This is a genomic window from Vibrio rhodolitus, assembly GCF_003350325.1.
Taxonomy (GTDB): domain Bacteria; phylum Pseudomonadota; class Gammaproteobacteria; order Enterobacterales; family Vibrionaceae; genus Vibrio; species Vibrio rhodolitus.
In genome coordinates this window covers 1-115,343 of sequence record NZ_QLYZ01000007.1, presented here as the reverse complement: position 1 = coordinate 115,343, position 115,343 = coordinate 1, and the positions used below count along the sequence as shown (strand labels likewise).

The 115,343-nt window shown below is 45.6% G+C and carries 102 protein-coding genes, 4 tRNA genes and 1 riboswitch (1 of these 107 running past the window's edge); of the genes, 47 read left to right on the top strand and 59 right to left on the bottom strand.

Annotated elements, in window-relative coordinates; genetic code table 11:
* Positions 1 to 525, top strand: the 3' portion of a protein-coding gene (gene panC / locus DPF93_RS09265) for a pantoate--beta-alanine ligase (RefSeq protein WP_114765918.1). It extends 357 nt beyond the left edge of the window; 525 of the gene's 882 nt are visible here — the last part of the coding sequence; its start codon lies beyond the left edge, outside the window; its stop codon occupies positions 523 to 525.
* Positions 526 to 755: 230 nt separating this feature from the next.
* Here panC and DPF93_RS09260 read toward each other — a convergent pair whose 3' ends face one another.
* The 3 genes from DPF93_RS09260 to DPF93_RS09250 all read right to left on the bottom strand — a co-directional run bounded on the left by DPF93_RS09260 (position 756) and on the right by DPF93_RS09250 (position 4,325).
* Complete coding sequence (locus DPF93_RS09260; protein ID WP_075649373.1) at positions 756 to 1,526, bottom strand: ABC transporter permease; 771 nt, start codon at positions 1,524 to 1,526, stop codon at positions 756 to 758.
* Positions 1,526 to 2,452 carry an ABC transporter ATP-binding protein gene (locus DPF93_RS09255; RefSeq protein ID WP_114765917.1) on the bottom strand — a complete coding sequence of 309 codons (927 nt, stop codon included), beginning with the start codon at positions 2,450 to 2,452 and terminating at the stop codon, positions 1,526 to 1,528. Before DPF93_RS09255 ends, DPF93_RS09260 begins: the two co-directional genes overlap by 1 nt.
* A 199-nt stretch (positions 2,453 to 2,651) precedes the next feature.
* On the bottom strand, positions 2,652 to 4,325 hold the full coding sequence (locus DPF93_RS09250) for a SulP family inorganic anion transporter (protein ID WP_114765916.1): 1,674 nt from the start codon (positions 4,323 to 4,325) through the stop codon (positions 2,652 to 2,654).
* A gap of 241 nt (positions 4,326 to 4,566) precedes the next feature.
* On the opposite strand from DPF93_RS09250, the gene can reads away from it, so the two are divergent.
* Entirely contained in the window at positions 4,567 to 5,235 is a 669-nt protein-coding gene (gene can, locus DPF93_RS09245) for a carbonate dehydratase (protein ID WP_114765915.1), read from the top strand.
* Between the two features lie 88 nt (positions 5,236 to 5,323).
* Here can and hpt read toward each other — a convergent pair whose 3' ends face one another.
* Entirely contained in the window at positions 5,324 to 5,854 is a 531-nt protein-coding gene (gene hpt / locus DPF93_RS09240) for a hypoxanthine phosphoribosyltransferase (RefSeq protein ID WP_114765914.1), read from the bottom strand.
* Positions 5,855 to 6,246: 392 nt separating this feature from the next.
* Between hpt and DPF93_RS09235 the strand changes: the two genes are divergently transcribed.
* On the top strand, positions 6,247 to 6,861 hold the full coding sequence (locus DPF93_RS09235; RefSeq protein ID WP_114765913.1) for a LuxR/HapR/OpaR family quorum-sensing transcriptional regulator: 615 nt from the start codon (positions 6,247 to 6,249) through the stop codon (positions 6,859 to 6,861).
* A gap of 116 nt (positions 6,862 to 6,977) precedes the next feature.
* On the opposite strand, the gene lpdA is transcribed toward DPF93_RS09235, so the two are convergent.
* The 7 genes from lpdA to xerD form a co-directional block, all read right to left on the bottom strand.
* Complete coding sequence (gene lpdA / locus DPF93_RS09230) at positions 6,978 to 8,408, bottom strand: dihydrolipoyl dehydrogenase (protein WP_075649379.1); 1,431 nt, start codon at positions 8,406 to 8,408, stop codon at positions 6,978 to 6,980.
* Positions 8,409 to 8,676: 268 nt separating this feature from the next.
* A complete protein-coding gene (gene aceF, locus DPF93_RS09225) occupies positions 8,677 to 10,593 on the bottom strand; it encodes a pyruvate dehydrogenase complex dihydrolipoyllysine-residue acetyltransferase (protein ID WP_114765912.1) in 1,917 nt (638 codons plus the stop codon).
* 30 nt (positions 10,594 to 10,623) lie between these two features.
* Positions 10,624 to 13,287: a pyruvate dehydrogenase (acetyl-transferring), homodimeric type gene (gene aceE / locus DPF93_RS09220; RefSeq protein ID WP_114765911.1), complete on the bottom strand. Its 2,664-nt coding sequence runs from the start codon at positions 13,285 to 13,287 to the stop codon at positions 10,624 to 10,626.
* A 49-nt stretch (positions 13,288 to 13,336) separates the two neighbouring features.
* Complete coding sequence (pdhR, locus tag DPF93_RS09215; protein ID WP_114765910.1) at positions 13,337 to 14,104, bottom strand: pyruvate dehydrogenase complex transcriptional repressor PdhR; 768 nt, start codon at positions 14,102 to 14,104, stop codon at positions 13,337 to 13,339.
* Between the two features lie 395 nt (positions 14,105 to 14,499).
* Positions 14,500 to 16,239: a single-stranded-DNA-specific exonuclease RecJ gene (recJ, locus tag DPF93_RS09210; protein ID WP_114765909.1), complete on the bottom strand. Its 1,740-nt coding sequence runs from the start codon at positions 16,237 to 16,239 to the stop codon at positions 14,500 to 14,502.
* A 41-nt stretch (positions 16,240 to 16,280) separates the two neighbouring features.
* Positions 16,281 to 17,027: a bifunctional protein-disulfide isomerase/oxidoreductase DsbC gene (dsbC, locus tag DPF93_RS09205; RefSeq protein ID WP_114765908.1), complete on the bottom strand. Its 747-nt coding sequence runs from the start codon at positions 17,025 to 17,027 to the stop codon at positions 16,281 to 16,283.
* 34 nt (positions 17,028 to 17,061) lie between these two features.
* Positions 17,062 to 17,970: a site-specific tyrosine recombinase XerD gene (gene xerD, locus DPF93_RS09200; RefSeq protein WP_114765907.1), complete on the bottom strand. Its 909-nt coding sequence runs from the start codon at positions 17,968 to 17,970 to the stop codon at positions 17,062 to 17,064.
* Between the two features lie 158 nt (positions 17,971 to 18,128).
* Here xerD and fldB point away from each other — a divergent pair, with 158 nt between their 5' ends.
* A complete protein-coding gene (fldB, locus tag DPF93_RS09195) occupies positions 18,129 to 18,650 on the top strand; it encodes a flavodoxin FldB (protein ID WP_114765953.1) in 522 nt (173 codons plus the stop codon).
* Positions 18,651 to 18,804: 154 nt separating this feature from the next.
* Here fldB and ampD read toward each other — a convergent pair whose 3' ends face one another.
* Positions 18,805 to 19,347, bottom strand: a complete 543-nt coding sequence (gene ampD, locus DPF93_RS09190; protein WP_114765906.1) for a 1,6-anhydro-N-acetylmuramyl-L-alanine amidase AmpD — start codon at positions 19,345 to 19,347, stop codon at positions 18,805 to 18,807.
* Between the two features lie 133 nt (positions 19,348 to 19,480).
* Between ampD and nadC the strand changes: the two genes are divergently transcribed.
* Positions 19,481 to 20,368, top strand: coding sequence for a carboxylating nicotinate-nucleotide diphosphorylase (gene nadC, locus DPF93_RS09185; protein WP_114765905.1), 888 nt, complete (start codon positions 19,481 to 19,483; stop codon positions 20,366 to 20,368).
* A 145-nt stretch (positions 20,369 to 20,513) separates the two neighbouring features.
* On the top strand, positions 20,514 to 20,636 hold the full coding sequence (locus DPF93_RS21515) for a hypothetical protein (RefSeq protein ID WP_279628060.1): 123 nt from the start codon (positions 20,514 to 20,516) through the stop codon (positions 20,634 to 20,636).
* A 52-nt stretch (positions 20,637 to 20,688) separates the two neighbouring features.
* Here the strand turns inward: DPF93_RS21515 and lptG are convergent, their stop codons facing one another.
* Together lptG and lptF are read right to left on the bottom strand one after the other, a co-directional pair.
* Positions 20,689 to 21,759: an LPS export ABC transporter permease LptG gene (gene lptG, locus DPF93_RS09180; protein ID WP_114765904.1), complete on the bottom strand. Its 1,071-nt coding sequence runs from the start codon at positions 21,757 to 21,759 to the stop codon at positions 20,689 to 20,691.
* A 3-nt stretch (positions 21,760 to 21,762) separates the two neighbouring features.
* Positions 21,763 to 22,866 (bottom strand): LPS export ABC transporter permease LptF, encoded by a 1,104-nt coding sequence (lptF, locus tag DPF93_RS09175; protein ID WP_114765903.1) that lies wholly within the window; start codon positions 22,864 to 22,866, stop codon positions 21,763 to 21,765.
* 193 nt (positions 22,867 to 23,059) lie between these two features.
* Between lptF and pepA the strand changes: the two genes are divergently transcribed.
* The 3 genes from pepA to DPF93_RS09160 all read left to right on the top strand — a co-directional run bounded on the left by pepA (position 23,060) and on the right by DPF93_RS09160 (position 28,192).
* Positions 23,060 to 24,568 (top strand): leucyl aminopeptidase, encoded by a 1,509-nt coding sequence (gene pepA, locus DPF93_RS09170; protein WP_114765902.1) that lies wholly within the window; start codon positions 23,060 to 23,062, stop codon positions 24,566 to 24,568.
* 111 nt (positions 24,569 to 24,679) lie between these two features.
* Positions 24,680 to 25,129: a DNA polymerase III subunit chi gene (locus DPF93_RS09165; RefSeq protein ID WP_114765901.1), complete on the top strand. Its 450-nt coding sequence runs from the start codon at positions 24,680 to 24,682 to the stop codon at positions 25,127 to 25,129.
* A gap of 207 nt (positions 25,130 to 25,336) precedes the next feature.
* Positions 25,337 to 28,192: a valine--tRNA ligase gene (locus tag DPF93_RS09160; protein WP_114765900.1), complete on the top strand. Its 2,856-nt coding sequence runs from the start codon at positions 25,337 to 25,339 to the stop codon at positions 28,190 to 28,192.
* Between the two features lie 72 nt (positions 28,193 to 28,264).
* On the opposite strand, the gene DPF93_RS09155 is transcribed toward DPF93_RS09160, so the two are convergent.
* The 3 genes from DPF93_RS09155 to rapA form a co-directional block, all read right to left on the bottom strand.
* Positions 28,265 to 29,227, bottom strand: a complete 963-nt coding sequence (locus DPF93_RS09155; RefSeq protein ID WP_114765899.1) for a D-2-hydroxyacid dehydrogenase — start codon at positions 29,225 to 29,227, stop codon at positions 28,265 to 28,267.
* 64 nt (positions 29,228 to 29,291) lie between these two features.
* Positions 29,292 to 30,029 carry a bifunctional tRNA pseudouridine(32) synthase/23S rRNA pseudouridine(746) synthase RluA gene (rluA, locus tag DPF93_RS09150; RefSeq protein WP_114765898.1) on the bottom strand — a complete coding sequence of 246 codons (738 nt, stop codon included), beginning with the start codon at positions 30,027 to 30,029 and terminating at the stop codon, positions 29,292 to 29,294.
* Positions 30,030 to 30,087: 58 nt separating this feature from the next.
* Positions 30,088 to 32,994, bottom strand: coding sequence for an RNA polymerase-associated protein RapA (rapA, locus tag DPF93_RS09145; RefSeq protein WP_114765897.1), 2,907 nt, complete (start codon positions 32,992 to 32,994; stop codon positions 30,088 to 30,090).
* Positions 32,995 to 33,578: 584 nt separating this feature from the next.
* Here rapA and DPF93_RS09135 point away from each other — a divergent pair.
* The 5 genes from DPF93_RS09135 to DPF93_RS09115 all read left to right on the top strand — a co-directional run bounded on the left by DPF93_RS09135 (position 33,579) and on the right by DPF93_RS09115 (position 38,285).
* Positions 33,579 to 34,955 (top strand): PhoH family protein, encoded by a 1,377-nt coding sequence (locus DPF93_RS09135; protein ID WP_114765895.1) that lies wholly within the window; start codon positions 33,579 to 33,581, stop codon positions 34,953 to 34,955.
* Positions 34,956 to 35,093: 138 nt separating this feature from the next.
* Entirely contained in the window at positions 35,094 to 36,098 is a 1,005-nt protein-coding gene (locus tag DPF93_RS09130) for an ornithine carbamoyltransferase (protein ID WP_114765894.1), read from the top strand.
* 258 nt (positions 36,099 to 36,356) lie between these two features.
* On the top strand, positions 36,357 to 37,286 hold the full coding sequence (gene pyrB, locus DPF93_RS09125) for an aspartate carbamoyltransferase (protein ID WP_114765893.1): 930 nt from the start codon (positions 36,357 to 36,359) through the stop codon (positions 37,284 to 37,286).
* Positions 37,287 to 37,301: 15 nt separating this feature from the next.
* Complete coding sequence (gene pyrI, locus DPF93_RS09120; RefSeq protein ID WP_114765892.1) at positions 37,302 to 37,763, top strand: aspartate carbamoyltransferase regulatory subunit; 462 nt, start codon at positions 37,302 to 37,304, stop codon at positions 37,761 to 37,763.
* Between the two features lie 132 nt (positions 37,764 to 37,895).
* Positions 37,896 to 38,285 (top strand): RidA family protein, encoded by a 390-nt coding sequence (locus tag DPF93_RS09115; protein ID WP_114765891.1) that lies wholly within the window; start codon positions 37,896 to 37,898, stop codon positions 38,283 to 38,285.
* 75 nt (positions 38,286 to 38,360) lie between these two features.
* Here DPF93_RS09115 and djlA read toward each other — a convergent pair whose 3' ends face one another.
* The gene (gene djlA, locus DPF93_RS09110) at positions 38,361 to 39,212 is read right to left on the bottom strand and encodes a co-chaperone DjlA (protein WP_114765890.1); all 852 of its coding nucleotides are present in this window, start codon (positions 39,210 to 39,212) and stop codon (positions 38,361 to 38,363) included.
* 147 nt (positions 39,213 to 39,359) lie between these two features.
* On the opposite strand from djlA, the gene lptD reads away from it, so the two are divergent.
* The 6 genes from lptD to apaH all read left to right on the top strand — a co-directional run bounded on the left by lptD (position 39,360) and on the right by apaH (position 46,154).
* Entirely contained in the window at positions 39,360 to 41,735 is a 2,376-nt protein-coding gene (lptD, locus tag DPF93_RS09105) for an LPS assembly protein LptD (protein WP_114765889.1), read from the top strand.
* Between the two features lie 45 nt (positions 41,736 to 41,780).
* Positions 41,781 to 43,076, top strand: coding sequence for a peptidylprolyl isomerase SurA (gene surA / locus DPF93_RS09100; protein ID WP_114765888.1), 1,296 nt, complete (start codon positions 41,781 to 41,783; stop codon positions 43,074 to 43,076).
* Positions 43,066 to 44,055, top strand: coding sequence for a 4-hydroxythreonine-4-phosphate dehydrogenase PdxA (pdxA, locus tag DPF93_RS09095; RefSeq protein ID WP_164675345.1), 990 nt, complete (start codon positions 43,066 to 43,068; stop codon positions 44,053 to 44,055). The genes surA and pdxA overlap by 11 nt, the downstream gene beginning before the upstream one ends.
* The gene (gene rsmA, locus DPF93_RS09090; RefSeq protein ID WP_114765886.1) at positions 44,052 to 44,867 is read left to right on the top strand and encodes a 16S rRNA (adenine(1518)-N(6)/adenine(1519)-N(6))-dimethyltransferase RsmA; all 816 of its coding nucleotides are present in this window, start codon (positions 44,052 to 44,054) and stop codon (positions 44,865 to 44,867) included. Before pdxA ends, rsmA begins: the two co-directional genes overlap by 4 nt.
* 89 nt (positions 44,868 to 44,956) lie before the next feature.
* Positions 44,957 to 45,337: a Co2+/Mg2+ efflux protein ApaG gene (gene apaG, locus DPF93_RS09085; protein ID WP_114765885.1), complete on the top strand. Its 381-nt coding sequence runs from the start codon at positions 44,957 to 44,959 to the stop codon at positions 45,335 to 45,337.
* Positions 45,338 to 45,347: 10 nt separating this feature from the next.
* Positions 45,348 to 46,154, top strand: a complete 807-nt coding sequence (gene apaH, locus DPF93_RS09080; protein WP_114765884.1) for a bis(5'-nucleosyl)-tetraphosphatase (symmetrical) ApaH — start codon at positions 45,348 to 45,350, stop codon at positions 46,152 to 46,154.
* Between the two features lie 197 nt (positions 46,155 to 46,351).
* On the opposite strand, the gene folA is transcribed toward apaH, so the two are convergent.
* From folA to rplU, 6 genes are all read right to left on the bottom strand, one after another.
* Complete coding sequence (folA, locus tag DPF93_RS09075) at positions 46,352 to 46,834, bottom strand: type 3 dihydrofolate reductase (RefSeq protein WP_114765883.1); 483 nt, start codon at positions 46,832 to 46,834, stop codon at positions 46,352 to 46,354.
* Between the two features lie 58 nt (positions 46,835 to 46,892).
* Positions 46,893 to 47,366 carry a threonine/serine exporter family protein gene (locus DPF93_RS09070; RefSeq protein ID WP_114765882.1) on the bottom strand — a complete coding sequence of 158 codons (474 nt, stop codon included), beginning with the start codon at positions 47,364 to 47,366 and terminating at the stop codon, positions 46,893 to 46,895.
* On the bottom strand, positions 47,363 to 48,130 hold the full coding sequence (locus DPF93_RS09065; RefSeq protein WP_114765881.1) for a threonine/serine exporter family protein: 768 nt from the start codon (positions 48,128 to 48,130) through the stop codon (positions 47,363 to 47,365). The genes DPF93_RS09070 and DPF93_RS09065 overlap by 4 nt, the downstream gene beginning before the upstream one ends.
* A 150-nt stretch (positions 48,131 to 48,280) precedes the next feature.
* Positions 48,281 to 49,456: an Obg family GTPase CgtA gene (gene cgtA / locus DPF93_RS09060; protein ID WP_114765880.1), complete on the bottom strand. Its 1,176-nt coding sequence runs from the start codon at positions 49,454 to 49,456 to the stop codon at positions 48,281 to 48,283.
* Between the two features lie 272 nt (positions 49,457 to 49,728).
* Positions 49,729 to 49,989: a 50S ribosomal protein L27 gene (rpmA, locus tag DPF93_RS09055; protein ID WP_027251812.1), complete on the bottom strand. Its 261-nt coding sequence runs from the start codon at positions 49,987 to 49,989 to the stop codon at positions 49,729 to 49,731.
* 21 nt (positions 49,990 to 50,010) lie between these two features.
* Entirely contained in the window at positions 50,011 to 50,322 is a 312-nt protein-coding gene (rplU, locus tag DPF93_RS09050; RefSeq protein ID WP_075649412.1) for a 50S ribosomal protein L21, read from the bottom strand.
* Positions 50,323 to 50,588: 266 nt separating this feature from the next.
* On the opposite strand from rplU, the gene ispB reads away from it, so the two are divergent.
* Positions 50,589 to 51,560 carry an octaprenyl diphosphate synthase gene (gene ispB, locus DPF93_RS09045; RefSeq protein WP_114765879.1) on the top strand — a complete coding sequence of 324 codons (972 nt, stop codon included), beginning with the start codon at positions 50,589 to 50,591 and terminating at the stop codon, positions 51,558 to 51,560.
* Between the two features lie 62 nt (positions 51,561 to 51,622).
* Here the strand turns inward: ispB and DPF93_RS09040 are convergent, their stop codons facing one another.
* Complete coding sequence (locus tag DPF93_RS09040) at positions 51,623 to 51,814, bottom strand: hypothetical protein (protein WP_075649414.1); 192 nt, start codon at positions 51,812 to 51,814, stop codon at positions 51,623 to 51,625.
* Positions 51,815 to 51,922: 108 nt separating this feature from the next.
* Positions 51,923 to 52,858: a malate dehydrogenase gene (gene mdh, locus DPF93_RS09035; protein WP_114765878.1), complete on the bottom strand. Its 936-nt coding sequence runs from the start codon at positions 52,856 to 52,858 to the stop codon at positions 51,923 to 51,925.
* Positions 52,859 to 53,191: 333 nt separating this feature from the next.
* Here mdh and argR point away from each other — a divergent pair, with 333 nt between their 5' ends.
* The 5 genes from argR to DPF93_RS09010 all read left to right on the top strand — a co-directional run bounded on the left by argR (position 53,192) and on the right by DPF93_RS09010 (position 58,765).
* Entirely contained in the window at positions 53,192 to 53,662 is a 471-nt protein-coding gene (gene argR, locus DPF93_RS09030) for a transcriptional regulator ArgR (protein WP_114765877.1), read from the top strand.
* Positions 53,663 to 53,994: 332 nt separating this feature from the next.
* Positions 53,995 to 54,963 carry a TAXI family TRAP transporter solute-binding subunit gene (locus DPF93_RS09025; RefSeq protein WP_114765876.1) on the top strand — a complete coding sequence of 323 codons (969 nt, stop codon included), beginning with the start codon at positions 53,995 to 53,997 and terminating at the stop codon, positions 54,961 to 54,963.
* Positions 54,964 to 55,160: 197 nt separating this feature from the next.
* Positions 55,161 to 57,740 carry a TRAP transporter permease gene (locus DPF93_RS09020; protein WP_114765875.1) on the top strand — a complete coding sequence of 860 codons (2,580 nt, stop codon included), beginning with the start codon at positions 55,161 to 55,163 and terminating at the stop codon, positions 57,738 to 57,740.
* A 41-nt stretch (positions 57,741 to 57,781) separates the two neighbouring features.
* The gene (locus DPF93_RS09015; RefSeq protein WP_114765874.1) at positions 57,782 to 58,219 is read left to right on the top strand and encodes a universal stress protein; all 438 of its coding nucleotides are present in this window, start codon (positions 57,782 to 57,784) and stop codon (positions 58,217 to 58,219) included.
* 156 nt (positions 58,220 to 58,375) lie between these two features.
* Positions 58,376 to 58,765: a DUF2061 domain-containing protein gene (locus DPF93_RS09010; RefSeq protein ID WP_075649420.1), complete on the top strand. Its 390-nt coding sequence runs from the start codon at positions 58,376 to 58,378 to the stop codon at positions 58,763 to 58,765.
* 8 nt (positions 58,766 to 58,773) lie between these two features.
* Here the strand turns inward: DPF93_RS09010 and DPF93_RS09005 are convergent, their stop codons facing one another.
* Positions 58,774 to 59,577 carry a glycosyl hydrolase 2 galactose-binding domain-containing protein gene (locus DPF93_RS09005; protein WP_114765873.1) on the bottom strand — a complete coding sequence of 268 codons (804 nt, stop codon included), beginning with the start codon at positions 59,575 to 59,577 and terminating at the stop codon, positions 58,774 to 58,776.
* 136 nt (positions 59,578 to 59,713) lie between these two features.
* Positions 59,714 to 60,133 (bottom strand): ribonuclease E inhibitor RraB, encoded by a 420-nt coding sequence (rraB, locus tag DPF93_RS09000; protein WP_075649422.1) that lies wholly within the window; start codon positions 60,131 to 60,133, stop codon positions 59,714 to 59,716.
* Between the two features lie 561 nt (positions 60,134 to 60,694).
* Here rraB and arcA point away from each other — a divergent pair.
* Entirely contained in the window at positions 60,695 to 61,915 is a 1,221-nt protein-coding gene (arcA, locus tag DPF93_RS08995) for an arginine deiminase (RefSeq protein WP_114765872.1), read from the top strand.
* Between the two features lie 197 nt (positions 61,916 to 62,112).
* Here arcA and tldD read toward each other — a convergent pair whose 3' ends face one another.
* From tldD to DPF93_RS08865, 26 genes are all read right to left on the bottom strand, one after another.
* Positions 62,113 to 63,558: a metalloprotease TldD gene (gene tldD, locus DPF93_RS08990; RefSeq protein WP_114765871.1), complete on the bottom strand. Its 1,446-nt coding sequence runs from the start codon at positions 63,556 to 63,558 to the stop codon at positions 62,113 to 62,115.
* Positions 63,559 to 63,567: 9 nt separating this feature from the next.
* Positions 63,568 to 64,386: a carbon-nitrogen hydrolase family protein gene (locus DPF93_RS08985; protein ID WP_114765870.1), complete on the bottom strand. Its 819-nt coding sequence runs from the start codon at positions 64,384 to 64,386 to the stop codon at positions 63,568 to 63,570.
* A gap of 11 nt (positions 64,387 to 64,397) precedes the next feature.
* Positions 64,398 to 68,273: a YhdP family protein gene (locus DPF93_RS08980; protein WP_164675344.1), complete on the bottom strand. Its 3,876-nt coding sequence runs from the start codon at positions 68,271 to 68,273 to the stop codon at positions 64,398 to 64,400.
* A gap of 10 nt (positions 68,274 to 68,283) precedes the next feature.
* The gene (gene rng, locus DPF93_RS08975; protein WP_114765868.1) at positions 68,284 to 69,753 is read right to left on the bottom strand and encodes a ribonuclease G; all 1,470 of its coding nucleotides are present in this window, start codon (positions 69,751 to 69,753) and stop codon (positions 68,284 to 68,286) included.
* A gap of 20 nt (positions 69,754 to 69,773) precedes the next feature.
* Positions 69,774 to 70,334 (bottom strand): Maf family protein, encoded by a 561-nt coding sequence (locus DPF93_RS08970; protein WP_114765867.1) that lies wholly within the window; start codon positions 70,332 to 70,334, stop codon positions 69,774 to 69,776.
* Between the two features lie 2 nt (positions 70,335 to 70,336).
* Positions 70,337 to 70,825: a rod shape-determining protein MreD gene (gene mreD / locus DPF93_RS08965; protein ID WP_114765866.1), complete on the bottom strand. Its 489-nt coding sequence runs from the start codon at positions 70,823 to 70,825 to the stop codon at positions 70,337 to 70,339.
* Positions 70,815 to 71,702 carry a rod shape-determining protein MreC gene (mreC, locus tag DPF93_RS08960; RefSeq protein ID WP_114765865.1) on the bottom strand — a complete coding sequence of 296 codons (888 nt, stop codon included), beginning with the start codon at positions 71,700 to 71,702 and terminating at the stop codon, positions 70,815 to 70,817. The genes mreD and mreC overlap by 11 nt, the downstream gene beginning before the upstream one ends.
* Before the next feature lie 59 nt (positions 71,703 to 71,761).
* Positions 71,762 to 72,805, bottom strand: coding sequence for a rod shape-determining protein (locus DPF93_RS08955; protein WP_114765864.1), 1,044 nt, complete (start codon positions 72,803 to 72,805; stop codon positions 71,762 to 71,764).
* Positions 72,806 to 72,957: 152 nt separating this feature from the next.
* The gene (locus DPF93_RS08950) at positions 72,958 to 77,418 is read right to left on the bottom strand and encodes a DUF6701 domain-containing protein (RefSeq protein ID WP_114765863.1); all 4,461 of its coding nucleotides are present in this window, start codon (positions 77,416 to 77,418) and stop codon (positions 72,958 to 72,960) included.
* A gap of 6 nt (positions 77,419 to 77,424) precedes the next feature.
* Positions 77,425 to 77,850, bottom strand: coding sequence for an MSHA biogenesis protein MshP (locus tag DPF93_RS08945; protein ID WP_114765862.1), 426 nt, complete (start codon positions 77,848 to 77,850; stop codon positions 77,425 to 77,427).
* Positions 77,840 to 78,595, bottom strand: a complete 756-nt coding sequence (locus DPF93_RS08940) for a PilW family protein (protein ID WP_114765861.1) — start codon at positions 78,593 to 78,595, stop codon at positions 77,840 to 77,842. Before DPF93_RS08940 ends, DPF93_RS08945 begins: the two co-directional genes overlap by 11 nt.
* Positions 78,595 to 79,125, bottom strand: coding sequence for a prepilin-type N-terminal cleavage/methylation domain-containing protein (locus tag DPF93_RS08935; protein ID WP_114765860.1), 531 nt, complete (start codon positions 79,123 to 79,125; stop codon positions 78,595 to 78,597). Before DPF93_RS08935 ends, DPF93_RS08940 begins: the two co-directional genes overlap by 1 nt.
* Positions 79,125 to 79,658, bottom strand: coding sequence for a prepilin-type N-terminal cleavage/methylation domain-containing protein (locus tag DPF93_RS08930; protein WP_114765859.1), 534 nt, complete (start codon positions 79,656 to 79,658; stop codon positions 79,125 to 79,127). Before DPF93_RS08930 ends, DPF93_RS08935 begins: the two co-directional genes overlap by 1 nt.
* Positions 79,659 to 79,783: 125 nt before the next feature.
* The gene (locus DPF93_RS08925; protein ID WP_114765858.1) at positions 79,784 to 80,260 is read right to left on the bottom strand and encodes a prepilin-type N-terminal cleavage/methylation domain-containing protein; all 477 of its coding nucleotides are present in this window, start codon (positions 80,258 to 80,260) and stop codon (positions 79,784 to 79,786) included.
* A 36-nt stretch (positions 80,261 to 80,296) separates the two neighbouring features.
* On the bottom strand, positions 80,297 to 80,872 hold the full coding sequence (locus DPF93_RS08920; protein WP_114765857.1) for a prepilin-type N-terminal cleavage/methylation domain-containing protein: 576 nt from the start codon (positions 80,870 to 80,872) through the stop codon (positions 80,297 to 80,299).
* A 68-nt stretch (positions 80,873 to 80,940) separates the two neighbouring features.
* Positions 80,941 to 81,411: an MSHA biogenesis protein MshF gene (locus DPF93_RS08915; RefSeq protein ID WP_114765856.1), complete on the bottom strand. Its 471-nt coding sequence runs from the start codon at positions 81,409 to 81,411 to the stop codon at positions 80,941 to 80,943.
* 1 nt (position 81,412) lies between these two features.
* On the bottom strand, positions 81,413 to 82,633 hold the full coding sequence (locus tag DPF93_RS08910; RefSeq protein WP_114765855.1) for a type II secretion system F family protein: 1,221 nt from the start codon (positions 82,631 to 82,633) through the stop codon (positions 81,413 to 81,415).
* 8 nt (positions 82,634 to 82,641) lie between these two features.
* Positions 82,642 to 84,366: an MSHA fimbrial ATPase MshE gene (gene mshE, locus DPF93_RS08905; protein WP_114765854.1), complete on the bottom strand. Its 1,725-nt coding sequence runs from the start codon at positions 84,364 to 84,366 to the stop codon at positions 82,642 to 82,644.
* The gene (locus tag DPF93_RS08900; RefSeq protein WP_114765853.1) at positions 84,356 to 85,498 is read right to left on the bottom strand and encodes a tetratricopeptide repeat protein; all 1,143 of its coding nucleotides are present in this window, start codon (positions 85,496 to 85,498) and stop codon (positions 84,356 to 84,358) included. Before DPF93_RS08900 ends, mshE begins: the two co-directional genes overlap by 11 nt.
* 3 nt (positions 85,499 to 85,501) lie before the next feature.
* Positions 85,502 to 86,341 (bottom strand): ExeA family protein, encoded by an 840-nt coding sequence (locus DPF93_RS08895; RefSeq protein WP_114765852.1) that lies wholly within the window; start codon positions 86,339 to 86,341, stop codon positions 85,502 to 85,504.
* Between the two features lie 5 nt (positions 86,342 to 86,346).
* Positions 86,347 to 87,984: a pilus (MSHA type) biogenesis protein MshL gene (mshL, locus tag DPF93_RS08890; RefSeq protein ID WP_114765851.1), complete on the bottom strand. Its 1,638-nt coding sequence runs from the start codon at positions 87,982 to 87,984 to the stop codon at positions 86,347 to 86,349.
* Between the two features lie 15 nt (positions 87,985 to 87,999).
* Positions 88,000 to 88,314, bottom strand: a complete 315-nt coding sequence (locus DPF93_RS08885) for an MSHA biogenesis protein MshK (RefSeq protein WP_114765850.1) — start codon at positions 88,312 to 88,314, stop codon at positions 88,000 to 88,002.
* Positions 88,307 to 88,957 carry a type II secretion system protein GspM gene (gene gspM / locus DPF93_RS08880; protein ID WP_114765849.1) on the bottom strand — a complete coding sequence of 217 codons (651 nt, stop codon included), beginning with the start codon at positions 88,955 to 88,957 and terminating at the stop codon, positions 88,307 to 88,309. Before gspM ends, DPF93_RS08885 begins: the two co-directional genes overlap by 8 nt.
* Positions 88,957 to 90,399: an MSHA biogenesis protein MshI gene (locus tag DPF93_RS08875; protein ID WP_114765848.1), complete on the bottom strand. Its 1,443-nt coding sequence runs from the start codon at positions 90,397 to 90,399 to the stop codon at positions 88,957 to 88,959. Before DPF93_RS08875 ends, gspM begins: the two co-directional genes overlap by 1 nt.
* A gap of 6 nt (positions 90,400 to 90,405) precedes the next feature.
* Complete coding sequence (csrD, locus tag DPF93_RS08870; RefSeq protein WP_114765847.1) at positions 90,406 to 92,409, bottom strand: RNase E specificity factor CsrD; 2,004 nt, start codon at positions 92,407 to 92,409, stop codon at positions 90,406 to 90,408.
* A gap of 199 nt (positions 92,410 to 92,608) precedes the next feature.
* Positions 92,609 to 93,142, bottom strand: a complete 534-nt coding sequence (locus DPF93_RS08865; RefSeq protein ID WP_114765846.1) for a single-stranded DNA-binding protein — start codon at positions 93,140 to 93,142, stop codon at positions 92,609 to 92,611.
* 296 nt (positions 93,143 to 93,438) lie between these two features.
* Here DPF93_RS08865 and DPF93_RS08860 point away from each other — a divergent pair, with 296 nt between their 5' ends.
* The 4 genes from DPF93_RS08860 to DPF93_RS08845 all read left to right on the top strand — a co-directional run bounded on the left by DPF93_RS08860 (position 93,439) and on the right by DPF93_RS08845 (position 99,869).
* Complete coding sequence (locus DPF93_RS08860) at positions 93,439 to 94,086, top strand: LuxR C-terminal-related transcriptional regulator (protein WP_114765845.1); 648 nt, start codon at positions 93,439 to 93,441, stop codon at positions 94,084 to 94,086.
* A 114-nt stretch (positions 94,087 to 94,200) separates the two neighbouring features.
* The gene (gene galU / locus DPF93_RS08855) at positions 94,201 to 95,073 is read left to right on the top strand and encodes a UTP--glucose-1-phosphate uridylyltransferase GalU (protein ID WP_114765844.1); all 873 of its coding nucleotides are present in this window, start codon (positions 94,201 to 94,203) and stop codon (positions 95,071 to 95,073) included.
* Positions 95,074 to 95,198: 125 nt separating this feature from the next.
* Entirely contained in the window at positions 95,199 to 98,021 is a 2,823-nt protein-coding gene (gene uvrA, locus DPF93_RS08850; protein ID WP_114765843.1) for an excinuclease ABC subunit UvrA, read from the top strand.
* 60 nt (positions 98,022 to 98,081) lie between these two features.
* Positions 98,082 to 99,869 carry a PglL family O-oligosaccharyltransferase gene (locus DPF93_RS08845; protein ID WP_114765842.1) on the top strand — a complete coding sequence of 596 codons (1,788 nt, stop codon included), beginning with the start codon at positions 98,082 to 98,084 and terminating at the stop codon, positions 99,867 to 99,869.
* 76 nt (positions 99,870 to 99,945) lie between these two features.
* On the opposite strand, the gene DPF93_RS08840 is transcribed toward DPF93_RS08845, so the two are convergent.
* Entirely contained in the window at positions 99,946 to 101,067 is a 1,122-nt protein-coding gene (locus DPF93_RS08840; RefSeq protein ID WP_114765841.1) for a pyridoxal-phosphate-dependent aminotransferase family protein, read from the bottom strand.
* Positions 101,068 to 101,226: 159 nt separating this feature from the next.
* Positions 101,227 to 101,405, top strand: a riboswitch (Lysine riboswitch).
* Positions 101,406 to 101,522: 117 nt separating this feature from the next.
* Between DPF93_RS08840 and lysC the strand changes: the two genes are divergently transcribed.
* Positions 101,523 to 102,875, top strand: coding sequence for a lysine-sensitive aspartokinase 3 (gene lysC / locus DPF93_RS08835; protein ID WP_114765840.1), 1,353 nt, complete (start codon positions 101,523 to 101,525; stop codon positions 102,873 to 102,875).
* 55 nt (positions 102,876 to 102,930) lie between these two features.
* Here lysC and DPF93_RS08830 read toward each other — a convergent pair whose 3' ends face one another.
* Together DPF93_RS08830 and DPF93_RS08825 are read right to left on the bottom strand one after the other, a co-directional pair.
* Positions 102,931 to 104,037, bottom strand: coding sequence for a PilT/PilU family type 4a pilus ATPase (locus DPF93_RS08830; RefSeq protein ID WP_114765839.1), 1,107 nt, complete (start codon positions 104,035 to 104,037; stop codon positions 102,931 to 102,933).
* A gap of 8 nt (positions 104,038 to 104,045) precedes the next feature.
* A complete protein-coding gene (locus DPF93_RS08825) occupies positions 104,046 to 105,077 on the bottom strand; it encodes a type IV pilus twitching motility protein PilT (RefSeq protein WP_114765838.1) in 1,032 nt (343 codons plus the stop codon).
* A gap of 24 nt (positions 105,078 to 105,101) precedes the next feature.
* Between DPF93_RS08825 and DPF93_RS08820 the strand changes: the two genes are divergently transcribed.
* The 7 genes from DPF93_RS08820 to hemW are packed head-to-tail and all read left to right on the top strand — an operon-like array spanning position 105,102 to position 109,788.
* A complete protein-coding gene (locus DPF93_RS08820; protein ID WP_114765837.1) occupies positions 105,102 to 105,812 on the top strand; it encodes a YggS family pyridoxal phosphate-dependent enzyme in 711 nt (236 codons plus the stop codon).
* Between the two features lie 24 nt (positions 105,813 to 105,836).
* Positions 105,837 to 106,655 carry a pyrroline-5-carboxylate reductase gene (gene proC / locus DPF93_RS08815; protein ID WP_114765836.1) on the top strand — a complete coding sequence of 273 codons (819 nt, stop codon included), beginning with the start codon at positions 105,837 to 105,839 and terminating at the stop codon, positions 106,653 to 106,655.
* A gap of 35 nt (positions 106,656 to 106,690) precedes the next feature.
* On the top strand, positions 106,691 to 107,245 hold the full coding sequence (locus DPF93_RS08810; RefSeq protein WP_114765835.1) for a YggT family protein: 555 nt from the start codon (positions 106,691 to 106,693) through the stop codon (positions 107,243 to 107,245).
* A complete protein-coding gene (gene yggU / locus DPF93_RS08805) occupies positions 107,245 to 107,535 on the top strand; it encodes a DUF167 family protein YggU (RefSeq protein WP_114765834.1) in 291 nt (96 codons plus the stop codon). Before DPF93_RS08810 ends, yggU begins: the two co-directional genes overlap by 1 nt.
* A 33-nt stretch (positions 107,536 to 107,568) precedes the next feature.
* The gene (locus DPF93_RS08800; protein WP_114765833.1) at positions 107,569 to 108,000 is read left to right on the top strand and encodes a DUF4426 domain-containing protein; all 432 of its coding nucleotides are present in this window, start codon (positions 107,569 to 107,571) and stop codon (positions 107,998 to 108,000) included.
* Positions 108,001 to 108,012: 12 nt separating this feature from the next.
* A complete protein-coding gene (locus DPF93_RS08795) occupies positions 108,013 to 108,609 on the top strand; it encodes an XTP/dITP diphosphatase (protein WP_114765832.1) in 597 nt (198 codons plus the stop codon).
* A gap of 3 nt (positions 108,610 to 108,612) precedes the next feature.
* Positions 108,613 to 109,788: a radical SAM family heme chaperone HemW gene (gene hemW, locus DPF93_RS08790; protein WP_114765831.1), complete on the top strand. Its 1,176-nt coding sequence runs from the start codon at positions 108,613 to 108,615 to the stop codon at positions 109,786 to 109,788.
* A 139-nt stretch (positions 109,789 to 109,927) separates the two neighbouring features.
* Here the strand turns inward: hemW and glsB are convergent, their stop codons facing one another.
* Entirely contained in the window at positions 109,928 to 110,848 is a 921-nt protein-coding gene (gene glsB, locus DPF93_RS08785; protein WP_075650897.1) for a glutaminase B, read from the bottom strand.
* Positions 110,849 to 111,086: 238 nt separating this feature from the next.
* Positions 111,087 to 111,806, bottom strand: coding sequence for a tRNA (guanosine(46)-N7)-methyltransferase TrmB (trmB, locus tag DPF93_RS08780; RefSeq protein ID WP_114765830.1), 720 nt, complete (start codon positions 111,804 to 111,806; stop codon positions 111,087 to 111,089).
* A gap of 174 nt (positions 111,807 to 111,980) precedes the next feature.
* On the opposite strand from trmB, the gene mutY reads away from it, so the two are divergent.
* From mutY to DPF93_RS08740, 8 genes are all read left to right on the top strand, one after another.
* Entirely contained in the window at positions 111,981 to 113,033 is a 1,053-nt protein-coding gene (gene mutY, locus DPF93_RS08775) for an A/G-specific adenine glycosylase (RefSeq protein WP_114765829.1), read from the top strand.
* A 17-nt stretch (positions 113,034 to 113,050) separates the two neighbouring features.
* On the top strand, positions 113,051 to 113,323 hold the full coding sequence (locus tag DPF93_RS08770; RefSeq protein WP_075650903.1) for an oxidative damage protection protein: 273 nt from the start codon (positions 113,051 to 113,053) through the stop codon (positions 113,321 to 113,323).
* A gap of 83 nt (positions 113,324 to 113,406) precedes the next feature.
* The gene (gene mltC / locus DPF93_RS08765; protein ID WP_114765828.1) at positions 113,407 to 114,543 is read left to right on the top strand and encodes a membrane-bound lytic murein transglycosylase MltC; all 1,137 of its coding nucleotides are present in this window, start codon (positions 113,407 to 113,409) and stop codon (positions 114,541 to 114,543) included.
* Between the two features lie 102 nt (positions 114,544 to 114,645).
* Positions 114,646 to 114,721 (top strand) — tRNA-Phe (locus DPF93_RS08760).
* A gap of 55 nt (positions 114,722 to 114,776) precedes the next feature.
* Positions 114,777 to 114,852: transfer RNA gene (locus tag DPF93_RS08755), tRNA-Thr, on the top strand.
* 7 nt (positions 114,853 to 114,859) lie between these two features.
* Positions 114,860 to 114,935, top strand: a tRNA-Phe gene (locus DPF93_RS08750).
* 45 nt (positions 114,936 to 114,980) lie between these two features.
* A tRNA-Asn gene (locus DPF93_RS08745) sits at positions 114,981 to 115,056 on the top strand.
* A gap of 86 nt (positions 115,057 to 115,142) precedes the next feature.
* A partial coding sequence (locus DPF93_RS08740; protein ID WP_164675343.1) for a helix-turn-helix domain-containing protein occupies positions 115,143 to 115,343 on the top strand: 201 nt, incomplete at its 3' end.

Genomic DNA, 115,343 nt, shown 5'->3' with positions numbered 1-115,343 from the left:
GGTGCTTCACGCCCTGGTCATTTCCGTGGCGTTTCGACCATCGTGACTAAGCTATTCAATATCGTGCAGCCAGAAGTGGCATGCTTTGGTGAGAAAGACTTCCAACAGCTAGCAATCATCCGCAAGATGGTGGAAGACATGGCGATGGACATCGAGATCATTGGCGTGCCAACTGTACGTGAAATGGATGGTCTGGCGATGAGCTCGCGCAATGGTCTACTGACTCTTGATGAGCGCCAACGTGCCCCAGTTTTAGCTCGCACTATGCGTTGGATTAGCAGTGCTATCCGTGGCGGTCGTGATGATTACGCATCTATCGTTGAAGATGCTAGCGATCAGTTACGCGCAGCAGGCTTACAGCCAGATGAAATCTTCATCCGTGATGCTCGCACGCTACAAACCATCACAGCTGAAACAACTCAAGCGGTAATCCTGATGTCGGCTTTCCTAGGTAAAGCACGTCTTATCGACAACCAAACCGTTGATATGACTACAGAGCCAGCAGAAGAAAGCTCGGAAGGTTAAGAGTGAGAAGCGAGAGTTTAGAGCGCTTCGCTTAGAGAACAAAAAAGGTTGGCAGATGCCAACCTTTTTTTTCGAGAACGCTTCGCTACGGATAACGGATAACGGATAACGGATAACGGATAAGATATTACTCTCGCCTTCCGTGGTAAAAAACTTGCTTAACGATCCGAAAGTGCAGCACTCCGTAACGAAGTGTTCCTACATCCGTAAGCGCAGCGTTCCGTAACCCGCTACGAACGCAACCCGATCCCTTTGGTCACCAAGTAGTGAGCCACCGCATACAGCACCACAACAAACACGCTTAGCACTGCAAATGACATACCGATGCCCACATCGGAAACACCTAAGAAGCCGTAACGGAATGCATTGACCATGTAGACGATCGGGTTGATTTTCGATACGCCTTGCCAAAACTCTGGTAGCAAACTGATCGAATAAAACACCCCGCCTAGGTAAGTCAGCGGCGTTAAAACAAAGGTTGGGATAATCGAAATATCATCGAACGTACGGGCAAATACCGCATTGATTAAACCGCCGAGCGAGAATACCACCGACGTCATAAACACCGTGGCAATGATGATCCCCCAATGCTCAACTTGCAAGTCGACAAACAGCAACGAAACGAAAGTGACGATGGTACCAACCAGTAAGCCACGTACTACTCCGCCCATAACAAAACCTAAAATGATGACGTAGTTAGGCACTGGGGCAACTAACAACTCTTCGATATTGCGCTGGAATTTAGAGCTAAAAAATGATGAAGCGACGTTTGAGTATGAGTTGGTGATCACCGACATCATGATCAAGCCCGGCACGATATACTCCATGTAGCTAAAGCCATTCATTTCACCAATTCGTGAGCCAATTAAGCTGCCGAAAATAATGAAGTAGAGTGTCATGGTGATCGCTGGCGGAACTAAGGTTTGCACCCAAATACGCGTGAAGCGGTTAACCTCTTTGGTCAATAAGCTGCAAAAGGCAGTCCAGTATAATTGATACATTAGCCTTCACCTCGCGTTTGTTGCTGAACAATGCTGACAAACAGCTCTTCCAAACGGTTCGCCTTGTTACGCATCGACATCACCTGAATACCACTTTGGGTTAGCTGACTAAATACCGGATTCAGACCTTGGGTCTTCTCCACCTCAATCTCTAGTGAGCCATTCACTAATCGCTGCGAGACCACGCGATCAAGCTGCGGTACTTCTCCCTCACCTTCAATATCAAGAATAAAGGTTTCGACATGCAGTTTTGCCAGCAGTGACTTCATCGAGGTGTTTTCAATCAGCTCACCACGGTTAATGATGCCGATATTGCGACACAGCATTTCCGCTTCTTCTAGGTAATGGGTAGTAAGGATTATAGTAATACCCTGCTGTTGGTTAATTTCTTTAAGAAACTCCCACATTGAGCGGCGCAGTTCGATATCAACCCCGGCGGTTGGCTCATCGAGGATCAACAGTTGTGGCTCGTGCATCAGCGCACGTGCAATCATCAAACGGCGCTTCATACCACCAGACAAGTTACGCGCACGCTCTTTGCGTTTTTCCCACAAATCGAGCTTGGTTAAGTACTTCTCAGCACGCTCTTTCGCCAGTGATTTGGACACACCATAATAGCCCGCTTGCTGCATTACGATCTGTTCAACGGTTTCAAACTGGTTGAAGTTGAACTCTTGTGGCACCAAACCGAGGTTTTGCTTCGCCAACTCTAGATCACTATCAATATCAAAGCCGAACACTTTGACTTTGCCGGACGTTTTGTTGACCAGCGATGAGATCACCCCAATGGTGGTCGACTTACCCGCGCCATTCGGTCCTAATAGTGCGTAAAAATCTCCTTTCTCGACATTAAGGCTGATCCCTTTTAGCGCCTCAAAACCACCTGCATAAGTCTTACGCAGTTGGTCTATTTCTAATGCGTACATAGCTTCTCATTCTTCTGCGTCGCAGTGTGTAATACCGCGGCTGATTTTATCAATTGGGTTAAGTCTATCGTCGAGTGACGATGATTACAATTAAACCTTTCGATTTTTTTCGAAATATTATCGTCGACGGTTATGACTTAGCGAAATAAACAAAAACGCCGTGAGCGTAAACCCACGGCGTTCAATAACTTCACCTTAATTAGATGGAGTAAACAGGCTCATCACTCCCTTCAACCTGCTTAGTTGCCGCTCGCAGCGCTTCATAGCGTGAAGAGTGAGTGTTCTCCAACGGTACCAGATCGAGAATATGGAACTTCTCCAGTTGCTGCCAAATTTGCTTATTAGGACAGAGCAAATAGACCGCACAATTGGCATCGAGCGCATCATTGATCGCGTTCTCCAATGCCAAACCTACCGTGACATCAATCATTGGCACATCGGTTAAATCAAGGATCATCGCTTCGTAATCAGCAATACTGGTGTGCTGGCGAGAGATCGCTTTCGAGACGCTAAAGATCATCGGACCGGATAGATAGAAAAACAGCACCTTACCATTCGCTTGATCGAGTAGAGCACGTTCACTCTCGCTCAGCGGCACATCATCTTCATCGGCATCACTGATTGCTTTGACATGACGCGACTGCACACGGCTCAAACGTTCGATAATGATGATGTTGGAGATAAACACGCCCAGTCCCACCGCTGCAATCAGATCGACAAATACGGTCAGCATCATTACGCCATACATAATAGCCATACCTTGCAGGCTGACTTTGTGCGCACGTTGGATAAAGCTCCAGTCCAAGATATTAAAACCAACGTAAACCGCGATACCTGCCAATACTGCCATCGGAATGGGCTCTGTTAAGCCGCCTGCCACCAGCACAACCAACGCCAGCATTAACGCACGAATAACACCAGACAGTGGCGAGCGCGCGCCAACTTGAATATTGGTGACGGTTCCCATTGTCGCACCAGCTCCTGGCAGCGCACCAAATAGACCAGAGATCATGTTCGCTAATCCCTGACCACGCAGCTCTTTATCCGAATCATGCTCTTTACGCGTTAGTGAGTCGCCAATAACCGCCGTCAACAAGGTATCAATACAACCTAAGGTACCGAGAACTAGCGCATCAATCACCATGGTGGTAAACATCTCGGCGTTAATATGGGGCATCACTAGCGATGGTAAACCCGCAGGGATCTCGCCAATGCGGCGAATCGCATCGGTATCAAACAAAATCACCGACAAAAGGGTAACCGCGACTAACGCAACTAATTGTGCCGGTACGTACTTACGATATTTCTGCGGGAAAAAGAAAAGAATGCCGAGTGTCAAAGCGCCAAGAAACAACTCACCAAGTTTAATGTTCGCCAGCAGATCGGGCAGCGCTTTCAGTGTACCAATCACTCCGCCTGCCGGGGCGGCATGCCCAAGTAGCGGCGAGATTTGCAAAATGATCAGGATAACCCCTATCCCTGACATAAAACCCGATATCACGCTATAGGGCATTAAGGTGACATACTTACCAAGCTTTAAAGTCCCCAATAGGATCTGAAAGGCACCAGCCATCATCACCACGGTGAAGGTCATTGCCATGCCTGTTTCAGGGTATTTCGCCATCATGCTGGTCAGAACGGCAGTCATGATCACCGTCATAGGACCTGTTGGTTCAGAAATTAGCGTTGAGGACCCACCAAATAGTGCCGCAAACAAGCCAACCATGATTGCGCCCCAAAGACCCGCTTCGGCTCCTGCACCTGAGGCAACACCAAATGCCAAAGCCAGTGGCAAAGAGATGATCGCGGTAGTCACACCACCAAACAAATCACCTTTGAAGTTGATGTCTTTAAAACGCTCTCCGAACAACATATTGCTCCCTGTAATATGCGAAAAGATTTTAGTCACTGTAACAAATGTTTAGCATCACTTAAAAGTGTTAACTAGCGCTCATTACCGTGTCAGCTGGTTGAGTAATAAATTTTGCAGCCAAGTTTATGTCTTTTACCGCAATAACAAGTCAGATGAGTGCCGCATTACGCATTTTTAACGGGATTGAATTTGTAACATTGTGTATATTATCGCCTAGAAACTTTAGGGATATACGACAACCATGCCGCAAATCAAACAGCTCTTCGACAACAACTCCAAGTGGTCGGAAGAAATCAAATCAGAACGACCGGAATATTTTGCTAAGCTTGCCGAAGGACAGAAACCAGATTTTCTTTGGATTGGCTGTTCTGACAGTCGCGTCCCTGCCGAGCGACTTACCGGTCTTTTCTCTGGCGAACTCTTTGTTCACCGTAATGTTGCCAACCTTGTTATTCATACCGATCTAAACTGCCTTTCTGTTGTTCAATACGCGGTTGATGTACTCAAAATCAAACACATCATAATTTGTGGCCACTACGGCTGTGGTGGTGTTAATGCAGCGATTGAAAACCCTAATCTAGGTCTAATTAATAACTGGCTGCTGCATATTCGCGATATCTACTTCAAACATCGCAACTACTTAGATCAGATGCCAGAATCGGATAAAGCCGACAAATTGTCCGAGCTCAACGTTGCAGAGCAAGTGTATAACCTTGGTAATTCAACCATTATGCAAAATGCTTGGGAGCGCGGTCAGGAAGTGGAAATTCATGGTGTGGTTTATGGTATTGAAGATGGTCGCTTAGAATATCTCGGCATCCGTTCACACTCAGCAGAGACCGTTGAAGCCTCTTACCAAACGGCACTGGATAAGATCCTTAACCCAGAGCATCAACTGCTTTGTCGCTAATCTAAGCGCTAACGCTGAATCGACTCTAACGGCAAGAATTAAAAAACCCATCGTCATGCGATGGGTTTTTATCATTGTAGGTACCGGATTATTCCTGTGGTACCACTTTGCCAATGTAAGGCAGGTGACGGTATTTCTGCGCGTAGTCGATACCAACGCCAACAACAAACTCATCTGGGATCTCAAAACCAACCCACTGTACTGGTACATCCACTTCGCGACGTGATGGTTTGTCGAGTAACGTACAAATCTCGATAGATTTAGGCTCGCGCAAAGACAAGATCTCTTTTACTTTCGCCAACGTGTTACCAGTATCGATAATATCTTCAACTAAAAGAACGTCTTTACCTTTGATGTCATCATCAAGATCTTTCAAGATACGTACGTCACGTGAGCTTTCCATGGTATTACCGTAACTAGACGCCGTCATAAAGTCGACTTGGTGAGTTAGGTCAATCGCACGCGCTAAATCTGCCATAAATACAAATGAGCCGCGAAGTAGCCCCACCAATACCAGATCTTCACTACCTTGGTAGTGCTCAGTGATCTGCTTACCTAGTTCACGTACACGTTCCTGAACTTCCTGCTCAGAAATCATTACTTCTACTGTGTGTTTCATACCATTCTCGTTTGTTGTTTCAGCATTTGGCTAATAGTAGACCAAACCCTGACAATTTTTCGAACGCGTAGTTTAGCACTGCCTTCGAGGAAGAAAAGATCCTACACCAAGAGTTTTCATTAAGCCCCATAAACAATATGACCTTTCGCACGTTAATAACAAATGTGATTATTAAATATACTGAAATCATTGACCCCATGCATATGCACCATTACACTCATAAACGCAATATGCAATTAATAAAATAATTATTAGGGCAAAGCCCAATCATCCTGAAATCGTTCTCTCTCTTGGTCAGTTCCAATCTTTAATTAAGCCGTCAAGATAAGAACTTATAGTCAAGATGCGTTGAACGCATGGAAGGTATCAACTCTATTGGCAAGGAATAAAATATGGACTCTATAGCAAAAAGACCAAGGACGCGTCTTTCTCCCAAAAAGCGTAAGCAACAATTAATGGACATCTCACTAGAGGTGTTTGCTCGCCGTGGTATCGGTCGTGGCGGTCATGCTGACATCGCCGAAATAGCACAAGTATCAGTAGCCACTGTATTTAACTACTTCCCTACCCGTGAAGACCTAGTTGATGATGTGTTGAACTACGTAGTTCGCCAATTCTCAAATTTCTTATCAGACAATATCGACCTTGATCTGCATGCAAAAGAGAACCTAGAAAATATCACAGGTGCCATGCTTGATCTGATTGCACAAGACTGTGAATGGCTGAAAGTGTGGTTTGAGTGGAGCGCATCAACTCGTGACGAAGTGTGGCCTTTGTTTGTTAGCACTAATCGCACCAACCAACTGTTAGTCAAAAACATGTTTATCAAAGCGCAAGAGCGTGGTGAAGTGTGTGATGAACATGACTCTGAAGATTTGGCAACGCTATTCCATGGCATCTGTTACTCACTGTTCGTTCAAGCCAACCGTAGTCGTGAGCATAGCGAACTGGTCAAACTCGCAGATAGCTATCTAAATATGCTGTGCATCTACAAAACCGCCGAGTAACATTTGTTGTAATGACGAAAGCTGATGTGAAAACATCAGCTTTTTTTATTCCTGTTCAGATACAAAAAAACCGCTGATTACTCAGCGGTTTTAAAATCTAGCTCAAAGAAGAGTATTTACTTTTTCTTCTTCACAGCTTTCTTGTTTGGCAGGTCAGTAATTGAACCTTCAAACACTTCAGCCGCAAGACCAACAGACTCGTGTAGCGTTGGGTGAGCGTGGATTGTTAGAGCGATATCTTCCGCATCACAACCCATCTCGATCGCTAGACCGATTTCACCTAGTAGTTCACCACCGTTAGTACCAACGATAGCACCACCAATAACACGGTGAGTCTCTTTATCAAAGATAAGCTTAGTCATACCGTCAGCGCAGTCAGATGCGATTGCACGACCTGAAGCTGCCCATGGGAATGTTGCCACTTCGTAGTTGATGCCTTCTGCTTTTGCTTCTTTCTCAGTCTTACCAACCCATGCCACTTCTGGCTCAGTGTAAGCGATTGAAGGAATAACTTTAGGATCGAAGTAGTGCTTCTTACCAGAAATAACTTCTGCAGCTACGTGACCTTCATGCACACCTTTGTGCGCAAGCATTGGTTGACCAACGATGTCACCGATAGCGAAGATGTGCGGTACGTTAGTGCGCATTTGTTTATCAACGTTGATAAAGCCGCGTTCGTCGATTTCAAGACCCGCTTTCTCACCATCGATCAACAGACCGTTTGGCACACGACCGATAGCAACTAGAACTGCATCGTAGCGCTCAGCTTCTGCTGGTGCTTTCTTGCCTTCCATTGAAACGTAGATACCATCTTCTTTCGCTTCAACTGCCGTTACTTTGGTCTCTAGCATCAAGTTGAATTTCTTCTCGATACGCTTAGTGAATACTTTAACGATGTCTTTATCCGCAGCTGGGATAACTTGGTCGAACATCTCAACCACATCCACTTTCGAACCTAGCGAGTGGTAAACCGTACCCATCTCTAGACCGATGATACCACCACCCATGATAAGAAGTTTTTCTGGTACTTCTTTTAGCTCAAGCGCGTCAGTTGAATCCCAAATACGTGGGTCTTCATGTGGGATAAATGGTAGTTTAATTGGACGAGAACCCGCCGCAACGATCGCGTTGTCGAAGTTAACAACTGTAGACTCACCTTCACCCTCAACTAGGATTGAGTTAGGACCAGTGAATTTACCGTAACCGTTAACCACTGTTACGTTACGCATTTTCGCCATACCAGCTAGACCGCCAGTCAGCTGATTAACAACTTTTTCTTTCCAGATACGGATTTTGCTGATGTCAGTTTGTGGCTCACCAAACACAACACCATGCTCAGCCATCGCTTTTGCTTCTTCGATAACTTTAGATACGTGCAGTAGTGCTTTTGATGGGATACAACCTACGTTAAGACATACACCACCAAGAGTGCTGTAACGCTCAACCAGTACAGTCTCTAGACCTAAGTCTGCACAACGGAATGCAGCAGAGTAACCAGCAGGACCAGAACCAAGTACAACAACTTGGGCTTTAATTTCTTTGCTCATTTTGACCTCTTGTAGTCATTATCCCTAACAGGCTGAATGGGTATTGATGTTATGTGTTCAAACTTTTTTGCTTGTTTTAAACAGTTTTTCAGACCGTCAATATTTTACAGAGATGTTAACGATGTGAAAAGTAAATCAATTTAGCCTGTGAGCTAGACAGCAATTCGACCTTACATACTCACACATTGAGTAGGTATTTAATCCAATTGTCAGGTAATAGTGTTAATTGAGGCGGCAATAATGCCGCCTCTCGTTCGTCTTGTCTAAATTAAAGAACTAGACGACGGATGTCTGATAGCGCACCGTTTAGGAAAGTAATGAAACGCGCACCTTCCGCACCATCGATCACACGGTGGTCGTATGATAGAGATAGTGGCAGTTGTAGGCGAGGTTCAAACTCTTTACCGTTCCAAACTGGCTTCATTTCAGACTTAGACACACCAAGGATACCAACTTCTGGTGCATTTACGATTGGCGTAAATGCAGTACCGCCGATACCACCTAGGCTAGAGATAGTGAAACAGCCACCTTGCATGTCAGCCGCAGTCAGTTTACCTGCACGTGCTTTCTTCGATACTTCAGCAAGCTCACGAGATAGCTCGTAGATGCCTTTCTTGTTCACGTCTTTAAATACAGGAACAACTAGACCGTTTGGTGTATCTACTGCAATACCGATGTTCACGTATTTCTTCAGAATTAGGCTCTCACCGTCTTCTGATAGAGAAGAGTTGAACGCTGGGAATGCTTCTAGTGCTTTCGCTGCTGCTTTCATGATGAACACAAGTGGCGTGATCTTCATACCAGTGTCGTTCTTCGCTTCAATCGCATTTTGCTCTTTACGGAACGCTTCTAGCTCAGTGATGTCTGCGTTATCCCATTGAGTAACGTGTGGGATCATCACCCAGTTACGGTGCAGGTTCGCGCCAGAGATCTTCTTAATGCGAGATAGAGGCTGAACTTCTGTTTCACCAAACTTGCTGAAGTCAACTTTTGGCCATGGTAGTAGACCAAGAGCGCTGCCGTCACCTTTACCAGATGCTGCTGCACCAGACTCAAGACGCTTAAGTGCTTCTTTCACGTAGTTTTGCACATCTTCTTTCAGGATACGGCTCTTACGACCAGAACCTTTAACCTTAGAAAGGTTAACGCCAAATTCACGCGCTAGGCGACGAACTACTGGAGAAGCATGAGCGTACTCGTTGTTCTCTTGGAAGTCGTTTGCCGATGGTGCTGCTACCGGAGCTTCAGCTTTTGGACGGTCCGCCGCAGCGGCCGCTGCTGGTGCTGCCGCTTGTGCTACTGGAGCTGCTGCCACTGGAGCCGCAACTGGCGCTGCACCTGCAACTTCAAATACCATGATTAGTGAGCCAGTTGACACTTTATCGCCAGCTGCAATCTTAATCTCTTTAACGGTACCAGCAAATGGTGCTGGTACTTCCATAGAAGCTTTGTCGCCTTCAACAGTGATTAGAGATTGCTCTTCTTCTACTGTATCGCCAACTGCAACCATGATTTCGGTTACTTCAACTTCGTCGCCGCCGATATCTGGAACGTTCACTTCTTTAGCAGACGCCGCTACTGGAGCCGCTGCAGGTGCTGCTTCTGCTGCAACAGGAGCCGCTACTGCGCCTGAACCTGCCACTTCAAATACCATGATTAGTGAACCAGTCGATACTTTATCGCCTGCAGCTACTTTGATCTCTTTTAGTACGCCAGCGAATGGTGCTGGAACTTCCATAGAAGCCTTGTCGCCTTCTACAGTGATTAGAGATTGTTCTTCTTCGATGCTGTCGCCGATCGCTACCATGATTTCAGTAACTTCAACTTCATCACCGCCGATATCTGGAACATGAACTTCTTTAAGCTCGTTTGCTACAGACGCCGCAGGCGCTGCCGCTGCTGCTTGAGGAGCTGATACAGGAGCCGCTTCAGCGGCACCTTCAGCAGGAGAGCCTGCCTCTTCGAAGATCATGATTAGAGAACCGGTAGAAACCTTGTCGCCTTCAGCAACTTTGATTTCTTTCACGATACCAGCTTGAGAAGCTGGAACTTCCATAGAAGCCTTGTCGCCTTCTACAGTGATTAGAGACTGCTCTTCTTCAACCTTGTCGCCAACGCTTACAAGAATCTCAGTAACTTCAACCTCATCCGCACCGATGTCTGGTACATTAATTTCGATTGCCATTGCTTATCTACCTTTTACTTAAGCGTTGTCTTATGCGTATAGCGGGTTAGTTTTTTCAGTGTCGATGTCGAATTTCTTAATCGCTTCAACAACTACTGATTTCTCAACTTCACCACGTTTCATTAGTTCAGTTAGGGCTGCAACTACGACGTAACCTGCATTCACTTCGAAGTGACGACGTAGGTTGTCGCGGCTGTCTGAGCGACCAAAACCGTCAGTACCCAGTACTTTGTAAGACTCAGCAGGAACGAACGCACGTACTTGCTCTGCGTAGTTCTTCATGTAGTCAGTCGCTGCGATTGCAGGCTCTTTACCAAGTACAGTTGTGATGTAAGGTACTTTCGCTTCCGCTTCTGGGTGAAGCATATTGAAGCGCTCTGCATCTTGACCGTCACGAGTTAGTTCGTTGAATGATGTTACTGAGTAAACATCAGACGCTACGCCGTAATCTTCGCTTAGGATTTGAGCTGCTTTACGTACTTCATTCATGATAGTACCAGAGCTCATTAGCTGAACTTTCGCCTTTGAACCTGCGTAAGTTTCTAGCTTGTAAATACCCTTACGGATGCCTTCTTCAGCGCCTTCTGGCATTGCTGGCATTGCGTAGTTTTCGTTCATTAGCGTTAGGTAGTAGAACACATTCTCTTGGTTCTCACCGTACATGCGACGGATACCGTCTTGCATGATAACTGCTAGTTCGTATGCGAACGTTGGGTCGTAAGAAATACAGTTAGGAACCGTGCCCGCCATGATGTGCGAGTGACCATCTTCGTGCTGTAGACCTTCACCGTTTAGTGTCGTACGACCAGCTGTAGCACCTAGTAGGAAGCCACGCGCTTGTTGGTCGCCAGCTAGCCATGCCATATCACCTACACGTTGGAAACCAAACATTGAGTAGTAGATGTAGAATGGGATCATTGGCAGGTTGTTGGTGCTGTAAGATGTTGCAGCCGCAACCCAAGATGCCATTGAGCCTAGCTCGTTGATACCTTCTTGTAGAACTTGACCAGAAGTTGCTTCTTTGTAGTAAGACACTACGCCGCGGTCTTCTGGAGTGTATTCTTGACCGTGTGGGTTGTAGATACCAATCTGACGGAATAGACCTTCCATACCAAACGTACGTGCTTCGTCACAGATGATAGGAACGATGTTCTTACCGATTTGCTTGTTCTTAAGCAGGATGTTTAGCGTACGTACGTATGCCATCGTGGTTGAAATTTCACGTTTTTGCTCATCAAGTAGCGGAGCAAACTCTTCCAGTGCTGGCACTTGGAATTCACCAGTGAACTTCGGTAGACGCTTAGGCGTGTAACCTAGTAGCGCTTGACGACGACCGTGTAGGTAGTTGTATTCAGCCGAACCTTCTTCCAGTTTTAGGTATGGAAGGTTTTTCATTTCTTCGTCTGAAATTAGATCTTGTAGACCTAGGCGATCACGTAGGTGTTGAACATGAGTCATGTCCATTTTCTTCACACCGTGCGCGATGTTCTTGCCTTCTGCTGCGTCACCCATGCCGTAACCTTTAATGGTTTTCGCTAGGATTACAGTTGGTTTGCCTTGAGTCTCTTTCGCGTTGTTGAATGCCGCGAATAGTTTAGATGAATCGTGACCGCCACGCTTAAGTGCGAAGATCTCGTCATCTGTCATGTCTGCTACAAGTGCCGCTGTTTCTGGGTACTTGCCAAAGAAGTGTTCACGTACGTAAGCACCATCTTTAGATTTGAACGTTTGGTAGTCGCCATCGATAGTCTCGTTCATAAGCTGTAGTAGCTTACCAGAGGTATCTTTTGCTAGTAGTGAATCCCAGTTGTTACCCCAGATTACTTTCACTACGTTCCAACCTGCACCTTTGAATAGACCTTCAAGTTCTTGAATGATCTTACCGTTACCCATTACAGGACCATCTAGACGCTGTAGGTTACAGTTGATTAGGAAACATAGGTTGTCTAGCTTTTCACGAGCTGCAAACGATAGTGCGCCGCGTGATTCTGGCTCATCCATCTCACCGTCGCCAAGGAAAGCGTATACACGTTGAGCTGAAGTGTCTTTAAGACCACGACCTTCTAGGTATTTTAGGAAACGAGCTTGGTAGATCGCAGAGATAGGACCAAGACCCATAGATACCGTAGGGAACTGCCAGAATTCAGGAAGCAGTTTAGGGTGTGGGTATGAAGGAATACCTTTACCATCCACTTCTTGACGGAAGTTGTCTAGTTGCTCTTCAGTTAGACGACCTTCAACGAAAGCACGAGAGTAGATCCCTGGAGAGATGTGACCTTGGTAGTAAACCAAGTCGCCGCCGTCTACGTCGTTCGCTGCGCGGAAGAAGTGGTTGAAACACACTTCGTAAAACGCTGCTGCTGACTGGTAAGAAGCCATGTGACCACCTAGGTCTAGGTCTTTCTTAGAAGCACGTAGAACGATCATGATTGCGTTCCAACGGATGATTGAACGAATACGACGCTCGAGCGTGGTGTCACCTGGGTAAGCCGGCTCTTGAGCGGCTGGAATCGTGTTGATGTAGTTAGTATTGATACCTGTTGGCATATCTACACCATCAAGACGTGCTTTCTCTAGAACGGTTTCTAGTAGAAATTGTGCACGCTCAACACCTTCTTCACGTACCACTGACTCAAGTGCTTCTAGCCAATCTTGAGTTTCCAGTGCATCTACGTCATGCTTCATATCAGACATGGCGATCTATCCTTCTGTTGGTTGGATCTACTGATTTAAGCAACAACTCTTATGAGTTGTTACCTTGCTGAATTCGACGCAGAGAGCGCTCTCGTCGAGACTCTTCACGAGTCAAATCCAACAATGTTTCTTCAATATAAGCTAAGTGTGAGTGAGACATTTCACGTGCCTGTTCTGGCTCGCCTGAAACAATCGCATCCACGATATTAGCTCGGTGCTTACTTACTTTCTCCACCACCTCTTCACGGCGATGTAGTAATTTTAAATTCTGTAGAATGTTCTGCTCGAGCAAAGGAGCAAGGCTGCGCACGATATGCAGCAACACCACGTTATGGGCGGCTTCTGTCAGTGCAATAAGAAACTGCATCACCGCTGCGGCTTCTGCTTCAACATCTTGCTTTACTTGTTCTGCGCTAATGTTTTCGAGCGCGGCTTGAATACGAGCAAAATCTTCATCGGTACCACGCAGAGCTGCAAAGTACGCTGAAATGCCTTCCATCGCATGACGCGATTCCAGTAAATCCAGCTGAGTTTCAGAGTGGCTAGACAATAAATTTAGCAGAGGATCGGAAAAACTCGTCCAAATCTTCTCACTGACGAACGTACCACCCCCCTGACGACGGGTTAGCAGTCGTTTTGCTTCCAGTCTCTGAATGGCTTCACGAATCGAAGGACGGGAAACATCGAACTGTTTAGCCAGCTCGCGCTCGGGTGGCAACTGCTGCCCCGGAGACAATGTTCCTTCTACAATCAACCTTTCAAGCTCTTGTTCAATAACATCAGAGAGCTTTGGCTGACGAATCCTTTGATAAGCCATACTTTTTATAGTTTTCCTTTGCAGGTAATTGGTAATACCAATTTTCAATGGCGTAGAAATTAACATATCCACGCAGCAAGTTCCAGCCAAAAATTGATGTAAATCATAGAATGGGGGTTACCGTAACCAATAATTAACAATAGTTAATAGATCGAGCAATGAGATTGGTCTTACCAATTACAAAATATAAACAGGTGGGAATAAGGCGTGCTAGCGATCACGCTATAATTGGTAAGTTTTATGAAAAAATGAAGAAATGTTGAAATTTATATGCTTATTTTGAAAAGAAAAGTAATGCCACTTTTGCAACAAATAGGGGTTACACTCTAGTTTACACTGTATTTTTATATAAAATACAACGCCCTATATAAAATAAGACGTTGTATTTCTAATGCTTACTTAGCTTCGATAGCGTCAATCAACAACTGCAGAGATTGATTACCTCGGAACTCATTAACATCAAGTTTATAAGCCAGATGCACGGTTTTTACCGAAGCATCAGGCCAACGGCGTAAATCAACATTAAAAGCAATACCATCAATCATAATGTTGGTTGGATGGCCTTTAAACAGCGGCTCCAACATCAACTTAAGATGTTTTTCACCAACCAGTTTCTGATGCAGCACTTTAAATTCACCATCAAACACCGGCTCAGGGAAGGCTTGTCCCCAAGGTCCACCCGCTCTCAGCATCTGAGCGACATGCATAGAAAATTCTTCAGGCTTAAGCTCGCCGTCAGAGAGGATAACCCCTTTTAATGCCGCTTCATCCAATTCGCTTTCAACTGCCTGATCAAACAATTTGGCAAAGCGTTCAAAGTGTTTCTCTTCAATGGATAAACCTGCCGCCATCGCGTGACCGCCAAATTTTAAGATCAATCCAGGATTTTGCGTATCAATCCTATCCAGCGTATCACGCATGTGCAAACCAGGAATTGAGCGGCACGAACCTTTAATGATGCCATCACCACCATCGGCAAAAGCGATTACTGGGCGGTGAAACTTCTCTTTGATGCGCGAAGCTAAAATCCCTATCACACCTTGGTGCCAATCGCGTTGGAACAATACCAATCCAAACGGTAATTTGGCATTTTCACCAAACTGTAAGCGCTCACAAAAAGCCATTGCTTCTTGCTTCATGCCCTCTTCAATCTCTTTACGAGTTTGATTAAGACCATCTAATTCACTCGCCATACGGCGCGCGGCATGAATGTTATTACTTAGCAAAAGCTCCACGCCAAACGACATGTCATCTAAACGACCCGCGGCATTAATTCGAGGGCCAAGAGCAAACCCAAAGTCAGAAGCCACTAAACGGCTGGCGTCTTTTTTAGCCACTTCAATCAAAGCTTGAATACCCGGACGAGCATGACCCGCACGAATGCGTTGTAAGCCTTGATGAACCAGAATGCGATTGTTTTCATCAAGGGCCACTACGTCGGCGACCGTGCCCAGCGCAACGAGGTCGATCAGCTCCATTAACTTAGGTTCTGGTTTACCTTGCTGCTGGAACCAGCCCACATTTCGCATGTGTACGCACAAAGCCATCATCAGATAAAAAGCAACGCCTACACCTGCCAGTGATTTAGAGGGAAAAGCACACTCTTGTAAGTTCGGGTTTACCATCGCATCGGCGATAGGTAACTCTGCACCCGGCAAGTGGTGATCGGTCACTAGAACTTGCAAGCCCTTCTCTTTGGCATAACGCACCCCCTCTATCGAAGAGACGCCGTTATCCACCGTCATAATCACTTGCGCACCAATCTCGATGGCTTGATCAACCACTTCAGGACTTAAGCCATAACCATCTTCAAAGCGATTCGGCACGAGGTAGTCGACATTACTGCTGCCCAGCATACGCAAAGCCAGCACCGACAAAGCTGAACTTGTAGCACCATCGGCATCAAAATCGCCGACCACGATAATACGCTGATTAGTTTTTATTGCGGCAAACAGTAATTCCACCGCGAGTTGAATGCCGTGTAGTTTTTGGAATGAGTGCAAACCGCGAGCCCCTGTTTCGAGCTGCTCGACGGAAGTAATCCCACGCGACAAGTAGATGCGTTTTAGCAGCGGCGCGATGGTGTCAGGTAGCAGTGATGTGTCTTGCTCTGGACGGCGTTGAATTTCTATCATATCAAAATAAAAATAGGCTCTATCGAGCCTATTTCCTTAGGTTATTTCTGTTCTAGTCGTTTCAGTAACTGCTCTGGTGGCAGGTAACCACCCACCATCTCACCGCTTGGCAAGAAGATAGCTGGCGTGCCGCTAATACCCAGTTCACGACCTAGCATGTAGTGCTTTTGGATCGTCTCTTGGCACTGTTTAAAGTTTGCACTTTTTGCCGGGAATTTACGGTTTACTTTACCGTCGTGCATCGCCGCTTGCTGATCATCTGCACACCAAATAGATGCCATTTGATCCGCCACGCTACCCGCACCACCTTGGCGAGGGAAAGCCATATAACGCACGGTAATACCCAAGTCGTTATAGCCTTGAATCTCATTGTGCAGTTTCACGCAGTAGCCACAGGTGATATCGGTAAATACCGTCACCACATATTTTTCATTGTCCGCTTTAAACTCAATCGTTGAGTCTTTCAGCGCTTCAATTTTAGCGGCATTGATTGGCGCTTGGCGCTCTGCCAATACATCTTTGTACTGACCATTTTGATCCAGCTGGTACAAAGTACCTGCCAAGAAGTATTGACCGTCAGGAGAAGCAAACAGCACACCGCCATTGGTTTGAACTTCCACTAAACCTTTGATGTCTGCAGGTACTACGTCATTTACTTGTAAGCCTAGCTTTGCAAAACGCTCAGCTAGCTCAGCTTTGTTAAAATCACTTTCTGTACTCGCGCTAGCAAAAGAAGACACTGCTAGAAGTGGCAGCGCAAGTAATGTCATTCGGCGTAATACGCTCATTGTTTTCACCTTCAATAGTTTCCAAAGCAAGGACTTATGCCCTTGGGTGGTGCTCGCTGTGCAACTGCTTTAATCGCTCGGTTGCGACGTGAGTATAGATTTGTGTGGTCGACAAGTCACTATGTCCTAGTAACATCTGCACAACACGGAGATCTGCGCCATAGTTTAGCAAGTGAGTCGCAAACGCATGGCGTAATACATGGGGTGACAACAGCTCAGTATCAATCCCTGCAATAACAGCATAGTGTTTTATACGATGCCAAAACGTTTGACGAGTCATCTGTCTCGCACGTTTACTTGGAAAAACCACATCCGAGGTTTGCTCCCCAAGTAACTCAGACCGCCCTTGTTGGATAAAAGTTTCAATCCATTCCACCGCATTCTCACCCATTGGCACCAAGCGCTCTTTGCCCCCTTTACCGGTTACGCGCACCACGCCTTGGCGCAGGCTGACATTTTCCATGGTCAGGCTAACTAATTCCGTCACACGTAAGCCTGTCGCATAAAGCAGCTCTAACATCGCTTTATCACGCAGCTCCATCGCATCGTTGGGATCGGGTGCATTGAGTAGCGCGTCCACTTGCGCTTCACTCAAATCTTTCGGCAGGCGCTTAGGCAATTTAGGGCTGACTAATAAAGCACTTGGGTCATCACTGCGGATTTTCTCGCGGTGCAAATACTGAAATAAGCGACGAATTGCCGACAACATGCGCGCACGGGAAGTTTGTTTATAGTCTTGGTCAACGAGAAAGGTTTGATACTCCTGCAAACCGGAAAGACTAATAAAATCTAGACGATAATTGCGCTCTTGCATCCATGCCAGCAGCTTGACTAAATCAGTGCGATAAGAAGAGAGCGTATTCTCTGAAAGCCCGCGCTCCATCCACATCGAATCGAGGAACTGCTCAACAATACCATGATCTGGCGAGATAATTTCTGACACAACAACTCTTAAAATTCTTGAGGCTATAGTTACTATCACTGTAAATGCATACAGCAGATAAAGCCATAAAAAATCCATTTAACCATCGATATTCGCTGCAAAGCTCGCCGATTTATGGTTAGAATTCGCCAACCGCTCAACAACAAAGATACACAATGATGAAAATCGGTCTATTTTATGGTTCCACCACTTGCTACACCGAAATGGCAGCAGAAAAGATGCGCGCTATCATTGGTGAGGAGTTGGTCGACATTCACAATGTAAAACAAACGCCATTAGAAACAATGGCAGACTACGACTTACTGCTACTAGGTATTTCGACTTGGGATTTCGGTGAAATACAAGAAGATTGGCAAGCAATTTGGGACACAATTGGCGGCGTCTCCCTGCAAGGTAAGACCGTGGCACTGTTTGGTTTAGGCGATCAAGAAGGCTATGGCGAATGGTACCTTGACGCGATGGGACTTCTACACGATGAAGTCAAAAAAGCTGGCGCAACGGTAATTGGCTACTGGCCAAACGACGAGCAATATCAATTTGAAGCCTCAAAAGCACTGACTGAAGACGGCAGCATGTTTGTTGGCTTAGCGCTGGATGAAGATTCGCAATACGATCTCAGTGACGAGCGCATTGCCACTTGGATTGAGCAAGTGCTAACGGAATATCACGAATCTTTGTAAGATTTGAGAACGCTTCGCTGCGAGAGTCGGGAACGCTTGCGTTTTAACGCAAGCTTCGAGAGTCGCGAGGAAACTCGCGACATAAAACCTCGATCTCTCGCATCTAAACTCTTTCCCTCTCAAGTCTCGCTTCTCAGATCTCAATTCTCAATTCTTAGCGCAGCGCATCTCTATACCTCGTCCAATCAAACACCAAACCCGGGTCGGTCTTTCTCAGCGGCGCAATATATTGATGCCCGGTAATACGCGGCAGCGTGATCTGCGGGTAGTGAGTCATTAAATCTTGAGTCAGCGTGGTGAGTGCTCGATATTGCTCATCGGTATAAGCGACATAGTCACTGCCTTCCATCTCAATTCCAATTGAATAATCATTGCAACGCTCACGTCCAGCAAAGCTCGATGCACCTGCGTGCCAAGCCCTATCAAGAAACGACACAAACTGCACTACTTCACCATCACGGCGGATCAAGCAGTGAGCGGAAACGCCCATTTTGTGGATCACCTGAAAAAACGGATGCTCTGCGGGGTCCAATTTACCAAGAAAAAACTGCTCGATATAAGGACCACCAAACTGCCCCGGCGGCAAACTGATGTTATGGATCACCAACAGCGAAATGTCCTCGCTATCACTGCGTTGGTCAAAAAAAGGCGAAGGTACATGGCGCGCTGGCTCATACCAACCTTGAGAATCAATCATCCGGTTATTTCTCATTGTCCATAATGGGCACTAATTTTAACTTTTTGCCAATAAAATGCGAGATTAATGGCTGAATTTCACTCGCAGTCAGCGTATCATTCTCATCTCTGTTCAACTGCGTATTAGATTTGCGATGAAAAACACACACAATAGCCAAGAGCGTCTTGAATATTTGAAGCAGCAACTGCCATTAGAGATTTCCCGAGCAGTCAGCGAAACGCTAAAAGAAGATTTAGGTGGCACACTTGATGCTGCTAACGATATTACCGCAAGTCTAATCCCTGCAGATGCGCACAACGAGGCAACCATCATCACTCGCGAGCACGGCGTTTTTTGTGGTCAAGCGTGGGCTGATGAAGTATTTAAACAACTGGGTGGTGAAGTTACGATTGAATGGCATGTTCAAGACGGTGATAAAGTTGAACCAAACCAAGTATTGTGCACCCTTTCAGGCCCTGCTCGCGCACTGTTAACCGGTGAGCGCAACGCGATGAACTTCATCCAAACCCTGTCAGGCTGTGCAACAATGACAGCACAATACGCGAAGCAGCTTGAAGGTACTGAGTGTCGTCTGCTTGATACGCGTAAAACCATTCCTGGTCTGCGCAGCGCGCTAAAATACGCGGTAGCATGTGGTGGCGGTTTCAACCACCGTATTGGCGTATTCGATGCCTACCTAATTAAAGAAAACCACATTATTGCCTGCGGCGGCATCTCACAAGCGATCAAAACCGCACAAGAGCTCAACCCTGGTAAACCAGTGGAAGTTGAAACTGAAAGCCTAGATGAGCTAAAACAAGCGATTGAAGCAGGCGCAGACATCATCATGCTCGACAACTTCACCACAGATATGATGCGTGAAGCTGTCGCTATTAACGCTGGTCGCGCGGCACTAGAAAACTCTGGCAACGTAACTCTAGAAACCATTCGTGAGTACGCTGAAACAGGCGTGGATTACATCTCGGTTGGTGCTTTGACAAAACACCTGAAAGCGATGGATCTCTCGATGCGTTTTAAATAACGCCGACGCAATTCTAACCGCGCCAAATCGAAATTGTTAAGGCTACTCATGCGAGTGGCCTTTTTGTTGTATTGCAATTGGGCTTAGCTATAGTGAAGTGAGTCTTTGCTAAGCTATAGCCAGCTGTGAAGTTGAGGAATCTAAAATGAAAAAGTACCTTGCCGTTGTGTTGACCTTTTTAGCTCTAGCGGGCTGTGCAACATTCGATGAAGGGGTGAAATCGGTCGCAGACGATCTGAACCGTAAAGTACATGGTGACTTTGATTAGTCGCAGATAAGCTTGAAAGCAAAAACGCCCTCATGTGAGGGCGTTTTGATAATTAAAGCTTACGTCGAAGCAGCATTATGGCAATGGTGAGGAACACCAAGCTTGGCATGATCGCGCCAAATGCGGGCGGAATGTTATATACCAAACTTAAAGGACCAAAGAATTCGCTGGAAATATAGAAGGTAAAACCTGCTACTACGCCAGACAAAATACGCGCGCCCATAGTCACACTACGCAGCGGACCAAAGATAAATGACAACGCCATCAGCATCATAACGGCAATCGAGAATGGCTGAGTCACTTTACGCCAGAAAGCCAAATCATAGCGAGAAGCATCTTGCTCAGAGGCTTTGAGATAGCCAACATAATCATACAAACCACTTAAAGAGAGCTCTTCTGGTTTAACCGTTACTACCGCTAACTTATCTGGCTCTAAAGATGTCGTCCAACGATATTCAGGTAATGTGGTTTTCGACAGCTGCACTTCATTATCCATTTGCGAGACTTGTACATCTTTCATTACCCACTCATTATTGCTGGAGTATTCGACTTCTTTGGCAAAATAAACGTTTTGTAGCTGTTTCTGATTGTCAAAACGCCACATGTTTAAACCATACAGTTTGTCGTTTTCAATCTTGCCGATAAAGATAAAGTCGTTGGCATCGCGCGCCCATACCCCAGTACGCACCGATAATATGGCACCATTAGATGTCGCAAACGCGCGCAAGTCACGCGCCATTTTTTGCGCTTGTGGCGCCCCCCATTGACCAAGCAAGGTAACGATGATCATCAGCGGTACTGCGGTTTTCAATACTGACAAGCCGATGTCGAGCTTAGAAAAACCTGCCGCTTGCATCACCACAAGTTCAGAGCTTGAAGCCAGCATGCCAAGCCCAATCAGTGCACCAAGTAATGCCGCCATTGGGAAGAACATTTCGATATCACGCGGGATACTGAGCACCACATACAGCAGTGCTTGCAGTAAGTCGTAACTACCCTGCCCAACTTTACGCAACTGCTCAACATATTTGATAATGGCAGAAAGTCCGACAAACGTCGCCAACACCAACGAGGTGGTGGCGATGATCGTTTTACCAATATAAAGGTCTAAAATCTTAAACACGACTTAAGCTGCCTTCTTCTTTTGTCTCAGTTTATCTTTAAAGCGTCGCACTGGAATGCTGTCCATCAAGTTGACACCAATGGCGGTCACAAGCAGAGCAAAGTTAATTGGCCACATGCCGACCATCGACGGAATCGCACCGTCTTCTAGTGCCGATTTGGTCGCACTGATCGCCAAGAAATACGCAAGGTAAATCAAAATAGCCGGTCCCATTTTAGCAAAGCGTCCCTGACGAGGGTTCACCGCCGATAACGGCACGACCAACATCGTCAGCAGTGGAATACACACCACTAAAGAGATACGCCATTGCAGTTCAGCTTGCGCTTTCGGATCAGGATTTTTCATCAAATCCATGGTTGGAATCGCTTCCCAATCACGTCCTTTACGCTTCACTTCACTTTGACCAATCACACCTTGGTATTGCTCGAACTGCGTCACCATGTAATCAATTCGAGTCGGTACACCTTCATAACGCGTACCATCGAACATACGGATCACTTGGCGACCATCACTGAGCTCTTTCACTTCACCCGATTGCGAGAAAGCCACACTTGGCAAGATCGAATCACGTGGACGCATCTGGGCGATAAACACATGTTTTAGCTGCCCATCATCAATGTCATCAATGAAAACTACCGAAGAGCCATCGGGCGTGCCCTGAAAGTGACCTTTTTGCAGCAGATCAACACTGTTCTCTGCTTGCATCTTCTCTTCTAATTGAATGATTTTCTCTTGGCTGTATGGCGATAGCACAAATGCATTAAATGCCGCAGCAGCGCCAGTAATAACAGCCAAGTAGAGCGCAGCACGGATCAAAAATTTGTTGCCGATCCCCGTTGCGTTCATGACGGTAATTTCACTTTCCGCATACAGACGCCCAAAGGTGAGCAGGATCCCCAAGAACAAACTCAAAGGCAGCATTAATAAGCCCATCGATGGCATACTCAAACCAACGTAGTGCATTACTAATCCGGCTGGAATCTCACCATCTGACGCCTCGGCCAAAACACGAATCAATTTCTGACTGAGAAACACCAGAAATAGGATAAAAAATATCGCAAATTGGCTTTTGAGTGTCTCGCGGATCAAATATCTAACAATAATCACGCTGAAATTACCTATACAAAACTTGTTTTTTTAATTGAATCACTATAATTTCCCGTTGAACCCTTTATTTTTTTAAAATATCTAACTAAGTGTTAGCGTGCTAATTTAAAGGTAGTTCCGATTAAGGAATCAACAAGTAAGCAGGCATTATCTAACATTTAGTTCTATTTGTCTTCAGGATGTAGGAGTACGCATGGAGTTCAGTGTAAAAAGTGGTAGCCCTGAGAAACAACGCAGCGCTTGTATCGTCGTGGGCGTATTCGAGCCACGTCGCCTTTCTCCAGTTGCCGAACAACTAGATAAGATTAGCGATGGCTATATCAGTTCACTACTTCGCCGTGGTGATCTAGAAGGTAAACCAGGTCAGATGCTACTATTGCATCAAGTACCGGGCGTGCTATCTGAGCGCGTGCTTTTGGTTGGCTGCGGTAAAGAGCGTGAGCTTGGCGAACGTCAATACAAAGAGATCATTCAAAAAACCATCAATACGCTTAACGAGACTGGTTCAATGGAAGCGGTATGTTTCCTAACTGAGCTACACGTTAAAGGTCGTGATACGTACTGGAAAGTGCGTCAAGCCGTTGAAGCAACTAAAGATGGTTTATACACGTTTGACCAATTCAAAACTGTTAAGCCAGAAACTCGTCGCCCACTACGTAAACTGGTATTCAACGTTCCAACTCGTCGTGAACTAAACCTTGGTGAGCGAGCTATCGCACACGGTCTGGCTATCGCATCAGGCGTAAAAGCATCCAAAGATCTTGGCAACATGCCACCAAATGTAGCAAACCCAGCCTACCTTGCCTCTCAAGCTCGTCGCCTAGCTGATGACTATGAATCAGTGACCTCTAAAATTATTGGTGAGCAAGAGATGGAAAAACTGGGTATGACTTCATACCTAGCAGTAGGTCGTGGTTCGAAAAATGAATCGATGATGTCGATCATTGAGTACAAAGGCAACCCAGATCCAGATGCCAAACCAATCGTACTGATTGGTAAAGGTTTGACGTTCGATTCAGGTGGTATTTCAATCAAACCAAGCGAAGCGATGGATGAGATGAAGTACGACATGTGTGGTGCAGCGTCTGTCTTCGGTGCAATGAAAGCACTTGCTAAGCTAAACCTTCCGCTAAACGTGATCGGCGTATTGGCAGGCTGTGAAAACATGCCAGGCAGCAATGCTTACCGTCCGGGTGACATTCTGACAACAATGTCAGGTCAAACTGTTGAAGTGCTAAACACTGATGCAGAAGGTCGCTTGGTACTTTGTGACGCATTAACTTACGTTGAACGCTTTGAACCAGATTGTGTTATCGACGTGGCGACACTAACGGGCGCGTGTGTGATTGCTTTGGGTCACCATATCAGTGGTGTACTTTCAAACCATAACCCGCTTTCTCACGAGCTAGTTAATGCTTCTGAACAAGCGAGCGATCGTGCATGGCGTCTACCTATGGCTGACGAATACCACGAGCAGCTAAAGAGCCCGTTTGCAGATATGGCAAACATCGGTGGTCGTCCAGCCGGTACTATTACCGCAGGTTGCTTCTTGTCTAAATTTGCTAAGAAGTACAACTGGGCACACATTGATATCGCAGGTACAGCGTGGAAATCAGGCGCAGCAAAAGGCTCGACAGGTCGTCCAGTCTCAATGCTAGTCCAATTCCTTTTGAACCGCAGCGGCCAAGAGACAGAAGAATAATTTCTGTAACATACTAAGAAGGGCCGCAAGGCCCTTTTTTAATACACCAAGCAAACGTATGTTTGGTAATGAGCTTTAGGATGAAGCAACGGCAAGGCAAGCGAGCAGGCAATGCAAACAGCAACTTTCTACATCGTAAAAACTGACAGCCCACAAGCAACCACCGCAGGGTTTGCTGACTATGTGCTTTTTCTCAGTCAGCACTTTGCCCGTCAAGGCGCTAAAGTATACTTAAACTGCCAAGATAAAAGTCATGCAGAGGCGATGGCAGAGCTTTTTTGGCAGGTCGATGCAGATAAGTTTATTGCCCACAATCTCGTTGGTGAAGGACCACGCTACGCCACCAATATCGAAATCGGTCATCAAAGGGTTAGACCCTCATGGAATCGTCAATTGGTAATTAATTTGGCGGAAAATGAGACAACCTTTGCGAACAAGTTTGCTCAAGTGGTAGACTTCGTCCCTTGCGAAGAAAAAGCTAAACAGCTCGCACGAGAAAGGTATAAAATCTACCGTCAAGCTGGCTACCAGCTGCAAACGATCGAGATCGAACATCCGTAACGGTCAATCCTTATAGTTAAGCTCTCCTTCCAGAGAGTTCACTTATAAGAATTGACCATGATTAACCAGAACCAGTCCTCGAAATAGTTGGGCTTAGAGCAAGGCAACCAGTGAGTAAACTCATGAGCATACACAAGTATGTGATTGAGCTTTACGAATGCAGTTAACGCCGCTATTAGCCCAAATATGATGAGGAGAAAGAGCGCTATGGAAAAAACATACAACCCAACTTCAATCGAACAAGCTCTGTATCAGACTTGGGAAGAGCAAGGCTACTTCAAGCCACACGGTGACACGACTAAAGAAGCTTACAGCATCATGATCCCGCCACCGAACGTCACTGGTAGCCTACATATGGGCCACGCGTTCCAAGATACGATCATGGATACTCTTATCCGTTGTGAGCGTATGAAGGGTAAAAACACCCTTTGGCAAGTGGGTACGGACCACGCTGGTATCGCAACTCAAATGGTTGTTGAGCGTAAGATTGCAGCTGAAGAAGGCAAAACAAAACACGATTACGGTCGTGAAGCTTTCATCGACAAAATCTGGGAATGGAAAGGCGAGTCTGGCGGTACTATCACTAAGCAGCTACGTCGCCTTGGTGCATCTGTAGACTGGGATCGTGAGCGCTTTACGATGGATGACGGTCTATCAAACGCGGTACAAGAAGTTTTTGTACGTCTTTACGAAGACGACCTAATCTACCGTGGTAAGCGTCTAGTTAACTGGGACCCGAAACTGCACACAGCTATCTCTGATCTTGAAGTAGAGAACAAAGATACTAAAGGCAATATGTGGCACTTCCGCTACCCACTAGCAGACGGCGTTAAAACAGCTGATGGCAAAGACTACATCGTTGTTGCAACCACTCGTCCTGAAACCATGCTAGGCGATACTGGTGTTGCAGTTAACCCTGAAGACCCTCGCTACAAAGATCTAATTGGTAAAGAAATTATTCTTCCTATCGTTGATCGTCGCATCCTTATCGTGGGCGATGAGCACGCGGATATGGAAAAAGGTACTGGCTGTGTGAAAATCACACCTGCGCACGACTTCAACGACTACGAAGTTGGTAAGCGCCACCAGCTACCAATGATCAACATTCTGACTTTCGATGCCAACATCCGTGATGCGGCTGAAGTATTCAATACTAACGGCGAAGCGTCTGATGTGTACGGCACTGAGCTACCTGCGAAATACCACGGTATGGAGCGTTTTGCTGCGCGTAAAGCAATCGTGGCTGAATTCGACGAGCTAGGTCTACTTGAAGAAGTTAAAGATCACGATCTACAAGTTCCTTACGGCGACCGTGGTGGCGTGGTTATTGAACCAATGCTAACTGACCAATGGTACGTACGTACTGCTCCTCTTGCGAAAACAGCAGTTGAAGCAGTAGAAAACGGCGACATCCAGTTTGTACCTAAGCAATACGAAAACATGTACTTCTCTTGGATGCGTGACGTTCAAGACTGGTGTATCTCTCGTCAGCTATGGTGGGGTCACCGCATCCCGGCTTGGTACGACAACCAAGGCAATGTTTACGTAGGTCGCAGCGAAGACGAAGTTCGTCAAAACAACAACCTTGAATCAGTTATTGAACTACACCAAGACGAAGACGTACTCGATACATGGTTCTCTTCTGCACTATGGACGTTTGGTACTCAAGGCTGGCCAGAGCAAACTGACGATCTGAAAGTATTCCACCCATCAGACGTGCTAGTAACTGGCTTTGACATCATCTTCTTCTGGGTTGCGCGCATGATCATGATGACCATGCACTTCGTTAAAGACGAAAACGGCAAACCACAAGTACCATTCAAAACGGTTTACGTTACTGGTCTGATCCGTGACGAAAACGGCGACAAGATGTCTAAGTCGAAAGGTAACGTACTTGACCCTATCGATATGATCGATGGTATCGACCTTGAGTCTCTAGTTGAGAAGCGCTGTGGCAACATGATGCAGCCTCAACTAGCAGCGAAGATCGAGAAGAACACACGTAAGACGTTTGAAAACGGTATCGAAGCATACGGTACTGACGCGCTGCGCTTTACGCTGGCTGCAATGGCATCAACGGGTCGCGATATCAACTGGGATATGAAGCGCCTAGAAGGTTACCGCAACTTCTGTAACAAACTATGGAACGCTAGCCGTTACGTAATGATGAACACAGAAGAGCAAGATTGTGGCTTCAACGGTGGTGAGATTGAATACTCACTAGCGGACAAATGGATCGAGTCTCAGTTTGAACTAGCAGCGAAATCGTTCAACAACCATATCGACAACTTCCGTCTAGATATGGCTGCTAACACGCTGTACGAGTTCATCTGGAACCAATTCTGTGACTGGTACCTAGAGCTAACTAAACCGGTTCTATGGAAAGGTACTGAAGCACAACAACGTGGTACTCGTCGCACGCTAATCACGGTACTTGAGAAGACGCTACGTCTCGCTCACCCAGTGATCCCTTACATCACAGAAACTATCTGGCAAAGCATCAAGCCACTAGTAGAAGGTGTTGAAGGCGAGACCATCATGCTACAAGCACTACCTCAATACGACGAAGCGAACTTCAACCAAGAAGCGCTAGACGATATCGAGTGGGTGAAAGCATTCATCACTAGCATCCGTAACCTACGTGCAGAATACGACATCAACCCAGGTAAACCTCTGGAAGTGATGCTAAAAGCTGACGAGAAAGATGCTGCGCGCCTTGAAGCGAACAAGCAAGTACTGATGTCTCTAGCGAAACTAGAATCGGTACGCGTACTAGCAGCAGGCGAAGAAACACCAGCATGTGCAACTGCACTAGTGGCGAAATCTGAGCTGATGATCCCAATGGCGGGTCTGATCGACAAAGATGCAGAGCTTGCTCGTCTAGATGGCGAAATTAAGAAGACGCACGGTGAGATCAAACGTCTAGAAGGCAAACTAGGTAACGAAGGTTTCGTTGCTAAAGCACCTGAAGCGGTTGTAGCACAAGAGCGTGAAAAGCTAGTCGGCTACCAAGAGACACTCGCGAAACTTGAAGAGCAAAAAGCGACTATCGCTGCGCTTTAATTTCTCGCTAACGCAATAGCAAAGACCGGTCAGATGACCGGTCTTTTTTTATATCAAAACTGTACGATAAATTTAAACCACACGGTTTTGCTTTTCCCCATCCATGTAAGCACAAATATTGTCCATTAAGATATGAGTCAGTTTTTCAATCGCTGAATCACTGCCCCAAGCAACATGTGGCGTTAACAATAAATTTGGTAAGTGGCTATTAGCTAACAGTGGGTTACTCTTATCAGCGGGCTCTTGGCTAAAGACATCCACACCGGCACCGCCAATCTGCTGAATTTTCAACGCATCAACGAGAGCTTGTTCATTGACTAAGCCACCACGTCCGGTATTAATCAAAAGCGCATTTGGCTTCATCTTCGCCAGCTCTTTACTGCCAATCAAATCACGAGTCTGCTCGTTAAGCGGGCAATGTAAGGTAATCACATCAGCAAGCATCAGCACCTGTTCAAAAGGCAAATACCCTTCCCGGCAATTACTTGCGTCTTTGCGCTCAGCAAAAATCACGTTCATCCCAAGCGCTTTGGCTAAGGTCGCTGTGGCTTGTCCAAGCTCACCACTGCCAATCACCCCAAGCGTTGCACCTGCGATATCCCCAATCGGATGAGTAAAAAAGCAAAACTGCTGCTTGCGCTGCCATTCTCCGTCAGCAATGTCGTGGTGATACCCCATCAAATTACGTCTTAGTGCAAACATCAACCCGATAACATGCTCAGGCACCGATTGGGTTGCGTACCCACGTACGTTCGCCACCGCAATACCTGCTTCACGGCAGTAGTCGATATCGACATTATTAAAACCCGTGGCAGAGACTGCTATCAATTCGAGGTTGGGCAATAAAGCCAGTGTACTGCGGTCGAGCACCACTTTATTGGTGATGACGATTTGCGCATCAGTTAAGCGTTCAACAATCTGATCTTGCTCAGTCGTATCGTATTCAACCCATTGGTGGTCAAAAGGTAGGTGAGGAAACTCAATATGATCGGGGATGGTTGAGCGATCAAGAAAGACAACAGTAGGCAGCGACATAAATTTCTCCTTATTTCGCTGCCTCGTGCTCAACTTACTTTAAGCAAGTTGGTCTGGCGCATCGCTATGGTCTTGGCAGCGTTTTGTAATCCGGCAATTTTCGCACAGGGTCGAAATAGTTAAAGATCATCTCTTCGGCTTCCGGATAGAAGTCACAAGGTACAAATATACTTCGTAGCCAATGACTGCGTGGATGATAAAAGCTTAGCTCAGCGGCGTGCAGAGCCAAACGGTCCGAACAACTAAACGCTTCACCCTCTGAATAGAACTCATCACCAACGATTGGGTGCCCTAACGCCTGCATATGTACACGTAACTGGTGTGAGCGCCCGGTTACCGGTAATAACCTGACGATAGTGGTGTTCTCTTCATACTTCGCCACTTGAAAGATCGTTTTCGATGGCTTGCCCGTCTCATAACAGACCTTTTGACGTGGTCTATTTTCCCAATCGCAAATCAGAGGAAACTCAAGTACACCTTCACTTTGCTCGACATGCCCCCATACTCGAGCATAGTAAACCTTATGGGTTAAACGGTATTGAAACTGCTTTTTCAACGCACTTTCTGCGCGCTTGTTCTTTGCAAGAACCATCAGCCCAGAGGTATCCATATCAAGACGATGGACCACCTGTGCATCTGGGTAGGCTTCTAACACACGACTCCAAGCACTGTCGTGGTGCTCAGGTAAACGTCCAGGTACAGACAATAACCCCGATGGTTTGTTGATCGCTAAGATATGCTCATCCTCAAAGACGATCTCAACCCAAGGATCGCGAGGTGGGTTGTATTCCAGCATTGCCATGTTACTTGCTCCAAGAAACGGGCGATAGCACTCAGCCTATCGCCCGCAATAGATGGGATTATTGGTGAGAAACCACAATCATACGTAGCGAGTCTAGTTGGAACTGCGCTTTACTGATGTAGCCTGTTAGCTCTTTGATTTGCGCATCAATCGCTTCAATCTCTTCGTCACGAATGTTTGGGTTAACCGCTTTCAGCGCTTGCAGACGCTCTAGCTCACCGTTTAGGCTCACTTGCATCTCTTGCTGAGCTTGAGCGCGAATCGCATCGACCTTACTCTCGACCAGCTTATCACCTGCATTAATTAGCTGATGCACCTGCGCTTGCACTGAAGTCACCAATTTCGCAGCAATATGGCGACCAACCGGGCTTAATTGACGGTTGAAGCTTTCAAACTCGACCTGCTCAGACAGATCATTACCTTTGCCATCCAGCATCATGCGAATTGGAGTTTGTGGCAAGAAACGGCTGATACCACTGCGTTTCGGCGCTTGCGCATCAACCTTGTAAACCAGCTCAAGTAGCATAGTGCCAACCGGTAGCGCTTTGTTTTTCAATAGCGATACCGCTGCGGTACCCACCCCTTCACTCATCAGTAGATCAATACCACCTTGGATCATCGGGTGTTCCCAACTGATAAAGTGCATATCTTCACGAGAAAGCGCGGTTTCGCGATCGAAAGTAATTGTAGCGCCTTCGTATGGTAAACCTGGGTAGCTTGGCACCATCATATGATCAGATGGCGTCACCACTAGCGCATTTTCACCTTTGTCATCTTGGTCCAAACCAATGGTGTCAAATAGGCTTAGGGCAAACGTTACTAGGTTAGTATCACCATCGGTTGCTGAAATTTTCTCAACGATTTCTTGTGCACGTTCACCACCGTTAGAGTGCATCTCTAATAGACGGTCACGACCTTGCTCAAGTTGCGCTTTCAGCTCTTTGTTCATTTGAGCTGATTCTTCAATCACCTCATCTAAACCTTCGCTGGTGCCTGATGCCAAGATCTCAATCAAACGATCTGAGAAGCGATCATACACCGAACGCCCCGTTGGACAGGTTTCCGCAAATGCGTTTAAGCCTTCATCAAACCAACGCGCTAGAATCGCTTGCGAGGTACCTTCTAGGTACGGCACATGGATATCGATATCGCGGTTTTGACCGATACGATCCAAACGACCAATACGCTGTTCAAGTAAGTCTGGGTTGAATGGTAAATCGAACATCACCAGCTGATTAGCAAACTGGAAGTTGCGACCTTCTGAGCCGATTTCGCTACAGATAAGTACCTGAGCACCGCCCTCTTCTTGAGCAAAGTAAGCTGCCGCTTTGTCACGCTCTAGAATCGACATACCTTCGTGGAATACGGTCGCACGGATACCTTCACGCTCACGCAGCGCTTGCTCTAGTTGCAGCGCAGTGCTGGCACGTGAAGCGATCACCAAGATTTTCTCGCTGCGCTTATCTTTGATTTTCTCAAGTAACCAGTTCACACGAGAGTCAAATTGCCACCAGCTTGAGTCTTCGCCTTCAAACTCTTGGAAGATCTCTTCTGGGTAAAGATTTTTCAAAGCGCGCGCTTCTGGACTCATCTTACCGCCAATCATGCCTGATACGCGCATCGATGTGGTGTATTGCTGCGGAATCGCCATTGGCAATAAGTGCACATTACGCGTTGGAAAGCCTTTGATCGCCGCACGAGTGTTACGGAAAAGTACGCGACCAGTACCGTGACGATCCATCAAGTTATCAATCAACTCTTGACGAGCCGCCGCTTTATCGGCTTCATCACTGTTGCTTTCAATAATGCGGAACAGCGGCTCGACATCTTGCTCAGACAGTAGCTCGGTAATTTGGTTTTTCGCTTCATCAGGCAGTGCCTGACCAGAGAACAGCATGCTAACAGAGTCGGCAACAGGTGCGTATTGCTCTTCTTCTTTAACGAATGCTTGGTAATCGTAGAAACGGTCTGAATCTAACAGGCGCAGACGAGCAAAGTGACTCTCACGACCCAATTGCTCTGGGGTTGCGGTTAGCAGTAGGACACCAGGGGTACGTTCAGCTAAACCTTCAACCACTTGGTATTCGCGGCTTGGTTTATCTTGGCTCCACTCTAGGTGGTGCGCTTCATCGACAACCAGTAGGTCCCACTCACCTTCTAATGCTTGCTCGTAGCGCTTACGACTCTTACGCAGGAAATCGAGTGAACACAATACATATTGCTGAGTATCAAATGGGTTATCCGACTCGGCAAACGCTTCAATGCAGCGCTCTTCATCAAAGATTGAGAAGTGCAAGTTAAAGCGACGCATCATTTCAACCAGCCATTGGTGTTGCAGCGTTTCAGGTACCACGATAAGGATACGCTCAGCACGACCCGCCAATACTTGTTGGTGAATAATCATGCCCGCTTCGATTGTCTTACCTAGACCTACTTCGTCTGCCAGCAAAACACGTGGTGCGTGACGACGACCGACTTCATGAGCAATATACAACTGGTGAGGGATCAAACCTGCACGCATACCACACAGACCGCGCATCGGGCTCTTGTGCTGTTCGTACTGATTTTTTAGTGCACGGTAACGCAACACAAAGTTGTCCATACGGTCGATTTGACCGGCGTACAACTTATCTTGTGGCTTATTAAAACGAATCTGGTTACTAAGCATAATTTCGCGTAGTACAACTTCTTCATCGTTATCTTCACGCGTACCGATGTATGATAGCAGTCCTTGTTCTTCGACCACTTGCTCAACTTTTAGTGACCAACCTTGTTGGCTCTCAATTACATCACCAACATTGAACGTCACTCGGGTTACAGGCGCATCGCTACGGGCATAGACACGGTTCTCTTCTGATGCCGCAAACATTAGTGTCACTGTACGCGCATCCAATGCAACAACGGTTCCTAAACCTAGATCACTTTCCGTATCGCTAATCCAGCGTTGGCCCAAAGCAAATGTCATGAATCGACTACCTCATTTAACAAATTTGTTATTTATTTTAGCTGCTCTCGCGCCATTTCAAAGGCGGCTGACGGGGAATTTTTAGGTCAGCAATGGCACGAAAAAAGGTCGCTAATATTACTCGAAGCTGTGACATTGGTCACGTGCCTAGCGCGCATTTCCCAACAAATTTTCGCCTCAATTATGAGTGACATCAAAGTGTAAGAAAGCAGTGGCACAACTAAAAGTGTCGATTGCATATACCAAAGATGCATAACAAAACGACAAATACGAGTGTTTTACAACCAAACGAGTTCTTACTCCGCTCACTAAATTGAGGTTTATTCATGCAACTTTAATAAAATCAGCTATATACTTGTATTAACGCATGGGTGATACAAAATTTTCACTGTTTGCGTCCCTCATGCGTATAAAAAGACGATCAACACGGGTTTGCTAGTTGGCTCTCCCGCTCGGTCAGACAGCAGAGCGTTGAGTCACTATCATCACCATCTATCTTTTACGGTAGATTGGCAGCAAGCTAGCAAGCAGTTAGTCAGCCTCACAACAGTGAGCACTACGCCGCTTCGCGGCAGGAGACGCTTATGGGTGATACGGACAGAAAACTCTTCGTTCTCGATACCAATATTCTACTTCACGAACCTCTCGCCATTTTTTCTTTCCAAGAACACGACGTGGTTATCCCCATGACGGTGTTAGAAGAGCTCGACCGAATCAAAGACAGCAAACGCGACGTTGCTCGCGATGCGCGCGTGGCTATCCGTGCGTTAGAAGCCCTATTTAAAGATGCGACTCCGGATGAAATTTCCGAGGGTATTCCGATCAACCGCGATAAAGAAGGTACGGGACATATCGCCATTCTCGCCGACTTTGAACTGCAAGAAACAGTTAAAGCCTTTGCTGATAAAGCGGGTGACAATCGTATTTTGAACGCCACTATATACTTGCAAAACAAACGTGCACCGCGTGAGGTAATTCTGGTTACCAAAGACATCAATATGCGCCTTCGAGCCAAAGGGGCCGGGGTACGATTTGTCGAAGATTATCGTAGCGATCAATTGATCGACGATGTGCAATACCTCACCAAAGGCTTTCAGCAAATTGAAGGCGACTTTTGGTCTTATGTTGACCAAGTCGAGAGTAAAAACCTTGCGGGTCGCACCTACCACACTCTGGCAAGAGATCCGTTCGAACCCACTTATCTCAATCAATATGTGATTGATGACGACAGTGACTTTGTCGGTCGTGTGGCGCAAATCGAGACAGACTCGATAACTTTGCAAGATCTTAGCCGTGAGCGCCTCATTCATCGACGTGCATGGGACATCACACCGAAAAACATCTATCAAGCGATGGCGCTTGATGCTCTTCTCGACCCTGAGATCGATTTAGTGATCCTAACCGGCGCAGCAGGCAGTGGCAAAACCTTGCTTGCCCTTGCAGCAGCATTGGAACAAAGTATTGAAAAGAACATGTTCGATAAAATCATTGTCACGCGCAACACCCCTGATATCGGTGAGTCGATCGGCTTCTTACCGGGTAGCGAAGAGGAGAAGATGCTACCATGGCTTGCCGCTGTCACGGATACACTAGAAGCACTGCATAAAAACGATCACTGCACCGAAGGCTCACTGAAATACATCTGCGACAAAGCCAATATTCAGTTTAAGTCGATCAACTTTATGCGTGGTCGCTCGATTCAAAACGCGTTTGTGTTACTCGATGAGTGCCAAAACCTCACCGCCTCGCAAATCAAAACCATCATCACGCGTTGCGGCGAAGGGACGAAGATCGTGTGTTCCGGTAACTTGGCGCAAATTGACTCCCACTACCTCACCCCCGTTACCTCAGGCTTGACCTATATGGTGGAGCGATTTAAAAATTTTGAAGGCAGCGCCAATATCCATCTCAATGGGGTGGTACGTAGCCGCTTAGCGGAGTTCGCCGAAGAGAATTTGTAACGGATTCAGATTGACTACAAACCCACAAATGGCGAATTACTATTCTTAATTCGCCATTTATTTAAAATAATTATTCACAAGAAGTGCTTTTTTATGTTTTACTAAGCTTATGTTTTATTCACACTCAAGGATTAGAGTATGGCTTTCAATCTTCGCAACCGTAATTTCGTTAAATTACTCGACTTCACGCCAAAAGAGATCCAGTTCTTACTCGATCTCTCTGCGGATCTCAAAATCGCTAAGTACTCCGGTACAGAGCAGCCGAAGCTACAAGGGAAAAACATTGCTCTGATCTTTGAAAAAGCCTCCACTCGTACCCGATGCGCGTTTGAAGTGGCCGCGTTTGATCAAGGCGCTCAAGTCTCGTATATCGGTCCTTCTGGCTCGCAAATTGGACATAAAGAGTCAATGAAAGACACTGCTCGCGTACTCGGGCGCATGTATGACGGCATCGAATATCGCGGTTTTGGGCAAGCGATTGTTGAAGAGCTTGCTGAACACGCCGGCGTTCCAGTCTGGAATGGTCTCACCGATGAATTCCACCCAACGCAAATCTTGGCCGACTTCTTGACCATGCTCGAACATGGTCAAGGTAAACAACTGTCAGAAATGAGCTTTGCCTATCTTGGGGATGCGCGTAACAACATGGGCAACTCACTGATGGTTGGCGCTGCAAAAATGGGCATGGACATTCGCCTTGTCGCGCCGAAGCAATTTTGGCCAGAAGAAGAGTTGGTGGCGACATGCCAAGCTATCGCCAAGCAAACTGGCGCCAAAATTACCTTAACTGAAAATGTTGACGAGGGTGTACAAGGTTGTGACTTCCTCTACACCGATGTTTGGGTCTCGATGGGCGAAGCGGCTGACGCTTGGGATGAGCGTGTTGCTTTAATGACACCATATCAAATCAATATGGATGTGATTAACAAAACCGGCAATCCACAAGTCAAATTTATGCACTGCCTACCCGCTTTCCATAACGATGAAACCACTGTTGGCAAAGAGGTGGCTGAAAAGTATGGCATGCAAGGACTGGAGGTGACCGAAGAGGTGTTTGAGTCTGACTACTCTATTGTGTTTGATGAAGCGGAGAACCGCATGCACACCATTAAAGCGGTGATGGTCGCGACACTTGGTAGTTAATTTCACCAATTTGTGATTCAAAAAGCGCCAGTTAATCGCTTGCGCTCAGCAATCTTCTGCGTATAATGCACGACAATTTGTCTGGAGGTTGTAAAAAATGCCACGTAATTCGTGTTCTACAATGCGCTTTACTCAAGCTAAGTTCGCTTGCTTGCTGGCTGTTTATTTTACAGTTTCCACCGATTTTTAAAGCCTCCCTATTGGGGGGCTTTTTTATTGCCTAAATTTTATTCTTCTAGTCAGATAGGGATGACGATTATGACCAACACGCTTTACAACAAGCACATCATTTCGATTCCAGAGCTATCACGTGCAGAGCTCGAATTAATAGTCCAAACGGCCGGTCAGCTAAAAGCTGAACCAAACCCAGATCTGATCAAAAACAAAGTGGTTGCGAGCTGCTTTTTCGAACCATCGACCCGCACTCGTCTCTCTTTCGAAACGGCAATTCAACGTATTGGCGGTGATGTAATTGGTTTTGACAATGGCGGTAATACTTCATTGGCAAAAAAAGGCGAAACGCTGGCGGACTCAGTACAAGTTATCTCGACCTATGTGGATGCATTTGTCATGCGTCACCCACAAGAAGGCGCGGCGCGTCTTGCTGCGGAATTTTCCAATGGCGTTCCAGTGATTAACGCAGGCGATGGCGCAAACCAGCACCCAACGCAAACCTTATTGGATCTGTATACCATTTCTGAAACCCAAGGACGTTTAGATAACCTTAACGTCGCCTTTGTTGGTGACCTAAAATACGGTCGTACCGTGCACTCATTGACTCAGGCACTTGCGAAGTTTAACAACATTCGCTTCTTCTTCGTCGCACCAGATGCGCTTGCGATGCCAGATTATATCTGTGAAGAGCTCGATGAAGCGGGCATTGCATACAGCCTACATACCGACATGGAAACGGTGATCCCTGAATTGGATATTCTTTACATGACTCGCGTACAAAAAGAGCGTTTTGATGAGTCTGAATATGCCCATATCAAGTCAGCATACATTCTAACCGCCTCAATGCTAGAAGGTGCGCGTGAGAACCTTAAGGTACTGCACCCACTACCACGCGTCGATGAAATCACCACTGATGTGGATAAAACCCCACACGCTTATTACTTCCAGCAAGCTGAAAATGGCGTGTATGCGCGCCAAGCACTGTTAGCACTTGTTTTAAATCAATCACTGTAATCGAGGAGAATCACAATGGCTAAAGAAACTCAATTGCAGGTTGAAGCAATTAAGAATGGCACGGTTATCGACCACATTCCGGCACAAGTGGGTATTAAAGTACTCAAACTGTTTAGCATGCACAAAAGTAACCAGCGCGTGACTGTCGGCTTGAATCTGCCTTCATCGGCTCTTGGTCACAAAGATCTGCTGAAGATTGAAAATGTGTTTATCAGTGAAGAGCAAGCCAGCAAACTGGCACTGTACGCACCGCATGCGACCGTCAACCAAATCGAAGACTATCAGGTAGTCAGAAAGCTGGCTTTGGAACTTCCTGAGCAGGTAAACAATGTTTTTGCCTGTCCAAACACCAACTGCATTACTCACGGAGAGCCTGTAGAGAGCAGCTTTAAAGTTTTTGAGAAAAACAATGATGTGCGCTTAAAGTGCAAATACTGTGAGAAAGTCTTCTCGCGTGAAATCGTGACCGAGCGTTAAACTACATCTAATCACAACTACGATATTCTCTACATCCATGCCCTGCGAAAGCGGGGCATCTTGCTCTTTACCTAATGATTTATAAAAGGCACACTGACGGTCTTAATTCGATCAGATAAACGAGAAAACCACATGACTAAAGTTCTTCACACAGAATCAGCACCAGCGGCAATCGGTCCTTATGTACAGGGTGTTGACCTAGGTAACATGGTGCTAACTTCAGGTCAGATCCCAGTAAACCCAGTAACGGGCGAAGTGTCTGCTGAAATCACAGTGCAAGCACGTCAATCACTAGAAAACGTCAAAGCGGTGGTAGAAGCATCAGGTCTAGGTGTGGCTGATATTGTAAAAATGACGGTATTTGTTAAAGACTTGAATGACTTTGGCGCAGTAAACGAAGTGTATGGTGCCTTCTTTGATGAGCACAATGTCGCAAACTACCCTGCACGTTCATGTGTGGAAGTGGCGCGCCTACCAAAAGATGTAGGTATTGAAATCGAAGCGATTGCTGTTTGTAAATAATTACGTGCAAGTACAATAAGAAAGGCGAGCATTAGCTCGCCTTTTTCAATCTCAGTCTTAGTAAACCGCTTAGCTCTATTTAAAGCCTTTGACCTTTTTGATCAGATCGTACGCATTTTGGATCTCTTGCGATTTCTCTTTAGCGACATTCATCATTTCTGGCGGTAAGCCTTTTGCCATCAACTTATCTGGGTGATGCTCATTCATCAGCTTACGATAAGCACGTTTAACACTTTTCGCTTCCGCCTCTTCATCAATACCGAGAACTTTGTAAGCATCACTCAGTTGGCTAGCTGCATTCGTTTGCTGCCAATGACCAGATTGTTGATGACCGCCAGACTGACCTTCAAACCCACCGCGTTGAAAGCGAAATGCCGCTTCTTGCATGCGTAGACGTTGCTCTAGTTGCTGAGAAGAGAAACCGAGCTTTTGCGCCACACGATGCAGCACATCGCGCTCACTCGGGTGAATATCCCCGTCAGCAAAAGCTGCTGAAATCTGTAGCTCCAAAAAAAATTGCAGCAAGTCAAAACGACCACCTGATGAGATCTTTACTCGCTCCAATACAGAGTCGAGAGGAAAGTCGCTAGATTTTCCCTCACGAAAAGCATTTTGCGCCGCTGTGCGCTGGTCGCCATGCAAGTTCATACGATCCATCATCGCGCTCGCTAACTGAATTTCTTCGCGAGTCACTTGCCCTTTCGCTTTAGCGACGTGCCCCATCACCGCAAACGCCGCTTTAAAGAACTCTTCTTGTTTTTGCGCTTGGCTTGGTCCACCGCTAAACGGTGAAGAATTAAACCCCGCTTGGCTTAAACGACGAGCCTTATCAAATTGATGCCCTAAAAAAAGACCAAACAGCGCACCAAATGGACCACCAAATAGGAAGCCAAAAAAAGTACCGAGAATTTTGCCAAAAATATGCATTATGTGCTCTCAATCTATGAATTTTATCATCGTTAAGCGGTCTGATAGTGCCGGACGGTTGAAATTCCTTTATGATAAAGACCGATTTTTCTTTGTTCGGTTGTCTATTCACCGAATTTATCAAGTTCAACAGGATAGTAAAACTCGATGTCACGTTTTCCACGTACGTTACTAGCCGCTTCAATCAGTGCAGCACTATTTGCACCTTCGATTCAAGCCAATGAAGTCAAAGCCGACGATAGTGTGCAGGAACTGCCTGCTATAGATCAATGCCTGATTGATCAACCTGAGGCAGAAAATCCGAATCAGTTACCAATCACTGTCGAAGCGGATAGCCTTGAAGGCGTTAATGGTGACAAAGCCACCTACAGTGGTAATGTTGTTGTTGTGCAAGGCAAAAAGCGCATGCAAGCTGACAATGTAACACTGCACCAACAAGACAACGTTGTGGTAGCAGAAGGTAACGTAATGTTCAGCGATGGTGAAGTAAAAACCATTTCCGACAAAGCGGTTAATAACCTCAATACAGAGTATGTGGAACTCAATAACACTAAATACCAGTTCTTATGTGAACCGGGTCGTGGTGAAGCTGTCTATGTGTCAAAAACAGGCAAAGCTGTGTATGAGATCGAAGACGGTTCGATTACCTCTTGTCCTGAGGGCGATAACTCATGGCGCATGACCGCTACCAGCATTGAAATCGATCAAAACGAAGAAGAAGCCACTTTTTTCAATCCACGCTTTGAAATTCAGCGCGTACCTGTATTTTACTTACCTTTCCTAACCGTACCGATTGGCGATACTCGTAAAACAGGTTTCCTCTACCCAACTGCCTCTTACGGTTCGAGTGATGGTATCGAATTTGAAGTACCAATTTATTGGAACTTAGCACCTGAATACGATTTAGAGACCACGCTTAAATACATGGAAAAGCGCGGTACCCAATTAAACAGTAAATTCCGTTACTTAACCGATTTTGGACAAGGTCAGATTGAATCAGAATATCTACCTGATGACCAGAAGTACCCAGAGCAAGGCGACCGCTGGGCGATGCAATACACTCACGACGGCATTTACCAGCAGAACTGGAAGTTCCATATCGATTACTCAAAAGTAAGTGATATTGCCTACTTTACCGATGTCGATTCAAGTATTGGTAAGCGCGAAGATGGCCAGTTAATTCAAGAAGGCGAGTTCCAGTACCGTAGTCAAAACTGGGATGCGACGCTGTTAATGCGTGACTTCCAAGTGCTGACCGAAGAAGGCAGCTTGCCATACCGTATTTTACCGCAGTTATCTTTTAACTATTATTCACCCGGTTTAATGCCTTATCTCGACTTTGATGTTATCAGTCACATCTCACGTTTCGATACTGATGATAAAAGCAAGCCCTCTGCTACCCGTATACATGTCGAACCAGGTCTAACTATTCCATTCAATACGACATGGGGATCTTGGACAACCGAAGCTCGTATTTTAGGTACTAACTATCAGCAAGATATAGATAGCATTGACCCAACCGATGCTCAGTTTGATAACTACAACCTTAAAGAAAATGTGACGCGAGTGATACCTCAGTTCCGTTCACACGCAGGAATCGTATTAGAACGTAACAGCTACGTACTTGGTGGATACACCCAAACGCTTGAACCACAGGTTCAATACTTGTATGTGCCTAAAGAAGATCAGTCAGATATCTATCTTTACGATACCACTCTACTGCAAACAGACTACTACGGGCTATTTCGCAGCCGTAAGTTCAGTGGTGTCGACCGCATTGCCGCAGCCAACCAATTTAGCTATGGCGCCTCGACACGCTTCTTTGATGATATGTACAAAGAACGTTTGAATATTTCGTTTGGTCAGATTTTCTACCTCGATAAATCAACTAAAAATAGCGAAGCCATCACCTCCGAGAACGATTCAACAAGTTATTCAGCGTGGGCTGTTGAGATGGACTTTAACTTTAATGATTATTTGTTCTATCACGGTGGTTTGCAATACGATGTTGACTCAAGCGAAATGCAAGTAGCGAACAGCACTCTGGAATACCGCACTGGCAATGGCTATATCCAAGGTAACTACCGCTATGTGACTAAGAGTTACATTGAACAAACAGTAGATCTCGACAGTATAGATATAAACAACGGTATCGACGGTATTACGCAAGATGGTATATCTCAAGCGGGGCTGTTGGCTGGTTATACTTTTTCGCCTAATTGGAATGCCAGCGCGCAATACTTTTATGATTTAACGACGGATCAGTCAATTGAATGGCTCGCACGCTTAAACTATATCGATGATTGTTGGTATATCGGCTTTACCTATACCAACCAACTACGCAGCTGGAACCCTAGCTTCGCAAGTTATCCAAATGCCGAAGCTGAGTACGAAAACAACTTCAGTATTAACTTTGGTATTGTTGGCTTTGGTACCAATATCGGTGCTGGTTCAGGTCTAGCTGGATTAGATGGCTCAAGTAACTCTCTTGGCTACGGTCGCCCATTCTTCTTAAACAACTAATTTCTTAAGCCAGCCTGCGGGCTGGCAAACATCTAAAGGTTATTGATGAATACTTGGAAAAAAACACTGCTAGCTCTTGTGGCTGCCTGCCAGATCGGTGCAGTTAACGCCAATGTAGTGGAAATGGATAAAGTGGCAATTATTGTTAATGAAGGCGTTGTCCTACAAAGCGATATCGATACCGCCCTAAAAACGTTGACCATTAATGCAAAAAAAAGTGGTCAGTCACTGCCAGATAGAGAAGCCTTAATCGAGCAGGTTGAAGAGAAACTTATTCTGGAAACGATTCAACAACAAGAAGCCGAACGTATCGGTATTCGTGTTGATGACAACCGCCTTAACGCGGCTATTGCAGACATTGCTAAAAAGAACAATCAAACCGTTGAGCAGCTTATTGCCGCTATTAGTGAAGAAGGGATTAGCTACCCTGAGTTTCGCGAGCAAATCCGTAAGGAAATCGCCGCAGGTGATGCGCGTAATACTCTTGTTCGTCGACGCGTCAACATCTTGCCTGCTGAAGTTGATAACTTAGCTGAAGTGCTCGCCAATGAAACTAACGCCACTGTGCAATACAAAATTGGTCATATCCAACTGCGCGTGAACGACGGTGACGATAAAGCAAAAGTTCAAGCACAAGCTCAAGAGTTGGTAGATAGAATCAATAATGGTGAAGATTTCGAGAAACTCGCTTACACCTATTCAAAAGGTCCTAAAGCGCTGCAAGGTGGTGATTGGGGTTGGATGCGTAAAGAAGAGATGCCGACCATCTTTGCCGACCAGATTAAGCTACAAAACAAAGGTGCTATCATTGGTCCATTCGCTAGCGGTGTAGGTTACCACATCCTTAAAATTGAAGATGTGAAAGGTCTTGAAACGGTTGCAGTAACTGAAACCAATGCGCGCCACATCCTCATCAAACCAACGGTTATCCTCAGCGACGAAGGGGTACAAAAACAGCTCAATGAAATAATTCGTCAAGTGAAAGCAGGTGAAGCAACCTTTGGTGAGTTGGCGCAGCAATATAGCCAAGACCCAGGTTCAGCGGCGCAAAATGGTGAGCTTGGTTATCAAACATCAGATATCTATGTACCAGAGTTTAAACATCAAGTAGATACTCTGCCAATCGGTCAAATCAGTGCACCATTCAAAACGGTTCATGGCTGGCACATTGTCGAAGTACTTGATCGCCGCGAAGTCGATCGTACGGATTCAGCAATGAAAAACAAAGCCTATCGAATTCTGTTCAATCGTAAATTCAACGAAGAAGTCAGTGCATGGCTGCAAGAAATTCGCGCGGGAGCTTATGTTGAAATGGTAAAGGATCAGCAAAATGACAATTAAGCGTATTGTTGTCACTGCCGGCGAACCAGCAGGGATAGGTCCTGACTTGGTCCTTGCGCTTTCTAAAGAAGGTTGGGAGCATCAAATTGTCGTCTGTGCTGACAAATCGATGCTAGCCCAGCGCGCTGAGCTGCTCGGAATCGATGTCACCTTACATGATTACGACCCTTCTCAACCCGCAGCTAAACAGCAAGCAGGTTCACTTATCGTTGAACACATCCCACTGGCAGCTAACGTTACTGCAGGTCAGCTTGATGAAGCCAATGGTCATTATGTCCTACAAACGCTAGAGCGTGCTGCCAATGGCTGTATGACCGGTGAGTTTGATGCGGTAGTAACTGGTCCGGTACATAAAGGCGTGATCAACCGAGCGGGCGTGGCCTTTAGTGGGCATACTGAGTTTTTCGCCGAAAAATCCAATACCCCACTGGTGGTAATGATGCTAGCAACGGAAGGTTTGCGGGTTGCCTTGGTGACAACGCACATACCACTTGCTTACGTATCTAAAGCAGTGACCGCAGAGCGTTTAGAAAAAATCATCGATATTTTGCATACCGATTTGGTAGAAAAATTTGCTATTCGTCAACCAAACATCTATGTTTGCGGGCTTAATCCTCATGCAGGCGAAGATGGCTGTTTGGGCAGAGAAGAAATCGAGACTATTACGCCAACCTTAGAGCGTATCAAACAGGAAAAAGGCATTAACCTGATTGGTCCACTTCCTGCTGACACCATCTTTAACGAGAAGTATTTACAAGATGCGGATGCGGTACTGGGTATGTATCACGACCAAGTGCTTCCCGTGCTAAAATACAAAGGATTTGGTCGCTCAGTGAATATCACACTCGGCCTACCATTTATTCGGACATCGGTGGACCACGGTACAGCACTTGATCTTGCTGGCACGGGTTCAGCAGATACAGGGAGCTTCCGAACTGCATTGGCGCACGCAATAGATTTAGTAGAGAAGAAACAATGAGAAATGATGTCCATCTAGGGCACAAAGCGCGTAAACGTTTTGGTCAAAACTTCCTAAACGATCCATATATCATTGATGGTATTGTTTCAGCCATCAACCCAAGACCAGGTCAAAACTTGGTTGAGATCGGTCCGGGTCTAGGTGCAATTACCGAGCCTGTAGGTCGCGAAGTTGATAAGTTTACCGTTATCGAACTTGACCGTGATCTAGCAGAGCGTCTGCGTAATCACCCTGAGCTTGCGGATAAGTTAACTATCCATGAAGGCGACGCGATGCGTTTCGACTTCACGCAACTGGTTAAGCCAAACAACAAACTGCGTATTTTCGGTAACTTGCCGTACAACATTTCTACGCCGTTGATGTTCCACTTGTTTGAATTCCACGCGGATATTCAAGACATGCACTTTATGCTGCAAAAAGAAGTGGTTAACCGTCTAGCGGCAGGTCCTGGTAGTAAAGCTTATGGTCGCCTAACGGTGATGGCTCAGTACTACTGCAAAGTGGTACCTGTACTAGAAGTTCCACCAACAGCATTTGTTCCGCCACCAAAAGTGGACTCTGCGGTAGTACGTCTAGTACCTTACGAAACGCTGCCGCATCCAGCGACAAGCCTAAAATGGCTTGAGCGTGTATGCCGTGAAGGCTTCAACCAACGCCGTAAGACTGTACGCAACTGCTACAAGGCACTGATGAGTGCTGAAACGCTGGAAGAGCTAGGTGTAAACCCTGCAATGCGTCCAGAAAACCTAACGTTAGAGCAATTTGTTGCCATGGCGAACTGGTTAGATGCAAATAGCAACCACCAAGCATAAACTTTAAGGGCGCACTCGCGCCCTTTTGTTTGGCTATACTCAAGTAACCTCAAGGTGCGAGGTTACTTGAGTATATACGAGGAGCTTATATGGATGTCTCTCAACCTTGTATTAAAGTCCAAGTTCATACCCGCTATATCGCGGAACAATCCGATCCTGCGGCAAAACGCTATATCTTTGCTTATCTCATTACTATCAAAAACCTCAGCACTGAAACCGTACAGCTAATTGCTCGTCGCTGGCTGATTACTGATGCCAATGGCAAACAAGTCAGTGTCGAAGGTGAAGGTGTGGTTGGACAACAACCCTTTATTGACGGCAATGATGAGTATACCTATACCAGTGGTACGGCAATTGAAACCCCTGTCGGAGTGATGCAAGGTCAATACATCATGCTGGATGCCAAAGGACAGCAATTCCACGCTGAAATCGAGCCGTTTCGTCTCGCTATCCCCAATGTCTTAAATTAGGAAAAATGCTGTGGCAACATATATCGTTGGCGATATACAAGGCTGCTTTGATGAACTCAAGCAGCTACTTAACACTGTGCAATTTAATCCAACTCAAGATCAGCTCTGGCTCGCTGGTGACTTAGTCGCCCGTGGTCCTAAATCACTAGAAACACTCCGTTTTGTTAAACAACTCGGTGATAGCGCAAGAGTGGTACTCGGCAACCATGACTTACATTTGCTCGCGGTTTCCCTTGGGATTCATCGCGTAAAAGACAAAGATCAAACCGCGCCGATTTTTGCCGCTGAAGATAAAGATGAGCTTTTGACATGGCTGCGTCACCAGCCATTAATGGCAGAACATGAAGAGTTTGTGATGAGTCATGCTGGTATCTCGCCGCAATGGGATTTAGCCACCGCGAGAGTCAATGCAAAAGAAGTGGAACAAATCCTACAAAGCCACGATTGGACTTGGTTAATTGAAAACATGTACGCCAATCAACCGGACTTATGGGATAACAAGCTGGAGGGTATTGAGCGCTGCCGTTATATCATTAACGCTTTTACCCGAATGCGTTTCTGCTTTGCCGATGCTCGGCTCGATATGGATTGCAAATTACCGCCACAAAAAATCACCGGTGATGAGCTTGTGCCGTGGTTTGAACTACCAAGTCGAATCCGATTAGATAAAGCGGTGATCTTTGGTCACTGGGCGGCACTTGAAGGGCATCAAAGTGACCAAGAGATAGGCTTAGACACTGGCTGCGTCTGGGGTGGCTCACTCACAATGTTGCGTTGGGAAGACAAACAGTTTTTTACTCAACCAGCGTTAGCATAGTTAACGCATGGATTACGGAACGCGATGCTACGGACAACGGAATCGCGAGGGAACTCGCGATATCAACATCTCACAGTTTCAGACTAACTAAACCGTCCCGCATCTAATAGTGAAGCTCCGATTTACTTTCCGTAAACGCAGTGTTCTCGCATCCGTCAGCGAAGCGTTCCATACAAAGCGAAGCCACGCTTCGCGCCCTACTCTCTATCCAAAACAGTAAAACGCATATCGTAAGCGTTCTTTTCGTCGGCACTGTAATGCTCTGAATGACTCTCAACAAAGCTTTCGTCCCATGCAGGAAATTGGGTATCACCCTCAATCTTTGCATCGATATGGGTGATGTAGAGACGAGTCGCAATAGGCAAGCACGCAGCGTAGATGGCACCACCGCCGATGATCATCACTTCTTCTACCTCTCCAGCAACCTCTAAAGCCTGCTCAATTGACGTCACGGTCTCAACACCTTCGATAGTTAGTGTGTTATCGCGGCTAATCACGATATTCTGACGACCAGGCAGCGGTCGACCAATAGACTCATAAGTCTTACGTCCCATGATCACTGGTTTGCCTAACGTACAGCGTTTAAACCAAGCAAAATCTGCTGGCAAGTGCCATGGCATTTGATTGTCTTTACCAATAATACGCTCGTCTGCCATCGCGGCAATCATGCTAATAATCATTCAGTTATCCTATTTATTGAGCCTAACTTTCTGTAAAAGTAGTGTTTTTTCTATGCGTCTAAACAATTGGACGGCGACGATAGAATAGCAAGCCTGGCATTGCTAAGCCAACCGCAAGACCGGCGATAATAAACATCGCTTTCAAAAAGTTAGTCGCCAGCATTTCTAGTAACTGTGGTTCAAAACCACGGTGGTTGAGCTCAACTAGCGCGATCATGGCTTTAAAGGCAAACACCCCCGGCACCATGGGGATCAAAGACGCCACGGTAAACACTTTCGGGTGCGCTAACAGTTTATGCGACCAATGCACGCCAATCATGCCAACAAAAGTCGCGGCAAAGAAAGTCGCCCATTCAATCGGAATACCAAAATGCATCATTAGGTAGCGTGAACCATGACCTATCGCTCCGCCTAATGCGCAATACTTGAGTGCTTTCACTGGCACATTGAACACTAAGGCAAAGCCGACCGCGGGAATCGCGGCAAAGAACATATCATTGAGTAAACCAAACAGCAGTTCGAAGAAACTCATAATAGCCACCCCCACACATCAAAAACACTCATGGCGGCAATAATGCCAAGACAAGTCGCAAGCGTTAGCAAGCTCGCCATAACAAAGCGAGCAATGCCCATATTGACGTAGCCTTTTAGCATGTCGGCGACACAGTTAATTAATGGCACACCGGGAACCAACATCAAAACTGACGATGCCATCACCAATGTAGGTAAATTACCGATATTGTAGATATAGGCTTGTACAGAAATCGCCGTGGTGACAAAAGCCGTCACAGCAAAGTTAAGGAGTGGATTGAAATGACGATGACCAATCTCTTGACGCACAGTCATCCCCACGGCAGAAGCAAGGAAAGTCATGGCAAATACTGCCCAGTCACCGCCCGCGAGGCGAGCAAATGCAGCACAGGATAGACCAATCATCACCACCACTAACCAACGATTATAACGCTCTGGGCTGATCTGATTGATCTTATGCTGAGCAAGATATTCATCAATGATCCCGCGCTCAAGCATAATACAGATGCGTTGTACTTGAGTAACGACACGCATGTTGATACCACGATCAGCACAGCGCCTCGCGGTGGTGATGCAATGCCCACGATTAACTGTGGTGACCACCAATGAACTAGAAGAAAGTGAGACTTCCACTTCATCCATACCACAGGCAAGTCCAATCCTTTCCATAATGCTGCCGACCAATGCGCTCTCAGCTCCATGAGCAAGCAGCATTTGACCAGCTTGTGCAATTAAGCGGGAAACCGCTCTTTGCTTGGTATCCATACTGATTTAACAACTCCCTAAATCACACTCTTCCTTGAAGGGATGACATTGTGACCAAAATTAACGCAAATAACTTTGATTTCAGACCAGATTTGTTTTTAGACGTAAAAAAGCCGCAAATAAATTGCGGCTTTCAATTCGATAAAAGGATTAATCGCGAACGTAGACAACGTGACCGTCATCTTCTTCGTCATCCCAATCATCCCAGTCGTCGTCATCACCTTCAGTAATAACGTCTTTACCAGACATCGCGTCTTTGTGGTAATCATCCCACATGAAATCAACTTTATCTTCTTCGCTGATCTCTTCTTCACCGCGAGGTAGAGTTTCCATAAAGTCAGCTAGCTTGTAACAAAGCTCTTTCGTGCCTTGCTTGTTCACTGCTGAGATCTTGAAGTATTCTTCTTCCCAACCTAGCGCATCCAAAATACCTTGAATCACTTCATCAGCTTCTTCTTCAGGCATTAGATCCACTTTGTTGAACACTAGCCAGCGAGGTTTGTCTGCCAGCTTCTCACTGTATTGCTCTAGCTCGTCAATGATCGTTAATGCATTTTGGATCGGATCAGATTGATCAATCGGCATAATATCGATCATGTGTAGCAATACGCGACAACGCTCTAGGTGCTTCAAGAAACGAATACCTAGACCCGCACCGTCAGCAGCACCTTCGATTAGACCAGGGATGTCAGCAACAACGAAGCTCTTTTCTGGAACAACGCTGACTACGCCAAGGCTTGGGATTAGTGTCGTGAACGGGTAATCCGCTACTTTCGGTTTCGCTGCAGAGACTGCGCGAATGAAAGTTGATTTACCTGCATTAGGCAGACCAAGCATACCAACGTCAGCGAGCAATAGTAGCTCAAGACGCAGTTCACGGATCTCACCTTTAGTACCCAGTGTTTTTTGGCGTGGCGCGCGGTTCACTGAAGATTTAAAACGCGTGTTACCAAGACCATGCCAGCCGCCTTTCGCAACCATCATTTTCTTGCCGTGTTCTGCAACTTCAGCTACCACTTCATTAGTGTGGATATCAACCGCACGTGTACCTACAGGTACGCGTAGAACTTTATCTTTACCACGTTTACCAGTACAGTTACCACCACGACCATTCTCGCCGCGTTCCGCTTCATAAAAGCGTTGGAAACGGTAATCGATCAGCGTGTTTAGGTTCTCGTCAGCTTGAATGTAAACATCACCGCCGTCGCCACCGTCACCACCGTCAGGACCACCTTTGGTAATAAATTTCTCACGCCAGAAACTTACTACACCACTACCGCCATCACCGGCTTGAACTTTAACTACCGCTTCATCAACGAATTTCATCTGTTACTCCGCATTATGTGCGTTGCAATATCACTTACAAGGCTCATTCGAGCCAATTGACAATGATATAAATTCTAGCAGATCCCATATACAGATCGATCACCTGAGATCTTGGGTCGCCTACTTTGGACCAAATAACGAGAGGTTTTCTCTGTTCAGCTATAAAAACTAAAAGCCTCTGGTTATTTGCCCTTGCTAAAAATAAAAAACCCCGCCGAATCGGCAGGGCTTTTAAATTCAGCTAGAAACCTAGTTCTAAGCTAAGAATCTGATTATTCAGCAGATTCGATGCTTACGAATTTACGGTTTTTAGGACCTTTCACTTCAAACTTAACTTTACCGTCAGTTAGAGCGAATAGAGTGTGGTCTTTACCAAGGCCTACATTGTTACCAGCGTGGAACTTAGTACCACGTTGACGAACGATGATGTTACCTGCAAGAACAGATTCGCCACCGAAACGTTTAACACCTAGGCGTTTGCTTTCTGAATCGCGGCCGTTACGAGTAGAACCACCAGCTTTTTTGTGTGCCATTGTTAAGCTCTCCTAATTCGATTAAGCGTTGATTGCAGTGATTTTCACTTCAGTGAACCACTGACGGTGACCTTGCTGCTTACGAGAGTGCTTACGACGACGGAACTTAACGATTTTAACTTTATCGCCACGACCGTGTTGTACAACTTCAGCTACAACTTTGCCACCCTCAACAAGAGGTGCACCAACGTGAATGTTTTCACCGTTAGCAACAAGAAGAACTTTATCAAATTCTACAGTTGCGCCAGTTTCAACGTCTAATTTTTCTAAACGAAGAGTTTGACCTTCGCTTACACGGTGTTGTTTACCACCAGATTGGAAAACAGCGTACATATTTTACTCCGCTTTTTCCGCACAGCCTGCATACATAATGAGCTAGGGTGTGCGCTAAACTAATCATCAATAGGGCGCAGATTCTACAGAATGAATGCCACTATGACAAGCCATATTTTGAAAAAATTGGCGAAAAGCTAGTCGCCAATTAAAAGTGCCGAGATCATGCCCTTAAAGCATGTATTTATCAACGTTTTTTAGTGTATTATTCACTTAACAATTTAGATATAAATACCAGACAGGTTCTAACCTCAGCCGGAATTACAATGGATTTTAAAGCTATCCAAGCGCTTACTGCCGACGACATGGCAAAAGTGAACGAAACGATTCAAGCCCAGCTAAACTCTGATGTATCACTAATTAACCAACTTGGTTTCTATATCGTCAGTGGCGGCGGCAAACGCATACGCCCACTTTTAGCGGTACTGACAGCTCGTGCGCTTGGCTATCAAGGTAATGCTCACACGACCGCTGCAGCCTTTATTGAATTCATCCACACCGCAACCCTGTTGCACGATGATGTCGTGGATGAATCAGATATGCGTCGCGGCAAAGCGACCGCTAACGCCGCATTTGGTAATGCTGCCAGTGTATTAGTTGGTGACTTTATCTACACCCGCTCATTTCAAATGATGACTGAGCTTGGCTCTTTAAAGATTCTCAAGTTAATGAGTGATGCGGTTAACGTAATCGCTGAAGGTGAAGTGTTACAGCTAATGAACTGTAACGACCCAGATACCACCGAAGAAAGCTACATGCAGGTGATCTACTCTAAGACTGCGCGCTTATTCGAAGCAGCAACGCAAATCGGAGCGATTCTCACCGACTCTTCTGCCGAAGTTGAATTAGCCATGCAGAACTACGGTAAATACCTTGGTACCGCCTTCCAGTTAATTGACGACGTGATGGATTACACTGCAGACGGTGAAGAGATGGGTAAAAACGTTGGTGATGATCTTGCTGAAGGCAAACCAACCTTGCCATTGCTGCATGCAATGCAACATGGCAACGCAGAACAAGCAGCAATGATCCGTGAAGCGATCGAAAAAGCCAACGGCATGGATCGTTTAGAAGATATTTTGCAAGCCATGGATCAGACAGGATCTTTGGAATACACCCGCACGAAGGCTGTTGAAGAAGCTGATAAAGCGATTGCAGAGCTTGCGATCCTACCGGAATCTGAGTACAAACAAGCGCTGATCACACTCGCTCACTTGTCAGTACACCGCAGCAAGTAAGCACTCATTCAACTCATTAAAAAGGCAAGCCATTTGGCTTGCCTTTTCTCTATCTAATACACTTAGTAATATTTATCGCAACCTAGGTGCAACTGAGGATCATCAACGATTTCCTCAACACCTACCGCAAATTGCTCATGGCTCTGCTGATTTTCGATTAGCACCGATTGTGTCACTTCATCAATCACTAACACTTTGCCGCTACCCTGTGCACTCTCAACCAACATACCGCGTCTTAGCTCGGAAAGCTCCATATCGCACCTCCTTTGAAACCTCGAATTAAGTACGGCACGATTTTGAGCAAAGATCAAAAAAGCCGATATCACTATCGGCTTTGTCTTATTACTTAAATCACGTTGGATCTACTTCGCGAAATCAACGCCAACTTGAATGTCACCGCTTAGCGTTTCTAGCATGCCATCAAGCGCCGCTTTTTCATAAGCGCTTAGCTCACCATAGTTCAGAACTTCATCAACACCGTCTTTACCTAGCTTAACTGGCTGTGCAAAGAATGGTGCATGTTCACCAGCACCTTCTACGTAAGCACACTCAACCACACCTTCTTCACCTTGAAGGGCGCGAACCAGAGCAAGACCAAAGCGGCATGCAGCTTGACCCATAGAAAGTGTTGCAGAGCCACCACCCGCTTTCGCTTCAACAACTTCAGTGCCTGCGTTTTGAATACGCTTAGTTAATGCTTCTACTTCTTCAGCGGTAAATTCAACACCTTCAACTTGAGAAAGTAGTGGCAGGATAGTCACACCTGAGTGACCACCGATAACAGGCACTCGTACATCACCTGGATCTTTATCTTTTAGTTCTGCAACAAAGGTTTCTGAACGGATCACGTCAAGCGTGGTCACACCGAACAGCTTACGCTTGTCGTAAACACCCGCCTTTTTCAATACTTCAGCCGCGATTGGCACTGTAGTATTTACAGGGTTAGTAATGATACCGATGCAAGCAGTTGGACAAACAACCGCAATTTTTTCCGCTAGCGACTTAACAATACCAGCGTTTACATTGAAAAGATCAGCACGATCCATACCCGGCTTACGCGCAACACCTGCCGAGATAAGAACTACATCTGCGCCCTCAAGAGCTGGACTAGGATCTTCACCAGAGAAACCTTTGATCGAAACTGGTGTTGGGATATGGCTAAGATCCGCAGCAACACCCGGTGTCACTGGCGCGATATCGTAAAGAGCTAAATCTGAGCCTGCAGGAAGGCGATTTTTAAGTAGTAGGGCTAGGGCTTGACCGATGCCACCAGCGGCACCAATTACAGCTACTTTCATCGTAGTTCTCCTTGAGAGGTGATCTCTTCTATATTTTTGGTAGGGTATTTTGTAAACAGTTCTGACGTTCAAGCTATAGTATTTAACGTCCAATTACAATTATTTAACGTCAGCTTTGCGACGCCACGCAACTCAACTTTTTCGTGCTACAGCTAGCGGGCGATAATAGCACACTCATCCACATGATTTGCAAGGGTTTAACTAGCAATAGTGTCAATAATACCTGCCAGAAATAGCCCTTTTAAGCACACGAATTTTTACCCTTCAACTGGCAAAAAATGCATGTTTATGCGAGACTATGCACTTATCAGTATTGCGAGTCGAAAGAGAACTATGCGTCATACAGAAAAACAAGATAACCTCGTACGCGCTTTTAAAGCCCTACTAAAAGAAGAACGATTTGGTTCCCAAGGCGATATCGTCGAAGCACTAAAAAATGAAGGCTTCGAAAACATCAATCAATCTAAAGTATCGCGCATGCTAACCAAGTTCGGCGCCGTTCGAACACGCAACGCAAAAATGGAGATGGTTTACTGTCTACCAGCAGAACTTGGCGTACCAACCGTTTCAAGCTCATTGCGTGAGCTCGTGTTAGATATCGATTACAACGCCGCTTTGGTTGTTATTCACACCGGTCCTGGTGCCGCGCAGTTAATTGCTCGTCTGTTAGATTCATTAGGCAAATCGGAAGGTATTCTTGGTGTTGTAGCTGGTGACGATACTATTTTCATTACTCCGACGCTTTCAATCTCAACAGAACAGCTGTTCAAATCGGTCTGCGAACTATTCGAATACGCCGGTTAATCTCCTTTCAAAACAGAATATATTGCTAATCACACCTAACTTTAGGTGTGATTTGTTTCACAACTTAACCAAAACCCCCACCAAGATCTCATTTATCATAAATGTTTGACTAAAAAGAGATTTCCCTAGAAAAACAGAATAAAACACCATATTAATAACTAGTTGCTTTTGCTAAAAATTTTAACAATCGTGTAATTATCTATGGTTTTTTTGGTATTATTTGACAACTTTTTCACCAAATGGATTGAAAAAGATGCCGTTTCCAACATAGGAAACTCTTCTAGCAACTAGACTTGCTAGAGGATTAATAATGAATAAAGGAAGGAACATTCATGGCATTTAACAAACTTCTTCAAGCTGGTGCAATTGCCGCAGCGATTATGGGTGCTGGCTCTGTTAACGCACAAGAGTTTATTACCATTGGTACGGGTTCAGTAACTGGTGTTTACTACCCGACTGGTGGTGCAATTTGTAAACTGGTTAACAAAGGTCGTAAAGAACACAATATCCGTTGTTCAGTAGAATCAACCGGTGGTTCAATCTACAACGTGAACACTATTCGTGCCGGTGAGCTAGACTTCGGCATCGTGCAGTCTGACTGGCAATATCACGGCTATAACGGTACCAGCAAGTTCGCGGACCAAGGTCCTTACAAAGAGCTACGTGCGGTATTCTCCCTTCATACCGAACCATTTAACATCATCGCGCGCTCTGATTCAGGCATTGAGAATGTCGCAGATCTTGCAGGCAAGCGTGTCAACATCGGTAACCCAGGTTCTGGTGACCGCGCGACAATGGGCGTAGTAATGGATGCGATGGGCTGGACGAATGACAGCTTTAAGCTTGCTTCTGAGCTTAAAGGCTCTGAGCGTTCACAAGCACTATGTGACAACAAGATTGACGCGTTTGTTTATGTTGTGGGTCACCCAAATGGATCAATCAAAGAAGCAACCACTTCTTGTGATGCAAAACTGATCCCGGCAACTGGTGAAGTGATCGATAAGATCGTTGCAGATAACCCTTACTACGCGTTTAGCACAGTACCAGCAGGCATGTACCGCGGTACAGACAAAGATGTAAACAGTTTTGGTGTGGCAGCAACTATGGTCACCACTGCAAATGTATCGGATGACATTGCTTACAATGTTGCTAAAGCAGTATTTGAAAACTTCGACACATTCAAACGTCTACACCCAGCTTTTGCTAATCTGAAAAAAGAAGACATGGTACAAGCAGGTCTATCAATTCCTCTACACCCAGGTGCAGAGAAATACTACAAAGAAGTTGGTCTAATCAAGTAACCAACATCGGCAAGGAGGCTCGCCCTCCTTGCCCATAACCTCTGATTGAATAACCGATCTTTTGGGTTTCACATATGAAACTCCAGACTTATTACATTCAAAATTTGCCACGCTAAGCAAACTCAGTCACTACACTGATAACAGCGTAAGGTTCTACATCTAATAAAAACGAACCCAATATAACAAGGATAACCTCCATGACGCAGACTACTACACCATCGCAAGATGTGCAGGATATGGTAGCCCAAGCCGATACAGGGGCACGTTCACCGAAGGGGATTTCGGGACGTATTCTATGGTTTGTTCCGCTATGTTGGTCTCTATTCCAACTTTGGTACGCATCACCACTTCCGTTTATTTTTAATTTTGGCGTACTTAACGACACTGAAGCGCGTTCTATTCATCTCATGTTTGCGGTGTTTCTAGCGTTTACCGCCTACCCGGCAATGAAAAATTCACCCCGTGATCGCATTCCACTGCTTGATTGGGTATTAGCACTCGCGGGCAGTTTCTCTGCTGCCTATATCTACATCTTCTACACCGAACTCGCCGAGCGTTCAGGTGCGCCGACACAACCAGATATTGTGATGGCAGTGATTGGCATGCTGTTGCTTTTGGAGGCAACACGTCGCGCGTTAGGTCCACCACTGATGGTGGTCGCTGCAGTATTCTTACTGTATACCTTTGCCGGTCCTCACATGCCAGATGTAATTGCGCACAAAGGCGCAAGCCTCAACAAAGCCATGTCTCACCTATGGTTGACTACCGAAGGAGTGTTTGGCGTTGCACTGGGGGTTTCCACTTCGTTTGTCTTCTTATTTGTCCTCTTTGGTGCAATGCTAGAGCGAGCGGGCGCTGGTGCGTACTTTATTAAAGTTGCCTTTTCTATGCTCGGGCATATGAAAGGCGGCCCGGCAAAAGCGGCGGTTGTCGCGTCTGGCTTGTCCGGCTTAGTCTCTGGTTCTTCGATTGCTAACGTAGTAACAACCGGTACGTTTACCATTCCTTTAATGAAACGTGTTGGCTTCCCTGGCACCAAAGCTGGCGCAGTTGAAGTGGCAGCTTCCACCAATGGTCAGCTTACTCCACCAATTATGGGTGCAGCGGCTTTCTTAATGGTCGAGTATGTCGGCATTTCCTATGTTGAAGTAATTAAAGCTGCACTTTTACCTGCGCTTATCTCTTACATTGCACTGATTTACATTGTCCACCTTGAAGCATGTAAAGCAGGTATGACTGGCTTACCTCGCCGCCATAATCCAACGCTGCTACAAAATTTACTCTCATTTACTGGCACTATCTTGGGACTAGTCGTCACCAGTGCGGTGGTGTACTACGGTATTGGCTGGACTAAAGATGTGTTTGGCGATGCAGCAACACCAATTGTGACTGTCGCCCTATTTATCGCCTATCTTGCGCTACTGCGCGTGTCTGCTAAATACGCCGATGCGGGCAACATTGAAATTGATGCCGAGCTCACTGAAGTACCAGATCCCGGTCCTACGGTAAAATCTGGTCTGCACTACCTACTACCTATTGTGGTTTTGGTTTGGTGTTTAACGGTAGAGCGTTTCTCTCCGGGTCTGTCGGCATTCTGGGCAACCGTGTTTATGATCTTTATTTTGATCACTCAGCGCCCACTTATGGCTATGATGGCGAAAACCGGTGATGTGGCAGAGCAAACCAAACAAGGCTTTATTGATCTAGCTGAGAGCTTAGTGACTGGCGCGCGCAACATGATTGGTATTGGTGTGGCAACCGCGGCAGCTGGTACTGTGGTTGGTGTTGTGACCCTTACGGGTATCGGCTTAGTGATGACCGAATTCGTTGAGTTTATCTCAGGCGGTAACGTGATCCTAATGCTGCTGTTTACTGCGGTTATTAGCTTAATCTTAGGTATGGGCTTACCGACCACCGCAAACTACATCGTGGTATCGACGCTAATGGCGCCGGTTATTGTCACGCTGGGCGCTCAACACGGTTTAATCATTCCACTCATCGCTGTGCACCTCTTTGTGTTCTATTTCGGTATATTGGCAGACGATACCCCTCCAGTAGGTCTGGCTGCTTTTGCTGCGGCTGCGATTGCCAAATCCGATCCAATTCGCACCGGTATCCAAGGTTTTACTTACGATATCCGTACCGCGATTTTGCCATTCATGTTTATCTTCAATACCCAGTTATTAATGATGGGTATTGATAGTTGGTGGCACTTACTGCTGACGGTGATCTCTTCAATCATAGCAATGCTGCTCTTCTCTGCGGCGACGCAAGGTTGGTGGTTTACTCGTAATAAATGGTGGGAAACCATTCTGCTGTTAGCTTTGACCTTCTCATTCTTCCGCCCTGGTTTCTGGTGGGACATGATCTACCCAGCGAAAGTTTATTCGCCGGGTACCGAGATTGCGCAGATTGCCGAGCAACTCGATGTAGGGCAAACACTTGAATTGCGCGTCGCAGGCGAAACCTTAGCAGGCGATATGGTTGAAAAAACTGTGCGCCTACCATTTGAAGATGATGCAGTAGGTGCTGAAGAGCGCATAAGCTCAATGGGTCTGATGCTAACTGAAAATGAAGGCAAGATGATTGTCGATATGGTGGAGTTTGGCAGCCCAGCAGAAGCGTCTGGCATCGATTTTGATTGGCAAATTAAATCAGTGGTCCAAGACGCCGATCGACCAATGAAAGAGTGGGTATTCTTACCTTGTCTATTGATTGTCATCGCACTTGGTGCCAACCAGAAACGTCGTGCTCGTAAGGAATCGCTGAGCGCTTAAACCGATAGGCTCCAAGGATGGAGCCTTAAAGAGAGAAAGTGATGTATAAACAGATTCTTGTACCTGTCGATTTAAACGAAAATGGTTTTTCTGATCGCGCAATTGAAACTGCGATTTGGCATGCCAAGCAATCCAATGCTCAATTGCACTTATTGACGGTATTGCCTGGAATTCATATGCCGATGGTGGCAAGCTACTTCCCTAAAGATGCCGCCGAGGTGATGAGAAAAGATGTCGAGAAGCAGCTGGCAAAGTTTGCCGAGCAGCAAGTTGGCGATCAAGTAGCGTATAAAGTCCATATCGCTGAAGGTAAAGCTTACAAGACCATTTTAAAGTATGCCGACAAACTCGCGGCAGACTTGATCATTATGCCAAGCCATAAACGATCCAAATTGGATAAAGCCGTGTTAGGTTCTGTGGCAAGTAAAGTGGTTCAAGCTTCACAGGTCAACGTGTTGGTGATCAAACCACAGGGTTAATCTATTAGTGAATAGCTACTTATTTCAAACATAAAAGGCGCTCATTGAGCGCCTTTTGATAGGTATTAGCTATTAAATAAATGCAATTAAGCCATTATCTTTATCAAAACAAATCGACAATAATCAAATCATGGTCACCCACTAATGACATTGATTATGAAGAAGACACTTACTTTTGCCAGCATTCACTTTACTATCGCTTTTACCGTTGCATACCTATTAACTGGTGACATTTTGATTGGTAGTATGATTGCGATGCTTGAGCCAAGCGTAAACACGGTCGCCTTCTACTTCCATGAGTTAGTTTGGAACAAGACTCGCGCCTTGCAGAACTTAGCACGTAATCCAAAAATCAAAACAACCAGCTTTGCGGTGGTTCACTTCAGCGTTGCATTTGGTGTGGTATACCTACTGACTGGCGATGCCTTTGTCGGTGGTATCATGGCAGCGATTGAGCCAACCATTAATACTTGTGCTTATTACTTCCACGAAAAAGTGTGGTTACGTAAACAAGAGCGTGAATTCAATATCGCTTGTGCTCATTAATCTCAGAGCTACACCGGATAATGCTGAGCGCAAAGCTCTTCGCTCAGCCCGACTCGGTACTCTCGAGTCTGACCATCCAAACTCACTTGCAATGCATACAAATGTTGTGGGTTGGGCTGATTAACATCAAAGTAGATTGGCGCTTCGACTTGAAACAGTGCACTGGTATGGTTATTGCGCACATCAATAGGTAAATGGTAAGTCATACCATTGAACTTCACCGATGCAGAGACCAGACCTGCGGCATAAGTGGTGTAGTAAAGATCGACCTTAAACTCACAACCTCCCCCATGGTGCCAAATTTGCTCTGTCGCGACATAATCTAAGCGTACATGGCGGATAAACTGTAAATATGGCGCTTGCCAAACACCAATGCGCTCATCATATTTTGACTCTCCATCAGCGCACAAGCTACATACTTGCTCAACTTCATCTTCATCAATCAGCCAGTCGTCATCTTGATGAAGAAAAAGGATTTCAAAGCGGTTTCGTCCTAATTGCAGATAGGGGCGCACATCTTTCTTATAGATCGCTTGTGTGCCATCACAATCAAACACCGCTACGCCATTAACCCGCACCTCGGCATAGTAATCGACCCCGCCAATCACAAGGTCCACCGCCGGAAACGCCAACATCGCTTCATCAACTTCAATGTCGTGCATTAAATGCCACTCTTGCTCAGCAATAGCGGCTTCAGAGAGTGTATTTGGCAACACCTCACTGAGCGGTGCAGGGAAAGAAAGATCGTCTTGTGGGATAGAGAGATCGGTTAGCGGAGATAATTGCCACAGTCCGGCGAGAGAGAATTCCATGTTATACAAACTTGCGCTAGATCAATATTCGCTAGATTATAGTGAATACAAGTGGGTATAGATACCGCTTAGATACAAAAATACCAGCTTGATAAGCTGGTATTTGTAAAACAGTTTCTAATGCTAATCGCGCAGATTAGTAATCTTCGTCGTCTTCATCTTCTTCAGAGTACAGAGCGTCTTCGCCTTCGTAGTAAGTACCCCAACCATCGTAGATGATGTCGTATTTTTCAGCTAGGTGAACAAGTTTTTCAACTTGAGCATCGATCGCTTCTGCATTCAGTACAGATTCCATCGTTGCATCACAGCAAAGTAGCTTGTTGCCATCTTCGTCTTCAGTTTCTTCTGCTTCTAGCACTTCGAAACCCATTTTGAACGCTTCAACAACTGCTTTTTCTAGCGTGTCGAAGTCTTCAGCGAATAGATGGTGCTCGATCTCGTATAGCGCATCTGGATCACTGCCGTCTTCAAGCAATGCTTGGATAATATCGCGAGTCTCTTCCTTTTGAATCTCAATTAATTCTTCTACTGATAGATATTCATCTTCGTGAGACATAGTTGTGCTCCAGAGTGTGATAACAATATTGACGATTTCTCGCGACGAAATATCGCACGGTTCAACAAAAAATACTACCCAGAATCGCTGCTGGCGATGATCTTTCTTGCGATCTTAGCCTTAAATGGGCGATCTTGAATGCAAATACTCTAATTTAACCACTTTATCCTAGCTAAGCCGACTTCAGAACAAAGTATCGCCCGCTCAATTAGACCAATTTTACTAAAAGCGAGTGTTTATCAATGATAGACGCATAACTAAACGCTCACTAGATTATGCATAAACATGGACTTAATCAGCTGCTTTAACTGAATTGATGCATAGCTATATGTCATTGAGTGCCGAACAATGCAGTATCAATCAATTCAGCTAACGAATAGAAACTCGCAAATGAGAAATGTTACAAAAAGCGCCATAAAGTTTTATCCGCCAAAATAGCCAATTTTGCAGACAAAAAAATCACAAACCTACCAATAGGTAGAAGTTAAATCCATAAAACAAGCTTGCATCTTTTCATTAACATTGCCATAAATGTAGTAGAACTTAATGTAAGGATACAAAATGAGTAAGTTGTATGTAGGCTCAGAAGTTGGTCAGTTGAAGCGAGTGTTGCTCCACCGCCCAGAGCGTGCGCTCACCCACCTCACACCATCAAACTGTCACGAACTCTTGTTTGACGATGTACTTGCAGTGGATGCAGCGGGTGAAGAGCATGATATTTTTGCCAATACCCTCAGAGGACAAGACGTCGAAGTTTTGCTCCTTCACGATTTGTTAGTCGAAACGTTAGATGTACCAGAAGCTCGCGAATGGCTGCTCAACACCCAAATATCTGATTTTCGTTACGGTCCAATGTTTGCCCGTGATTTCCGTCATTACTTATCAGAAATGGACAACGAGCATTTAGCTTGTGTATTGCTTGGTGGCTTAGCCTATTCTGAGTTGCCGTTTAAGTCGGCTTCAATTTTGCCCAAGCTTAATCGCGCACTCGATTTTGCCATTGAACCGCTGCCTAACCACCTATTTACCCGTGATACTTCATGTTGGGTCTATGGTGGTGTTTCGCTCAATCCGATGATGATGCCTGCTCGCCAACGCGAAACCAACCATCTCCGTGCTATCTATCATTGGCATCCAACGTTTGCCGGACAAGATTTTATTAAATATTTTGGTAACGAAGACCTTCACTATGATAACGCCACCATAGAAGGTGGTGATGTGCTAGTGATTGGTAAAGGCGCGGTGTTGATCGGCATGTCTGAACGTACGACTTCACAAGGGATTGAAAACTTAGCCGCCTCGCTATTTAAACACGGTCAAGCCTCACAAGTCATCGTCACTGAGCTGCCAAAAAACCGTGCCTGCATGCACTTAGATACCGTGATGACCCATATGGATATCGATACCTTCTCGCTCTATCCAGAAATTGTCCGTAAGGATATGAACACCTGGTGTCTCACGCCGAAAAATGATCACCAAATGCATATCGAACAAACTAATAATCTGGTGGGTTCAATTGAAAAAGCGCTCGGTTTAGATGCACTGAAAATCATCACTACGGGTGGTGATAGCTATGAAGCAGAACGTGAACAGTGGAATGACGCCAACAATGTCCTTACCGTTAAACCAGGCGTGGTGATTGGCTATGAACGCAATGTCTATACCAATGAAAAATATGACAAAGCCGAAATCACCGTCTTACCTATTCCAGGTAACGAGCTCGGTCGCGGTCGCGGTGGCGCACGTTGTATGAGTTGCCCAATAGAGCGTGAGGGGATCTAAATAACGGTACGCAAAGCTCACGGATGCGGGAAAAATAAAGAATTAGTTATTTTTACTTTCCTAAAAACAACAAGGCTGACGTCATAGCGTCAGCCTTGTTTATTAATCAGAGCGAGATAGTTAAGACGCTCGCCTCCCAAATCTCTCAGCGAAGCGTTCCGTTATCCGTAGCGTAAGCGTTCGAAGTATCTATTACGCTACTCCGTACCACCTACTGTGATTGAGTCTAGTTTTAGTGTTGGTTGACCAACACCAACAGGCACGCTTTGACCCGCTTTACCACATACGCCAACGCCGCGATCAATGCTAAGATCATTACCGACCATCGACACTTGCTGCATCGCTTCAATGCCTGAGCCAATCAGCGTGGCACCTTTCACAGGGCGAGTGATCTTACCATCTTCAATTAAATAAGCTTCTGAAGTTGAGAACACAAACTTACCCGAAGTGATATCTACCTGACCGCCGCCAAAGTTTGGTGCATAGAGACCTTTTTTCACTGTAGAGATGATCTCTTCTGGTGTATGCTCACCCGGCAACATGTAAGTGTTGGTCATACGCGGCATTGGTAGGTGCGCGTATGACTCACGACGACCATTACCTGTTGGTGCAACACCCATTAGACGCGCATTCAATTTGTCTTGCATGTAGCCTTTTAGCACGCCGTTTTCAATCAGCGTGTTGTATTGACCTGCAACACCCTCGTCATCAACGTTTAGTGAGCCACGCAAATCAGTCAAGGTGCCGTCATCAACGATGGTGCAGTGTTTAGAAGTTACTTGCTCGCCAATACGACCGCTAAATACTGAAGACTCTTTACGGTTAAAATCACCTTCTAAGCCGTGCCCCACCGCTTCGTGCAGAAGAACACCCGGCCAGCCAGAGCCTAATACCACAGGCATGGTTCCCGCAGGCGCGGCATCTGCTTCTAAGTTCACTAGCGCCATACGAATCGCTTCATCGGCAAATTGATACGCCACTTGCTGACCTTGCTGCGAAGTGAGGAAGTAATCGTAAGTATAACGACCACCACCACCTGCACTACCGCGCTCACGGCGATCACCGCGCTGCGCTAGTACCGTAATTGAAAGACGAACCAACGGGCGAACATCGCCTGCGTAAGTGCCATCCGTCGCTGCAACCAGCATTTGCTCGTGCACACCACTTAGGCTGATTGAAACTTCTTGAATCAGAGGCTCTTTGGTACGAATGTAAGCATCCAACTCTTTCAACAGTGCGGTTTTCTGCTGTTTTTCCCACATTTCTAGTGGGTTAACCGCTGAGTAATACGCTTGGTTGTCAAAGCGCTTGAACGCTTGTACTTTGCCGTTTTGGCCTTGCTGCGCGATACCACGCGCGGCAATAGCGCTTTGCTTAAGTCCTTCAAGCTGAATCTGATCCGAGTAAGCAAAACCAGTTTTCTCACCGGTAATAGCACGCACACCAAGACCGCAATCGATGTTAAATGAGCCATCTTTAATGATGCTATCTTCTAAAACCAGTGACTCATGCCAGCTGGATTGGAAATAGATATCAGCGTAGTCAATCTGGCGAGTCGCGATGCTTTCCAGCGTGCTCGCGATATCCTGCTCAGTTAAACCAGCAGGTTTTAGTAGGGCTTCTTCTACGTGATTAATTGTCATATTTTGCTCTTAAATTTTAATTCGATTATCAAAGCGGTTGTGCTGCATGACTGGCATGGTCGCTCTGATCTCAGCTACTGCTTGCAAATCTATTTCTACTAATAAATTACCCACTGCGCCATCTAAACTGGCGAAGACTTCACCCCAAGGTGAAACAACCATGGAGTGACCCCAAGTTTGTCGTCCACCTTGATGAACGCCAGTCTGATTGACCGCAACAATCCAAGACTGGGTTTCAATCGCGCGAGCAGTCAAAAGTGGCTGCCAATGAGCTTGTCCTGTTACGGCAGTAAACGCTGCTGGTACCACAATAATATTCGCTCCGCGCCGAGCCAACTCACTATATAACTGTGGAAAACGCACATCATAGCAAATCGTCAGCCCTAAATGAGCGAAAGGTGTCTCTAAAGCAACAATCTCTTTGCCTGGGGTAAATGTCTCTGACTCACGATAACGCTGATGAGAGTCTGCGACATCAACATCAAACATATGCAGTTTGTCATAATGAGCGACCAACTCACCACCGCTATTAAAGACAAGGAGTGTAGTTGTCACCCCACTTTCTCGTCTAATAGGCATGCTCCCTACCAACAACCATACTTGGTAACGACGTGCCATTTCAGCTAAGCGCTGTTGAATGCTGCCACTCCCCAACCACTCAGCAACATGATGATAATCACTGCGTGAGCCAAACACGATGGCATTTTCAGGCGTAATCACCCAGCGAGCACCTTGTTCTGCCAACGCAGCCACTTGCTGCTCAATATACGCGAGATTCTCTTCAGGATTCGGACCTGAAGTCATTTGAATTAAGCCAACTCTATCCATGAGTTTTCTCCTTAATCAACCGCATCGAGTAGTTTCTTCGGTAACTTAAATTCACCTTTACTACGTGAAATTTCGCTCACCACCGGGGCATCGAGCGGACCTTTTACTTGGTAATCAACTTGGGTAAATACCTCAACCACAGGCGAAATTACCGTTGTGATTGCCAGTACATACAGCGCGGTTTGCGGTGCAACAGCAAAGGCGCTAAGAACCGGAATGCCTGAGGTAATATCAGGTACGAAGTTCACCTCTGCATCAACTGTGCGATTATTGAGGTTAGCCAAGCCTTTGATGTTCATCTCACCTGCGACAGCATCCATACGAATATCGTTGGTCAGGAAGATGCCATTTTTAATCTCACCACTACCTGTAATCGAGTTAAATGCCATTCCTTTATCAAATACATCACTAAAATCGAGCTGCATTTTGCGGATGATCGAATCCAAACTAAACAGCCCCAGCAACCTTGCTGCACCACTCACATCTGAAATCAGACCTTTACCCAACTTGGTATCAACATTACCAGCTAGGCTGCTAACACGCATTCCCCAAGGAGCACCGTCCCATTTAAGTGTGGCACGAATATCAAATGGTGCCTTCTGAATTCCAGAAGTCACACCAAAACGCTCCATGACCTCACTGTTATTTTCACCAGAGATAGCCAATTGCATATTGGTCAAACTCTTATCGCCATCAAGTACCCAGCTACCATTCACTGTCACTTGGCTACTGCCGCTCTTCAATGAAAGATCATGCCACTCCAAGCTATTACCTTGGCGCTGTAGATCCAAATGAGCTTGACCCAACTTGTAACCTTGTACCCACAAATCATCAATCGCTAAGGTTATGTTGGGAAGCAACTGATGTAACTTACGATCAAACTCAGAAACCAAAGGTAAACTTGGATCTTCAGCTTCAAATAACGTTCGCCTTTGCACTTCTTCTCCCTCTAACTCAGGGAAAAACAGATGCAGATGATCCAACTTGACTGACAAGTCATAAGGATCGATATAACTCGCCTCACCTTGGGCTTGCTGGCTTTCTAAGCTCATATGCCAACCAAGATTCTTGCGCTTAGCGGCAAAGTTGACATCATTCCACTCCATGCTCGCCAAGGTGAGATCATCGACATCAATATTGACTCTCTCTGGAGTTGGAATACTCGGTGTGTTGAGCTGTGCCAAAGCAGAAACTTGTTTTTTCTCTGGCGGGCTAAGAGCACTTAGCCAAGCATCAAGATCAAATTGCGCAGCACGAATTTGCAGATGATGACCAACAATTGGGCTTATCTTAAAGTTGCCCTTACCCAGCACTAAATTAGTCGCAGTCAGTAATGGCGTCTGTGGGCGAATATCAATTTCAGCCTGATACTTAAAGTCTGGCAATTGCAAACGCGCCGCAACGGTTTCTTGGTTACCAGATGCTTGTAATTTGGCTTTACCTCTTTTGCCAATCTCCCACGCCAACGGGTATGGGTAAGTACTTGCTAACATCTGCATATCTGCGCTGGCATCTATCTGATAGGTAAAGCCAATATCATTCAGTTGAATATCAACGTTGGTTTGCCAAGGCACATGACCAGAAATTGGTTTTAACCAATGTTCACCCACGTAAGGCGACAGTGGTTTCACGTTCCAGTCACCAACCACATCAACCCCAACGTTATAGCCTTGTTTGGAGCTTTCACCGTTAAAGTCGATCGAGACCGGTTGATTGAGTAGATGAGCAGACAAACCAGCTGCGCTAACTACATCATTATTAAATTCAATTCGCCCGGACACTTTATCGAGCTCCATCGGAGGCGCATCAATGATCACTTCATTGTTACTCAGCTCAGCGTAACCCCAAGCGCGAGTATCAAAATCATCAAATGGCACTTTTAGCTGGAAGTTAGAGGTGACCTTGCCGGAAACTTGTACCGCCGTCAGCGCGGCGCCGACCGAGTCGACCAAAGGAGAAGCCGTCATATAATCGCGAACTTTATCCCCCTCGCCGGCAACGGAAGCTTCAATTTCAATATGTCCATTTTCAGCAAGTTCAGGGATTCGCCCGGTAATACGGTCGGCTTTCACACCACGTAAAGTCGCACTGCGCGAGTCTAAGTACATTGCATCATTTTGAAACAGCAAATCAAGCTGCAGATCGGTGATCGCTGGCCAGGTGGTATCAAAACTAAAGGTACCGTCTTTTAATCCCACCCACGCTTGGAACATACCTTGATTGTTCTTATATGGGAAATCGCCCAGCTCGCCATACCAAAGCAGTTTGGCGGTGTCGACCTTACCGCCTTGAATCGCCGTCGAGAGGTAATCGGTCAGCTCTTGTCCTAAAGCTAACGTTGGCAAATAACGCCAGGTTTCGCCTGCGTTAAATAGATCGGCTTCAGCATAAAACGATAGAAATGGACTTTTATCCGTTGGGAAATCTAATCGAAAAGCTCCGAGCACCTGCAAATCTGGCGTCGCCGCCGTGACTTTATCAGCCCAGATTCGCCAGCCTTGCTCGCCCAAGTTTTGCCACACAATATCCACTTGCGCTTGTTTGATACGCAGTGGCGCTTGGAAGACGTCACCATAAGGTAAAACATCATCAATGAGCGACACTTTGGCATGCGCTTGGTGATAGTTACCACTAACTTGCGCCTCTAAATGATTTAGCCCTGGCAATAACTCCCATTGCTCAATTTTACCTTTGGCTAAGCGTGCAGAATAGGTTAACGACTCAAGCTCACTGCCCATTTGCAGGCGAATATCTTCCATGCGCCCACCAAGATCAAAGGTATGCAGTAGTTGGCTGACTTTATCTGACTTGGGCGCTAATTTTACTAATGGCGAAATAGCCTGAAGGTCGAGCTGAGATGCGTTCAATTGCCATTGGTCTGGCTGCCAGTTAAACGCAACATCTAACTCAGGCCACTGATAGTCATCAGTTCTCAACTTGAGTGAGTGAGCATTTACTTGCCAACCATCGCCTTGAGGTTCAAGCACAAACACACCCGACTCAAACATCAGCTCATGACGACCATTCTCTTGCCAAATCAGCTCTGAAGGTAATATTTCTAGGTAAGCGTTAACCGGCTTACTATGATTGAGCGTCACCCAAGTATTGAGACTTACCTCACCTCGCTCAATGCCAGTTTCTTCTTGTAGATATTCGGTTAACCATGGCGTTACTAGGATGTTTTCCGCTGATAGATAGAACTCACCAGACACATCAACGAGAGAGCCGTGGTCAACAAAATTTGCTCTGACATCTAGGGAGTTAAGTGTCGCTTCAGGTAACGAAACCTCACCTTCAGCCAAGTGATGACGTCCGTCGTTATTCCACTTTAATTGGGCAATATCCAGACGGCGCTCTTCACCATTTATGGAAGTGAAATGAACTTGAGAGTCCTTAAGAGAGAAATGGTCTAGCTGGCGCAGCAGCAATTTATCCAACTGCTGGACAACACTCTTCTGCGCACCTTGTGGTGCCAATTTTGGCGTTTGGTCGCGTGGCTGAATCCACTCAATGGAGCGAATATCAACATTAAGACCATGCACATTAAGATCCGCAACAACGGGCTCTAACTGAAGAATGGACTGAAATAGGTCAAACTCAACTTCAACCTTTTGCGCGGCAAAACCAATGCCACTTCCTTTTGGCGTATTTGCTCGTACATCTACGAGCGAAATGGAGGGATGGGTATTACGCCAAAAACCACTGATATTACCAATTTCGAATTCTAACCCTGTTCCTTGGTTCACCCAGGTTTGAATCTCTTTTTGAAAATGGTTTAACTGCGGTAAAGTGATACGCAGTGCGGTAACGGCAATGGCTAATATCACCATTGCCGTTAATAGCACCCACAAGACACTTTGGACAATTCGATTAAATGTCGAGCTCACGCATTGCCTACTACATCATTACAACGTCGAAGTGCTCTTGAATATAGAGCGGTTCTGATTGAATTTTTACTTGTTTACCAATAAAGACTTCAAGCTCAGCCAGAGCATGTGACTCATCACCTTGCAGCGTATCAGCAACTGCAGGAGACGCATACACCACAAAGTTATCCGCGTCATAAGCACGGTTAACGCGGGTGATCTCACGCAGAATTTCGTAGCAGACCGTCTCGACCGTTTTCACTCGTCCACGCCCTTCACATGTAGGACAAGTCGAGCAAAGCACATGTTCAATGCTTTCACGGGTGCGTTTACGCGTCATCTCAACCAAACCTAGGCTAGTAAAGCCATTGATATTGGTTTTCACGCGATCTTTGTCTAACGCATTTTCCAATGAGCCAACAACACGCTTGCGATGCTCTTCTGAGATCATATCGATAAAGTCGATAATGATAATACCGCCTAAGTTGCGCAGACGCAGTTGACGGGCAATCGCCTGGGTCGCTTCAATATTGGTATTAAAAATCGTCTCTTCCAGATTGCGACGCCCAACAAAAGCTCCAGTGTTGATATCTATCGTTGTCATCGCTTCTGTTTGATCGATGATCAGGTAGCCACCAGACTTGAGCTCAACTTTACGATCGAGTGAACGTTGAATCTCGTTCTCAGTATCGTACATGTCAAAAATCGGCTTATCACCTTCGTACAGCTCTAACTTCGCCGTCAGCTCGGGCACATACTCCGAAGTAAACTCTTTAAGGTTTTCAAACTCCAAGCGTGAATCGACCAAGATTTTCGTCAGCTCAGTACCAACAAAGTCACGTAAGATGCGTTGCGAAAGTCCAAGCTCACCATATAAGGTTGAACGCGTTTTGTACTTAGCGCGGCGCTCTTTCACTTTTGACCACAAACGTTTAAGAAACGCAGCATCTTGTGACAGCTCTTGCTCATCCGCGCCTTCTGCCGCGGTGCGAATAATAAAGCCGCCATCTTCATCACAGTAGTGTGCGACCACTTTTTTCAAGCGCTCACGTTCTTTCTCACTTTCAATTCGCTGCGAAACGCCCACATGGCTGGCGCCAGGCATAAAGACCAAGTAGCGAGAAGGCAGCGTAATATCCGTCGTGAGACGCGCACCTTTAGTCCCAAGTGGATCTTTCACCACCTGTACAACGATATCCTGTCCTTGGCGAACAAGCTCTGAAATATCGCGCACTTGGAATTGTTGCTTCTCATTTTCCGCTACGCACTCGGTATGAGGAACAATATCTGACGCATGAAGAAATGCCGCTTTATCTAAGCCAATATCGACAAAGGCCGCTTGCATGCCAGGCAGCACTCGGCTGACCTTGCCTTTATAAATGTTTCCCACAATGCCACGTTTTGCTTCACGCTCAACATGAACCTCTTGTAGGACCCCCTCTTCGATCATCGCCACACGCGTTTCGCTTGGGGTTACGTTGATCAACAACTCTGCACTCATGAGCGCACCTCAAATTTGAATTATAAAAATTTGTGCAAGAGCTGGTCAGTTTCAAATAATGGCAAGCCAACGACAGCATGATAGCTGCCCTCTAAGCGGGTGACAAAGCGCCCTCCAATACCTTGGATTGCATAACTGCCAGCTTTATCGCATGGTTCACCTGATTGCCAATATTGTTCGATTTCTTGCTCTGACAATGGCTTGAACCATACATCGGTAGTCACAACTACCGTCTCTTGTCTCTGTTTGTTTGCTACCGTTACCGCGGTCATCACTTGATGCGCGCGCCCCGATAGCTGCATTAGCATTTGTCTCGCGTGCTGATAATCAACCGGCTTCTCTAACACGGCTTGCTCACAGACCACAATGGTATCTGAACCAATCACAATTGAGCTTGGCTCCAGTGCAATGCCTGCTAGCGCTTTATCTTGAGATAAGCGAGAGACGTACTGATAAGGCGTTTCGTCACTGCGACGCATCTCTTCAACGTCAGTACGTATCACGGAAAACTGATACCCAAGCTGCTCAAGTAGCTCTTTGCGTCTTGGCGAGCCTGATGCCAATAGTATAGAAGCTTGCATCGCTACCTCACGTGCCAATGACGTCTCACACGTCGCATTAGCAAAAACATCCATGGCCAAAGAATACAGTTTATCAAACCCGCCCATAAAGACATGGGATTAAACGCGATATCTTGAATTAAGTATTCACCAAAGAAGATCATCACATCCAATGCAATCGAAAGTAAGCCGATCACTAGTGCCTGCTGCCATAACGCCATATTACGCAGCACCAAGAAATTTAACGCGACAATGTAGATCAATATCGACATCATCATGCCACGAATACCAAGTGTCGACCCTAATAATAAGTCCCACAACAGACCTAGAATCAACGCCGAACCGACATTAACTCGATGTGGCAAAGCCAATACCCAGTAACACGTCACCAACAGCAACCACGACGGGCGCAAAATATCTAGCACGCCAGGCCAAGGAATGGTTTGCAAGGTCAGCGCAATCACAAATGAGGCAATGATGACCAGCTCACCTCTTAGATAACTATTCGACATCGCTGGTTACCTCTACCATATTGCTTGGTTCTGCTTGTTGTACTTTTTCTTGGCGAGAGTCGCTTGGCCAAATCAACAATAGATAACGTAGACGCTCGAAATCTACCACAGGATCCGCTTCAATGATGGCAAACTCGCGGTGACTATCGCGCTCAACTTTATCAATGTAAGCCACTGGATAACCTTCTGGATAGACACCACCTAGACCAGAAGTTACCAACAAATCACCTTCTTGGATGTCGGTACTAATCGGTATGTGATCAAGATGGATCGTATCAACTTTACTGTTACCCGAGGCAATTACACGAATATCGTTACGGATCACTTGCACAGGAATTGCACTGTTTGAATCGGTCAGAAGTAGCACTCGGCTATTATGAGCAGAAACAAAGGTGATTTGACCGACAATCCCTTTCTCATTAGCGACAGGTTGACCAACATACACCCCATCAATCTGACCTTTATCGATCACCACTTGGTGGCGATAAGGGGAGGTATCAACCGCCATAACTTCGGCAACGACTTTGCGCTCATCTCGAACAAAAGACGAACCCAGTAATTTACGCAGTCGTTGGTTCTCTTCTCGATATTGATCGAGAAGCAGTAAATCATTTTTAAGACGCAACACTTCGCGCTTTAAAGCACGGCTACTTTCAATTGCACTTTGACTGGTTGCGAATCGCTCGTATACACCATCAAACATCTCACGTGGCACATCGGCAAGATATTGGATTGGGGCGACAACACTATTCAATAGGTAGCGCACTTGAGCGAAAGCACCTAAACGACTATCAGCCAGCATGAGGCTGGCTGATAAGATCACGGCGAAAAATAAGCGTAATTGAAGTGAAGGTCCTCGGCCAAAAATCGGCTTCATTGATTCTGAGTTCCTCGTCTCTTTCAGAAATGCTCGGTACCCAGACCGAGCATCAGCGATTACTCTTCGCTAAATAGATCGCCACCATGCATGTCGATCATTTCTAAAGCTTTACCACCACCACGAGCCACACACGTTAGTGGATCTTCAGCGATAACAACTGGAATGCCTGTTTCTTCCGTTAGCAAGCGATCCAGATCTTTCAGAAGTGCACCACCACCAGTTAGCACCATACCGTTTTCAGAGATATCTGACGCTAGTTCTGGCGGACATTGCTCAAGAGCAACCATCACAGCAGATACGATACCCGTTAGCGGTTCTTGCAGTGCTTCTAGGATTTCGTTTGAGTTTAGACTAAAGCTGCGCGGTACACCTTCAGCTAGGTTACGACCACGAACTTCAATTTCTTGAACTTCATCGCCAGGGTATGCTGAACCAATTTCGTGTTTGATCTTCTCTGCGGTCGCTTCACCGATCAAGCTGCCGTAGTTACGACGCACGTAGTTAATGATCGCTTCATCAAAGCGGTCGCCACCGATACGCACTGACGATGAGTAAACCACGCCATTTAGCGAGATAACAGCAACTTCAGTGGTACCACCACCGATATCAACTACCATTGAGCCCGTTGGCTCTGAAACGCGCAGACCGGCACCGATTGCTGCAGCCATAGGCTCATCAATCAAAAAGACTTCACGTGCACCTGCACCTAAAGCTGATTCACGAATCGCACGGCGCTCAACTTGAGTCGAACCACATGGCACACAAACCAATACGCGTGGGCTTGGTTTAAGAACGCTGTTGTCATGCACTTGCTTAATAAAGTGCTGCAGCATTTTTTCCGTGACATAAAAGTCGGCAATTACACCATCTTTCATTGGACGAATCGCAGAGATATTTCCCGGCGTACGACCTAGCATTTGCTTCGCTGCATGACCGACTGCCGCAACGCTTTTGCCTGCGCGGTTACGATCTTGTCGAATTGCTACTACTGATGGTTCGTCAAGGACAATGCCTTGACCTTTGACATAAATAAGGGTGTTGGCTGTACCTAAATCGATTGATAGGTCATTCGAAAAGATGCCACGAAGTTTTTTGAACATATTCTTCGTTCGTCCTGAAAGAATTAGAAGATAAAAAATTGGTCTAAATGTACCAATGCCTCGCCATCACAGCAAGGCATTGTCTTAGAAAGATGGAGTGAAACACGCAATTTCTAACAGTTTCCTTACGTAACGCTCCTGTTTGACAAAAATTATTGTCCGGTTAAGCCAGATTCACCACGGAAAATGATCTTATCATTGCCTCGGTAGATCCCGAAGGTGACCACCGTTGACGGGTTTCCTTCCGCGCCGCTATCGGCATCCCAAAGATACTGCAACCAAGGCAGATCGTTATTGGCATCGATAAGCTCTAACCACACCTGAGTTTGCTGGCGTTCAAGTTTATCTTGTTTTGCGATAATTGAATGAGAGAGCCCTTCTTCAACGCTTCCTCCGCCTGACAACGATACTTCTGCAGGCACTGCAGGAGGCTCAACATCGCTCCAAAGTACATTGTTGCTCGCCACCAAGTTTGAGCCTTTAACCTCAGTGCTACTGTCATCGGAATTGGTGATAAAGCGAGAACCATTCCAGTACTCAAGACGCAGCGGTACCTTGATGCCCGAATCACTCACTACACCGCCAACACTACTTAGGCTCGCACGCCCAAAACGCAGATCGGGCTGAACGGTTAGCTTTCCTTCTCCCGTCTTAATTTCTACAGGATCAACGGAGCCACCATCAATAATCGCAATATTGGTCACTGCAGTGAAGTCTTCGTCGCCGCTTTCTAACAGGTTAAAGGGACCATCTTCATAACCAGGGGCAGTTGGTAGCTTCTGCCAACAAAGGCTCGAGGAATCACCACAACTACCTGAAGATGCCCCTTCATACTCACCAAGGCTACGTGTTGTGTTGTTCCAAGCATTTGACTCGATGACTGGAGAAATGAAACGATTTGAGGGGTCATTTAAGACAAACTTAGCCCTCAAAGCTTGATCAAAACCTTGATAATTAAATGTAGGCTCTCCGTTAGCATTAGCAGCATCAACTGTAAAACTCACATTATCAAATGGTTGGTTCATGTAATTGAAACTTTGACCACTCGCATATTGCCAAACAGGTGTTGATAGCTCAGATATCCTAAAATATTTTGGGTAAAAGCGACCAACATATGCCAAATCATCTTCAATCGCGACGTCAAAATATTTTGCGCTGGTGGTTAAAGCCAAAGTCCCCGCTTCACTCCATCGATGCTTCAAAGTCAATGTTGTACTTGCTGGTACAAAAGAAAGATCCTCAGCAGAAGAGAGCTGACCCTCGATTCCTAAATCAGGGTAAGCTAATGTATAATTTAGAACCAAAGGACCATCATCAAGCGAATAATTTGATGTGACTGGATAGCTACACCAATCTCCCTCTGAAGCAGACTGTCTAGAATCAGTGTGCACTATTGGTCGATACGTTACCGAAAACTCTTCATCTGCCGCAATAAAACCTGCTCCAGAATTAGTCGAGCCTGGGTTTTTCTTAGCCGGATTTTGCACAGCTTTAACATCACAAATCGCCAACTTATATGGTCGTGATTTAAGAGTGAAGCTGCCCGTCAGTTTCGCTTTACCTTCAATTGGGCAGTCATCAAAACCTTCACAGTCAAACTCACTATCAGTTAGTGTTACCGTAAACTGACCTGACTCTTGAATTTTAATATCACTTGTCGCCGTTCCGGCTTTAAATACAGGTTGGTACTCAAGTAAACTTATTTGAGATTCTCCACTGTCGGGCTGCTCTATATTCAATGAGATATGCTGTTCGCCGGCGAGCGACTTATCATAATTTACAACTGTCGGCGCACCACTTCCATCGCACGCCATCACTTTAACCACAAAGTTTTTATTTAACTGACCAGCAATCACATTCAGTTCTGATGAATCAAAACTGAAGTTGAATGGCAGAAACTCAACATCTTTAGCGCGTGCGGGAATTGCATTATATTCGCCACCCACACTGTATTCCCCGATGTAACGAGAGTCTAGATACAAGATCTTTGAACCATTCTCAAATGAAAACCTTGGGAGACCGCAGTCACCTGATGGATTGGAACACCAAGTTGTTCCAGATGGTGTGACGGTTGCTGTAAAATTATCATTTGAATCAACAATCGAGCCATCTTCTTCAAGGGTAAACTTAACCGCAATTCGATCACATGTAAGCCCGAAACGAGTAAGAGGTGTCACGACTAAGGAACCTTGAGGTTCTGGGGGCAATTCACAAGCGTAATCCGGCTTATCAATACTTACATTCGAGTTAAACGCTGTGGTTCTAACAGTAGCAGCACCAAGTATTGCGGAACTATTTAAAGATAGATGGTCAGCTAAAATAAACCCCTTAAACTTGGAACCTGAACCATGAAAGTAAACTTTAGCATTAGGACCGTACAAAATAGGATAGGCATCCTCTGGTAATATCTCGACTTTTTGACTCATCGTGAAGCTTGTAACAATATTAATTTGAACGCCACTTCCAAATACATACTTAACATTTCCTGACTCATGGTGATAAGTATCAAACGTGATACTTTGATTTTCCGCAAAAACTAGTTCTACGTTGCTTCCGTTAGATATTGTTAAATCAGAAATATAGATGCCATCTATAAACTTAACTCGAACCAACTTATAGTCATTACCATATTTATTGATTTTTAAACTGGTTAAATTTCTTTTTATTGTGATGTCTACATTCTTACCACTTTCTTCATATGAGCATATCGACGAGTTATTCCCACAATTTAACTTGATATCATCATTGTTTGCAGCGATGGTTAAACTACCCGAAGTCCCGATAGGCATCAAAGGTCTAACATTGTTACCGTCAACCTTCCTCGAACTCAAATTTCCATCACTATTACCAACATCACACTGCACTCCATTACACACAGGAAAGTTATACATCTGATATGCTAAAGGGTTATTGTTGTGATCATATGGAACAGCATCAAACCCTAACGGTAAAAACTCATTTTTTGTCGTATACACACTCTCGTAGTTAAGCTTATACCCATCAGACAAACGCTTTAGATGTCGCTCTATATAACCTTGCGACCAACCATTAAAGCGCACAGATTGGTTTGAAACCGTTAGAACGCTATCCACACCAGTCCAACTCTGAATTGGCTCAGGGAACAAGTTACACACCGTTGATAGTGGGATTTCAACTTCAGGCACTTCAAAGGCAAAATATCCGATTGATTCGGGTTTACTATGGCGTCGAGTTACCAGCGAGTCCGCATCCTCATCAAAAGCAAAAGTAAACTTCGGCGTACCGGATTCTTCATACTGTTTACAATAACGCAGCCAGCCGCCATCACCACCATCACGAGTCTGCTTATTAACGATCACCCCAAATTTTTTAAAGCTTTGATGCAACGATACTTGGTTGTTTTTACATGACCAACCTATCGACTCAATCTCCGGGAGACGATCTCCTTGATTGTATTTCTTGCTGCCGCGATAAAACTCTATATTGTTGTTTTTACTTTCATCTGTTCCATGAAACTCAGGGACAGCTAGATAAGCAATTTCTTTTGCTCGCTCGCCCGGCATAGGACCTTGTCGCCCCCTCTCCAAAGCAAGATTAAAACCCTGTCTATTTATTGAGGATATAGCAGTGGTCGCCCAGTCGCTATCTTTGCCTTGAACCTGCGCCATGATCACAGCATCTGAAATGCTTCCATATTGATAGGGCACACTTTCCCATTCATCACATAAACTATTCGTGTTCTTGTTTTTTTTATCGTTGTTTTTTTTACATTGCGATTTTGCAGTCGTTATTATTCCTGCTTCACCATAAATTTCTTGGTTATTCTGGTTGTAAAATTTCAGTTTACCTGGTTCAGTAACAAAATAATAAATTGGAGACATTCTATCCGAACTAGTATTTCCAGGAGCCGATTCGCTCTCTATTGTCACACCTTTCTTAGATCCCCATACATTGGCAACACTGGACTTCGTTGGAACACTTTTCGTAATATTTTCAGGATCAATTGTCGACATCAGGAATACTATTGGGTTTTTATACTCTTTTTGAAAAAGTACATTGCACCCATGAGTACAATCTAACCCTTCAACAACGCCAAACTCATAGTCAACTATCGGTGCATCTGGCACAGGCGCTAACTCACTACATGTTAGGTTTCGCAGAGATTCATTATCATCTTCGTCGTCATCTTCACGTACTAAGTATGCCCAGGTTCTGTGGTTACCATAGTTTGTCGAAAGCGATTTGGTTTCACCAGCAGACCAAACACCATCTTGCTGAAGATAATAAGTAATTTCTCCATTTTCACCACCAGAGCCACGATTGACAAACCTGTAGTCAAAACGAATTTTGGAATATTTATCATCATCAATTGAGTCCTCTGAAAAAATAGCGTTATCGTCATCATCATCTGACCATAACGCTACTTTCTTGCCAGCAATTGAGCCAAAGTACAAAATATCATTATCAATACTTGAATGCTTTAGAGTACGATCAATACGTTGATACTCACCATAATCGGCAGTCACAGTGAAATCTTGATTGAAATTAATTTGGCAATGTTCTAAAACATCATTATCTGCTTTAGCAACAAAACTTAATTGAGATAATAACAACAAGCATATTATTTTTTTCATTGTACTTTACTCCCTGACCCAAATTTCTTCGGTTCGTTCTACTTCACTCACTCCTGAGCCGCAACTTACTCGAGCAAGTAATTGGTAGTATTTCATTTCATCTAACTCACCAACTTGTCTGCAGCTAGATTCAACCAAACGACAGTTCATCTTGGTATCAAATTTCATATCACTACCTACCAGACCGCTGGTTGGCAATGTTGTGCAAACCGAACCCACTTGTGAATCACTCGAATTCAAGGGATAAAATAAGGTCAGCATCTCTTCATTGACCGACTGAGCCAAGAGCCAAGCTTGTGTGCCCAGCACCTCTTTGGCATGAGCATCATTATCTGACCATTGGATACGCGTCAGCGTGGTCGCGAGAAACCCCATCACCACCAGCACAAACACCACCACGACATACAAACTACCTTTTTGTTTATGGGACATTGAGCACCTGCACATCTTGCTGGAAAATTGTCGACTCGCCACCTTGGCTAAAGCTCAAATCAATATGCACCACACCATTGTGCTGCACGGTAGCCGGAGAATATGACAGCGTGCCCGAAACCGACACTTCATCGCCATCGGTCAAAGGCATTGGAGACCCAGTAAAACCCACTTGGCGCGTAATGCGATTGCCACTAATGCAATAAGTGACTTTTCTTTCGTTGTCAGCAATATAGTGGCGATTCACAATCGAGCCGCCGACAAGTCCGCTGGCAGCATCAGGAATAGAAAAGGTCTTTCCTACGGTAGAAAGAGTCGCAGAGATATCCTCAACGCTGGCTAAATCAAAGCTATTATTTAGCGCAGCAAGAGTATCTGTCGGTGATAAAGTTTGAGTTGGATTGATGAGTAATTGTTTGTCATTCAATGTACTGACCGCAGCCGACTGATTACCCACAATAAAGTTAATATCCGCACCAGAAACCGCATAGAACCCTGAGTCAACAATCGGAAAAAACGAGAGACAACCACCATCCACAATAAACACATTGGGCACAGCATGACTCGCTTCTCGCGTCATTTTTTCCAACACAAATCTGGCTTGAGTTTGCAGTCTTTGGCGATCAACACTTTGTGCATACCCTTTGGTCCCCAACTCGACAAAACCTGCGATACCGAGCACCAAAATAGAGCCGACCAACATGGTGACAATCATTTCAATTAAGGTAAAGCCACGTACTCTCATCAGTAGTTACCTCGAAAGGCGCTATATTCGATCGGTGTTTGTTTGCCAGCACGCACGGTAACCGTGATTTTTTTCATCATTTGCGCCACATGGTTGTCGGGGTGATTTTCTACCGCAATATCGACTGTAAAGTTGTGATACGCACTATTGCTTCCCGAGGAAATCAAATCGTATAAATTGTGCGGGCAAGCTGCTGTTGGAGTTGCTGCCCAGCAACCAATAAAGTCATCGACATCATTAAACTGATCCGGACTTGCCATTGATTCACCGCTATCAATCCCCAAAGCACTGCAGTTAACGCCAAATTGACAGCGCTCATTGCCACCACTGGCGTTAACATGGTCAAAACTGCGCGCCAATATTTTGGTCATCAAACTTTGCCCTAAAGCAGCGGCTCGTGTTTGATAATGTGCGTCCGATGAAGAGGCAACTTGAGGCATTAAAAAGCTGGTAATGGTGACCATAGCTAACGCCATCACCACCATCACGACGATACTTTCAATCAGGGTAAAACCGCGTACTTTATTCATTAATTGCACCCCGAACGACTAATAAAACCATTGGCGCAAATCGACACCATAGCTTGGCTGCCATCACCAGCAATGGTGAGCGTCACACCATTACTCGCCGAGCCGATTGGGCTACCCAATAAATCAAACTCAATTTGAGCCGCACTACTTGGATTAACAGAAAATGTCACTCGTTCATCTCGCAGCCAATCACTACGGCTTTCACGCTCTTGAAGGCATTGCGCTTTTTGCGCGGATGTGAGTGGCGGCACTTCAACACGATCGCAATTAGAGTGAGTAGAACCGAAATAATGATTGGCTATATCTAGCGTAAGGCTTTTATTGGCTGACATACTGCTCGGGTCAAGATTTGACTGCATGCGGTTAAGTTGCACTTGACGAGCGATAGAGATGATAGAGTCTTGAATTGCAAGTGCAGAGAAGCTGCCAACGCCAATATATCGGCTAGCCGCGTATAGGGAGATAATGGTCAGCAGTATGATCACAATGATCAGTTCGACCAAGGTAAAGCCTGATTGCTTACGAATATTCATTCTACCTTCGTCAGAGATGTAAACTTTTGTAGTATATCTGAAATTGTTAAACGGTCGTTAACTAAAGAAGAAATTTTGAGACTTGGGTAAAAAAGGCCAGCTTGGCTGACCTTTTTAGGGAACGATTAATTACATTCTGATACTGTAATTTCAGGAGCTGACCCTTGAGCAGAACTCACCGCATACTGTACGAAACAATCTGTTGTGTTTGCATTACCATTAAACGTATAACGAATTGAGTAATTAGTTGAGTTTGAACCAGAAACAATAGCCCAATCAGAATCGGCTCCTGTTGCAAGACCAACGACTGCACGACCAATTCCGTTTTCACTAGGCTGTGGATAACCCCAAGTTGTGGTAATATCTTGACCTGAAGCTCCAGAAACCGCTCCACCATCTACACCTTCCACACCATTGATCGCTGCACGACCATAAACAATACCCGTTGCACCAGCCATTGCACCTTTCAGACCTTCTAGTGAAGCGTTACGCGCATCATCTTGTAGGTTAAGGAAACGTGGTGCTGCCGTAACTGCAAGAATACCAAGAATTACAATGACCACCACTAATTCAATCAGGGTGAAACCACCTTGTCTTTTCATAATAAAATCTCTCTATTTTTAAAATAATTAGCAGTATTACTGCAAGGTTACGGTCACACGACCAGTTTTAATTTCATATTCAAATTGATGGGCAGTGCCACCTTCTTGCTGTACGTAAATACAACCATCTTGGTTATCATTTACTTCAGCGGAATACTTCACATCACGATTCGTTGATGCGTTTTGAACAGTATCAACTTTTGGAGGATTCTGAAGCAAGTTCTCCATTAGGCTAATACAAGCATTATCTGTTAACCCCGTCGGAAAACTGCCATTATTCGGTACGATGTCCAGTGGGTAACCATCACGGTAACCAGTATCGCTGCCATTTGAAGAGGCAGAGCGAGTTAGCCAAAAGTCCACGCCATCATAGTTAACAAAGTTTTGTTTTTCCGTGCCGACGGTTTTAGAAGGACGAGCTTCTGCTTCCCATTGCGCACGCGCAGAAAGCACACCAGTAGCAAAGCCACCTGCCACTCCTTCAATGCTGGCTTTTTTGGCTTCATCAGTCACATCTAAAAAGCGAGGTAACGCGGCTACCGCCAATAAGCCGACGACGACGATTACAACCACAAGCTCAACCAATGAAAAACCAGTTTGTTTTTTGTTCATAATCTTCAATCTCACTCTTTCGTGCTAGTCATTATACGCTCCTTGGCGAATATTACTACTAAGCAGCGTCAATTTTTATGTTCTGACGAAAATATGACACCGACGCGGAACTTTCCGTCAATAAGACTGATATTTATTGCCTGGCCGCGACTATATGTATACTCACACTGAAAATCAGAACCAATTGAACTGTCTTCAAATTTTATCGGTAAAGACTCTAAAACTCGCTCTTGCTGATAAAAAGTATCTAGCCAATACTTACAATCCACTTTATTGGCGGAATTTAGCGGTGTAACCCACCCATTGGCTGAATATTTTATAAACTTTTGGTTGATTGAAATTTGTTCAGGTTGTTTTTCAAGCAACCACTGCTGTTTATACACATTCGCTTGCTCAAGAATACGCTTACTCACGACTAATAACGCGGTATCACTCGCCTCTCGGTCTACTTTTTGCCATGCAAGAACAAAAGCTAATAGCAGCATGGTGATCAGTGAAAACCAAACAATAAAGCGCGAACGTTCAATTTGCCGTAACATGCTAGCCCTTGATTGCGTCGAGCATGCCCCACATAGGCAAGAAAATACCCAGCGCGAGGATCAATACCATACCAGCGACAACCACCAGCAAAAATGGCTCAATACGCGCGGTTAAGGTTTTCAAGTCATAGTCCACTTCACGCTCATAAAAATCGGCAACCTCTTCGAGCAACTCATCGATGCGACCTGTCTCTTCACCGACCGAAATCATTTGGATCACCAAAGGGGTAAAAATACCACTTGCGATTGCGGTATTGGAGATCGAACTGCCTGACTCAATCGAGCTTTTCATCTCCAATAATCGGTTTTCCAAAAACTGGTTTTGCAATGCTTCCGCCGACAGAGCGAGAGATTGATTCAACGGCACGCCCGCTTTTAACATTAAAGAGAAAGTACGCGAAAAACGCCCAAGTTGCGCTCGGTTCACCACACTGCCAAAGATCGGCATTCGCAAACGAAACTTGTCCCACTTCTCTCGCCCTTTTTCCGTTTTAACCCAAGCACGAAAAGCAAACAGCAATGCAAACGCCACCGCTAACATCAACGGCCAGTAGTTAACAAAAAAATTGGAGGTTGCCATAAGAATGCGTGTTGGTAACGGCAGGTCGACACCAAAACGAGCAAACATGCTGGAGAACTGCGGGATCACTTTAACATTGAGGACAAACATCGCCAGTACGATAAAAGAGATTACAAACGTTGGGTAACGCATCGCCGTTTTGATGCGTTTGCGAGTCTCTAGTTCTTGCTCATAATATTTAGCTAGTTGCAGCAAAGCCTCATCCAAGCGACCGGTGTTTTCACCAACGCTTAGCATTGAAACAAACAGCGAACTGAACACTTTGGGATGTAATTGCATCGCAGCAGAAAGGCTACGACCATTAGTCAACTCAGTTGTCACTTCTTCAAGCGCTTGTTTGAGCTGCTTATTTTCACAGTTTTGCGTCAAACCACGCATCGCACGCAGTAATGGTACGCCCGCTTTGGTTAAGCTGTACATTTGACGACAAAAGATCACTAAAACTTCAAGCGGGATTGCAGGGGTAAACAAGCTCGATAAATCAAAATCGAGACCCGCTGACTTCTTACCCGGCTTAATTTCAGTCGGGATCACACCTTTTGCGATAAGTGACTCACTGGCTAGCTCAAGCGTCGCGGCTTCAATTTGTCCCGACACTTTACTGCCGTCTAGGCTGCGTCCCTGATAGTGAAAAACTGACATATGGCTTCCTATATATAGATCGCTTGTACACTACCCGAGGTGTCGCCTTCACCAAGGTTCATCACCTCTTCAAAGCTCACCGTCCCTTGTAAAGCCAGTTCCATCGCACTGGCTAACAGCGGTTTATAGTTCTCTGAATTTCGGGCAATTTGCGCAAAACCAACCGCATCATTGGCACGCAAAGCATCCATCATATCTTGCTCAAGCTCTAGGATTTCAAACACACCAATACGACCACGATAACCGGTTAGGTTACAGTTCTGGCAACCTCGTCCTTTAACAAAACTCGCGGCAACCTGATTTGGGAAGCGCTGCATCAACCACTGGCGATTACTGTCGTCAAGTTGATGTTCTGTCTTACAATCAGGGCAAACTTTTCGTACCAAACGCTGCGCGACCACCGCGCGAACCGCACTTGCTACCAAATAACCAGGCGCGCCCATATCCATCATACGAAGTGCACTATCAACCGCATCGTTGGTGTGCAAGGTACTCAAAACTAAGTGACCGGTTAGAGCGGCACGCAACCCAATCTCAACCGTCTCTTGGTCACGCATCTCCCCCACCAGAATGATGTCTGGGTCTTGACGTAAAAACGTACGTAAAATGGTGGAGAAGTCTAGATTGATCTTGCTGTTAACCTGTACTTGGTTAACGCGTGGCAAGCGATATTCCACCGGATCTTCAGCAGTGATGATTTTCTTACCCGGCTCATTTAACTCACTTAACGCGCCATAAAGCGTGGTGGTTTTACCGGACCCCGTAGGACCGGTTACTAAGATCATGCCATGCGGGCGACGCAGTTGCTTACGCAAACGCACCAATAGCTCTGCAGGTAACCCCGATTCTTCAAGCTTTCTGACTCCTGAAGATTGGTTAAGGAGACGCATAACTACCGATTCGCCATACTGCACGGGCATGGTCGACATACGAATATCCACCGACTGACCTTTGGCGCGAATATTGAAGCGTCCATCTTGAGGTAGGCGCTTTTCTGAAATATCCAAATTCGCCATCAGTTTGAGACGCAACACTAATGCTGACGCAATGTTTACCTCGTTCAACAAGGTTTCATGCAACACGCCATCAATACGTTGACGTAAGCGCAGTACATTCGAGTCAGGTTCAATATGAATATCTGACGCGCCGACTTGAATCGCATCTTCAAATAGAGAATTGATAAGCTTTACAACGGTTACTTCATCACTATCTGAGTCTTCGATATTGAAATCAAACGCTTCGTTAACCTGATGCTCAGCCTGCAATTGCTCAGCAAACGACGCAATCTCTTTAGTTCTTCGATAATAACGGTCGAAGCCCTCAACCAATTGCTTTTCAGGCGCAATAACAAACTCAATTGCGTATTGTGGCAATTGAGATAACAAAGACTCTTGCGCAAACAAATCCGCTGGATCACTCATCGCTACACGTAAGGAATCTTGGTTGCGTCCAATAACCAGCGCACGCAAACGACGCGCATGTACTTCAGGCAACAACTGCACCGCATCGACATCAATATTCATGCGACTCAAATCGATCAGCGGCACATCAAGTTGCTGCGAAAGGAAAGTCAGCATTTGCTTCTCGGTTAAAAAACCAAGATCGATTAGGGTGGCGCCAAGCTTACGTCCAGAAGATTTTTGCGCGGCAAGAGCCTGCTCCACCTGCTGCTCGGAAATGATGCCTTCTTCGACAAGCAGATCACCAAGACGCTTTCTTAACTTAATTTGCATTAGGCTGCTCCTCTAATCGATTGAGCAACGCCAAACGATCGCGAATAAATTGCTGTGACTGACTTGAAATACCCACTTTGTTTAACGCTTGCTGATAAGCCATTTTTGCCGGCTCTAACTCAAAAGCTCGCTCTTGTTGAATAGCTAAACCCAGCCACCAGCGACCATTGTCCGGTTCCAAATTGACCAGTTTTTGATAACTTTCCAGCGCGACTTCATCTTGCGCGTTTTTCTGCGCCAGCGCGGCACGCAACGAAAGGTATTCGCTGCTTGGATTCATCGGTAAGTAAATCAGCGGGGTAAGCGCAGCACTATTTTGTTTCTCTTTCAGCAAAAGTTTGGCTAAAGCGAGACGTAGGCTCTGATCATCTTGCGCTAAGGCTATGCCTTTTTGCAGCAACTCGACTGACTTACGAACCTCCCCTTTGCCATAATAAAGCGCAGCTAAAGTTTGACGAATTTTGCTATCACGCGGGGTGTAACGCAGCGCTTCAAGGTAATTTTCGATCGCACGCGACAGATCATTCGCTTCCAGCGCTTTTTTCGCTCTGACTTCGGCTTGCTCCGCCAATTGAGTTGGCGTTAACTGCACCTGCTCAACCACGACTTGACCAACTGAGGGCTCAGCCTCAACCGGCTGACCCTCAGCTTGCTTGGCAACGCTTGCGAATACGACAGGTTTCTCATCAACAACCACATCCGTTTCACTGCTCACATCAATCGGTTTTTCCACAACATGCTTCTGCACAGCGGATTTGTCATTGGCTTTCACTGCTGGTGCTATTGAGGCAGTTGTCGGGGTCGTGGTAGCTGGAGCGTCATAAATCGTTTCGCTGGTTTGTGCCAACTTGACCGTTGGTGACGGCACTGAAACGGCATTACGCTTAAGCTGAGAATTAGATGCAGCAAGGATTGGCTCAGAAGGGATAACCTCGCTAGTGATCATCGCCTTAGGTAGAGATTGTTGCGACAAAGCCCAACCACCGACAGCCAGACTTAAGCTAAACCCGCCGAGCACCCACGGCAAAACTCGAGCGCGCTTTACTATCTGTACTTGCGCTTTCTCGATACCCGCTTTTGCTACCGTTTGTGACTTTGATAATTCAGATAGCGCGTTATTAATCGCACTCATGATCTAACTCCACCCCCATAATAACGGGGCTTTAAATTTTGGTTTACAAGCATCAAAGGTGTCATGAATTGCGCTATAAAGATGCTGGTTTTTAACCTGTGCGCAACTTTGGCTGCTGGCCAAAAGTAGGCTCTTATGACAAATTTGATTAATAAGCCTAGGTATCCCATGACTGGCACGCCAAATGGCTTTCTTATCAGCCAGTGTGAATAGCTCACTTTGTCGACCTGCTTTTAGTAAGCGGTTACTGATATAGGTTGCGGTTTCATCGAGTGACAACGCTCTTAGTTGCGCACTGAAAGTGATCCGCTGACGAAATTGACGTAGATGGTACTGCGATAAACGTTCATCGAGTTCAGGCTGACCAAACAATACGATTTGCAGCAACTTGCTGTACTCGGTTTCTAGATTGCCGAACAAACGCAGCACCTCCAAAGCCTCATCACTTAACGCCTGCGCTTCATCAACCAGCACCACCACGTGTTTGCCTTGCTTGGCTAACTCAATTAAACGTTGCTGGATCGCATCAACAACTTGGCAGATCGTTAACCCGCTTAGCCCCAATTCAGTTGCGACAGCCATTCTAAGCTCATCACCCGACAGTGCAGGGTTAGGTAAATAAACCAATTGAATATGAGGCTCAAAATGATTAACGAGCATGCGACAAACCATGGTTTTGCCCGTGCCAACTTCACCAGTAACTTTGATCACGCCCTCTCCCATGGAGAGAGCTGAGTTGACCATTTGAATCGCTTCGTAATGAGGCTCTAACCCCAAAAAAAGCTCAGTATTTGGGGTTAGGTGAAAAGGCAGCTGAGAAAAACCAAAATGCTCTAAATACATTGTGTTTACTGCTGTTCAGGGAACCACTCTTGTAGCAAATCACGTGAACGCTCTAGCTCTTTTTGCCAAGTATTAACACCAACCACGGTTGGTTTAAGCAAAATCACAAGTTCCGTTTTTTGCGTCAATTTCGAGGTATTTCTAAATAGGTGACCAAGCCCTGGAACATCACCTAAAAACGGCACTTTAGACACTTGATCAATGGTGTTTGACTTCATCAAGCCGCCAATGACTACCACATCTCCATCTTGAGCACGGATCACTGAGTCAGACTCTCGAATCGAACTACGGGCAAGTGGTAGCGTAATCGCTGTTGCGCCAAAACCAATCTCTTTTACTTGCTCGTCAACTTCAATTACCGCAGGGTGGACGTGCAGCAAGACATTACCTTGGTCATCAATTTGTGGAGTCACATCTAAAGAAATACCCGAGAAAAATGGCGTCAGTTCAACTTCTGGTGAAGGCTCTGAGTTGTCGCCACTACCAACCACACTAGAGAAATCTGTCACGTAATATTCGTCGGTACCAACTTTGATCACCGCCTTCTGGTTATTCGATGCCGTCACTCGCGGACTGGATAGCACGTTCAGGTCACCCTGAGTTGCCATAAAGCTAATTACTGCATCAAAGCTACCACCAGAAACCACCAGATTGGTTTGTCCACCAAGTAAGGTGCCGATGGTATCTAAACCAGGCAGTACTGAAGCAACTGGGTTATCAGGATCTATTGTGCCTTGACCAATCGTAAAGTCGTTGCCGTTCGAGCTAAAGGCTTTACTCCAGTTAATGCCTTGCTGGTAACCATCACTGAGGGTTACTTCGAGGATCTTCGCTTCAAGGATCACTTGACGATGCATACGCTGCTGTGAAACCCCTAAAAACTCACGCACTTGACGAATCTCATCTGGGAATGCTCTGACCGTAATCACACTCGCCTGCGGAGTTACAACGACCGACTGACCTTTACCACTGCCAATCAACTGGGCAACTGCCACTTGTAGCTGAGGCCAGAAATCGCTTTCATTAGTGGTTTCAATTTCAGTACCACCGCTTGATGTCGAAGAGCCCGATGATGAACTCGACGATGAATCCGATGATGAATCTGAACTACTTGAAGAGCTACCGGTTGAAGTAATGGTGCCAGTAGTGATAGAGGTCAGCGAGCGCCCTGTGCGCTTAAACTGTAGATAATCCACTGGGATAGTCACAGTACGCAGCCCCGCAGGGTAAACTTGAATCACCTTACCTGTCACTTGTACATCATAGCCATATAGATCGCTGACCACTGCTAATACTTCATCCAAAGTAACATCGGTCAGATTGACTGTGATCTGACCGGTGACATCCGGATGAATTGCCGCACTATATTGCGTGCCTTTGACTAGGCTGGCAAAAAATGTGCGAGCATCGACATTGCTCGCTTTTACGCGAAAGCGTTTTACGGTCTGATTCTGACTGCTCAACGAATCATCCAATTCAGGCATAAGATCAGCGGCTACCGACGGTGGAAGCTCTTGTAAAGCGCGGCTATTCGACTCATTAATAGCTTCATTTAAAGCGCTTTTCGCTTCAACTGGGTCTCTGTGTCCCATTGAACAACCAACGAGTGACGCAAGGGAAATAGCTAACACAAGTTTACGCATACAATTCCAATAACCTTATTGTTTTATTTCTAGGGGGAATAATTCCAGCTTCCACTGTTTACTACCGCGAGTTACCGTAACGTAATCCGCATTAATTTGTTGCACTTTAAAGCCGGCGACATTACCGCCCGCTTCCAGTGTCTGACCATTTAATATCGCGTAACAGTCTCTCTCACCACCACAAACGATACTTTGTAAATCTGGCACTTTATGACGCACAACTTTGTTTACTTTCGGTGCTTGTTGCCAACTAAGTGGTGCAGTTGGATCTTGAGAAGCAACTGCACTTGAAGAGATAGCGAGCAAAAATAACAGACTATTCTTAACCACTAATAAACTCCTGTCTGGTACCTAAGGTATACACTTCAAGTATTAAACGAGCGCGAGGGTAGTCATCGACTTGATAATTAAAGCTGCGCCAGTAATAGTTCACGGGTAACGACTCTAACGTTTCCAAGTAGCGCAATACGGCAAAATAGTTACCAGTTAGCTCAAGTCTTACCGGATGCAAATAGTAACCGGCATAGCTCTCTGCCTCATGCCCACTCACAATCGGCTCTGCGGTTAATGATTCTAAAGAGACGAGATGCAAACCTTTACTGCCCGCTAACACATCTTCTAGCAGCTTTGCCATTTGACTAGGCGAGATCAGGTTATCAATCACTTTCGACAGTTTTTCCGACAGCACTTGGCTCTCTTTTAATAATCTTTTGTACTCTATATTGATCGATTGATCTGGATCTTTTTTAAGTTTTGCGGTGATCGCTAAAATTTCATTTTCTAGACGCGTGCTATTCTGCTGGCTAACCGCAATTTGCTGTTTTAAGCTTTGATTGACCTTAAGAGCGGGCTCAATCAATAGAGTAAACATCCCCAGCCCGATTAACACTAAAGCACACAGAGTCATTAACCACTTTTCTCGTGCACTTAAATTGGAAAACTTCTCCGCCAATTTCTGCCAATGTGCTTTCATCACTCTTTCTCTTCTTCTTTGGTTCTCAGCTCAAAAGTCAGGATATTTTGTTCATTGCGCGCAATTTTAAGTTTGCCAAATGAACGACCAACCAAGTTAATTTCGCTTTTAAACTGATTCACCCAATTTGGAATCGCTTGTGGTGTCCGCGCTAATCCCTTGATATCAAGATTATCCGCATCCATTTGAATCGAACTTAATGAGATATCGTTACGCCCAAGCTTGGCTAGAGATTGCATAACACCAGAGTAGCCAGCCTGCTGCTCTGAATCATATTTCGCGACCGCAGCTAACGAGTCTTGCTTTGACTTAATCTCTTCTTTAAGGCGCGCCACAGCATGCTCTTTCTCTGGCGAAGGACGATGCTTACCTAAACGCTGGCTTAGGCTAGTTAACTGTTGACTGAACTCTTTCTCTTGTGCGCGATATACCTGCAATTGCTGCTCGTACTGACTATTTTGCCAAGCAAAGTAACCAAATGCGGAGCCAAGCAGCGCAAACAAAAGTACGCTAAAGATCGCCACATTATTTAAAGTAAAATGCTCAACCTTTGGCTTTAAATGCTGTGGGTACAAGTTGATAGCTGAAAAAATATCTTCAGCCACAAATTGCGCTAACAAAGAGCCTGAATCAGTATCGGTTTCACTTAACGCGGAAACTTTTACATTTAAACGCTCATCCAGTTCTTTCGCCAACTCACCATTATTTTCATCGTCACAGCAAACTTTCATATGGTGCAGGGTCGCACCACGTAACTGTGAGGAGAGGTAGTCAATTGAACGCTGCAGTTCCAGCGCAATACCATCCAACTGCAAGCCGCTGGTTGCCACACCGGTTAATGGCGGCGTAACGCCACGGATCCCACGCTGAAAAACACAGCGGTCATCAACAAACGCACTAACTTTATAACCCGCACCATAGCTGCGTTGTAGTAGAACAAAACGCTCACTGCCTTGCGCGACACGAGCCCAAATATCGTCTTCAACAAATACACAACCGAGATGCGATTTTATCTCAGCTAATTTACTGACTAATCCGAGTACCAATGACTTAGGAATAACGTAAACTTGCAGCTTGTTGCTGGTCGGCAGTGGTATTGCATCAGCAATAATATCTGTCACTTTTTCAGTGATCAGATCCTTGAGTAAAAACGGCAGCGTTAAGCTCAGTTCTTCTTGAGGAACGTTAGGTTTATCAATCTGATAGTTTTGGTATAAGTTGGAATTGAGTACTACGTCTACCGTGACATCAGTCAACCCCGCCTGTTGCAGACTATGCACTAACGTTGTTTGCCAATCACTATTCGCAATTGGAACTTGCTTGGGCAAAGCGCCACCGCTCCAGTCCGAGAAATGCAGCGAATTAGGTTGTACAACAACACGTAAGCTATTTACAGCGCTGCTACTAGAACCAAACTTTGCTAAAAAAGATTGAATATTCATCTACTACTAACTTCTTCGCCAACGATTACGTCGTCCAATTTGGATATTCGATTTGGACTGTGGGTGCTGCTCAATTTTTGCTTCAGGAAGCATCTGTTCTTCCGCGCCAAAATATCGACCTTGCACACCATTCACGCCTAACGCTACCAGAGTATTGAACTCCTGCTCTTGATCGACCCCAACCGCAATCACTTGCGTGTTTAAACCTTCACATGCCCCTAAAAGGCTGCGAACAAACAATTGATTTTCATGTCGTTGATCGATCTGCTTAATTAGACTGCGATGTAACTTGAGATAATCGATTGATAACTCTTTCAAATAGTAAGTACTAACAATCGAACGTCCCGCTTGCCCAACCACAACTTTACAACCTAAACCGTTTAACATCTTGATCACAGGTCGCATATAGTCGAGATGCTGAACCAAACGTGCTTCGGCAAACTCAAACAGTAGCCTGCGTCGCATTTCTATTGGTAGTTGAAGTAACTCATCTCTAAACCAGCGGAAGTACTTTCTGCCAGCAAACGGGGTAACATGCAGATTAATAGAGTAACATAAACTATTTTTTGACGCTTTCAAAAATCTGGCGACAGCTAAAAAAACTGAACGATCTAAGACACTTTCATAACCCACGGCTTCAATTGCAGCACTGAAACGTGACGCTTTGATTAACCCTTTTTGCGGGTCAAGAATCCGGACAAAAAGCTCATTGTGGATAAATTGTGGCTGCTGCTGCTCGACAAGAAAACAAGGTTGGGAAAAGACATAAACACTTTCTGGCGTAAGTACTTGGTCAAATAAAGTTCGCCAACGCACACTTCCGCGCTCTTCCTCTGGCGCTGATAGTTTATTGAATCGATTCCAAGTATTGATTTGCTGAAGTTGAGCCCCTTTTAGAGCGGTCTCCGCTTCGTCCATGATTTTTCCTTGTCGCTCTCCCTCTTGGAACATACTGATCCCAATATGACACCAATTGTCTTTATCCAAGCCTTCGAGCGGCGCAAGCTTCTCAAGTTGCTTTAAGCAGTTTGTCGCAATATTCGAGACTTCTTTAATCCCTAAATGCGGAGCGAAAATAGCAAAATCACTTTCGTAGTAACGGGAAAGGATCACATCCGGGTAGCGCAAAATGACATGATTCAGCGCTTCACCTATATCGATAATAAACTGGTTAGCCGTTTGCTTATTAGTATCTTCATTGACTGTATCCCAGTCGTCGATGCGCAGGAGCAATACCCCACCATGCGCACCATTCTCGGACAACGCCGATTCCAACTTACTGTCAAACAGCACTCGATTTGCGGTCCCGGTTAGTTGATCAAGAAAGGTTTGCGTACGAATAAAAGTGTCAAAGCGGCTACGTTCTTGACGAGCATCTTGTAACTCTTCAATTAAACGGTCTAGAGCTTCACTAGCAGTAAAAGGCCACTCAGCAACATCCCCTTTGGCATACTCTTCGACCCTACCTGCGAGGATCATTCGACCACGTTCTTCTAGCAATTCAGAGCCTTGCAACTGCTCCTTAAGCCATTTCAACCCACGCACTAAACAAAAGATGATTAGTGCAACCGCCAAAGTGATAGACCATAGAGCTTGCATCGAATAGCCGTATCCGACATACGGAGGCACCGCTGTGAAACGAATGGAGTAACCGCTATTGCGCTCTAATGAGTAAATCGCATGGTGAAGTAAGGCTGGCTCAACCTTGGAGGAGGTATCACGATAACGATAGATCACCCCATATTTTGACGAGAGTTCCATCTCAACAATATTGGAGGCTTGCAGCATTTTAGGCATCCAACGCTGCATAGAATAGGCGGCATCTGGATCTTCCATTTCCTTGTCGACGACTTCGACAATGCCTGTTAAAGATTGATCTAGGTACTCTTGTCCTAAGCTGCGGAAAGACAATGTCCCTCCGAGGAACAAAATAAACATCGCGCTAATCACTATCATAGTGACAAAAGCCACTAAACGCGTGCTCAATTTTAAGGTAGGCGTATACCTCATAAATTGAAGTTCCCTCTCTATTTATCCTGCTGGTTGAAAAACCTGCAGATAATACGCTAGAACTGATTCTCTAGCACGGAATACCTCTTTCCTTAGAGGTCGCTATACCTAGCTAGATAATTCAAACTACTTAGCTTTGATATAAATCCACTATATAAAAAAGCCGCGATAATCGCGGCTTTTTTTGGATTTCAATAGATTAAAACGGGATGTCGTCGTCAAAATCCATTGGTGGCTCATTATATTGAGGCTGTTGTTGAGGCGCATGTTGTTGCTGTTGCGGTGCTTGTTGCTGATGCATCGCAGGCTGTTGTGGTTGTCCCCAACCTTGTTGTGGCTGTTGCTGCTGTTGACCGCCCATAGGTGCACCTTGTCCACCTTGACGACCACCAAGCATTTGCATTACACCATTGTAGCCTTGCACTACGATCTCTGTCGTGTACTGATCTTGACCTTGTTGGTTCTGCCACTTACGAGTTTGTAATTGACCTTCAATATATACTTGAGAGCCTTTACGTAAGTATTCACCTGCTACTTCTGCAAGTTTGCCAAACAGAGAGACGCGGTGCCATTCTGTTTTTTCACGTTGCTCACCAGTCGCTTTATCACGCCATGATTCTGACGTCGCAACCGTGATATTTGCAACAGCGCCGCCGCTAGGCATGTAGCGCACTTCTGGGTCTTGTCCTAAGTTACCGACCAAAATAACTTTGTTTACTCCACGGCTAGCCATGTTTCGCTCCGTTTAAATTCATTCGTGTTTAATAGCGCGTAAGGATAACACCCCACTTGCAAATCAAACAACAGTTCCTGCAACTCTTACCATCAACTTTGTTGCTACATCTCCCAGAATCTCATACTAGCACCTATTTTTGCGCCGCAATTTCAATGAGATAAAGGAAAACTCTCCACCATTTTTTAAACACTCATCGATTCATTGTGATTACAAATCGCGCTTTGCGAGCAAATCAGACACTATACCTGATAGGAATTTTATAAATTTAAAATCACTAACAATGAGAACAGTTTATGGCTAAAAATATCTATGCACGCACCCTCTACTTCCTCTGCGAAGAAAAAGAAGCCCACTACCCAATTATAGATCGAATTGAAGAGAGTCTTGGCTTACCGATACCTCGTATGGAGCCTCAGGACTTTATGTTAGCAATGCAACAGCACAAGCATAAAATTCTACTTATCGATTACAACAACTATCAGCAACTGCAGAGCGCAATTCGCAACTTACCACTTTCAAACAATATTTTTGAAACCGTGTTGATTAACGTTGATCGTCGTTTAACCACCAACGAGCTGCTCAGCTTTGGAAACTTAAAAGCGCTTTTCTATCAAAGTGAGGATATCGCCAAGATTGCTTTTGGCTGTGGGGAAGTAATTAATAGTCAAAATTGGCTACCAAGAAAGGTTGCCGCACAACTGCTACATTACTATCGTCATGTAGTTGATAGCCAGACCTCACCAGCAACCGTTGATCTAACCACCAGAGAGATCCAAATACTGCGTAGCTTACTGACTGGCGCCTCGAATAATCAGATTGCCGAAGATCTGTTTATCAGTGAGTTCACGGTTAAATCTCACCTGTATCAGATCTTTAAAAAGCTCTCGGTGAAAAATAGAGTGCAGGCTATCTCTTGGGCTAAACAACATTTAGTCTGTTAGAGTGAATTGTGCGCTCTAAAGCTACTTTTGTTGGTGCGGTTAATTATCTATTCATCTAAACCATGCTATCTTATCGCCAGTTTAATTTACGTCAGATAGATAAAGGGTTTTATCATGATTAAGAAGTGCCTATTTCCGGCGGCAGGTTACGGAACACGTTTTCTTCCAGCAACCAAATCAATGCCAAAGGAGATGATGCCTGTAGTTAACAAGCCATTGATTGAATATGGTGTCGAAGAAGCCATTCAAGCAGGTATGGACGGTATGTGTATTGTTACCGGTCGTGGTAAGCACTCGATCATGGATCACTTCGATAAAAACTATGAGCTAGAGCACCAGATTAACGGCACCAACAAAGAAGAGCTGTTGGTTGATATCCGTGACATCATTGAATCAGCCAACTTTACCTATATTCGTCAGCGTGAAATGAAAGGTCTAGGTCATGCAATTCTGACAGGTCGTGAACTAGTTGGCGATGAACCATTTGCTGTCGTACTTGCTGATGACCTTTGTGTAAATGAGCAACAAGGCGTACTGGCGCAAATGGTGGCACTGTTTAAACAATTCCGCTGTTCAATTGTGGCTGTGCAAGAAGTCCCTGCAGATGAAACGCACAAGTACGGCGTGATCTCGGGTGAGATGATCAAAGACGATATCTACCGCGTCGACGATATGGTTGAGAAACCTGAACCGGGTACAGCACCAAGCAATCTAGCAATCATCGGTCGTTATATCTTAACTCCGGATATCTTTGAGTTAATCGAACAAACTGAACCGGGTAAAGGCGGTGAAATTCAAATCACTGACGCGCTACTTAAACAAGCGAAAGCGGGCTGCGTACTTGCGTACAAATTTAAAGGTCAACGCTTTGACTGTGGTAGCGTAGAGGGTTATATCGAAGCGACAAACTACTGCTTTGAAAACTTGTATCTAAAAGACAGCAAGAAAGCTGAACTCGGTAAACACTCAACTGAAAAACAAAGCTAATAACCATATCTAATCATGTAAAGGCGACCATTAGGTCGTCTTTACTGTTTTTATATCCAGCATTTTCTTTGAACATTTATCGCACTGTGTAATACTAGAAGTTCTTCCCATACAGAGCGATTACCATGGACAAGATAGAAGTACGCGGAGCCCGCACCCATAACCTCAAGAACATCAACCTCACCATCCCTCGCGATAAGTTAATTGTTATCACTGGTTTATCCGGCTCCGGTAAATCATCTTTGGCTTTTGATACTCTGTATGCCGAAGGACAGCGCCGCTACGTTGAATCACTGTCTGCTTATGCGCGTCAGTTTCTATCCTTGATGGAAAAGCCTGATGTCGACCACATTGAAGGCCTATCGCCAGCGATTTCTATCGAGCAAAAGTCCACTTCGCATAACCCACGCTCAACCGTAGGTACTATCACTGAAGTTTATGACTATTTACGTCTGCTCTATGCTCGTGTTGGCGAGCCGCGCTGTCCAGAGCATAAGGTGCCGCTGTCAGCACAAACCGTATCGCAAATGGTCGACAAAGTGCTAGAGATGCCAGAAGGCTCAAAAATGATGCTACTGGCTCCTATCGTTAAAGAACGTAAGGGCGAACACGTTAAGACACTCGAAAACCTTGCGGCGCAAGGTTTTATTCGCGCCCGTATTGATGGGGAAACCTGTGATCTGTCCGATCCTCCGACATTAGAACTGCATAAAAAGCACACCATTGAAGTCGTCGTCGATCGCTTTAAAGTGCGCGCCGATCTGCAACAACGCCTAGCGGAATCGTTTGAAACCACACTAGAGCTTTCTGGTGGTATTGCAATGGTCGCGCCAATGGATGGCGACGGAGAAGAAACGGTCTTTTCCGCCAATTTCGCTTGTCCACATTGTGGCTACAGCATGCAAGAACTCGAACCTCGCCTATTCTCGTTCAACAATCCTGCGGGGGCATGCGGAACTTGTGATGGCTTAGGCGTACAACAATATTTTGACCCTGACCGAGTCATCCAAGATGAGTCACTCAGTCTTGCTCAAGGGGCTATTCGCGGCTGGGATCAAAAGAACTACTACTACTTCCAAATGCTTAGCTCACTGGCAAAGCATTATGACTTCGACCTCAATCAGCCGTTTAACAAACTGCCGAAGAAAATCCAAGATGTGATCCTAAAAGGCTCTGGTCGAACAGAAGTTGAGTTTAACTACATCAATGATCGTGGTGATATCCGCGTTAAACGCCATCCGTTTGAAGGGATTTTAAATACCCTTGAGCGCCGCTACCGCGATACCGAATCGAACTCTGTGCGTGAAGAGTTAGCAAAGTACATTTCAACCAAATGCTGTGCGAGTTGTGATGGCAGCCGTCTGCGTTTAGAAGCGCGCAATGTGTTTATCGGTGATACTACGTTACCTGAAATTGTGGAGCTGAGTATTGCCGACGCGCTAGGCTTCTTCGCGACCCTAAAACTAGAAGGTCAACGGGCAAAAATCGCAGAGAAAGTGATGAAAGAGATCAACGATCGCCTTGAGTTCTTGGTTAACGTGGGTCTTAACTACCTGAACCTTTCTCGTAGCGCCGAAACGCTCTCTGGTGGTGAAGCACAACGTATTCGCCTAGCAAGCCAAATTGGCGCAGGCTTAGTCGGTGTCATGTATGTGCTCGATGAACCATCGATTGGCTTGCACCAACGTGATAACGAACGACTATTAAAAACCCTAACCCACCTGCGCGACTTAGGTAATACCGTGTTAGTCGTCGAACATGATGAAGATGCCATTCGCTGCGCCGATCATGTGATTGATATTGGTCCAGGTGCGGGGGTTCATGGCGGACAAGTGGTTGCACAAGGTACGATGGCTGAAATCCTCGAAGTCCCTGAGTCACTCACAGGCCAATACCTCTCTGGGGTTAAGAAAATTGAAATACCACAGCAGCGTACCCCATTTGATAAGAAGAAAGTGGTGGAACTCATTGGTGCGACCGGTAACAACCTTAAAGAGGTCAATTTAACGGTTCCAGTTGGGCTATTTAGTTGTATTACCGGGGTATCAGGTTCAGGTAAATCAACCCTAATTAACGATACCTTCTTTAAGATCGCCCACACACAACTGAATGGTGCGACGACAGCAATGCCTGCACCTTATAAGAAGATCAAAGGACTTGAGCACTTTGATAAGGTGATCGATATTGACCAGAGTCCAATCGGTCGAACGCCGCGTTCTAACCCTGCCACTTACACTGGGATCTTCACACCGATCCGTGAGCTGTTCTCTGGCACACAAGAGGCTCGCTCGCGTGGTTACAAGCCAGGTCGCTTTAGTTTTAACGTTCGTGGTGGACGCTGTGAAGCTTGCCAAGGTGATGGCGTAATTAAAGTCGAAATGCACTTCTTACCGGATGTCTATGTGCCTTGTGATGTATGTAAAGGTAAACGCTATAACCGTGAAACCTTAGAAGTACGCTACAAAGGTAAAACTATCGATGAAGTGCTAGAAATGACCGTTGAAGATGCACGACTATTCTTCGACCCAGTTCCGGTGATTGCGCGCAAACTGCAAACCTTGATGGATGTGGGGCTTTCTTATATTCGACTTGGTCAAGCTGCTACCACCCTTTCTGGTGGTGAAGCGCAACGCGTCAAACTGGCACGTGAACTGTCTAAGCGCGATACAGGTAAAACACTATACATCTTGGATGAACCAACGACTGGTTTGCATTTTCATGATATTCAGCAACTACTTACGGTGCTGCATCGCCTTCGAGATCATGGCAACACTGTCGTAGTTATTGAGCACAACCTTGATGTCATAAAAACAGCGGACTGGATTGTTGACTTAGGTCCAGAAGGTGGACAAGGTGGCGGTGAAATCATTGCGCAAGGTACACCGGAAGATGTGGCGCAAGTTGAAGGTTCACATACCGCCCGCTTCCTTAAACCTATGTTAAAATAGTCAAAAGTAGTTAAACCAGCGTATCATACGCTGGTTTTGTTTTTGTAGAAGTGACCCTTTATGGCAACCATACATCTGACCGGAACACAGCTTGAACCTAAGGCAGCAAAGCTTCCGCTGATTCGCCCATTTTTAGTATCCATCGGTGCTATCTATATCTTGGCGATGCATTTCTTTATGCCTAATCCGGGAGGTTCTGGGTTAGCCCTATCATTCAATGCCACTACTTGGCTCGCGTTTGGTATCAGTATCGCGATTGGTCTGTATCAAATAGGCTCCGAAGGTAAACTGCGCTATAACAAACTCACCATCGTATTATTCATCTCTTGCCTGATGATGACTGCCCCAGTGCTCTATCCAGAGAGCTCCCTAGAGCTTTCGCTTAATCGGCTGACTGGGCTATGGATGGGTTTGTTGCTATTTGTTATTTTGCAGCAGTTCCGTTTCAGCAATCGACAAAAACAGCGCCTACTATGGTTTATCGTCATTGCGGTTGCGATTCAAGCCAGTTTTGGGTGGGTTCAGTATCTACTACTGCAACCAAATAATGTGTTTGGCTACAACACGGTGGCAAATCGCCCATACGGAATTTTTCAGCAGCCTAATGTAATGGCGAGTTTCCTCGCTACAGGACTCGCGATATCGGGCTACCTACTTTCACGTCAACCGATTAAGTACCAACGTAAACTAAGTGATGTCACGCTGCTGTATTTGATGCCGCTACTGACCATTCCCTTATTGATCGTTTTAGCTTCCCGAACTGGTTGGCTTGGAGCAGCAATCGCCGTTGCAGCAGTACTGCCTTATCTCTATCGCTTTGCGACACATAAGCGCATTGCTGGCTGGAGCCTAGCAGCACTAATGGGAATCGTTGTTGGTCTGTCACTACCCTTAATTCATCAGGCAAAAACTTCTGCTGATTCAGCGAATATAGAATTGCTGGAAAGTAAGGTTAACTTAAAAAGCCCACGCAGTTATACCTTCCCACAAGCGCTCGATATGTTTATCGAAAAACCGTTTACCGGTTATGGCTATGGTAACTTCGAGGCTGATTACACACTTTATACCGCACGCCAACATCAGTTAAACCCTAACTATCATCAAGGGTTACCAGCAATGGATCATCCTCACAACGAGCTGTTGTACTGGGGTGTTGAAGGCGGCTTATTGCCTGTATTAGGCATTATGCTCGCAGCACTGTTTATGCTGCTGCGTATGTATCAGGCAAAGAAAGGCACGCGCATCGCGATGTTTGGCTTATTTGTCCCTATCGTGCTACATAGTCAGCTTGAGTATCCTTTCTACCACTCATTTGTCCATTGGATTACATTTATTATTTTGCTTTACTGGGTAGACCAACGCTCCAATAGCTACAAAGAAGTCTCATTTAGTAAATTATCTCAAATCACCTTACGCGTAATGAGCTTGCTGATGCCAATACTCATAACTTTTTATATGTTGAGCTCACTGCATACAAATTACGTTCTTACCCAATTTGAGCGCTCAAACCCAAAAGACCCAGCAATATTAGAACAGGTAACCAATCCCATCGTATGGAAAGACCGCTACGACTGGGATGTGTACAGCACCTACCTCAATATTGGATTAATCACCCAAAATCCTGAGTTCATCCAACCGTATGTTGATTGGTCACTCAAGATCATTAAAGATAAGCCGCGCCCGACTTTTTACAACAACTTGATCTTGGCTTATCAAGGGCTTGGAGAAGATAAAAAAGCAGAACAGATCCGCAGTGAAGCGAAATTCCTCTTCCCTAAGCGTGACTTTGATAAGGTGCAATATATTGCGCCTGATATTGATGCACTCACGCCATCAGCTGCGCAATAAGTCAACATCTAGCTCGAGCATAAACACAAAAAGCGGCTAATAAGCCGCTTTTTTTCATCTAGACTACCTAGCGAAATTACTGAGTTAGAGACTCTTCAAGAGCACGCAGGCATAGCGCAACATTTTCTTCACGCGCGCCATATCCCATCAAACCGATGCGCCACGCCTTACCAGCTAAAGCACCTAGACCTGCGCCAATCTCAAGATTATAGGTTTCTAGTAAATGATTTCGCACCTTCGCTTCGTCAATGCCCGCTGGTACATAGACTGCGTTCAGTTGAGGTAAACGGTGCGCCTCTTCAACCACAAAAGTAAAACCTAACTTCTCGAGTCCAGTTTTTAATTTTTCATGCATCGCTTGATGGCGTAGCCAAGCATTCTCGAGTCCTTCATTTTGTAACATCACTAATGACTCATGCAGGGCGTATAAACTGTTTACTGGCGCAGTATGATGATAACTGCGTTTGCCTTCACCACTCCAATAACCAAGTACTAGGCTCTGATCAAGAAACCAACTTTGTACCGGCGTCGTGCGGCTTTGAATCTTCTCAATCGCTTTGGGTGAAAATGTCAGAGGAGCCAAACCTGGAGTGCAAGAAAGACATTTTTGGCTACCAGAATAAACTGCATCCAATTGCCACTCATCGACTTTGAGCGGCATACCACCGAGAGATGTCACGGTATCAACAATGGTTAATGCATTATACTGCTTGGCTAAAGCCCCCAGTGCCTGTGCATCTGAAACCGCACCAGTGGATGTTTCTGCATGCACGAAAGCGACAATTTTAGTATCTGGATTATCTTGTAGAGCTTGAGCAACTTTATCAACCGAGACGGGTGTACCCCACTCGTCGTCAATCACAACCGCTTCTCCACCAGCACGAATTACGTTTTCACGCATGCGCTCGCCAAATACGCCATTGCGGCACACAATGACCTTATCGCCAGCTTCAATTAAGTTAACAAAACACGCTTCCATACCCGCACTGCCTGGCGCAGAGACCGCAATCGTAAACTCATTTTCAGTCTGGAAAGCATACTTTAGTAGCTGTTTTAGCTCATCCATCATGCCAACAAATAGCGGGTCTAAATGCCCAACAGTTGGACGACTCAGCGCCTGCAAAACTTGCGGTGATATATCAGAAGGACCAGGTCCCATCAGGGTTCGGCGCGGTGGAATAAAGCTTTGAATTGTCATAATCGCTCCTTGCAGCATGCTTCTAAATCTTCTCAGGTTAGACCACCTTAGACCAATATCCCGCAAGGGACAATTGGTCATAAGTCTAGTTGTTACAAATTGTTGGATTGTAGGTAAAATTATCTGTTGACTTTGATCACATAAAACCGTTCAATAATTAAACACAGAAGAGGAGCACTGCCTAGGTAGATGCATCGTGGAGCCGCAACTCCAACACGATTCATTGAGGGAGAGTAGTGCCGAGACATCGCTAAATTGTCGGTTTAGTGACGTCGGTTGACCTGAGTTGACTCTCATCAACTGTCATCAGCACTGTCTGATGATGCGCTTCTGAGGTGAATATTATTACCTCTATATATCGCACAACACTCTCTTCTCGTTCGAATGCATCGAACACAAAAACAAAGGACGTTGGGTAACCAGCAACAATTTTAGGAAGCCGTGGGAGAATCGCTGTGAGTTCTTTTAATGTCGCCAAATTTGGCGGTACTAGTGTCGCAAATTTTGAAGCCATGAGCCGCTGTGCGGCTATCATTGAAAACAATCCAAACACCAAACTCGTGGTTAGTAGTGCTTGTTCAGGAGTAACCAACTTATTGGTTGAACTCGCTAATGGAGTAAGCGATGAACAAGCTCGCATAGAGATCTTGCAAAAACTCGCTGATATCCATGAAGCGATTCTAGGTGAGCTAGAGGATGCAACGGAAACCGCCAATGAAGTGTATAAAATCCTTGATACCGTCACTAGTTTAGCTGAGGCGGCCTCAATTCAATCTAGCCACAAGTTAACCGATCACTTAGTTGCGTGTGGTGAGTTGATGTCTACCCATATTCTGGCGCAATTGATGCGTGAGCGCGGCATTAACACGACCCGTTTTGATATCCGCCAAGTGCTGCGCACCGACGATAACTTCGGTAAAGCTGAACCAGATGTGGCGCAAACGGGACAGCTAGCGGCAGAAAAACTGCTACCACTTTGCCAAGATTATGTCGTCGTAACACAAGGCTTTATCGGTTCAGACGAACAAGGCAATACCACTACTTTAGGTCGTGGAGGCAGTGACTACAGCGCGGCATTGATCGCTGAAGCGGTCAAAGCTGAAGGCTTAGAGATCTGGACTGACGTGCCGGGCATTTATACGACTGACCCACGCATTGCCGCCAAAGCATCACCGATTGCCGAAATCAGTTTTAGTGAAGCGTCAGAAATGGCTAACTTTGGCGCTAAGATCCTTCACCCATCGACTCTCGTTCCTGCCCTGCGCCATTATATTCCGGTATTTGTTGGCTCGTCAAAAGAGCCAGAAAAAGGCGGTACTTGGATCCGTCATCAAGTGCAAAGCTCACCACTATTTCGTGCGCTTGCACTGCGCTGCAATCAAACCATGGTCACACTGCGCAGTGATAAGATGTTCCATGCTTATGGCTTCCTCGCCAAAGTATTTGAAATCCTTGCTAAGCACAAAGTTTCGGTAGATTTGATCACCACCTCAGAGATCAGTGTCTCGCTAACTTTAGATCAAACCGACACATCAGGCGGTGCACCGCAACTGCCGGCAGCCGCTCATGCCGAGCTGGAACAGCTCTGTACGGTAGAAATCGAGCAAAACCTTTGCTTAGTGGCACTGATTGGCAACAACATGAGCGAGAGCCGTGGTTACGCTAAGCAAGTATTTGGTACATTGGAAGACATGAACCTGCGTATGATTTGTTTTGGTGCCAGCCCACATAACTTGTGCTTCTTAGTGCACGAGTCAGTATCACGCCAAGCGATCCAGAAGCTGCATAAAGAACTGTTTGAAGGCTGATCGCCAAGATAAAAAAACCGAGCGTGATGCTCGGTTTTTTACATTTACTAGGACACTAATCCATATCAATTTTTACATCCGCTAATGAGCCGGAGGAAAAACCTTCACCCCGTTGAGTTTTGAGCATAATACGTAAATCATTAGCAGAATCGGCACTGTGCAACGCTTCCTCTTCCGCAACTTTTCCATCCACCACCAGTTGATACAAGGCTTGATCAAAGGTCTGCATCCCCGATTGTTGCGATTTTGCCATGGTCGCTTTGAGCTCATGCAGGTCACCGCGACGAATAAGATCTGCCATACGCGGAGTATTGAGCAAAATCTCAAACGCCCCGTGTCGCCCCTGCTCATCTTTATCCCGCAATAACTGCTGCGCGACCACGCCTTTTAGGTTCATCGACAAATCAAACAAAAATTGCTCTTTCTTCTCTTTCGGCACCAGATGCAAAATTCGTTCAAGCGCTTGGTTGGCATTATTGGCATGCAAAGTTGCCATACAAAGGTGCCCAGTTTCTGCAAACGCCATGGCATATTCCATCGTTTCACGGCTACGAATTTCGCCAATTAAGATCATATCGGGTGCTTGGCGCAATGAGTTTTTCAGCGCTACTTCATAACTTTCAGTATCTAGCCCGACTTCTCGCTGAGTGACGATGCATTTTTGATGTTGATGGACAAACTCAATCGGGTCTTCGACCGTGAGGATATGCCCAGAGCGATGACTATTTCGATAGCCCGTCATAGCCGCCATCGTGGTCGATTTGCCCGAACCTGTCGCCCCGACAACCAAAACTAAGCCGCGTTTCGCGATTGCCAAGTCTTTTAAAACTTCCGGTAAATTTAGCTCAGCAAAGGTTGGGATCTCCGTTTCAATTCGCCTAATAACCGCACCGGGTTGTTCGCGCTGAAAAAACGCTGATACACGAAAGCGTCCATATTCACGCACAACGGCAAAATTGGCTTCACGACTAGAGCGAAACTCTTCATGGCGAGATTCATCCATCAAAGAATTCAACAACTCAAAGACTTGCCGCTCATTTAACACATCACTTTGCGGCTGCAACTCCCCATTGATGCGATATAACACCGGAGCACCCACGGTAATGTACAAATCTGAAGCACTGTGCTGCTTCATTCCATGAAGATAAGAATCCATCGTCATACTCATCCTTAGTAATCTAGAGTTCCAATTTTTTGCTCGACTTCTTGCGGCTCAACCAAACCACGGGCAATCAGTTGCTTGGCATTTTGCTCGATCGTCTGCATGCCTTGTGCCGCACCAGTTTGGATCACTGAGTACATCTGTGCCACTTTGTCTTCACGGATCAAGTTACGAATTGCCGGTGTCGCCATGAGAATTTCATGGCAAGCAACACGCCCGCCGCCAATGCGCTTAAGCAGCTTCTGGGCGATTACCGCACGCAGTGATTCCGAAAGCATTGAGCGCACCATGCCCTTATCGCTACCCGGGAACACATCGATAATACGGTCGATGGTTTTGGCTGCCGAGCTGGTATGCAGAGTGCCAAACACCAAGTGACCCGTTTCAGCCGCAGTCAGTGCCAAGCTAATCGTCTCTTGATCGCGCAACTCACCCACCAAAATCACATCTGGGTCTTCACGCAGAGCACTGCGCAGCGCAGCTTTAAAGCTATGGGTATCACGATGAACTTCACGTTGGTTTACCAAACATTTTTGATTCTGATGCACAAATTCAATTGGGTCTTCGATGGTCAAAATATGCTTGTTGTGATTACGATTAATGTAATCCACCATTGCCGCCAATGTGGTTGATTTACCCGAGCCGGTAGGACCGGTCACCAACACTAAACCTTTTTCCAAATTGGCAATCTTTTCGAAGATTTCCGGCGCATCCAGATCCTCTAGGGTTGGAATAGTGGTCGGGATGGTACGAAACACTGCCGCACAACCGCGCGCTTGATTAAATGCGTTAACACGGAAACGACCAACATCAGGTAATTCAAATGAAAAGTCGACTTCGAGACGCTCCTCAAATTCACTACGCTGAGCATCGTTCATAATCTCAAAGACTAAACGGTGCACATCGGCATGGCTAAAAGCCGGTACGCTCAGCTTTCTGACCTCACCGTCGATGCGCACCATTGGAGAAACACCTGCGGAAAGATGTAGATCTGACGCATTATGTTTTACACTAAAGTCCAGTAACTCAGCGATATCCATTTAAATTCCTTAGTAAAGTTAGATATGAGTAGTATTCAACAAAATATTGAACAGATCACCTCAGAGATCTTAAGTGCACAGCAAAAATGTGGTCGTGCTCAAGAGTCAGTACAGCTTCTTGCAGTAAGTAAGACTAAGCCGAACCAAGCAGTTCTTGAAGCTGCGCAAGCCGGTCAACGCGCCTTTGGTGAAAATTACGTGCAAGAAGGCGTAGACAAAATAGCATATTTTTCCGAGCATCATCCTGAGCTAGCGATTGAATGGCACTTTATTGGTCCAATTCAATCGAATAAAACTCGTCCGGTAGCAGAGAACTTTGCTTGGGTTCATACCATTGATCGCGCTAAGATTGCTCAACGCCTGAGTGATCAACGCCCGATAGAGATGCCACCATTACAAGTACTAATTCAGGTTAATACCAGTGGTGAAAGCTCGAAGTCAGGTATTGAAGAACAACAGGTTTTTGAACTGGCGCAGTTGATTTCCTCACTGCCAAACCTCACTTTAAGAGGATTGATGTCGATTCCGGCGAATGTGCCAGACTACGCATCACAGCTTAATGCGTTCAACCAACTGGCGGATTTAAAACAGCGCCTGAGTGAACGTTTCCCTGAGCTGAACTTGGATACCCTCTCTATGGGTATGAGTGGCGATATGGAAGCCGCCATTGAAGCTGGAAGTACTATGGTTCGCATCGGAACCGCTATTTTCGGCGCACGTGACTACAGCAAGTAATAACATAACAACTAGGAAGCCATCATGGATCATAAGAAAATCACCTTTATCGGCGCGGGAAATATGGCGCGTTCAATTATTGCTGGACTGCTTGCAAGCGGCTACCCGGCAAATCTGATCACCGCAACCGATCCCAACCAAGATCAACGTGATTTTCTTGCCAGCCAATATGGCATTAATACTGACGCAGATAACGCAACGGCAACAAACAATGCAGATGTCATCGTGCTCGCGGTGAAACCTCAGCTAATGTCTGTAGTTGCAGAAGGTATGCAGGCGATTGATTACCAAAACAAGTTGGTTATCTCGATTGCCGCGGGTATCAGTGCCAAGCGTCTCAACCAAATGTTTGCTGCAACACTCAACCTTGTACGAGTGATGCCAAACACTCCAGCGCTCGTTAGCCAAGGCATGAGTGGACTTTACGCTCCGCACAATGTTAGCCAAGCAGACAAACAATTTGCGGCAGATTTGATGAGCGCCGTAGGTAAGGTATGCTGGGTTGAGGCAGAATCAGGTATTAACAATGTTATTGCCGCTGCTGGTAGTGCTCCAGCGTATTTCTTCCTCTTTATGGAAGCGATGCAAGCGGAAGCGATCAAACAAGGATTTGACGCGGATACTGCGCGTTTATTGGTGCAACAATCGGCTTTAGGTGCTGCGGAAATGGTTATCGCTAACCCTGAAACTGAACTTTCAACTTTACGTGAGCAAGTGACCTCAAAAGGAGGCACCACCGCTGAAGCGATTCGCACCTTCAATGAACACCAACTAACTGATATCGTAGCTAAAGCGATGCAGGCTGCGGTTATTCGCGCAGAAGAAATGGAAAAACTATTTTAAGCCGATTTACGGCAGTTTAAACACAAGGGTCACCTATGAATTCAATGAGTTTTCTAATCTCCACCTTGTTTGATCTCTACATCATGGTGGTGTTGCTGCGCATCTGGCTACAAGCCGCGCGAGCAGATTTCTACAACCCGTTTTCACAGTTTATTGTTAAAGCAACTCAGCCTGTAATTGGTCCACTTCGCAGAGTGATCCCTTCGGTTGGCAATATCGATTTGGCAACCGTATTGTTTGCCTATGTACTGTGCGTATTAAAGTTCTTCAGCCTAATGGCAATCGCCTCTGGTACATTGATATTTAGCGTTGATTTCTTGTGGCTTGGTCTACTGTCGTTCGCTAAAGCAGCGGGCGGCTTGTTATTCTGGGTACTACTTATCCGCGCTATCTTGAGTTGGGTAAGTCAAGGTCGCAGCCCAATTGAGTATGTCTTCCATCAACTGACTGAACCAATGCTGGCGCCGATTCGTCGCATTATTCCAGCGATGGGTGGTTTCGATCTCAGCGTGCTGGTGCTATTTATTGGTTTGCAGTTCGCTAATTTCCTGATGGGTGATTTGATCGGTCCAATCTGGTTCCAACTATAATGTCAGTAGCGGTATGGCGTGAAGGTGGAGACGTGGTGCTTCGCCTTTATATCCAACCGAAAGCAAGCCGCGACAAAATCGTTGGCTTGCATGGTGAAGAAATCAAGATTGCGATTACTGCACCGCCTGTTGATGGCAAAGCCAATGCACACTTAACTAAGTATTTGGCAAAGCAATTTAAAGTGGCAAAAGGATTGGTAAATATCGAGAAAGGAGAGCTCGGGCGCCATAAACAGGTGCGCATTATCTCCCCCAATCAAATTCCCACTGAAATCGAAGCCATCCTATGATGGCTTTTTGTTTATCTAAATGGATGTAACGATATGAAAAAGTGGCTAATTACACTCCTTGTAAGCTGTTTAGCTCTACCAAGTTATGCTGGACAATTTAAAACCATCAAAGACGTTGAAGCCCATTACTCAGCGTTCAACTCCACCTTTCTCACCCCACAAGTGGCGCGTAGTTATAAACTCAAACGTAGCGGCTACTCTGCAATTTTAAATATTAGCTTGCTCGACATGTCGCAAGTAGGAAAACCTGCAATTGCAGGCAAGGTGTCTGGCACAGCCAAAAACTTACTTGGGCAAACCCGCCAACTGAGCTTTAGAGAAATCAAAGAAGGCGATGCTATCTACTACTTGGCTGAATTTAATATCAGTGAAGAAGAAAATATTAGCTTTAATATCGATATCGATGCTGGCAATAAAGGCAAAGGCGCTTTAAAGTTCACGCAAAAATTTTATGTTGAAGAATAAACGGGACCAAGCATGAGCAAGATTGTATTAGCGACCGGTAACCAAGGCAAAGTGCGTGAAATGGCAGATTTGCTCGCAGACTTTGGCTTTGAAGTGCTGGCGCAGAGCGAATTCAATGTGACAGAAGCTGATGAAACTGGCACAACTTTTATTGAAAACGCAATTATCAAAGCACGCCACGCAGCTAAAGAAACGGGCTTGCCAGCTATCGCCGATGACTCTGGTCTTGAAGTGGATTACCTTAAAGGTGCGCCCGGGATTTATTCTGCGCGTTACGCGGGCGCTGACGCAAGTGATGAGGAGAACCTCAATAAACTGCTGAATGCCATGCAAGGCGTACCAGAAGAGCAGCGCACTGCCCGTTTCCACTGTGTATTGGTTTTGATGCGTCATGCTGACGATCCAACCCCAATCGTGTGTCACGGTAAGTGGGAAGGTCGCATTCTAACCGAAGCTCAAGGTGAGAATGGCTTTGGCTATGACCCTATTTTCTATGTACCTGAAGATAACTGCTCATCTGCCCAACTAGAACCTACGCGTAAAAAACAACTTTCTCATCGCGGTAAAGCACTGAAAGCTCTCTTCGCCACTTTAGCGGAGCAGCGTTAACTGATGCAATTAGTACCACCAGCACTCAGTCTATATGTTCACATCCCATGGTGTGTACAGAAGTGCCCTTATTGTGATTTTAACTCTCATGCGCTCAAAGCAGAGATCCCTGAAGAACAGTACATTAGTGCGCTGCTTGAAGACTTAGATCGCGATATTGAGAAATACCAACTCAACCTCGCCCCGCGCCCATTGCACTCGATCTTTATTGGTGGTGGTACGCCAAGCTTAATTTCAGCAGAGGGCATCAAACGTCTATTGGACGGTATTGAACAGCGTATTCCATTCAAGTCTGGGATTGAAATTACCATGGAAGCCAACCCAGGCACAGTGGAGACCGATCGCTTTGTCGGCTATCAAGCCGCTGGGGTCACTCGTATTTCCATCGGCGTACAGAGCTTTGCGGCTGAGAAGCTCGAAAAGCTCGGTCGTATCCATGGTCAACAAGAAGCCATCAATGCGGCAAAACTAGCTCATCAGATTGGGCTAAACAGCTTCAACCTAGATTTAATGCATGGCTTACCGGATCAAAGTATTGAACAAGCTTTGGCGGATCTCGGCCAAGCGATTGAGCTTAATCCTCCGCACCTCTCTTGGTATCAGCTGACTATCGAGCCAAATACCATGTTCTACTACAAGCCGCCGACATTACCGGATGATGATGACTTGTGGGATATCTTTGAGCGTGGACATCAAAAGCTTACCGAAGCAGGTTATGTGCAGTATGAGATTTCTGGCTATAGCAAACCCGGCTATCAGTGCCAGCATAACCTCAACTACTGGCGCTTTGGCGATTACCTTGGCATTGGCTGCGGCTCTCACGGTAAATTGAGTTTTAGTGATGGCCGCATTGTACGCACAACCAAGACTAAGCATCCACGAGGCTACCTTGCCGCATACCAGAATATGGTTAAACCATATTTAAGTGATGAGTTTGAAGTCGCAGCAGAAGATCGCCCATTTGAGTTCTTTATGAACCGTTTCCGCTTAATTGAAGCCTGCCCAAAACAAGACTTTATCGATACTACCGGGCTTGAACTGAGTGCGATTCAAGACACCATCGATTGGGCGCTTGAGCAGCAATATTTGTCACAAACTGACACTCACTGGCAGATCACCGAAAAAGGTAAGCTTTTTTTGAACGATCTACTCGAAGCATTTATGGCGGATGAAGAGTAAGACGCGCAGCAAAGCTGCGCTTGGATGCGGGATGTTCGAAGACGGAACGCTCTATAAATAGAGTTTTGAGAGAACCCTACTCCATAGCGAAGCGTTCCGAAATCCGTAAGCGCAGCTTTTATGCTGCGCGTTCAAATCCTCAGAAAATCGAACGCCCAATACGCTCTGAAAGCAATTCTAGGGCTTTGGTACCTGCGAGTGAGTTACCTGACGCATCTAGCTCTGGAGACCAGACCGCGATACTCATTTCACCGGGTACGATGGCAATGATGCCACCACCTACGCCTGATTTACCTGGCATACCTACGCGGTAGGCAAACTCACCAGCACCATCATAAAGACCACAGGTAGCCAATAGCGCATTAAGCTGCTTAGTCTGCATTGGCGTGATGATCTGCTTGCCTGTTTGCACCGAGACGCCTTTGTTAGCTAAATAGCTAAAGGTTTTCGCCAAATCGACACAGTTCATTTTCAAAGCGCAAGCATGGAAATAGTTCGCCAATACTGGAATAACATCATTCTCAAAGTTACCAAATGAGCGCATCAGATAAGCGATTGCAGCATTTCGATCGCTGTGCATCATCTCAGAGGCAGCGACCACTTTGTCATAAACAATATGATCTTCACCTGACAGTTGGCGAACGAACTCAAGTAAACGGTGACGAGGGGCAGAAAGACGACTATGCAGCAAATCAGCCACCACGATTGCACCAGCGTTAATAAACGGATTACGGGGAATACCCTGCTCCATCTCCAACTGAATCATAGAGTTAAATGCCTGACCCGATGGTTCTTTGCCGACGCGTTGCCAGATTTCGTTTGGCTTATACAGAGACATAGCAAGCGTTAAGCTCAGAGCTTTAGAGATCGATTGGATCGAGAACCCCTCGTCTGCATCTCCCGCTTTGATCACTTCACCTTGGTTAGTGAATACCGCGATCCCCAACTTAGTATTTGGTACTTTCGCCAATGCTGGAATGTAATCTGCGACTTTTCCTTGCCCAATTAGAGGACGAACTTCTTCCAAAATGTCCGCTAAAATCTCACGTGTCGGTTTCATCTATGACCTGCTTGTGGTTGTCGTTGAAACTCGCCAAAACGAGTCTGTTTACTAGATATTCTAGCCATATCCCTATCTACTTAATGACTTTGCTGTTGTTAGGCAAAAAGCCTAATCAATTAACCCAAAGCATTAAGTGAGATCGATATAGAGTCAAAAAAGCCAACATCGCAATGTTGGCTTTTGACTAATTCTTTTATACCAAACGAGGTTTGGTATCGTAAAGCGAATCGCGAAATTACGCAGTACGTTTGTATTTGATGTCCCAAACGCCGTGACCTAGACGGTGACCACGCGCTTCAAACTTAGTCAGTGGACGCTCATCCGGACGAGGGATGTAGTCGCCATCTGTCGCAATATTGGCAAAACCAGGTGCTTGGTTCATGATTTCAATCATGTGCTCTGCATAGTTTTCCCAGTCAGTCGCCATGTGGAAGATACCTTCTTCCAATTTAAGCTTTTGACGTACCATTTCAGCAAACTCAAGCTGCACGATACGACGCTTGTGGTGACGTTTTTTGTGCCATGGGTCTGGGAAGAACAATTGTAGAGTGCTTAAGCTGCCGTCTGGAATCATGTGCTCAAATACTTCAACTGCATCGTGACACATTACACGTAGGTTAGTTACGCCTGCTTCACGCGCATCAGAAAGACATGCGCCAACACCTGGACTATGCACTTCAATACCGATGAAGTTTTTCTCAGGCGCATTTTTTGCCATCTCTACCAGTGACGCACCCATGCCGAAACCGATCTCTAGTACCACAGGGTTATCGTTACCAAACACTTCTTTCCAATCAAGAAGCTCAGCTTGGTAGTCAATACCCATTGTTGGCCAGCACTCTTTCATCGCATTTTCTTGACCTTTGGTCAGACGACCTTCACGACGCACAAAACTACGTATTTTGCGGATCAACTTGCCGTCTTCATTGTATTCGTTAGTGGTCACTTCACTCATGATTTCGCCTGTTTAAAAATTGGTCTCGACTTAAAGGGATTGTGATTATCCAAAGAATTGCCATTGGTGCAAGCATTTCACGTAAAAAACCTTAGAGTTTATCGGTTGTATTTACCCCACAATCTGTGATGCAATTTTAGACCATTAATCTTACTAATTATAATCGAGCAAGTCGTGACGCCTTTTGCCAAAGCCATAGTTACTTGGTATGACGCCTACGGAAGAAAAAATCTCCCTTGGCAACAAAACAAAACCGCCTACAGTGTTTGGCTATCAGAAATTATGCTGCAACAAACCCAAGTTGCGACCGTGATTCCCTATTACCAACGCTTCCTAGAACGCTTTCCTAGCGTGGTCGATCTGGCAAATGCCGAACAAGACGAAGTTCTCCACCTTTGGACGGGACTTGGCTATTACGCCCGCGCGCGTAACTTACATAAAGCAGCCAAGATTGTGGCAGCAGAGTATCAAGGTGAATTTCCTACCGATATAGAGCAGCTTAATGCGCTACCGGGGATTGGTCGCTCGACCGCTGCTGCGATTTTATCATCGGTGTATAAGCAGCCTCATGCCATCTTAGATGGCAACGTAAAGCGCACTCTGGCGCGCTGCTTTGCGGTTGAAGGTTGGCCTGGTCAGAAGAAAGTTGAAAACCAGCTTTGGCAATACGCCGAACAACATACGCCAGCACGAGATACCGATAAATATAACCAAGCTATGATGGATATGGGCGCGATGGTTTGTACTCGCAGCAAACCTAAATGCACCCTTTGCCCGGTAGAGCAACTTTGTCTTGCCACCAAACAAGGTAACCCGCTTGATTACCCGGGTAAAAAACCGAAAAAAGACAAGCCAGTTAAAGAGACTTGGTTTGTTATGCTGCATTACCAAGGAGAGATTTGGCTAGAGCAACGACCACAAACGGGGATCTGGGGAGGCTTATTCTGCTTCCCACAAAACGAAACAGCGGATATCCAAACACAATTAGATCGCCTACAAATCACAACAATGGACATAAAACGTCGCGAGCAACTGATCGCGTTTCGCCACACCTTTAGCCATTATCATCTCGACATCACGCCGATTTTGCTGGATTTATCAAAACAGCCTGACGTGATAATGGAAGGAAGCAAAGGTCTTTGGTATAACTTATCTCAACCAGAAGAAGTTGGCTTAGCCGCGCCAGTGAAGCAATTGCTGGAGAGTTTGCCATTTGAACTTCAATAGTTAAAAAGGAATCTGTTATGAGCCGCACTGTATTTTGTGCTCGTCTGAAGCAAGACGCTGAAGGTCTTGATTTTCAACTTTACCCAGGCGAACTAGGTAAAAAAATCTTCGACAATATCTCAAAGCAAGCATGGGCTGAGTGGCAACACAAGCAAACTATGTTAATCAACGAGAAGAAACTCAACATGATGGATCCAGAGCACCGTAAGCTACTGGAAACTGAAATGGTTAACTTCTTGTTTGAAGGTAAAGATGTTCACATTGAAGGCTACACGCCACCGAGTGAATAATTAATACCGACAATGAGAAATGGCATCGCAGTTTACTGGGGTGTCATTTTTTTATGTTTAGGATCTGTACTTCTAGGATAGTAATGAAAAAACTCGCCTATTTTTTTACTGCCATGCTGCTGGTTGGTTGTAGCCGTGAATTTGTTGAAAGCATTTATGATGTTAACTACGAGCCGACTAACCGCTTTGCCAAAAACCTTGCCCAGCTTCCAGGTCAATTTACTAAAGATACTGCGGCGCTTGATGCCTTGATCAGTAGCTTTTCTGGCAATATCGAAAAACGTTGGGGTAGTCGCGAAATTAAAGTTGCGGGCAAGAGTAACTACGTAAAGTACATCGATAACTACCTTAGCCGCTCAGAAGTCGACTTTGCCAAAGGCACCATTATCGTTGAAACGGTCTCACCAACCGATCCTAAACTGCATCTAAAAAACGCCATTATTACCACTCTGTTGACGCCAGATGATCCTATGAGTGTTGACCTGTTCTCTTCCAAGAGCATTAAATTGGAAGGACGTCCATTTCTCTATCAACAAGTGGTCGATCAGGACAACAAGCCGATTCAATGGTCATGGCGCGCTAACCGCTTCGCCGACTATTTGATTGCTAATAAGCTCAAAGTCAAAGATGTCGATTTTAAAAAAGCCTACTACGTCGAGATCCCTCTGGTTGAGGATCAAGTTGAGATCCGTAGTTATCAATATGCCGATATCGTGCGCCGCGCCTCACGTAAATATGACATCCCTGAAGATTTGATTTATGCGATTATCAAAACTGAAAGTAGCTTTAACCCATACGCAGTTAGTTGGGCGAACGCTTACGGTTTAATGCAAGTGGTGCCAAAAACAGCCGGGCGTGACGTGTTCAAGCTAGTCAAAAACCGCTCTGGCGAGCCAAGCCCTGAGTATCTGTTTAATCCAGAAAACAATATCGATACTGGTACCGCTTACTTTTACATCTTGAAAAACCGTTACCTAAAAGATGTTAGCCATCCACTCACTTTGGAATACACCATGATCTCGGCATATAACGGTGGAACTGGTGGCGTTTTGAACACGTTTAATCGTAGTGACCGAAAAAGAGCCATGCGCGACATCAATTCACTGCAGCCAAATCAAGTTTATTGGGCTTTAACCAACAAGCACCCCAAGGCAGAAGCACGTAGATACTTAGAAAAAGTCACAAAATTCAAAAAGGATTTTAACTCTGGCAAAACTTAATAGAGACTTTTGAACAAAAACCAAGCAAACAACCATTATTTTGAAAAAAAACTGAAAAACACGTTGACGTAGCGACTGAAAATACGTTTAATACGCTCCGTCGCCCGGATAGCTCAGTCGGTAGAGCAGAGGATTGAAAATCCTCGTGTCGGTGGTTCGATTCCGCCTCCGGGCACCACAATTTCTTAATTGTTGGTGCTTAAGTACGAACAGTTAGTAAAAGAATATAGTGTGCCGACTTAGCTCAGTAGGTAGAGCAACTGACTTGTAATCAGTAGGTCACCAGTTCGATTCCGGTAGTCGGCACCATTCTTTTGCCTCGATAGCTCAGTCGGTAGAGCAGAGGATTGAAAATCCTCGTGTCGGTGGTTCGATTCCGCCTCGAGGCACCATTATTTGGTGCGCTTACTTAATTGGTAAGACACAAACAGAATAGTTCCTCCTTAGCTCAGTTGGTAGAGCGACGGACTGTTAATCCGCAGGTCGCTGGTTCGAGCCCAGCAGGAGGAGCCACATTAAGAAGCCATGTCGAAAGACGTGGCTTTTTTCTTATCTGCTGTGTCCCGTCCTGAAATGTGTTTACACATTGAGGACGAATTATGACCACTTCAAATAAACTCTACATTAAGCGCACTCAGCGTGATTACACACTAGGCTTTAAATTGCAGGTCGTTGATGCCGTAGAAAAAGGAGAAATGACCTACAAGCAAGCACAAGCCATTTATGGTATCCAAGGTCGCTCAACTGTTTTAACTTGGCTGAGAAAGCACGGAAAAATGGATTGGACGCAAAACCCAAGG

What these genes read in the sequence shown, in the direction of transcription:
- DPF93_RS09070 (WP_114765882.1), bottom strand. Translation starts at nt 47,366, where the DNA reads ATGAGTTTCTTCGAACTGCTGTTTGGTTTACTCAATGATATGTTCTTT.
- DPF93_RS09155 (WP_114765899.1), bottom strand. Translation starts at nt 29,227, where the DNA reads ATGTCGCTGCCTACTGTTGTCTTTCTTGATCGCTCAACCATCCCCGAT.
- recJ (WP_114765909.1), bottom strand. Translation starts at nt 16,239, where the DNA reads ATGATAGAAATTCAACGCCGTCCAGAGCAAGACACATCACTGCTACCT.
- fldB (WP_114765953.1), top strand. Translation starts at nt 18,129, where the DNA reads ATGAAAATCGGTCTATTTTATGGTTCCACCACTTGCTACACCGAAATG.
- DPF93_RS09040 (WP_075649414.1), bottom strand. Translation starts at nt 51,814, where the DNA reads ATGGAGCTTTCCGAGCTAAGACGCGGTATGTTGGTTGAGAGTGCACAG.
- hpt (WP_114765914.1), bottom strand. Translation starts at nt 5,854, where the DNA reads ATGAAACACACAGTAGAAGTAATGATTTCTGAGCAGGAAGTTCAGGAA.
- galU (WP_114765844.1), top strand. Translation starts at nt 94,201, where the DNA reads ATGATTAAGAAGTGCCTATTTCCGGCGGCAGGTTACGGAACACGTTTT.
- trmB (WP_114765830.1), bottom strand. Translation starts at nt 111,806, where the DNA reads ATGAGTGAAGTGACCACTAACGAATACAATGAAGACGGCAAGTTGATC.
- DPF93_RS09165 (WP_114765901.1), top strand. Translation starts at nt 24,680, where the DNA reads ATGCAAACAGCAACTTTCTACATCGTAAAAACTGACAGCCCACAAGCA.
- DPF93_RS08925 (WP_114765858.1), bottom strand. Translation starts at nt 80,260, where the DNA reads ATGAAAAGACAAGGTGGTTTCACCCTGATTGAATTAGTGGTGGTCATT.
- rsmA (WP_114765886.1), top strand. Translation starts at nt 44,052, where the DNA reads ATGAGAAATGATGTCCATCTAGGGCACAAAGCGCGTAAACGTTTTGGT.
- DPF93_RS08950 (WP_114765863.1), bottom strand. Translation starts at nt 77,418, where the DNA reads ATGAAAAAAATAATATGCTTGTTGTTATTATCTCAATTAAGTTTTGTT.
- DPF93_RS09115 (WP_114765891.1), top strand. Translation starts at nt 37,896, where the DNA reads ATGACTAAAGTTCTTCACACAGAATCAGCACCAGCGGCAATCGGTCCT.
- mdh (WP_114765878.1), bottom strand. Translation starts at nt 52,858, where the DNA reads ATGAAAGTAGCTGTAATTGGTGCCGCTGGTGGCATCGGTCAAGCCCTA.
- rraB (WP_075649422.1), bottom strand. Translation starts at nt 60,133, where the DNA reads ATGTCTCACGAAGATGAATATCTATCAGTAGAAGAATTAATTGAGATT.
- DPF93_RS08875 (WP_114765848.1), bottom strand. Translation starts at nt 90,399, where the DNA reads ATGAATATTCAATCTTTTTTAGCAAAGTTTGGTTCTAGTAGCAGCGCT.
- uvrA (WP_114765843.1), top strand. Translation starts at nt 95,199, where the DNA reads ATGGACAAGATAGAAGTACGCGGAGCCCGCACCCATAACCTCAAGAAC.
- mreC (WP_114765865.1), bottom strand. Translation starts at nt 71,702, where the DNA reads ATGAAGCCGATTTTTGGCCGAGGACCTTCACTTCAATTACGCTTATTT.
- rplU (WP_075649412.1), bottom strand. Translation starts at nt 50,322, where the DNA reads ATGTACGCTGTTTTCCAATCTGGTGGTAAACAACACCGTGTAAGCGAA.
- DPF93_RS09260 (WP_075649373.1), bottom strand. Translation starts at nt 1,526, where the DNA reads ATGTATCAATTATACTGGACTGCCTTTTGCAGCTTATTGACCAAAGAG.
- DPF93_RS08945 (WP_114765862.1), bottom strand. Translation starts at nt 77,850, where the DNA reads ATGTCCCATAAACAAAAAGGTAGTTTGTATGTCGTGGTGGTGTTTGTG.
- rng (WP_114765868.1), bottom strand. Translation starts at nt 69,753, where the DNA reads ATGAGTGCAGAGTTGTTGATCAACGTAACCCCAAGCGAAACGCGTGTG.
- mltC (WP_114765828.1), top strand. Translation starts at nt 113,407, where the DNA reads ATGAAAAAACTCGCCTATTTTTTTACTGCCATGCTGCTGGTTGGTTGT.
- DPF93_RS08970 (WP_114765867.1), bottom strand. Translation starts at nt 70,334, where the DNA reads ATGCAAGCTTCTATACTATTGGCATCAGGCTCGCCAAGACGCAAAGAG.
- DPF93_RS09135 (WP_114765895.1), top strand. Translation starts at nt 33,579, where the DNA reads ATGGGTGATACGGACAGAAAACTCTTCGTTCTCGATACCAATATTCTA.
- DPF93_RS09020 (WP_114765875.1), top strand. Translation starts at nt 55,161, where the DNA reads ATGACGCAGACTACTACACCATCGCAAGATGTGCAGGATATGGTAGCC.
- DPF93_RS08930 (WP_114765859.1), bottom strand. Translation starts at nt 79,658, where the DNA reads ATGAATATTCGTAAGCAATCAGGCTTTACCTTGGTCGAACTGATCATT.
- DPF93_RS08935 (WP_114765860.1), bottom strand. Translation starts at nt 79,125, where the DNA reads ATGAATAAAGTACGCGGTTTTACCCTGATTGAAAGTATCGTCGTGATG.
- surA (WP_114765888.1), top strand. Translation starts at nt 41,781, where the DNA reads ATGAATACTTGGAAAAAAACACTGCTAGCTCTTGTGGCTGCCTGCCAG.
- nadC (WP_114765905.1), top strand. Translation starts at nt 19,481, where the DNA reads ATGAAAAACACACACAATAGCCAAGAGCGTCTTGAATATTTGAAGCAG.
- tldD (WP_114765871.1), bottom strand. Translation starts at nt 63,558, where the DNA reads ATGACAATTAATCACGTAGAAGAAGCCCTACTAAAACCTGCTGGTTTA.
- DPF93_RS08915 (WP_114765856.1), bottom strand. Translation starts at nt 81,411, where the DNA reads ATGTTACGGCAAATTGAACGTTCGCGCTTTATTGTTTGGTTTTCACTG.
- aceF (WP_114765912.1), bottom strand. Translation starts at nt 10,593, where the DNA reads ATGGCAATCGAAATTAATGTACCAGACATCGGTGCGGATGAGGTTGAA.
- DPF93_RS08795 (WP_114765832.1), top strand. Translation starts at nt 108,013, where the DNA reads ATGAGCAAGATTGTATTAGCGACCGGTAACCAAGGCAAAGTGCGTGAA.
- ispB (WP_114765879.1), top strand. Translation starts at nt 50,589, where the DNA reads ATGGATTTTAAAGCTATCCAAGCGCTTACTGCCGACGACATGGCAAAA.
- rapA (WP_114765897.1), bottom strand. Translation starts at nt 32,994, where the DNA reads ATGACATTTGCTTTGGGCCAACGCTGGATTAGCGATACGGAAAGTGAT.
- DPF93_RS09235 (WP_114765913.1), top strand. Translation starts at nt 6,247, where the DNA reads ATGGACTCTATAGCAAAAAGACCAAGGACGCGTCTTTCTCCCAAAAAG.
- arcA (WP_114765872.1), top strand. Translation starts at nt 60,695, where the DNA reads ATGAGTAAGTTGTATGTAGGCTCAGAAGTTGGTCAGTTGAAGCGAGTG.
- mshL (WP_114765851.1), bottom strand. Translation starts at nt 87,984, where the DNA reads ATGCGTAAACTTGTGTTAGCTATTTCCCTTGCGTCACTCGTTGGTTGT.
- lptD (WP_114765889.1), top strand. Translation starts at nt 39,360, where the DNA reads ATGTCACGTTTTCCACGTACGTTACTAGCCGCTTCAATCAGTGCAGCA.
- gspM (WP_114765849.1), bottom strand. Translation starts at nt 88,957, where the DNA reads ATGAAAGCACATTGGCAGAAATTGGCGGAGAAGTTTTCCAATTTAAGT.
- rpmA (WP_027251812.1), bottom strand. Translation starts at nt 49,989, where the DNA reads ATGGCACACAAAAAAGCTGGTGGTTCTACTCGTAACGGCCGCGATTCA.
- DPF93_RS08825 (WP_114765838.1), bottom strand. Translation starts at nt 105,077, where the DNA reads ATGGATATCGCTGAGTTACTGGACTTTAGTGTAAAACATAATGCGTCA.
- DPF93_RS09025 (WP_114765876.1), top strand. Translation starts at nt 53,995, where the DNA reads ATGGCATTTAACAAACTTCTTCAAGCTGGTGCAATTGCCGCAGCGATT.
- DPF93_RS08985 (WP_114765870.1), bottom strand. Translation starts at nt 64,386, where the DNA reads ATGGATAGAGTTGGCTTAATTCAAATGACTTCAGGTCCGAATCCTGAA.
- can (WP_114765915.1), top strand. Translation starts at nt 4,567, where the DNA reads ATGCCGCAAATCAAACAGCTCTTCGACAACAACTCCAAGTGGTCGGAA.
- csrD (WP_114765847.1), bottom strand. Translation starts at nt 92,409, where the DNA reads ATGAGGTATACGCCTACCTTAAAATTGAGCACGCGTTTAGTGGCTTTT.
- DPF93_RS08860 (WP_114765845.1), top strand. Translation starts at nt 93,439, where the DNA reads ATGGCTAAAAATATCTATGCACGCACCCTCTACTTCCTCTGCGAAGAA.
- proC (WP_114765836.1), top strand. Translation starts at nt 105,837, where the DNA reads ATGGATCATAAGAAAATCACCTTTATCGGCGCGGGAAATATGGCGCGT.
- pdxA (WP_164675345.1), top strand. Translation starts at nt 43,066, where the DNA reads ATGACAATTAAGCGTATTGTTGTCACTGCCGGCGAACCAGCAGGGATA.
- pepA (WP_114765902.1), top strand. Translation starts at nt 23,060, where the DNA reads ATGGAGTTCAGTGTAAAAAGTGGTAGCCCTGAGAAACAACGCAGCGCT.
- DPF93_RS09130 (WP_114765894.1), top strand. Translation starts at nt 35,094, where the DNA reads ATGGCTTTCAATCTTCGCAACCGTAATTTCGTTAAATTACTCGACTTC.
- mshE (WP_114765854.1), bottom strand. Translation starts at nt 84,366, where the DNA reads ATGCAAATTAAGTTAAGAAAGCGTCTTGGTGATCTGCTTGTCGAAGAA.
- DPF93_RS21515 (WP_279628060.1), top strand. Translation starts at nt 20,514, where the DNA reads ATGAAAAAGTACCTTGCCGTTGTGTTGACCTTTTTAGCTCTAGCGGGC.
- ampD (WP_114765906.1), bottom strand. Translation starts at nt 19,347, where the DNA reads ATGATTGATTCTCAAGGTTGGTATGAGCCAGCGCGCCATGTACCTTCG.
- DPF93_RS08810 (WP_114765835.1), top strand. Translation starts at nt 106,691, where the DNA reads ATGAATTCAATGAGTTTTCTAATCTCCACCTTGTTTGATCTCTACATC.
- DPF93_RS09255 (WP_114765917.1), bottom strand. Translation starts at nt 2,452, where the DNA reads ATGTACGCATTAGAAATAGACCAACTGCGTAAGACTTATGCAGGTGGT.
- djlA (WP_114765890.1), bottom strand. Translation starts at nt 39,212, where the DNA reads ATGCATATTTTTGGCAAAATTCTCGGTACTTTTTTTGGCTTCCTATTT.
- argR (WP_114765877.1), top strand. Translation starts at nt 53,192, where the DNA reads ATGCGTCATACAGAAAAACAAGATAACCTCGTACGCGCTTTTAAAGCC.
- DPF93_RS08845 (WP_114765842.1), top strand. Translation starts at nt 98,082, where the DNA reads ATGGCAACCATACATCTGACCGGAACACAGCTTGAACCTAAGGCAGCA.
- aceE (WP_114765911.1), bottom strand. Translation starts at nt 13,287, where the DNA reads ATGTCTGATATGAAGCATGACGTAGATGCACTGGAAACTCAAGATTGG.
- DPF93_RS08910 (WP_114765855.1), bottom strand. Translation starts at nt 82,633, where the DNA reads ATGTCAGTTTTTCACTATCAGGGACGCAGCCTAGACGGCAGTAAAGTG.
- DPF93_RS09015 (WP_114765874.1), top strand. Translation starts at nt 57,782, where the DNA reads ATGTATAAACAGATTCTTGTACCTGTCGATTTAAACGAAAATGGTTTT.
- DPF93_RS08900 (WP_114765853.1), bottom strand. Translation starts at nt 85,498, where the DNA reads ATGAGTGCGATTAATAACGCGCTATCTGAATTATCAAAGTCACAAACG.
- DPF93_RS09010 (WP_075649420.1), top strand. Translation starts at nt 58,376, where the DNA reads ATGAAGAAGACACTTACTTTTGCCAGCATTCACTTTACTATCGCTTTT.
- DPF93_RS08955 (WP_114765864.1), bottom strand. Translation starts at nt 72,805, where the DNA reads ATGTTCAAAAAACTTCGTGGCATCTTTTCGAATGACCTATCAATCGAT.
- folA (WP_114765883.1), bottom strand. Translation starts at nt 46,834, where the DNA reads ATGATTATTAGCATGATTGCCGCGATGGCAGACGAGCGTATTATTGGT.
- lpdA (WP_075649379.1), bottom strand. Translation starts at nt 8,408, where the DNA reads ATGAGCAAAGAAATTAAAGCCCAAGTTGTTGTACTTGGTTCTGGTCCT.
- DPF93_RS09250 (WP_114765916.1), bottom strand. Translation starts at nt 4,325, where the DNA reads ATGTTGTTCGGAGAGCGTTTTAAAGACATCAACTTCAAAGGTGATTTG.
- hemW (WP_114765831.1), top strand. Translation starts at nt 108,613, where the DNA reads ATGCAATTAGTACCACCAGCACTCAGTCTATATGTTCACATCCCATGG.
- DPF93_RS09005 (WP_114765873.1), bottom strand. Translation starts at nt 59,577, where the DNA reads ATGGAATTCTCTCTCGCCGGACTGTGGCAATTATCTCCGCTAACCGAT.
- DPF93_RS08800 (WP_114765833.1), top strand. Translation starts at nt 107,569, where the DNA reads ATGAAAAAGTGGCTAATTACACTCCTTGTAAGCTGTTTAGCTCTACCA.
- DPF93_RS08940 (WP_114765861.1), bottom strand. Translation starts at nt 78,595, where the DNA reads ATGAGAGTACGTGGCTTTACCTTAATTGAAATGATTGTCACCATGTTG.
- DPF93_RS09065 (WP_114765881.1), bottom strand. Translation starts at nt 48,130, where the DNA reads ATGGATACCAAGCAAAGAGCGGTTTCCCGCTTAATTGCACAAGCTGGT.
- mreD (WP_114765866.1), bottom strand. Translation starts at nt 70,825, where the DNA reads ATGTCGAATAGTTATCTAAGAGGTGAGCTGGTCATCATTGCCTCATTT.
- DPF93_RS08840 (WP_114765841.1), bottom strand. Translation starts at nt 101,067, where the DNA reads ATGACAATTCAAAGCTTTATTCCACCGCGCCGAACCCTGATGGGACCT.
- glsB (WP_075650897.1), bottom strand. Translation starts at nt 110,848, where the DNA reads ATGAAACCGACACGTGAGATTTTAGCGGACATTTTGGAAGAAGTTCGT.
- DPF93_RS08820 (WP_114765837.1), top strand. Translation starts at nt 105,102, where the DNA reads ATGAGTAGTATTCAACAAAATATTGAACAGATCACCTCAGAGATCTTA.
- DPF93_RS08830 (WP_114765839.1), bottom strand. Translation starts at nt 104,037, where the DNA reads ATGACGATGGATTCTTATCTTCATGGAATGAAGCAGCACAGTGCTTCA.
- DPF93_RS09160 (WP_114765900.1), top strand. Translation starts at nt 25,337, where the DNA reads ATGGAAAAAACATACAACCCAACTTCAATCGAACAAGCTCTGTATCAG.
- pdhR (WP_114765910.1), bottom strand. Translation starts at nt 14,104, where the DNA reads ATGGCTTATCAAAGGATTCGTCAGCCAAAGCTCTCTGATGTTATTGAA.
- DPF93_RS08865 (WP_114765846.1), bottom strand. Translation starts at nt 93,142, where the DNA reads ATGGCTAGCCGTGGAGTAAACAAAGTTATTTTGGTCGGTAACTTAGGA.
- DPF93_RS08770 (WP_075650903.1), top strand. Translation starts at nt 113,051, where the DNA reads ATGAGCCGCACTGTATTTTGTGCTCGTCTGAAGCAAGACGCTGAAGGT.
- yggU (WP_114765834.1), top strand. Translation starts at nt 107,245, where the DNA reads ATGTCAGTAGCGGTATGGCGTGAAGGTGGAGACGTGGTGCTTCGCCTT.
- DPF93_RS08920 (WP_114765857.1), bottom strand. Translation starts at nt 80,872, where the DNA reads ATGAACAAAAAACAAACTGGTTTTTCATTGGTTGAGCTTGTGGTTGTA.
- DPF93_RS08895 (WP_114765852.1), bottom strand. Translation starts at nt 86,341, where the DNA reads ATGTATTTAGAGCATTTTGGTTTTTCTCAGCTGCCTTTTCACCTAACC.
- cgtA (WP_114765880.1), bottom strand. Translation starts at nt 49,456, where the DNA reads ATGAAATTCGTTGATGAAGCGGTAGTTAAAGTTCAAGCCGGTGATGGC.
- pyrB (WP_114765893.1), top strand. Translation starts at nt 36,357, where the DNA reads ATGACCAACACGCTTTACAACAAGCACATCATTTCGATTCCAGAGCTA.
- pyrI (WP_114765892.1), top strand. Translation starts at nt 37,302, where the DNA reads ATGGCTAAAGAAACTCAATTGCAGGTTGAAGCAATTAAGAATGGCACG.
- dsbC (WP_114765908.1), bottom strand. Translation starts at nt 17,027, where the DNA reads ATGAGCGTATTACGCCGAATGACATTACTTGCGCTGCCACTTCTAGCA.
- apaG (WP_114765885.1), top strand. Translation starts at nt 44,957, where the DNA reads ATGGATGTCTCTCAACCTTGTATTAAAGTCCAAGTTCATACCCGCTAT.
- rluA (WP_114765898.1), bottom strand. Translation starts at nt 30,029, where the DNA reads ATGGCAATGCTGGAATACAACCCACCTCGCGATCCTTGGGTTGAGATC.